We start from the raw sequence: 111486 nt of genomic DNA, 5'->3' as shown, positions 1-111486 counted from the left end.
CCTCCGGAGGCTCGCATGGTTGTCGACTCAGACGGAGGGCTTGATTCGCTCGGGCGCCGACGCATGTCCTGGGGCGAGCTCTTTCGCGTCGTCGCGTGGGGCGTGTGGTTCCTGTGCCTTTTGCTCTACATCGGCTACCTGGCCGTCGTGATCATCACGATCGACAGCGCGGCCGCGTGCCCGTTCGCGCCGGGCATTTCGGTGTACGGCGACTCCAGTTGGGGCTGGTTGCCGCCCGGCCGCGTCTGCACGTACGAGCCGAACCTTCTCGGCCCGGACCAGCCGAGTCCGGGATGGACCGAACGGCCCGGCCCGCTCGCGTGGTTCCTCCCCGGCGTGGTGGTGGCGGTCCCGGTGGCGCTACGAGTCTGGAAGTGGCGGGCACGTCGAGCCTGACGGGAGCGCGCCCGGGCGCCCCGTCCCGCGGCCCTCGATCAGTCGAGGGCGTGGCGGGACGGGGCGCCCGGGTGGGACGGGACGTGGTCAGGGGCGCGCGGCGACCGCGTCGACCTCGAAGCGCATGTCCGGCAGCGCGAGGGCGGCCACGCCGATGAGGGTTTGAGCGGGTGGCTTGTCGCCCCAGATGCGGGCGATCACCGTGAGCAGTGCGTCGAGCTTCGCGTGGTCGTGGTCGACGATGTAGGTGCCGAGTCGTACGACGTCCTGGAAGCCCAGGCCGGCCGCGGCCAGTGCGGTGCCGAGGTTCGCGAACGAGCGCTCGACCTGGTCCGCGAAGTCGGCGGAGGCCACGGAACCACTCGGGTCGGAGCCGTACTGGCCGGCGATGAACACGAGGTCGGGCGAGGGTGCGTCGACGACGTGGCTGTAGCCGAATCCGACCGGGTCGTGCAGCTCGGCCGGGTTGGTGATGGTGTGCGACATGGTGGTGATCTCCTTATTGCCGGGTTGTGTTGGCCGTGTGTCGGCCGTGTGTTGGCCGCGTGCCGGCCTTGTTCCGGCCGCAGTGGGCCGTTGACGGTGGGTCGAGGGGATGGGTGGTCAGCGGGCCGCGGTGCGTTGGACGCGCCATACGGTCAGCCCCGTGAGCAGCGTGAACGCGGCGCCCGTCCACAACGCGGCGGCGGTGGTGATGCCGTCCACCACGAAGGCGCCCAGGAGCGCGCCGATGGCTATGGACAGGTTGAAGACGGCGACGAACAGCGAGGTCGCGGCCTCCGTCGCGCGCGGGGCGGCGGAGAGCATCCAGGTCTGCAGGCTCACCGGTACGCCGCCGTAGGCGAGGCCCCATACGAGCAGCAGGGCGATGCCGGCCGCGGGTACGCCGCCCAGCAGGGCGATCAGGGTCAGCGCGGCGGTCAGGGTGGCGGTGATCCCGAGGAGCGTGCCGCGCGGATTCCGGGTTCCCACCGCGAAGTTGCCGACGACGCCGGCCACGCCGTATCCGAGCAGGAGTAGGCCGATCAGGCCGTCGTCGACACCGGATACGTCGTGCAGGATCGGGCGGACGAAGGTGTACGCGACGAAGTGGCCGGTGATCAGCAGGAACGTCAGGGCCATGCCTACGCGTACTCCGGCGTTGTCGCGGAAGAGGCGGGACAGGTCGGGGAAGGTCATCGTCTGCTCGGATGGCAGGGGTGGCAGGAGGAACACCAGCGCGCCGAGGGCGACCAGGCCGAGTACGCCGACGGCCGCGAACGCCGTGCGCCAGCCGCTGAGTTCGCCGAGCAGGGTGCCGGCGGGGACGCCGAGTACGGAAGCGGTCGAGACGCCGCCGAAGACGACGGCGGTGGCCCGGGGCACGTGGGCCGGCGGTACCAGGCGCAGGGCCAGGCCGCCCGCGATCGCCCAGAACCCGCCGACGCCCACGCCGACCAGCACGCGCGCGGTCAGGACCACGGCGTAGTTCGGGGCGACGGCACAGGCCAGGTTGGCGGCGCCGACCAGGGCGATCAGGGCGGCCAGAAGCGCGCGGCGATCCAGGCGGCCGGCCGTCACGGCGATCACGGGAGCGGCGAACGCGGCGACCACTCCGGGTGCGGTGACCATCAGGCCGGCGGTGCCCTCGGAAACGTGCAGGGACGCGCGGACGGGGGTCAGCAGTCCGACGGGCAGCAGTTCGGAGGTCATCAGGGAGAAGATCCCGAGCGTCACGGCCAGTACCGCGAGCCATGCGCGCGTCATGGACGGCTGTGGAGTCGATCGGACCGGTCTATTCAAGATGGAGAACATCCAGAATCTCCTTCTCCGTAAAGGTCTCGGTGAGTGGATGGATTCTGGATATTACATATCCAGGATTAAAGATTCAACTCCGAGCCGAGCCGATCCGATTCGACCCGGGCGGGCCGCCGACCGCGCCGCGAGGTACCTCGTCGCGTCAGGGCCGTCGCACGGTCTCGTTCAGGCGGGTCAGCGCCTTGCGTAGTTCGCGGCTGGTGCCGACCGGGAGGATCGCGGCCCGGCCCGGGATGCGGATGCCGCCGGTGAGGGCTACCCGGGTAGTGGTGGGGGACTCCTCGACGGCGGCCATGCCGAAGATCAGGAAGCGGCTCTGCAGCCAGCACCAGCCCGGGCGGAGGACGCCGTCGAAGCGGGCACGCAGGCCGTAGTGGCTGCGAGCGAGGGCTTCCACGCGTTCACCCTCGACGCGGGTGACCCTGACGTCGCGCATGTCGGGTTGGAAGCGGCCGAAGCCGTGCTCCAGGTCGCCCATCACGGCCCACACGTCCGCGAACGGTGCGGCGATCAGGCCCTCGACGACGTGCGCTCCGGGGATGCCGGCGGCCAGGACGCGCAGGCGTCGGACCGGGTCGAGCTCGGTCATGCCGTCCACATCCTTCGGAATCCGGCCCGGGCGCGGTGCAGCCGGGACTTGACGGTGCCTTCGGGGACGCCGAGCAGGTCGGCGGCGGTCTGTTCGTCGAGGCCCTCGACGTCGCGCAGGACCAGTACGGCGCGGTGTTCGGGGGACAGGCGGGCCAGCACGTCGTCGATGTCGGCGGCGAGCTGGGGGTCGCCGGGGGCGGGGAGTTCGGCCAGTTCGGTGGGGGCGTCGCGGCCGGCCCGGCGGGCGATGCGGATCGCCTCGCGGACGGCGATCGCGCGGACCCAGCCGTACAGCGCGTCCGGTTCGTCGAGGGTACGCAGCGCGCGGAAGACCACGACGAGGGTCTCCTGAACGGCGTCCTGGCGGGCCTCCAACGCGATCGGGCCGCAGATGCTCGCGACGTACGGGATCAGGTGGTCGAGCAGGTCGCTCATCGCGAGCGTGTCGCCCCGGCGGGCGGCGCGGGCGAGGGTGATGCCGCGCGTACGGCGGTCGGCTGTTCGCTCCTCGGTCGGGCGGTCCGTCACGCCTCTGATCATCTCCCGGTGGCCCGGGCCCGGATGATGCGCCCCGGCGTACGGGCGAGTCCTGCCCTCGCGAGCCGCGCCGCCGCGTACCCGAAGCCGAGGCAGATCGGCGTGTACACGAGCAGGTTGAGTCGGTAGAACGTGCTGCCGGTGTCGGCCCCGATGCCCAGGACCCAGACCACGCCCACCGCCCCGCGTACGGCGAATCCGGCGGCGACCGCGCCGGTGACGAGCGCGGTGAGCCGGCCACCGCGGCCGCGGCTGTGCGCGAAGACGCCGACGGCGGCGGTGGTGAGCAGGGCGCACAGGGGGAGTAGCACGCGGGGGGTGAACGGGACGTCGGCGTTGAGCAGTCCCTGGGAGAGGGTCGCGGTGCTGTCGGCCGGCCAGGTCGCGCCGGTGGCCCAGAACGCGTGCGCGAGGGCGTCGGCGGCGAGAAGGGCGGCGATGGCGGTGCCGGCGCGTTTGCGGGTGGTGGTGACGGCGGTTTCGGTGCGGGTGATGATGGCGCTCATGTGGCGGTCCCCTTCCGGGCCCTTCCCGGGCCTGACGAGCTGTCGACGGGAAGAGGCGGGGACGACGGGAAAGGTTCCGTGTGACCCCGGACACATCGCCAGGGACGGCGGGGGCGACGGGCAGGGGCGTCGGCTGTGGGTCGGGCAACTCGGAATCGGAGCTTGATCAGCGGTCGCCACCGGGAATCGCCTACCAGGGCAGCGGCACACGGCCCTCGAACCTGACGAGCGGATTGGCGACAAACCCGGCCAGGAGCGAACCGACCCATGCGATGGTCCACAGCGTGTCGGCACTCCCTGGTCGTCATGGGAGCAGGCGTGGGAGCCATCTACGGCGCCTATACCGGTCGGAGCAGCGGCGCGCCCGCGCCCCGCGACCGGGACGACGACCGGGACCAGCCCCCGGGGTAGGCGCGCAGGTGTCGGGCGGCTGGGCAACGAGCGGGGCCGGACGGCGTGTTCGGGCGTGAGGGGTTGGGTTCCGTGTGTTGCCGGGGGACTTGACGGCCGTAAAGTCCCCCGGCCGGACCGGCCGGACCGGCCGGACCGGCCGGACCGGCCGCTTGGGTGAGTTTCTTGTGTTGAAAGCCGGGTCGCTCACGATCACGGCGCACTTGTCTGGAAAACTCTGTCCTGCCCGAAGTACCGGAATCCACGGGAAGCAAACGGAGCAGATGGCCAGCGTCTATGTCGTATCGCTCGACCCCCAGGCATCGAGTGTCTGGTGGGCGAACCGCATCACCGATTTGCCCTTCGATTTTTCGCAGGAGCACGAGACCCCGGAGAACCTCGAGATATTGCGAGGGACCGGCGCGAAGGTCCACGTCATCGCGAACCAGAAGGGCGGCGTCGGCAAGACCACCACGACGCTGAACCTGGGGGCCGTGTGCGCGGCCGTCCTGGGGGAGGGCGACAACGGTCTTCGGCACGTCTTCATCGACACCCCGGGCAGCCTGCAGGACGAGGAACTCCTCCACAAGGCACTCGAGGTCGCGCACGACGTGATCGTGCCGCTTCCTCCGGAGGCGCTCGCGTTCGACCCGACCGCCCGCACCATCGAGAAGGTCATCCAACAGACGGGGCTCCCCTACCGCGTCGTCGTCAACAACTGGGATCCCCGCGACGGCACCGTCGACCTCGACCAGACGAGGCAGTACATCGCGGCCCAGGGCTGGCCCGGTGTCAACACGGTGATCCGCCGCTACAAGGTCCACACGAGGGCGGCCGCCGAAGGCCAGGTCGTCACCCAATACGCCAAGAACAGGGTGGCGATGGAAGCCCGCGAGGACTTCTTCCGCCTCGCCCTGGAACTTGGATACGGCGGGGGGAACGCCTGATGGCAGGACAACGCACCAGCCTGGCCTCCCTCGCCGGGCAGAAAGTCGAGGACGTCCCCGGCCGCGGCATCCCGATGCTGGTGAGTCTCGATCTGAGCCGGGTCGTCCCCACGCCGCTCAATCCGCGCTTCGACTTCGGCGGTCCCGAGAAGCTGCGCGAGCTCGGCGAGAGCATGCGGCGGAGGCAACTCCAGCCGATCGTCGTGGTCTCGCGGACCCCGTACCTCAAGCTCTTCCCCGAGCACACGGATCGGGTCGGGACGACCACCTACGTCATCGCGAACGGCGAGCGCCGCTACCGCGCGGCAAACCTGGTGGGCCTCGGTACGATCGAGGCCGTCATCCGGGAAGGCGTCGTCGGCTCCAGGAGGGACTTCCTGGACGCGGTGCTCTCGGAGAACCTCGACCGGATGAACTTCGATCCGGTCGAAGAGGCCCGTGCCGTCGAGCAGATGGTCGTCGAGTTCGGCAGCGCCCGGGCCGTCGCGGAGCACCGCGGCAAGCACGAGGCGTGGGTCTCCCAACGTCGTTCCCTTCTGCGGTTGTCCCCCGACATGCAGGCCCTGGTCAGCTCGCGGCAGATGCCGGTCGAGAAGGCCCGCAACCTGGCCAAGGCCATCAAGGATCGCGGGCTCGACGACCTGGGCCAGGCCGAGTGGTGGGAGCAGGAGCAGGCGGCCCGGGCCCTGGTACCCAGGGGCCGGAAGGAACTGCCCGCGCCCGCGCATCCCCCGGCAACCACCGCACGAGCGGAGGACTTGACGGCCGTAAAGTCCTCGGGTTCCCCGGCTGTCCGCCGCGGGGCGGACGATCTCCCGCAGACGTCCCCGAGTTCCCCCGGCCGACCGCCGACCGCGTCTCCCGCTGCGGCGGACAGCGTCACACCCTCGACGGCTGCTGTGCGCGGTACGGAGAACTTGACGGCCGTAAAGCCCTCCACTCCCGGGAACACTCTCCAACTTCCCTGGGACTCGCCGGAGGAGCTGGACCGGATACTCCGCGAGAACATGACCCCCGAGTGCAGAACGACCCTGGCGAAGCTCCTCAGCGTCGCCGATTGATCCGGCAACGGGCCCCGACGAACCTCGGTTCGTCGGGGCCCCTCCATGACCGGCTCGCCCCCCTCGAACCCTCGACGGTCATCTCACGCGTCACCGCTCGAAGACTTGACGGCCGTAAAGTCCCCGACCGGCCGCCAGACCGAACGGAGGCGCCTCGGTGGCGCGCCTGTAGGGGGCGGCGACGCCGACGGCCTCCCCGGAGGTCAGTTCTCCAGGCGGACAGGCATCAGTATCGAAAAGGTCTCCTCGGCGTCGGTCCGGCGGATCGCCAGCGGCGCCGTAGCGGCGCCGAACTCCAGAATCAGCTGGTCCCGGGCTCCGGCGGCGAGGGCATGCAGCAGGAACTCGCGGTTGACGGCGACGTGGTCCTGGTCGTCGTCACCGTCTTCGCAGACGGTCACCACGCCGTCGGCAGCCACCTTGAGCACGATGAGGTCACAGGACACGCCATCCTGCTCGCGCACCTGGCTTGTACGGACGGGGCCGGTTTCCACCGCCGCCCGGAAAGCCGGGACATCGACGAGGGCACGGCGCCCTGCGGGCAGCCGAACGAGGCGACGGTACTCCGGGAAGTCGTGATCGAGACACTGGCCTGCCGCCTGACGGTCCCCCGCCTCCAAGGCCACGCGGTCACCGTCCACAGTGAGCTGGACGGATGCGTCGTCACCCAGCAGCGCCCGCATCGCGTCGGCGAGCGGGGACGGCACGATGACCTGCACACGGGGCCCGCCATGCCCGGCGGTACCGGCTTGCGCGACAGCCATCCGGTACCGGTCGGTGGCCACGACACGGAGCACCTCACCCTCGATGTCGAACAGGACACCGCCGAGCATCGGCAGCTCCGGGTCGGTACTGGCGGCGAAGCGGACCGCGTCCAACGCGGCGGCCAACTCAGGCGCGGAGACAGCCAACCGGACAGTGGCGGCGCGGAGCAAAGTCATGGGATTCTCCCTGCATTCGAGTAGCGCTCGGACCATGGAGAACTCACTGCGGGCATCGGACAGCCCCAGTTCAAGACGGCGCAGATGAGCCTGAAGCAGCTTCCGCACCAGGTCGGTGTCCGCACTGGACCAGCCGGCCAGTACCAGCCGAACGTCCGCCAACGGCATACCCGCCCGGCGCAGCCGGGCCAGCAACCGGGACTCTTCGAACTGCTCGGGGCCGTACCAGCGGTAGCCGCTCACCGGATCCACCCAGGCCGGGACCAGCACACCGGCCCTGTCGTAGAACCGCAGGGCGCTCACGCTCAGTCCACTGTCCCGGGCCATCTCACCAATACTGCGCATCTCGCTCTCCACACCCGGAACTCTGAGCCCTCCACCAAGTCGAGGGTCAATCCCAGCCGACCGACTCGAACACGGAACAGCATGCGGGTACGGAGGAAAGACCAGCCAGGGGTGCCGGGGAGGACGAACGGACCGTGCCAAAACGCGCGCAGGCCTGAGCCTGGTCCCGCCTGCTTCACGACGGCCGCGGCCTCGCACAACCCCCTGAACCGCGCAGCCTCAAGGGCTACTCCGGACCGGCCTGGTGGCCACGTCCAGGGCGTACACGTTCTTGTCGTCGCTGCCGACGTAGACGACCCCGTCGACGACTGCGGGCGACGATTGCACCTTGTCGCCGGTGGGGTAGGACCATTTCTTCGCGCCGGTGGCCGCGTCCAGGGCGTACACGTTCTTGTCGTCGCTGCCGACGTAGACAACCCCGCCGACCACCGCGGGCGACGAGAGGAGGACCTTGTCGCCGGTGGGGTAGGACCATTTCTTCGCGCCGGTGGCCGCGTCCAGGGCGTACACGCTGTAGTCCTCGCTGCCGATGTAGACGACCCCGCCGACCACCGCCGGCGACGAAGAGACCTCTCTACCGGTGGTGTACGACCACTTCTGCCCGCCGGTGACCGCGTCCAGGGCGTACACGCTGGAGTCCTCGCTGCCGATGTACACCACCCCGCCGACCACCTCAGGCGACGTATTGAACCCCCTCCCGCCGCGGTAGGACCATTTCTCCACGCCGTTGACCGCGTCCAGGGCGTACACCCTGCTCTCATTGCTGCCGACATACACCACCCCGTCGACCACTGCGGGCGACGAGTAGACCCTGCCGGTGGTGTACGACCACTTCTTCGTGCCGGTGGCCGCGTCCAGGGCGTACACGTTCCTGTCGACGCCGCCGATGTACACCACCCCGTTGACTACCACCGGCGACGAAGTCACCTCGTCGCCGGTGGGGTAGGACCACTTCTTCGCGCCGGTGGCCGCGTCCAGGGCGTACACGTTCTTGTCGCCGCTGCCGATGTACACGACCCCGCCGACCACCGCAGGCGCCGAGTTCACCCCGCCGCCGGTGGGGTAGGACCATTTCTTCGCGCCGGTGGCCGCGTCCAGGGCGTACACGTTCTTGTCGAAGCTGCCGACGTACACCACCCCATCGACCACAGTGGGGCTCGAGGTGACGTCGTCGCCGGTGGCGAAACGCCAGGTAAGCGAGGGTCCGGAAGTAGCGCGATCGGTGGGGACGTCGCCAGATGCCCCCGGGCTGCCGCGGTCGTTGAGGGCGACGGCGGCGGTTATGCCTCCGGCGGTCACCGCGGCGCCTGCGGCCAGCCAGAGGAACCGACGGCGCCCGGGGGCCACGGCAGGGGTCGTGGCCCCGCCGGCGCCGGTCCTTTCCTCGTCGTCGCTCACGCCGGCCCGGTTCGGACCGACAGTGGGCGCGGCGTGGACCGGGTCACGGTCGGGAGTGGTCCCGACTGCCGCGCCGTCCCGGGTCCGGGGAGGGGCCGCCAGGTTGGGTTCGGTTGCCGCCGCCGCGCCCGCGTTCTCCCGTGGTCGCCCATCGCCCGGTCCCGCCGACGCCGGCGCAGGGGCGGTCACGGCGTGCAGGCGCTCGCGGACCTGTTCGGCGGTGGCGGGCCGCTCGTCGGGGTCCTTGGCGAGGAGTTCCAGGACGAGCCGGTCGAGTGCGGGTGGGATGCCGGGACGGTGTTCGCCGGGACGGGCGGGGGTCTTGAGCAGGTGGGCGTTCATCATGCCGACCGGGCCGGTGGCCTCGAACGGCACTTTTCCGGTGAGGAGTTCGTGGAGGACGCAGCCGAGGGAGTACAGGTCGGAGCGGGCGTCGCCGGGGTGTTCGTCGAACCGCTCCGGGGGCATGTAGGCGAGGGTGCCCATGACCTTGCTGGAGTGGTTCGTGGACTCCATGAACCGGGCGATCCCGAAGTCCAGGACCTTGACCCGTCCTTCCGCGGTGAGCATGAGGTTCGCCGGCTTCAGGTCCCGGTGCACGATCCCCGCCGTGTGCGCTCGGCCCAGCGCGGCCGCGGCCTGCGCCGTCCAGTCGACCGCGTCGGTGACCGGCGGCACACCGTCTTCGCGCAGCAACGCGGACAGGTCCCGGCCCTGAACGAACTCCATGACCATGAACAGCGAATCGTCCGCCGCGTCCTGCCCCACGTCGAACACCGTGACCACGCCCGGGTGGTCGAGCGCCCCCGCGGTCTGGGCCTCGCGCAGGAACAGCGCCGTCCCGGACGTGTCGCCTCTGCCGTGCGGGAGCAGCTTGACCGCCACCCGTCGTCCGATCCTGCGGTCCCGGCCCTCCCACACCTCCCCCATTCCGCCCCGGCCCACGAACCGCACCAGCTCGTAACGCCCGTCCAGAACCCGCACCACCACCCGGCCCCACTTCCCCGTCGTCCGGCCCCGCCCCGCGACGATGCCCGCCGCTGATTCGATCACCCGCACCCGACAACCACGCAGACCCCGATGCGGACAGCCCCACGAAACCCGGACTCTCCCAGGGCGCGATCGGCGCCGTGAACCCGAAGCCTGCGACGTGTGCACCCGAAGCCCTCGGCCGGAGCACGGCACATCAATCCGGGTACTCCAGCCGGGGCACCCGCGTATTCGCCGACACCGAACCACACGGCTCACTTCCGGACACCATTGTCGGAGCCTGACCATCGGTCGTGCCCGATAGCCCCGCTAGGCGTCGACGCGACCGTAGGAGGGCTGAATGGGGAGACGCAAGTGCGGAGCGGACCCGAGATCCGTCGCGGGCAATGCAGAGGGGGGAAGGCGGTGGGGCCCGGGCCGGCACCGCCTCCCCGCCACACCACCGGCCGTTCGTGTCGATCAGCGTTGACCGGCCTTCACGCGGGCGCGGAAATCGTCCATGGACACGATCTTGTCCGGGGTCGGCATGGTGATGCTCACCGGCGTACCGAACGAGTCGTAGGTCGTCGAGGAGATGTGGCCGGAGCGGTTCGACTCCAGGCGCAGCAGGTACGGCTTGTTCGTGGCCGCGACGAAGTACGTGTCGGTGGTGGAGCCGTTGGTGGCGGTGACGGCTGTGGTCGCGACTCCGGTGACGTCCTTGGCGAGTTTCTTGTCGACCTTGCCCGACTCGGGGATCGCGTAGAAGCTCGCGCAACCACCGGTGGTCGGCATCCGTACGTAGGACGACTTCAGGTCGGCGGGCACTTCCAGGCCGGACCCGCCGGCTTTGCGCAGCGACTCCAGGGCGAGGTCGGTGCTCATGAACGCGTCCCCGTCGCGGCAGAGTATCTCGCCGGCCGGTTCGTCGAGACCGATGGTGATCCGGGCCCGGAACCCGTGCCTGGGATCGGACCAGATCTCCTGCGTTCCACCGGCCACGGCGGTGGTGGTCCCCTTGCCGTGGAACGAGGTCGCGGCCATCGCCTGATTGGCACGCTCGACGATGCCCTCGCCCGAATCGTCGGACGATCCGCACCCGGTCGCGGCCAGGCCCACGACAAGTGCGCCGAGGATCGCCGGGCGTGTGCGTATGACGTTCATGCAACCTCCGGAGGACAGCCGATTCCTTCACCGGCCCGGCGCCGGGAAAGCCCTCGCCACGCATGGCGGATACGAAGAGCCTGCCCCCGCGCCATCACGTTCGTGATGATCTTGTCGGCAGCATAATTCGACGGCGACGGCGAAATCATTGCCGGAATCAGGAAGCGAACGGCGCGCTTGCCTGCACGATCCCGCGATGACGCCTTTCCGGCTCGGAAACCCAACGCCGCTTGACGTCCTGACCAATCGTCCGCCTCAACGGCGAGTCCACGCGATCACGGACGGATCCGGTACAGGACACACCGGCGCAATGGCCCGCCGGGCACGCTCGGGTCGTCGAAGTCGTCGGCGAGGTCTCGGGTCATGCCGATCCGGCGCATCACCGCCTGGGAGCGAACGTTGGCGACGGTCGTCGACGCAACGATTTCGGGCAGGCCGAGGGACTCGAAGCCAAAGGCCAAGCCGGCCAGAGCGGCCTCGGTGGCGTAGCCGTGTCCCCACGCCGCGCGGGTCAGCCGCCAACCGATGTCCACCCCGGTGAACGGCAGGCTCTCGTCCACCCTGTCCAAGCCGGCGCGGCCGAGGAACGCACCGGTATCCAGCGCCTCTACCGCCCACCACCCGTAACCGCGCTCGTCGAACTCGGCCTGCATGAGTGCCACCACGGCATTGCTCTGCTCCGGCGTCAGCACGTCCCCCAGGTGTTCACGGACTTCGGGATCGGCGTTCATCGCCGCCCACGGTTCGAGGTCGGATTCCCGCCATCGGCGCAGCAGCAGGCGATCGGTACGCAGTTCGGCCATGTGTCGAGCCAACGCGATCAAGGCCGCGGAGTCGATCGGTTTGTCGGGCGGACCATGGTCGTCCGGCGGAACTGCCCGGTGGATCCGGGTTTCCTCCTGCCCGCCGAGCCGGGCCGCACGGTCGAGGAGCGGCCCGCGAAGGCAACGGGGATTGCCGGTTGTCGGCTTCCCGTGGGCTCCCGCGAAGAAGGTGGGCGGGAGTGCAACCTTTGTGCCTGCTCGCGGGCTACTACAGGCGACAAGCATTCAACGCGCGGCGGAACGGGGAGCGGATGGACAGGGCCGAGAGGCACCGCGAGCAGACGCACGGCAAAGCGGAGAGACCGGGCAGCGACGGGGACGAGGCCGAGTTCAAGGAGTTCGTGCTCGGTGCGCGGACTCGGTTGTTGCGGACCGCCTACCTGCTCACGGGCGATCACCACCGCGCCGAGGACCTCGTGCAGACCGCGCTGATACGGGTCTACAAGCGGTGGCGCCGGATCGATCGGAGCGTGGGTGCCGAGGCGTACACGCGGCGGGTCGTGGTCAATCTTCACAATTCGTGGTGGCGGCGCAAGTCCTCGCGCGAGCAGAGTCGGGCCGAGCTGCCGGAGTGGGCGGGACGCAACGCGCATGCCCTGGTCGAGTTGCACACCGACATGTGGGCCGCGTTGGCGACGCTGTCGCCGCGTACGCGGGCGGTGCTGGTCCTTCGCTACTACGAGGACCTGCCCGAGGTGGAGGTCGCACGCATCCTCGGCAGCCCGGTCGGCACCGTGAAGAGCCAACACTCGCGTGGCCTGGCCCAGTTGCGCGCCGCGCTCGGTCCGGAACCGCCCGAGTCGGCGGAGTCGCCCGATTCCCCCGAACCGACCGCCGGCACCACCGCGTCCGGGTCCGCGTTCGTGCGGACCGCCGCACACACCTGACCGACGAGGAGCGAAAATGGATGACAACGGCACTGTGTCGGACCCGGTCGTCACGCGTCTGATGGCGACCCTCCAGGCGCACGCGGACACGGTCGAGCCCGCCCACTCGGTGTACGCGAGCCTGCGGCGGGACATCAGGCGCGCCCGTCGGCGGAGCCTGGCGGCGTGTGCGGCGGGGGTCGCGACGATCGCCGTCGCCGGCGGCATCGCCTTCACGTCCTACGGCGCGCCGCTCGGGGAGGGCTCGCCCGCGAGTGATCGGCGGGCTCCGTGGAGCAGTTGCAAGACGGATTCGCACGGGCGATCCATGCCGACCGGCGCCACGAAGGCATTGTTGGCGCGGGCAATCAAGGATTACGGACCGAGCAAGGGTCGCGACTCGGCCGAGAGGAAGTTGCTGGAAAGCATCGTGTGCCAGGTGGACTACTGGGCACACGGCAGCGACGGACTGGGCTTTCGGGTGATGTGGCGAGGCACGTTCCAGTCCGGCGCGACCGGGGTCGTGCTGCGGATCAACCGAGGGGCCGACACTGTCGACTTCGTCGAGACGAGCTATGGGCAGCGCAGCCACCCGGCGATCCCGGTCGAACGGGCGGGTGATGCTTCCTGGTTGATCCTGGAGGTCGGCCGGGCCGTGTGGGAGACCTGGGCACCGCCCGGTTCGACCGTCGAGTTGTACGACCGGACGACCAACCGCCTGATCGGCACCGGTGTGGCGAACGACAAGGGCTACACGGCGATTTTCCCGGACGCGCCGGTCGGGCCGGAGATCGAGACGAGGGCGGTCACCGTCGATCCGTCCGGGGCGCGCAGGGACGGGCCGTTCCCGTGGAAGTACGGCGATCCCGCGGAGTGCCGGGTCCTGTTCCGAACCGCCGAGTGCGGGCCGGAAGGGTTGGTGGCTTCGGTGAGGTCGGAGACGGTGCCGCCGGCCGGACGGTAGCCGTCCCGGCGCGGGTGCGGTCGGGCGTGCGGGAATCCGGGGTGGTTCGTGGGGTGCGGCGCGTTCCGAACATGCGGAACGTGCGGAACGCGATGGCCGATTGCCGCCGGCGGAGGCGCGGGCGGGGCGGCAGCATCGAAGGATGACCACCGAGAGTGTGACCACTGAGAGTGTGACCACCACACCGCAAGAGTCCGACGCTCCGCCCGCTCCGCCCGCTCCGCCCGTCGCGTCCGCCACGTCTGCCCCGTCCGCGCTGTCCGTTTTGGAGACCTTCTTCGCGGCCGAAGCCGTCTACGTCGAGGGCGGTGGCAGGGGCAAGGCGAGTTTCGCCGACCTCGCCGCCTGTCTCTCCCCGGATGTGGTCATGTACCAGGCACCGGGGCTCCCGTATGGCGGCGAGCGGCACGGCCCGAGCGGCATCGAGGACTTCGTGGCCGCGCTGAGCGAGGCGTGGCGGGAGTTCGAGTTCCTGGAGCAGCGGTTCGTGGTCGACGGCGACACGGTCGTGATCCTGAACCGAGCACGGCTGACGGCGCGTTCGACGGGGCACGTGCTGGAGACGTGGCTCATGCAGATGATGACGGTTCGGGACGGGCTGATCGTGGAGATCCGGCCGTTCTATTGGGACACCAAGGCGGTGGACGCGGCACTGGGCGTGGCGTGACCGATAGTCGCGCGGTGAAGTACGTACTCGCTACCGATTCCGGGTGTGTGTGGGCTCCGTAGTGTCCTGATCGGCAGCAGGCGGCGGCCCCCGGGGTGGCTCGGGGGATCGTGCGCGGTCGGTGGGGAAGAGACGTACGGAAGCGAGGGCGAGGACAGTGTCGGACGCGCAGTGTCGTCCTGGAGGCGGTCGGTGCGCCGACGATCGCCAAGTCGGTCGCGTCGATCGGCTTCAACGGTCAGATCTCGTTGGTCGGTGCCTTCCCTTCGGGCGGGGCCTCGTTCGACGCGAATCTGTTCAATGGGCGGTTCTTTTCCGTACAGCGGTTGGCGGTGGGCAGTCGGACGAGCTTCGAGCGCCTCAACGACGCGCTGACGGAGCACGCCATCCACCCGGTGATCGACCGTGTCTTCGGCTTCGAGGAGGCGGCGGAGGCGTACCGGTACCTGCGCGACGGCGGCCCGTTCGGCAAGGTCGTGGTGACGGTGCCGTAGGTAGCGGGAATGGCCGGTCCCCTGCCCGCCGGTGTGCGTGTCGCCGTGTGTCGGGCGGCGGCGAGGGCGTGATCGCCGATCGTCGATCGCCGCTACCCGTTGAGGGTGGGGTAGTCCAGGTACCCTTCCGCGTCGCCCCCGTATATGCCGTTCTCGCGGAGCGGGTTGAGCGGGGCGTCGGCGGCGATGCGCTGTGGCAGATCCGGGTTGGCCAGGTACAGCCGTCCGAAGGCGTAGACGTCGGCGAGGTCGGCGCGCAGTGCCTGCTCGGCCTGTTCCCGACCGCCGGGCTCGGGGCCGTCGTAGCCGGCCATCAGGGTGCCCCTCCAGCGGGGGCGCAGGTCCGCCAGGGCGGCGTACTTTCCGGACTGCAACACGTGCAGGTATGCCAGGCCCATGCCGTCCAGCGCGCCCAACAGTCGGTGGTAGCGCGGGGCGGGATCGGACTCGACGATGTCGTTGAGCGGATTGCCGGGGGAGACGCGCAACCCGGTCCGGTCGGCCCCGATCGCGGCGGCGACGGCTTCGACGACCTCGATCGCGAAGCGGACGCGGTCGGAGTAGCCGTCGGTGCGCAGGTTGGCGTTGTCGGACAGGAACTGGGCGATGAGGTAGCCGTAGGCGCCGTTGATCTCGACCCCGTCGAAGCCGGCGTCGACGGCGTTGCGGGCGGCCGCGGCGTGGGCCTCGACCGCCTCGACGACCTCGCTCGCGGACATCGCACGCGGGACGACGTGGTCCTTGGCACCGGAGGCGGTGAAGACCCGGCCGTGCGAGATCGCCGCGGCCGAGGGGGCGACCGGGCGGTCTCCGCCGAGGATGTCGGGGTGGCTGACGCGGCCCACGTGCCACAGCTGGGCGAAGATGCGGCCGCCGGCGGCGTGCACGGCGCGTGTCGTCCGGCGCCAGCCTTCGACGTGGGCCGGTTCGGTCAGGCCGGGGACGCCGGGGCCGCCCTTGCCGAGGCGGTGCGGCCAGATTCCCTCGCTGACGATCAGGCCGGCGGCGGCACGCTGGGTGTAGTACTCGGTCATGATCGGCGTGGGGACACCGGTGGCGTCGTCGGCGCGGGAGCGGGTCATCGGGGCCATCGCCGCCCGGTTGGGCAGGTGGAGGGCGGGGCCGCGGTAGGGCTCCAGCAGGGGGGAGTGCACGGTGCTCCATCGGTTCGTGGCGACAGGCGTGCGCCTGTCGTGAGCGCGGTCGGCAGGGACTGTCGGTGTTCGGTGCGAAGACGCGGTCGGACCCCCGGGGTCGGACCCGGCCGGTCCGGTCCGGACCGGCACCTCCGGCTCCTCGGCGGTCGCCGCCCGGCCGTCGCGTTGGGCGCGAGGGGTCGTGCGTTCCGGCGGTGCCTGGTCGGCCGGCGCCGCGTCGGCGGGGTGGGCGTCCTGGGCCTCCTGGGCGGCGGCGGTGCTCATCGGCAGTCTCTCCCCGGTTCGTGGTCGGCGCCCCGCCGAGATCCCGATCGGGGCGCTGGGGACGAGCGTGCCGCAGCGAAGCGGGGTCGCCCAGAGCCCCGCTGCGCTTACGACCGGTGGTCCTACTACTGCCAGGGTCAGTCTCGTCCGCGCTCGTGGACGTACGACCACAGATAATGGGCGCCATGGACGATCGCCCTGGTACCGAGGAGGCGGCGGATCCCGGCGGCGGGCGACCGCTCGATCCGCAGGCCGAGATCGGCGAGTTCCTGCGCAGCCGCCGGGCCCGGCTCAGGCCGGAGGACGTCGGGTTGCCGGCCTCCGGGCGGCACCGGCGCGTGCCGGGGCTGCGCCGCGAGGAACTGGCCCAGCTCTCCGCCGTGTCGGTCGCCTACCTCACCCGGCTCGAGCAGGGCAGGGGCCCCAACGTGTCGGCCGAGGTGCTCGACGCGCTCGCGGGTGCCCTGCGGCTGACGCACGCCGAGCACGCCCACCTCACCCATCTGGTCAAGTGCCGGCAGCGGAGGAGGTACTCCCCGCCGCCGCAACAGCAGCAGGTGCGGGCCCCGCTCCGGGAGTTGTTGGCCGCCATGGACGGCGTGCCCGCGTACATCGTGGGGCGGCGCTCGGACATCCTCGCCTGGAACCCGATGGCGGCGGCCGTCTTCGGCGACTGGGATCGATTGCCGGCCCGGGAGCGCAACTGGGCGCGACTGGTGTTCCTGCGGCCCGACCAGCGCCGACTGTTCGTGGACTGGGAGTCGAAGGCGGCCGACGTCGTGGGCGCGCTGCGTCTGGACGCGGGCTGCCATCCGGACGATCCGCAGTTGTCGGCGCTGGTGGGCGAACTCTCGGTGAAGAGCGAGGAGTTCCGCCGCCTGTGGGCCAGGCACGACGTCAAGGAGAAGAACCACGGCGTCCAGCGTCTGCATCATCCGCTGGTGGGCGACCTCACCCTGTCCTTCGAGTCGTTCCGGCTGCCCGACGACTACGAGCAGTCGCTGATCACCCACCATGTCCAGTCGGGCTCCGCGGCGGCGGAGAACCTGCGGCTGCCGGCCCGGTGGGGCGCGGACGCGACCACGGCGGAGGTCCTTCTCCAGCGGCCATGAGGCGGGGCCGGCCGCTCCCTGGTCAGGCCGCCTCGGCCGGTTGCGGGAAGCGGGTGCGGAAGGTGAAGGCGTATGGGGTGGGGCCGTGTTCGCGCAGGTGGTCGAGGCGGGCCTTGCCCTCGGTGACGGTGGGGACGGTGCCGATGGGCAGCCACCACAGCACCTGGGACATGTCGGCGAGGTGCTCGAACCAGTCCTGGCGGCGGCGCAGGTATTCCAGGTGGCCGCTGCGGTAGACGAACTGCCAGAGCAGTTCGGCGTCTTCCCACACCGACATGGTCACGATGGTGTCGGCGTCGTACGGCCGGACGTCGGTCGCCTCGGCGACGCCCTCGTCTTCGCCCTTCATCCGCCAGACAAAGCCCGGCGCATCGTCCGCGAGTTCGTTGATCGGGTCGAGACCGGCGACGAAGTCCGCCATGGTGGCGGTTTCCAGGGGGGCGAGCATCCGGGCGACGTTGAACTGGGCGATGTGGTGTGTCGAAGGCATGGGATCACCTCACCAGGTCGCGATGAATATGTCAACGAGAATTGTTTTTAGAGAACGCGCGGACCGTCGGTCTCCGCTCCCGGCTCCGGGATCCGCTCCGGTCCCGGGCTCCGTCCGGTGTCCGGGTCGTGCTCGGTGCGCTCGACGACCACGCAGCACCGCCCGGGGACCGAGTCGAGCCTGGCCCGATGACACGGCGCGTCGACGCCTTCGAGGAGGCCCTCCAGGAGCGCCAGGTTCATGCCGCACACGAGTGGCGGGAAGTCCTCGGCGAGCTGGTGGAAGGGACAGTTCCGCAACAGGATCCGGTCCGCGTCGGAGGGCTCGCCGGTCGGCTCGTAGCCGCGTGCCTCCAGCGCCGCGAGCACCCTCGCGCGCTCGTCCTCGCCCGCCAACGACGGCGCCAGGCCCATCCCGGCGGCGCGCCCGGTGTCGTGCGCGGCCGCGTGGACCGCGCGATCCGCCCCGGCCCGCTCGACCGCGTCCGCCAGGATGTGGCCTGCCGTGTCGTACGCGCGTGGTGGCAGCGTCACGCTCGTCTCGACCGCGCTGCGCCGGTACAACTTCGCCGGCCGCCCGGCGCCGGGTCCGCCCTTGCCCGCCGGCCGCGCGAACTCGGTGTCGAGCAATCGCGCCTCGACCAGCTTGTCCAGGTGGAACGCCGCGAGCGTGCGCTGGATCCCGGTCGCCTCGGCGGCCTCGGCCCGTCCGACCGCGGTCCCGGCCGCGGCCACGTATCGGTACAGCGCACGCCGCACCGGATCGGCGAGCACTCCGACCGCGTCGAGCGCGCCGTCGTCGGATGGGGAGGAGGACGAAAGATCGGACACAACCGGAGTGTAGGCGAGCGGATTCGCCCGACGGCCGGCCGGATACCGCCGTCGGACGCGCCGCGGGTCGCCGGGGGAGGGTCAGGTGCCGGGCAGGGTGCCGGCGACGACCTCGCCGCCCTTGAGCACCGCGAGCGGCGGGCGGTCGGCCAGGACGCCGATGTCGATGGTGGGGTCGCCGTCGAGGATGAGCAGGTCGGCGAGCCGGCCGGCTTCGACCGTGCCCAGGTCCGTGCCCCGCCGGGCCAGCTCGGCGCCGTTGCGGGTGGCCCAGCGGATCACGTCGAGCGGGGTCACGCCGGCGTGCTCGGTGTACAGGCGCAGTTCGGCCCCGTACATGCCGTGCGGGAAGCCGATCGCGCCGTAGTCGTCGCCGAGGACGAACCGGACGCCGGCGGCCTGGGCCTTCGGGATCATCGCGTACATGTGGTTCAGGTCGGCCCGGATCGCGTCGGCGGCGAAGCCCAGGCGCGCGCCGGAGCCGGAGCGCGAGCCTGCCCCCGAGCGGGAGCCCGAGCCCGAGCCCGAGCCCGAGCCCATGAAGCCGAGGAAGTGCTTCGGGAAGTGCAGCGAGGGGACCACGAACGCGCCGGTCTCCACCAGTGCGGCGATCACCTCGTCGTCCATCTCGTCGCAGTGGTCGACGATGTCGATGCCGAGTTCGAGGGCCATCATGATCGCGGGCTTGTTGACCAGGTGCGCGCGGATCAGCACGCCGCGTTGGTGGGCCGCCTCGATCGCGGCGGCCAGTTCCGCGCGGCTCATCTCGATCCGGTCCTTGGGCGCGGTGGTGCCGTGGCCGCCGGTCACGAAGAGCTTGATGACGTCGGCGCCGCGCTTGATCTCCTCGCGGACGCCGAGCCGGAAGCTCTCCGCCCCGTCGCACAGCCGCACCGCGCCGGACGCGCCCATGCCCCAGTGCCACGGGACGCCGTCGTTGGAGTGCCCCGTCGTGGACAGCTCGCGCGAGGACGCCCAAAACCGCGGCCCGCGGATCAGCCCGTCCTCGATCGCGCGCTTGACGCCGCCCTCGACGTCGTTCGAGCCGCCGGCGCCGACCACGCCGGTGTAGCCGAGTTCGAGCGCGGTGCGCAGGTTCCCGGCGGCGATCAGTGCCTGGTAGGAGGGCGGATACTCGTTGCCGTACGGGGTGTTCGGCTTCGAGCCGAGCTCGTGGTAGGTCGCGTGGAAGTGGCACGTGAACATGCCGGGCATGACGCTACGCCCGGCCAGGTCGACGAGCACGTCACCGTCCCGAGGCGCGGGGCGCTCGGCGCCGACGGCGGTGATCCGCTCGCCCTCGACCACCACTGTCCGGTCGGCGACGGCGGCGTTCGTTCCGTCGAGCAGGTTCGCACCGGTCAGCACCAGACGAGTCACGGCAGCCTCTCCTCCGTTCCGTACCTGACACCGCGTCAGGTGCGACGTGCAGACATGTATGACAGAGGTGCCGGGAGGAGACAAGGGCCACCGGGTGGAGCGGGCGGCGCCCACGCCGGTCACCGCCGGCGCGGGGCGGCGCGCGAGACCGCGTCCGGGTGGGCGCGTGCCCACCCGGACGCCGCCCGGGTCAGACGAGTTCGGCGGTCAGGGTGATGGTGGTGCCGGTGAGCGCCTGGCTGACGGGGCAGTTCTTCTTGGCGTCCTCGGCCGCCGCGGCGAAGCCGTCCTTGTCCAGGCCGGGCACCTCGCCGCGGACGGTGAGGTGGATGCCGGTGATGCCCTCGCCGGGCTGGAAGGTGACCTCGGCCCTGGTCTCCAGGCGGGTGGGCGGCGTGCCCGCCCCGGCCAGGCCGTGCGAGAGCGCCATCGAGTAGCAGCTGGAGTGGGCGCCCGCGATCAGCTCCTCGGGGCTGGTCTTGCCGTTGGCCTGCTCGGCGCGCGCGGGCCAGGAGACCGGGAAGTCCCCGATGCCCGACGAGTCGAACGTGACGATTCCGCTGCCCTTGAGCAGCTCGCCTTCCCAGACCGTGTGTGCGGTGCGCGTCGTAGCCACGATGGCATACCTCCTGTGCGGGAACAGTTCCTGGAACAGCGGGTCCATCGTCCCGCAACCGACCGGATCGAAAAGCCACTTGCCCGGCGAGTCGCGCACACGCGTGCGTCCGCGAGGACCGCTACAGCGGATGGATGTCCGCCCACAGCGCGACCGCGCCCGCCGTCAGCGGTGCCAGTTCGCCGCCGGCGCCGTTCTCCCACCACGCGCCCTGGCCGGGCCGCAACGCCTGTTCGCAGTGCCAGTCGCCGTGCATCACGTACACCACCCCGGCGTGCCCGGTGGGCAGCGCCACCGGCGCGGTGACGCGTTGTACGCGCGCCGCCCACTGCCCGCGCCGCGTCATGATGTTGAAGTCCCGGCTGCTGCCGCCCAGCAGCGTGGCTCGCAGCGCCACATCGCCGGAGAACGCGAACGGTTCGCCGGCCTCCAGCGTGTGGTCGAGCGACCCGGCATCGAACAGGCGTACGCCGTCGCCCGTCAGGAGCGTGATCGAACGGTCGATGCCCGGGAAGGCGGAGAACGGCCCGTCCTGGGCGATCGTGGCGATGCTGGCACGCCACGGGAAGTCGCCCGTGTCCGACGTCCCGCAGGCGATTTCCCGGGTTTCGCCACCGCCGTTGCGCCAGGGGCTGACCGGCAGCGTCTCGACATCGAAAAAGTTCACACGCACGCCTCTTGCTGGAAGGTCCTCGGCACTCGGGCCCGGTCCGTCCGGCCCGGGGAGACCAGGATAGGGGCGCGGTCGGGCCCGCGGACACGCGCGTGGGCCGAGGCGGAGTGCCCGGGCACGGGCATGTCGGCCGGGGCGCGCGCCGCAGAGCGAAGTCAAGAATGTTTGACACGATGTCAGTGTTGTTTTACCTTCGCCGATGTCAGGTTTGTTTTACATGGGAGCGAGTGTGGCGTTCGAAGAGAAGCGTGCGTGGATCATGGCGGTGGTCACGGTCGGCACGTACGCGGCCTACCTCGCGATCGTCCTCGGGCGAGCGGGCGACACGCCCCTCGCCGAGGTGTCCTATGTAGCGACGCTGCTGTGGACCATCGGCGCCGCGATCCTGGCGGCGATCGTGCTCGAGGTCGTGGTCGCGGTCGCCGGACCCGGGGACGCCAACAAGAAGGACCATCGCGACCGGGAGATCGGCCGGTTCGGCGAGCACGTCGGCCAATCGTTCGTCGTGATCGGCGGCGTGGCGGCACTGGGCATGTCGCTTGCCGAGGTGGACCACTTCTGGATCGCCAACGCGATCTACCTGGCGTTCGCGCTGTCTGCGATCCTCGGCTCCGTCGCCCGGATCTTCGCCTACCGACGGGGTTTTCAGCCGTGGTGAAGCCGACCAGGGTCACCAACGCGATCCGGGCCCTGCGCTTCGCGCACGGCGAGATGACCCAGGCCGACCTGGCCAACCGCGTCGGTGTGACCCGCCAGACCGTCATCGCCATCGAGCAGGGCCGCTACTCGCCTTCCTTGGAGATGGCGTTCCAGATCGCCCGGGTGTTCAGGGTGCCGCTCGACGAAGTGTTCCAGTACCCGGATCCGCACGCGGATCCGGACCGTGCAGGGGAGACACCGTGAAGGCAATCGTTCAAGACACGTACGGCTCGGCCGATGTCCTGGAGATCGAGGACATTGGCTTGTCATCATCGGCGGCGAGGGTGGCGGGCGGTGGCTCGGCGGCACCGATCGCACGCTCCGGGCGCTGCTGCTGTCCCCGTTCGTGGGTCAGCGGCTGCGGGGGATGATCCGGAAGGAACGCGCGGACGACCTCGAGTTCCTGCGGCAGGTCGTCGAGGAGGGCAAGGTCGTACCGGTCATCGACCGCACGTTTTCGCTCGACGAGGTCCCCGAAGCCATCCGGTACGTGCACGAGGGGCACGCACGCGGCAAGGTCGTCATCACCCTTCGAGACTCCGACGAGGGCTGACCGAGGACTGACCACCGAGGGCTGACGACCGAGGGCTGACGACCGAGGGCTGACCACGCCGATCACCAGGATGCCGTCGGGTCGGTCGCGCCCACCGTCACGCGGCCCGCGGCGGTGACTCGGGGCCGCGCCGGATTGCCTGTGGGCGGGGCGGGAGCGATCCTGGAATATCGGGACGCCACACGATTCGTCGTCGGCCGCGTGCCCGGGAGAGCCTTTGTCGCCCGCGCGGCCCCGACCCCGCGGCCTCGGACCTCGCGGCCCGCGCACCGCGGTTCGCGCCCCGGCGGCGGAAGGAGCCGGACATGGCGATCGACGCCGACCGGCTCGCCGTCGTGTCGCTCGACGCCGAGCGGGCCGGCGACGCGCGACTGACCGGCGGCAAGGCCGCCCAACTGGCCCGCGCCGCCGCGGCCGGACTGCCCGTCCTCCCGGGATTCGTGGTCGTCCCGGCCACACACGCACCCGACGCGCCCCACGGCGAGGAGGAACTGCGTCGGGCCTGGGCGGCGCTGGCAGGCGACGGCACGCGGCCGCTGATCGTCCGCTCCTCCTCGGCGCACGAGGACACCACGCACTCCTCGATGGCCGGGCAGTTCGCCACGGTCGCGGACGTACGGGGCTGGGACGACTTCACCGCGGCCGTGCGCGTCGTCCTCGACTCCGCCCACCGCGTCGATGCGGTGGCCGGCGGCGCCGACGACATGGCCGTCCTGATCCAGCCGATGGCGCGCCCGGTCGCGGGCGGGGTGATGTTCGGGGCGGATCCCGTCGAGGGCCGCGACGACCGCATTCTGATCAGCGCCGTGCCGGGCAGCCCCGCACGGCTCGTGGACGGCCGGACCGAGGGTGTCCGCTACCAGCTCACCCGGTACGGCCGGCGACTGCACACCCGGCCCGCCGAGCCGCGTCGCAGGCACGTTTTGGGTACGCGGCGGCTGTTGCGCCTGGTGGCGCTCGCCCGGCGGACCCGGCGCCTGTTCGGGGCCCCACAGGACATGGAGTTCGGCTTCGACGACGACGATCGGCTGTGGCTGTTCCAGTCCCGGCCGATCACCGCGATGGCCGCCCGGCCGGCGCGTGGGGCGCGTCTGCTCGGACCCGGGCCGGTGGCCGAGACCCTGCCGGAGGTGCTCCAACCGCTGGAGGAGGACCTGTGGGTGGCGCCGATGGCCCACGGCCTGGCGGTCGCCCTCGACCTCACGGGGGCGGCGCCGAGGCGCCGGCTGCGCGCGGTCCCGCTCGTGCGCACCGTCGACGGACGGGCCGTGGCCGACCTGCGGCTGCTGGGCGCCGTTCCTTCCCCGCACCGGGTCCTCGACGTCCTCAACCCCGCGCCCGGCGCCCGCGCGGCCGGCGCCGCGTGGCGGGTGGGGCGGCTGCGCTCGGCGTTGCCCCTGCTCGCACTGGACCTGATGGCGGACGTGGATCGCCGACTCGCCGAGTACCCGGCCCCGGGCGAGATGCTCGGCGGCCGGCTCGTGTCCGCCGCGTCCTGGGGCCGCCGGGCCCTGTCGGCCCTGCACGCGCAGGAGGCGCTGGCCGGGGCACTCCTGGGCGGCGGCTCGGGCATCACGGTCGCCGGCGAGGCCTTGGCCGTGCTGTCCGAGGGGCGCGCGGCGGGCGGCTCCGACGCGGATCTGATGGCGGGTCGGCCGGTCCTGCTGGCGCTGGTGCCGCCCTCACTCCACCGTTCGCACGGGCTTCCCGCACGCACGGGCTGGACGGGAGTGCCGCGTGGGGTGGGCACGCTGCCGGTTCGGGAGGGTCTGCGGCTGCGGATCCGCTGGGTGCAGGAGATGCAGGTGGGCATGGTGCGCGAATTCGCCGTCCGGCTCGCGGCGGCGCATCTCCTCGACGACCCGGCCGACGTCGCGTTGCTGCGCTGGAGCGAACTCGTCGCCGCGGCCGACGGCGTCGACCTGCCGGCCGACCTGTCCGTTCGGGTGCCCCGGCCGGAGCGCCCACCGCTGCCCGCCGAGTTCCGCCTGGTCGCGGGCCGGCCCGTCGCGGAGCCGAACCGACCGGGCGGCGGTGCCGGTGGGCAGGGTGCGGGCGGGGGTACGGGCACGGGCACGGTGTGGGACGGCGAGGGCCCGCGGCCCGCGCGCGCGGTGCTGGTCGTGCGGGTGCTCGACCCCGCGCTCGCGGCTCTGTTGCCGGGCCTGGCCGGACTGGTGTCCGAGACCGGGAGTCCGCTGTCGCACCTGGCCGTACTCGCGCGGGAACACCGTGTGCCCACCGCCGTCGGCGTGGGCGGTGCCGTGGACCGCTTCGTACCCGGGACCGCACTCACCGTGGACGGCGCCACCGGCCTGGTGACCGGCCTGGCCGAGGCGGCCGGGGACCGTGCGCGTGGCGGGACGGGTGGGAACGGCGCGGGCCCCGGGAAGGGGGCGGTCGCGTGAGATACGTGGGGTATCTGTTCGGCGGCCTCGCCGGCGCCGCGTCCGCGTGCTACGCGGTGGTCTACCTGTACCGGTGGGAGTGGAACCGCGCGATCTTCTGCCTGTTGCTGTTCGTGATCGTCGAGATCCTGGTCGTCGCGACCATGCTGCTCACCCGCATCGCGCGCCTGGAGCGGCTCCTGGGCGAGGCCGACACCCGCACCGAGGAGGCCAGGCGACGGTTGGGGCAGGCACCCGGGCCGGACGTGGAGGGGCGGTTCCGCTGGCTCGACACCGAGCACCTGGGTACGCGCGACACGCACCACGTGTTCGTCCCGGTCCTGCTGGCCGCGGGCGTCGTGCTCTCCGGCGTCGCCTGGGTGATCCAGCGGATCGCCCGGCTGATCGGGCGCCCGGTCTCGGCGGGGATGCTTGCCGGTCGGTTGACGGCGCTGAACGCACCGTCCGACACGGCCCTGGGCGCCGAAGTGCAACTGGAGGACCTGCCGGCGGTCGCACCCGCCCGCCGTGTGCGCGCGGTGGCGCTGGTGGCCGGCTCGGTGCTCGCGGTGATCCTGCTCGCTCTGGTCGTCGACCGCCTGGCGGACGCCACCGAGAGCCGGGCCCAGGGGGTGCCCGAGTCGGTCGCCAGCACGGTCGTCTTCCGGGTGATCTCGCGTGAGGAACGCGACATCGCGCGCGAGGTGGCCGCGCGTGAGCTGTGGGAGGGCTGCCGCAGCTCCACCGGGGCCCGCCCCGAGTACTCGGCGCTCGGCCGGCTCGACGCCGACGTATGGGTGGGCGTCGTGCGGCCGGCGCTCGCCGAGCCGGACATGATGCGCCTGCGCGGTTGCCTGCTGGACACGAGCGCCTTCCACGCTCGCGCGGAGATCCTGGGCGAGGGTCAGGTTCCGCCCGTGCGATGAAAGTGGGGCGATATGGGCCTAATGACCATTAAATTGCGATAGGCACTAAATATCTTGAGGTCGATCGGTTAACCTGGTCAGTACGTCCCGTCGGTTCACAAGCGCCCGGTACGTTGTCCACCGCCCGCCTGCTTCGACGGTGATTCCCCTTGTCCGGACCCTCGGTCCTCATTCCTTCCGCCCCCGATGCCCCGTCCGCTTCGTCTCCCTCGTCTCCTGCGACCGCGCCTTCCGCGCGTCGTCGGCGCGGGGTGCGGCGAGCGTTGAAGTACGTGCTCGTCTGCGTGCTCGCGTACGGCGTGATCTGGCTGGTTTCCGTCCTGGGCATGCTCGGGGCGCACGCGGTTGCCCAGCAGGGCGAGTCCGCCGGAAACGCGGTCGCGGGCATGAACCACGTCAAGCAGGTCGACGACAAGCTGTGGCGCGGTTCCGCGCCGGGCGTCGCCGGATACCACGAGCTCGCCGACCGGGGCGTGCGCACGGTCGTGGACCTGCGCGCGGAGAAGATGTCGCAGGCCGACCTGGACCGACCGGCGCAGGCGGGGCTGACCCTGGTGCGACTTCCGATCCGGGACGGGCAGACCCCCACCGAGGCTCAGGTCGACGAGTTCCTGCGGGTCGTGCGCGCCTCCGACGGACCGGTGTTCGTGCACTGCGGTGCCGGCGTCGGCCGCACCGGCGCCATGACCGCCGCCTACACGGTACGCACCGGCGCGGCCACGCCGAGCGAGGCCGCGCGGCAGGCACTGGCCGTCGGGCCGCCCTCGGTCGAGCAGGTCTACTACATCCTCGGCAACGACCGGAACGGCAGCGACCAGCCGCCGATCCTGATCCAGATCATCAGCCGCATCCTCGACGCACCGCGCCGCATCAAGGCGTCGCTGTAGTCGGACCCGTCGGGTTCGTACACCGGCCGCCGAGAGGCGGGCGCGGGCCGTCCGGGCGTCCGTGCTCACCCGGCTGCCGGGGGACGGGTGTCAGGCGGCGGGTGAGCGGGCGATGTCCACGGCCAGGGCGTTGAACGCTCGGATGCGTTCGGTTTCGTGCGACATACGCCAGATGAAGCCCCATTCGAGGGGGTTCGCGTCGGTGAACGGGATGTAGGCGACATCCGGTCGCAGGTAGAAGCGCGTCACCTGGGCGCCGGCCGTGAAGGCGCCGACCTCCGCGCCCACGAGGGCCAGGGCCTCGGGGAAGGTGGCGGCCCTGGGGCCGTGGGCGATGGGCCTGCCGCTCGGGGTGTGCGACGGAACGCGGTCTTCGGTGATGGAGGGCGGACCGTTCTCCGGCATGCGGATGAGGGTGATGTCGGCCAGGTCCTCCAGGCCGACCTCGCCCTTCGCGGCCAGCGGATGACGGATGGGGACGGCCAGGTATCGCGGTTCGGACCACAGGGTGGGGCCGGTGACCAGATCGGGTTCGACGACGGGGCGGCTGTTGAGGACCATCTCGGTGGAGTGGTCGCGCAGGCCCGAGAAGGAGCTGTTCATCTGGAGCTCGCAGATCTCGATCCGCGACGTCGGGTGTCGCTCGCCGAAGACGCGGCTGACCTTCAGGACGAACTGCCCGGCCGCCGCCCCGGCGTACCCGACGCGGAAGGCGCCGTCGAAGCCTCGGGCGGCCATCACGGCGCGCTCCAGGGCCAGTTGAATCTGCCGGTGACCCGGAAGCAGGTCGTCCCGGAACCGGAGACCGATCGTGGTCAACGCGACCCGGCGGCTGGTCCGGTCGAAGAGGAGGGCGCCGATCCGCCGCTCCAGCTTCTGGATGATCTGGCTCACCCTGCCGGTGGTGAGATGAAGCCGCGCCGCGGTGGCTCCGAAGTGCAGTTCCTCCGCGAGGACCAGGAATGCCTCGATCTCATAGCGTTCCACGGCACTCCCGGCATCGTTTAGTTCGGCTCAACGACGATAGACCGGCGCTCGTCGATCGATCGCGGCAGCCCCCGGTCCTGGCGCCCCCGATCCCGCAGCCCGATCGCGGGCGCCCAGCATGTCGCCGCGCGGAATTCGACACCGGGCGCCCGCTCGGCCCGGGTCCTTCGCCGACAGCGCGACGACGGCCCGGCTTCCCGCGAGCGCCCGGTCTCCCGCGTGCGCCCGGCGCGCGCGAGCGACGGCGACGAAAGCACGGACTTTGCCGAGTCCTCCTCGGGAACCGTCCGCTCGTGCCCGGCAGCGACACGTTTGGTCGAGCGCCCGTTCGAGGTGCCTTCGCCGGCCCCGCGCCTTGCTCCTACATCCGTGCGCTCTGCCGGGTCGGGGTACAGCCCACAAGCATGAGCGGACGCTCTCCCGAGCGGCCCCGTCCGCACGATGCAGGAGGCTCCGTAATGACCACGAAAGCCATCGGGGAAGACCCCGCTTCGCCGCGCACGCCGCGCTCGAAACCCGGGTCCGACGGCATCCCCCGTCAATCCGCCACCGACGCGTCGGGCAAGCCGAGGACGGGCGAACCCCCGGACCAGGAACTGGCGTTCAAACCGGCGGGACGCGACACCGATGTCGCGCTGACGAGGATCACCACCAGGGCGATGGCGGCCCGCCTGCCCCGGCTGATCATGCGCGCCATGCGCCTGGCGTGGAAGGCCGATCCCCGCGCGCTGGCCGCCTTGTTGGTGTGTCAGGTGCTCGCCGGGCTCCTCGAAGCGGGCGGCCTGCTCGCGATCACGGGGACGATCACCGCGCTCATTTCGTCCGGGGACGTCGCCGACCGCCTGCGCGACGCCCTGCCTTCGATCGTCCTCCTCGCCTCCGCGGTGGGGCTGCGCGCGGTCCTGGGGATCGCCGTCGTGGGCCTGTCCGCTCGGGTGACCCCGCGCCTGTCCCGTGAATCGGAATGGCTTCTCCTCCAGGCGGCCTCCCAGGCGGAGTTGGCCGCCTACAACCACCCCGGCTACCAGGACCGGTGGGACGCGGCCGACCGCGGCATGCAGTCGATGCGCGGGCTGATGCCGCAGTCGCAGGACGTGCTCGCCTCCTGCGCCTCGCTGATCGCCGCCGCGTCCGTGCTCACCGTCCTGCACCCACTGCTGCTTCCGCTGCTCCTGCTCGGCGCGCTGCCGCGCGGGGTGGCCGCGGTGCGCGGGGCCCGGGTCGAGTACCTGACCACGCTCCGGACCCAGGACGAGCGGCGCCTGCTCAGCATGCTGCGTTGGCACATCTCCGACCAACGCTGGGCCGACCAGGTCCGCGCCTCGACGATGGCGCCGTATCTGCTGGGTCGGTACTCGGTCGCCGCGGAACGCGTGCAGCGCGTCACCCAGGCCGGGGCCTGGAGCACGGCCAAGATCGGTCTCGTCGGCGCCGCCGTCGGCGGCCTGGCCGCGAGCCTGGTGTGGGGCGCGCTCGCGTACCTGCTGTCCAGCGGCCGGATGTCGGTCGCCGCCGCGGGCACCGCCGTGATCGCGCTGCGCACGGTCGGCACGGCGCTCGGCGGCCTGGTCGTCTCCGGCAGCCGGTTGTACAGCGTCGGCCTGTACCTCGACGACTGGGCGCGGTTCCTCGACGAGGCCGGTGGCCACGCGATGCGGCGCGGCACGCTCGTTCCGGAACCACCCGTGGTGGTACGCGCGGAGCAGGTGACGTACAACTACCCCGGCAAGGCCACCCCCGCCGTGGACGGCGTCGACCTGGAGGTCCGCAAGGGTCGGATCCTCGCCCTCGTCGGGGAGAACGGCTCCGGCAAGTCCACGCTGTCCCGGCTGCTGTGCGGCCTGTACCTGTCCCACGAGGGCCGGGTCACCTGGAACGGCGACGACGTGGGCGACCTGGATCCGCACGCCGCCTGGTCCCACCTGGGCTATGTTCCCCAGGAGATCGCCCGCTGGCCGCTGTCGGCACGCCTGAACATCAACCTCGGGCAACCGCGCGGCGATGACGCCGACGCCGTGCGGCGCGCCGCGGCCGCGTCGGGTGCCGACGACGTCGTCGCCGGGCTGCCGCGCGGCCTGGGCACGCTGCTCGCCCGGGAGTGGTGGGGTGGCACCGACCCGTCCGTGGGCCAGTGGCAGCGATTCGGCATCGCCCGTGCCCTGTACGGCGAACCGGGCCTGATCTGTCTGGACGAACCCACCTCCGCCCTGGATCCGCGGGCCGAGCACCGGATCTTCGCCGGCCTGCGCGACATCGCCCGGGACAGCGCCGTCGTCCTGGTCACCCACCGCCTCGCCAACGTCGCGGTCGCGGACGAGATCGTCGTGATGGCGGCCGGCCGGGTGGTCCAGCGCGGCACGTTCGGCGAACTCATCGCCGATCAGGGGGGATTGTTCGCCGAGTTGTGGCGACTCCAACAGGACCGCGGCGCCGAATCCGACACCCGGCTGTGAGCCGCGCTTCGTCGAGCCGGTGAAGTGCCGTCGTTCCGTGGGCCGGGGCGGGTCCGGCCGGCCCGGCCCATGGAATGGCGGTATTCGTGCCAACCAACGACAGGGGACGTCATGGTGGATGTCGGGACGAAGGTCAAGGCGGTCAAGAGCATCGGCAGCGGTCTCACCCAAGCGGTGCCGCTGGGGTCGGAGGGCATCGTGGTGGCCCACCTTTTCGACGGGCGGTTGGACGTGCGGTTCACGCTCCCCGGCCTGCTCGGGGGCACCAGATCGGTGAACGTGCACGTCGCCGTCGCCGACGTGGCGGCACTGTGAGCGGTCCGCGTCGACCGGCGCCGGAGAAGCGGGCCGTGGCGGCGGGCGGGAGAGCGCACCGTGTGAGCCTTCTCGGGTCGTAGCGGACCGCCGACCGCACGTCAGCGTTCGTCGGCATAGCGGTCGACAAGCTCGGTGCCGATCCGGGCCAGTTCGGCCTGGACGGATCGTGGTTCGACCACCTCGATCGTCGCGCCCCAGCCGGCGAGGTGCCGGGCGATGTCCAACGGGGTCGGTGCGGCGACGCGGACCCGGGCGCGCCCGCGGTCGAGCTCGCCGTCGGTGTGGCAGTGCCGCCCGAAGTGGTCGCGCAGCACCGGCACGAACCGGGCCTCGACGAGCACGGTCGCCCAGGTGCGCGAACGCCGCTTCTCCACCTCGCCGACGACCTGTTGCCACGCGGTGGCGAGGGTGAAGTCGTCCGGGCGCTCGGCGGCCCACCCGGAGGCCGCCGCACGCTTCGAGGCGCTCGACAAGACCGCCCGCTACCGGATCATCCTGCCGCTGTTGAAGGCCAGGACCCCGGCCGGGCGGGCCTCCCGCCTGGCGAAGGCGATCTCGGACCTGTCGACCCGGTGAAAGCCGATCGTCGCGCCACCCTTAGCCCGGTAGGTCGGGCAGTGGTCGGCATGCGGCGAGCACGGCACTCCTTCTCACGCGTTCGGGACGGTGTCGACGGGGTCGCCGAAGGCGGCTGCGAGTGCCTTGGCGATCAGGTCGGGCAGCTCGGTGCGTCCGTCGTCCGCGGCCCAGCGCACCAATGCCGTGTGCATGGCGGCCAGGCAGGCACTTGCCGCCACTTGGGCGTGGAACGCCGCTTCGGGGTCGGTGGCCTCGTCCCCGAGGGCGTCGACGATCGCCTGCTGAAGGGCGTAGTGGTTGTCCAGGTGCCTGGCCCGCAAGGCCGGCGTCGAGATCATGAGCCGGAGGCGGGCAAGCAGGAACCGCTCGTTCGCCGTCGGGCCGTCTCCGTGGCCGCCACCGGTCAACGTCGTGGCCGAGTCGACGAGCGCGCGGCCGATGCGGTGGACCAGGGGCTGCTCGGCGGACGAGGCGAGGATCCGATCGGCGACGAGCCTGCCGTTCTGGTCGAAGAGGACGAGGTCCTCCTTCGTGGGGAAGTGCCGATAGACGGTCATGGGCGACACGCCCGCGGCTTCGGCGACGTCGTTCACGGTCGTGGCGTCGTATCCGCGCTCGGTGAACAGCCGTACCGCGTGCGCCTGAATCACGCGCTGCGTCTCGGATCGCCGTTGCGCTCGCAACGTTGAGTGCTGGTCGGGCATGTGATAGACACTACCGCAGTGGTAGTCACTAACAGATTGGTAGCAACTAACAGATCGGGGGGTTCGGCATGAGTGATCCGACCGGCAGGACGGCCCTTGTGACCGGAGCATCGCGCGGCATCGGGCAGGCGATCGCGGCGCGGCTGGCGGCGCTGGGGGCAATGGTCATCGTGCACTTCGGCACGGACGAGGACGGTGCGAAGGCGACGGTCGACGCGATCGAACGAACCGGTGGAACCGCGCTCGCCGTCGGGGCGGAACTGGGCGTGGACGACGACGTCGAGACGCTCTTCGCGGGAGTCGAGGCCGGCCTGGCCGGGCGGCCGCTCGACATCCTCGTGAACAACGCGGCGGCCGCGCCCGCCGGCCCGCTCGGAGTCACGACGCGGACGCAGTTCGACCACCTCTTCGCGGTGAACGTGCGAGCGCCGTACTTCATCATCCAGCGAGCGTTGCCACTGCTCCGCGACGGTGGCCGCATCATCACGATCTCGTCCGTGGCGACCCGGATGGCCAACCCCGCCCAGACGTCCTTCGCCATGACGAAGGGCGCGGTCGAGACGATGAGCATGACCTTGGCCAACGAGCTCGGCGTCCGAGGAATCACGGTGAACGCGGTTGCTCCCGGCGCCACCCGGACGGCGACCAACGGATCGTCCTTCGAAGCGCCGGGCCTGGCCGAACTCATCGCCGGCGCGACGGCGCTGGATCGGCTGGGCGGGCCCGACGACGTCGCCGACGTGGTCGCGTTCCTCGCCTCCGACGCCGCGCGCTGGATCACCGGTCAGGTCATCGACGCAAGTGGCGGCCTGTTCCTCGGCCCGCGCGCCTGATCGCGGGTCGCCGACAAGAATTCGCTACTCGATGGTGGCTGAACCGATTCTCGGGGGACCGCCGGCAGTCCACCGAGATCACCACCGCGCCGGAGCCGTCGGCCATCCCGCCCGGATCACGCACCGATCGGTGCCTGTCCCGCGACCCGGCCGGCGCCCGGCCACTCCCTAGGCAAGGGTGTCGACGGCAGCCTGTACGAAGGCGCGGGCGAGCGGGGTTTGGCCGGCGGTGCGCCAGACCAGCCCCCATTCGAGGTCGGGGGAGTCGTGGATGGGAACGTACGCGATGTCGCCGCGCGAGAAGTACTTGGTCGCGTGCCGGGGGACCGGCGAGATGCCCAGTCCGGCGGCGATGGTCGCCAGCGTCTCGTGGGCCGTCGTACTGGCGGGACCGCGCGGGATCGGCTTGCCGCTGGGCGTCTGCGCCGGGTTGATCGCCTCGGCCCAGTAGGCCGGGACCGAGTCGTCGGTACGGAACACCGGCCCGACCGCCAGGTCTTCCAGCGATATCGACTCGCGCCGCGCGAACTCGTGCCGGGCCGACACCGCGAGCACCAGCGGCTCGGTGAGCACGACCGGACCCACCGTCAGGTCGGGCTCCTCCACCGGCAGCCATACGAGTTGCAGATCGACCTGACCGCTGCGCAGCAGCCCGAAGGGGTCGCCGAGATGCGCCTCGCGGATCCGCAACTCGCAGTCGGGGTGCCGGGTCCGGAAGGACTCGACGATCTCCGGGATCTCGGCCAGCGTCGCGTCCATCGTGCCCAGGCGCAGCACTCCGCTCAGGCCGCGGGCCGCCGCCGTGGCGCGCTCGATCCCGTCCTGGATGCGCTGGTAGCCGGCCGCCAGGTCCTCGCGCAGTTGGAGCCCTATCGGGGTCAGCGCCACCCGCCGGCTGGTTCGCTCGAACAGCGGTGCGCCGATCCGGCGTTCCTGGGCCTTGATGGCCTGGCTGACACGTGCCGAGGAGATCAGCAGCCGCTCGGCGGTGCGGCCGAAGTGCAGTTCCTCGGCCAACACCAGGAAAATCTCGATGTCCCGCAGTTCCATCCGCCCGCTGCCCTCCGCCGCCCGTTGCCCCGCCGGCACCCATAACCCACGTGTTACCGATTGTTGCAGCCTTCGCCGTTGTTCGGGCGGCGGCCCCTGACCGAGGGTGGACACATGCCGGGGGCGCCGGATCGGCCCGCGTTCCCGACACCTCAACGAGTACGGAAACGGGGGAAGCCATGCCCAAAACCGCCATCGTCACCGGTGGGACCGGAGTGCTGGGGCTCGCGCTGGTGCGCGGGTTGTGCCGCCGGCTCGGCGACGACGGCGTCGTCTACCTGACCGCCCGCGACCCGGATCGGGGCCGGCAGGCCGTCGACCTGCTGCGCCGTGAAGGGCTCGCGCCACGCCTGGAACCGTTCGAACTGGGCGACGCGGCGAGCGCCCGGGCACTCGCCGACACGGTCGCGGACCGGCACGGCGGCGTCGACATCCTGATCGCCGGTGCCGCCTCGCGGATCGAGCTCGGGGTACGCAACCAGGACCAGGTCCGCGCGTTCGTGGACGCCAACAACCACGGCACCCACCGGCTGATCGACGCGTTCGCGCCGCTGCTCGACGACGGCGCGCGGTTCGTCCTGGTGACCGGCGTCCTCGGCGGCCTGCGGCACATCCCGCACCGGCTGCGGCCGCGCTTCGACGTCGAGCACGCGACCCTGGACGATCTGGCCGCGGTCATGGACGACTACGTGCGGGCGGTGGAGGACGGTCGCGCGGCGGCCGAGGGTTGGCCGGCGTGGATCGACGTACCGTCCATGATCGGCAGGGTGGCCGCGGTCAAGATACTGGCTCGCGACCTCGGTGCGGAGGCGGTACGTCGCGACATCGTCGTCAACGCCGCGTGCGTCCCTCCCACCGACCGGGACGCGGACCCCACCCGAGCCGCGGCCGACGTACTGCGCCTGGCCACCCTCCCCCCGGGGTCGCGCACCCCGTACGCCCAACTGGTCCGAAACCGGACCGCCATCCCCTTCCACGCCTGACCCCGGCCGGACCGCCCCGACCCGGAACCGCTCGATCCCTCGGCGCGCCTCCCGATGGCCGACGGCAAACGGAAGACGGACGCGGCCCGACGGTGGGGAAGACCGTCGGGCCGCGTCCGGGTCGCCGCCGTGGGCGGTCGACCCTACGCGTCAGCCGCTTACGCTCTCTCGGCCGTTCTCGATGTGGCCGGCCAGCCTGCGGGTGAAGCCGTCGGTGCCCTGGAGGGTGATCGTCACGTCGTACCAGCCGTCGTCTCCGGCCGTGGACCAGTTCACCGATTGGTCGCGCCCGGGGCGCACGGTGACCGTGCGGTCGCGGCCGTAGCCGTTGGCGGTGAGCTTGAACGTCACCGTCTCGCGGCCGTGGTTGGTCAGTTCGAGGTCCAGGACGCGACCCGTCGCGCGGATCCGGGAGGACACCTCGGCGGTCGCCGCCGCGCCGGTGGTGCTGCCGGCGAACTCGCGGCGGAAGCCGTTCGGGCCCACCAGCGTCAGGTCGTAGCGGTCGCCCTTGAGCGCGATCGCGTCCGTGCGCCGGCCCTGCACGTCGTAGTGCTTCGGCTTGGCCAAATCGCCCGAGTAGGGGAACAGTTGCAGGTGCGCGCTGGAGCGGCCGGCGTTGGCGAGGTTCAGCGTGAGCGTGCGCGCGGCCGCGTCCAGGCGGGCCCACGCGTCCGGCTGGTACGGCAGCGCCCGGGCCGGGCGGCGACCGCGCTCGGGCTCGGGCAGCTTCTGGGTCGCCGGCGGCGCGGGCCTCCACCGCGACGTGAACGCCGGCGCCGGCGCGGGGCGCGGCGGTACCTGCGAGCGGCGGGCGCGGTCGAAGTCGAAGACGCCGGTCATGTCACCGGACACGGTGCGTCGCCAGTTGCTGATGTCGGGGGCGCGAACCCCCGTCCAGGTCTCCAGGAATCGGGTCACCGAGGTGTGGTCGAACGTCTCCGAGGAGACGTAGCCGCCGACGGTCCACGGCGACACGACCACCATCGGCACCCGCGCGCCGAAGCCGATCGGCTTGCCGTCGAAGTACTCGTCCGTGACCTCCTCCGGCGGGCGCGGCGTCGGCACGTGGTCGAAGAAGCCGTCGTTCTCGTCGAACGTGAGCAGCACGACGGTCGAGTCCCAGACCTCGCGGTTGGACGCGATCGCGTCCAGCACCTGGTAGGTGATGGTCGCGCTCGCGGCCGGCGACGACGCGCCCGGGTGCTCGGAGTCGGCCGCGGACGGCACCAGGTACGACACCTCGGGCAGCGTGCCCGCGTCGATGTCGGCGCGCAGCGAAGCGGCGAGCGACTGCGGCCGGCCGCGGCGCAGGCCGCGCTCGTACAACGACCGCTCGGCGGCCGGCAGCCCGGCGACGCCCTGCTCAAGCTTGGCCAGCATGACGTCCTGCTCGGCCGCGGGCAGTCCGGCCAGCTTGCCGTAGAAGGAGTCGAGGCTCTTGAAGTCGCCGGCGGCGGCCAGCGCCTTGCGCGCGATCCGCTTGAACGAGACGTAGAACTCCAGGTTGTTGTCCTGGTAGTTGTCCCACTCCTGGTACACCTTCCACGACCGGCCCGCGCGCTCCAACTCCTCGGCGTAGGTGCTCCAGGAGTAGCCCGCGTGGCTGTCCTCGGAGTACGCGGCGTTGCTGATCGCGCGCTGGGTCGTGCTGCCGGGTTCGAAGCCGGTGTAGCCGCTCACCAGGTAGTTGCGGTTGGGCGAGGTCGACGACGGCAGCGCGCAGTGGTACGCGTCGCAGATCGTGAACGTGTCGGCCAGTTCGTAGTGGAAGGGCAGGTCGACGCGGTCGTAGTGGGCCATCGTGGCCGGCGTCTTGGCGCCGATCCAGCCGTCGTTCCAGCCGTCGTTCAAGGCCTTGTGGCCGTCGGTCCAGCCATGGGGGAGGTCGCCGATGTACTGGAGGTCCTTGGACGCGTCCTGCGCGGCCTTGCGCACCGGGAACGGCAGCACGTGGCCGCCGGGGCCGCCGGGCTGCTCGAACACGCTGCGGCCGTCGCGCAGCCTGATGGCGTTGCGGTCGCCGAAGCCGCGAACCCCGCGCAGCGTGCCGTAGTAGTGGTCGAACGACCGGTTCTCCTGCACGAGCACGACCACGTGCTTGATCGCCTTGAGGCCGCCGCGCCGGGGCGGCGACGCGAGGGCCTGCTGTACGGAAGGCGGCAGCAGCGAACCGGCGACGGCGAGTCCCGCGCCGCCGGCGCCGAGTTGGAAGAGCCTGCGGCGCGATACGCCGGAGCCGGAGGGGGACTGAGGGGAGGCCGACACGAAGTGCCCTTTCGCGGAGCTGCGGACGACCGGGCGGAGGTCCGGTCGTCCGCAGTCCATCGGTCCCAGCCCGTCCGGCGGGCGGATCGCGGGTGACGGGCAGGCGAACATCCGCCGGCGCGGTGGGCGGGCCGCGTCGACCGCGTGCGTCAGACCGGCTCCGCCGCCACCGGCCCGTTTGCCTCGCTCGCCTCGTTTGCCTCGCTCGCCTCGGCCGCGGCGGCCTTCGCGGCGGCCAGGAGGGTCTGCACCGGCGTGTTCGTGCGCAGTGCCTCGACGAAGATCAGCGCGTCCGGCGCGATCCGCGCGCGCAGCACGTCGTCCTCGATCGTGGCCTCGGTCAGCCAGCCCACCTCGACCAGCGCCTCGGCCGTGCCGGCGACGTCGTCGGTCGCGGTGAGGTCGGTGAGGAAGGCGATCGGCGGGCGGGCGTCGCCGGTCTGGTCGGAGTGCGCGGTGACGCCGAGCGCGGCGAGCCGGACGTGTGCGGGCTGCTTGCGGAGCTTCTTGTGCGCGATCAGTTTCGCCACCCAGCCCGAGGACCGGGTCCGCGGCAGCTTACCGAGAGTGAAGCCCTCGGCGCCGGGGATGCCGCAGCCGACCGGCTCCTCCTCGGTCTCCAGCAGGTCCTCGGGGTCGACCGTGAGCCACCCGGACGCGGTCAACTCGCCGACCGCGACCGCCGCCTCCTTGCCGCACACGATCCGCAGGTCGGGGCCGGTCAGATTGGCCGTGCCGGAGCCGACCCCGCGCAGCAGGCAGACCAGCGCGAGCAGTCGGGCGACGGGAGCGGTGCCGGGCGCGGTCCGGCCGATGTGGCCGAGCGCGCCGCGCACCGGCTCGCCGAGCCCGCTCACCGGCCAGTGCCCGCCCGGCGCCGCGCCGGGGCGCGCGCTGTCCCAGGGGACGCCGCGCTGCTGGGCCAACTGCCGAAGCGTCGTGTCGTACGCCTTCCGCGCGCGATCGGCCTCCGCCCGCACGAGGCTGGTGCCCAGCGGATACGGCGCGTCGGCCCACTCGGCGAGCGCGGCGGCCTTGCGCTTGGTCAACTCGGCGACGACGGTCAGGTCCGACACGCCCGCTGCCTGGTGGGCGCGGAACCCGTCGACGATCGCGGTGAGTTCGGCCAACAGCGGCTGCGGCAGGCCGGGCGGCACGGTCAGCACGCCGAACCGCTTCAGGCCCGCCTGGCCGGTGTCGCGCGGCAGCTTCGGCTCGCGCTCCTTGCGCGGCCCGCGGGCCTCCTGCGGGGCCTGCGCCTTGCCGGCCTCCTCCGCGGCGCCTGCTCCGCCGTATCGGGGCGGCTGCACGCGGTTCGTGCGCATCGTCCGCTTCGAGCGCTGCCCGCGCCTCCCGCGGTGCCTGCGGCTCGCGCAGCTCCGGCATGGTCGGCGCGGTCGGTCGCGGCAGGACCGGCCGGCCCGCCGCGCCGCCGGCGACGGACACCTCGATCGGCCCGTCCAGCCCGACCGCGGCCAGGGCCGGCGACAGGGCCACCAGGCCGCTGTCGACCAGGTCCGTGGCGATGCTCATCGCGCTCCGTGACCCGATCGTGCGCCCGTTGGGCCCCGCGAGACCCGCCAACTCCCTGAGGGTGAGGGTCTGTCCCGCCGCCGCGGCGGCGGCGAACAACGCGAAGACCCGCAATTCCACCGGGCCCATGCGATTCACATCCATCGAGCCGACCCTGGCGGCCCGCGTCTTGAGAGGCATGCCCACCTGTCTACCGCACCCCCGCCCCACCCGAAGCCCCATTCGACCGCAACACCCGAAAGGACTAACGCCGATGCCGGCCGATCGACGATCCGATCGGCCGGCGGCACGGGATATCCCGGCCGTTTCCGCCGGCGTTAACGCCGCGGACATGCCTCGCGAGCCACCATGGGCGGATGCGGATTCTGGTGGTCGAGGACGAGCCGCTGCTCGCCGAAGCGGTGGCCAAGTGGCTGCGCGGGGACGCGCACGCGGTGGACGTGGTGCACGACGGCGCGGCGGCGCTGGAACGGGTCGGTGTCAACGACTACGACGTGGTGGTGCTCGACCGGGACCTGCCGCTGGTACACGGCGACGACGTGTGCCGTGAGCTCGTCGCGGGCGACTGTTCGGCCCGGGTGTTGATGCTGACCGCGGCGACGGAGATCGACGATCGGGTCGCGGGCTTCGCCCTGGGCGCGAACGACTACCTGCCCAAGCCGTTCGCGTTTGCCGAACTGGCCGCGCGGGTGGTGGCGTTGGGTCGGCGCGGGCCCAGCGCGCCGCCGATCCTGCAACGCGCAGGCATCCGGCTCGACCCGCACCGGCGCGAGGTCTATCGCGACGGCCGCTATGTCCCGTTGTCCCGCAAGGAGTTCGCGGTCCTCGCCGAACTCCTGCGCGCCGACGGCGCCGCGGTCTCCGCGGAACAGCTCTTGGAGAAGGCATGGGACGAACACGCCGATCCGTTCACGAACGCGGTACGGATCGCGATCCTCAAGCTGCGGCGCAAGCTCGGCGCCCCGCCCGTGGTGCGGACCGAACCGGGCGTGGGGTACCGGATCCCGTGACCCGGCCCAGGACCGGCAGGCTGACCATCCGGGCGCGGTTCACGCTGGTGTACGGCGGGCTCTTCGTGCTCGCCGCCGTCCTGTTGCTGGGCGTGACGTACGCCCTGGTCTCCCAACGGATGGAGGCCGGCGACAACCGGATGTCCACGTCGGGCCCGGAGAACGCCACCAGCGGTGCGCCCGCCGGGCCGGAGGCCGGCGGTGCCAAGGTGGAGCAGGTCACCCGGATCGTCGGGGACACCCAGCGGGACGTGTTGGGTTCGCTGCTGACCCAGGGCGGCATCGCGCTGGCCGTGGTCGGCTCCGCCGCCGTCGTCTGTAGTTGGCTGATCGCCGGGCGGCTGCTCCAGCCGCTGCACCGGATGACCGCGACCGCCCAGCGCATAGCCGACGCCCCCGCGGCCGGCCGGGGCCTGCACGAGCGGATCGCCCTGGACGGTCCCGGTGACGAGATCAAGCAACTCGCCGACACGTTCGACGTGATGCTGGCCCGTCTCGACCACTCCTTCGACGGCCAGCGGCGGTTCATCGCCAACGCCTCGCACGAACTGCGCACCCCACTCTCGCTGAACCGGGCCCTGCTCGAAGTCGCCGTCCGGGAGGGGGCCGCGTCGGCGGAGGTACGCCAACTGGGCGGCACCCTCCTGGAGATCAACGCACGACACGAACGGCTGATCGACGGTCTGCTCCTGCTCGCCCGGTCCGAACACGAGGTGGAACTGGACGAGCACGCGTTCGTGGATCTGGCGGACATCGTCGAGCACCTGGCCGCCCAGGTCCCGCCGGGCAGGGTCGTCGTGCACACGAAGACGGGCGAGGCGCCGACCACGGGCAATCCGGTCCTGCTGGAGCGACTCGTGCAGAATCTGGTGGAGAACGGGATCCGGTACAACCTGCCCGAGGACGGGTGGGTCCGGGTGGTGACCGACACCGGCCCGGACGGCTCGGCGCTCGTCGAGGTGACCAACTCCGGTCCGGTGGTGGCCCCCTACGACATTCCGAGTCTCTTCGAGCCGTTCCGCCGGCTCGGTGCGAGCCGGCTCTCCGCCGCCCCCGGCGCGGGCCTGGGCCTGTCGATCGTCCGGGCGGTGGCCCGGGCGCACGGCGGCGACGCCCGCGCCGAGCCCCGGGACGGGGGCGGGCTGTCGGTCCGGGTCACACTGCCGGGCTGCGCGGATCCGGACGGCGGGGACGAGGACGGGTACGGGGAAGGGCTGTCGTGACCTTCCTCGCCCGGTGCGGCGGAGCCTCAGGCACTCCGTTGCGGTTTCGTGGATCCGGTCCACGTGCCGGGGGCCACCACCACGGCCGTGACGTGCATGGTTCCGCTGTGTCGGAAGCGGAGGGTGAACGGGACGGTGTCGCCGGCGCGCAGGGGTTTGGGGGAGTCGAGCATGATGTTGCTTCCGCTGGCGGTCATGCCCAGCAGGCCCTTGGCGGGGATCGGCAGGGCCTCGGTCATCCACATCCGGCCGGCGTAGCCGGTGTAGGTGTGGAAGCTGAGGCCGACGTCGTCCGAGGCCGGCGTCGAGGCGGAGACGAGCTCGTCGTTGCTGTCGCCGCTGTTGCGGATGGTGAAGTAGGCCGACGTCGCCTGGGAGTTGCCCGGCATCGGCAGGTGGATCCGGCCGTCGCTGATGGACAGATTCGGGGCGGAGCCGGCTTGGCCGGCGGCCGTCCAGACCGTGAGCAGCGCCAGGGCCAGGGCGGCCGCCACGAGCGGGCCGGCGGCGGCCTTGAGGAGGTCGATGGGTCCGGTGGGCTTCATGTCGAGTCCTGGTTCGCGTCGTCGGGGCGTCGGGTCCGGAATCGGGTCAGCCGCAGGCTGTTGGTCACCACCGCCAGCGAGCTGACCGACATCGCGGCGGCGGCGAACATGGGGTTGAGCAGTCCGGTCACCGCGACGGGGACGAGCACGACGTTGTAGCCGAAGGCCCAGCCGAGGTTGGCGCGGATGGTGGTCGCCGTGCGCCGGGACAGTCGGATCGCGTCGGCCAGGGCGGCGAGGTCGTCGCGGACGAGCGTGACGTCGGCGACGCCGATCGCCGCGGCGGTGCCGCCGCCCATCCCGATGCCCAGGTCCGCCTCGCCGAGCGCGATGGTGTCGTTGATGCCGTCGCCGACGACCGCGACCGCCCGTCCGGGGGTGTCGAGGCGGAGGCCGCGGACGAGCGCGGCCTTGTCGTGTGGGCCCAGCTCGCTCAGCACCTCGGTGATGCCGACCTCGGCGGCGATCGCCTGCGCGGGTCCGGCGCGGTCGCCGGTGGCCAGGATCACGGTGACGCCGAGCCGCTCCAGCGCCCGGATCGCCCGGGCCGCTCCGGGGCGCGGCGAGTCGCCCAGGACCAGCACGCCCGCAGGTTCGTCGTCGACGGTGACGACGACGGCGGTGTGGCCGGCCGCGTCCGCCTCCCGCAACGCGGTGCGCAGGGCGTCCGGGAGGGGCGGCGAGTCCTCGGCGTCCGGTCGGAGCACCACCACGCGGGTCCCCTCGACGAGGCCGCGCACGCCGACGCCCGGATCCGAGACGAAGTCGGCCACCGCCGGCGGCGGTCCGGTGGGCTCGACCGCGGCGCGGACCACGGCGCGCGCGATCGGATGTCCGGACCCGGCCTCGACGGCCCCGACCAGGGACAGCAGTTCGGCCGGGTCGACCCCGGGGGCGGCCTCGTGGCGCAGCAGGGTCATCCGGCCGGTGGTCAGGGTGCCGGTCTTGTCCACGACGACGGTGCCGACCCGGCGCAGCCGCTCCAACGCGGCCGGTTCGCGGATCAGGATCCCCATGCGGGCGCCGCGTCCGGTGGCGGCCAGGATCGCGGTCGGCGTCGCGAGCCCGAGCGCGCAGGGGCAGGCGACCACCAGGACGGCCATGGTCGCGGTCGCGGCGGCCTGCGGGTCGGCGCCCGCGCCGAGCCAGAAGCCCAGCGCCGTCACGGCGATCGCCAGGACGGACGGGACGAACACGCCCGCGACGCGGTCGGCCAGGCGCTGCGCCCGGGTCTTGCCGGCCTGGGCCTCCTCGACCGCGGCGGTGATCCGGGCCAGGCGGGTGTCCGCGCCCACGGCGCTCGCGCGCGCGGTGAAGCGGCCGCCCTCGTTGACGCTGCCGCCGGGGACCGGGTCGCCGGGGGCGACCTCGGTGGGCCGGCTCTCCCCGGTGAGGTGGGACACGTCGAGCGCGGAGCGGCCCTCGACGACGACCCCGTCGGTGGGCACCCGGTCGCCGGGGCGCACCACGAATACCTGACCCACCATCAGGGCGGCGGTGGGGACGGTGACTTCGACGAGCTTGCCGGTGGGGCCCGGGTGCAGCACGGCGGCCTCGTCCGGTACCAGCGCGGCCAGCTCGCGGATCGCCGACCCGGTGGCCGTGCGCGCCCTGTCCTCCAGCCGCCGTCCGAGCAGGACGAAGAGCGGGACGGCGACCGCCGCCTCCAGGTACATGTGCGCGTGCGCGTCGCTCGCGGGTGGCAGCAGCGTGAAGTCCATCCGCATCCCGCGCTCACCCGCGCCGCCCACGAACAGCGCCCACAGCGACCACCCGAACGCGGCGATCACGCCGAGGCTGACCAGGGTGTCCATGGTCGCGGTGCCGTACCGGAGCCCGTGCAGGGCGCGGCGGTGGAACGGCCACGCGCCCCAGGTCGCCACCGGCGCGGCCAGCGTCAGGCACAGCCACTGCCAGTCGGCGAACTGCCACGCGGGCACCATCGACAGCACCAGGACCGGCACGGACAGCGCGGCCGTCACCGCCAGATCCTGCCCGCTCCGGCGCTCGTCCGCGGCGGGCGGGGGCGCCGCGATGGGCGCGTCGGCCGCCACGCTCGCCGAGTATCCGGCCTCGGTGACCGCGGCCAGCACGTCGGCGATCGACACCGATCCGGGGTGGATCACCCGGGCCCGGCCGGTCGCCAGGTTCACCGTGGCGGTGACGCCCTCCAGCCGGGACAGCCGCCGTTCCACGCGGTTCACGCAGGCGCCGCAGGTCATGCCCGACACGGTGACGTCGGTGGTGAGGAGCTCCTGGGCGGCGGTCACGCGGCACCACCCGCCGAGGTCGCGTCGGGCGAGATCCGGCCCGGAGTGATCGCGCTCGTGGCGTTGCCCGTGCCCATGCCCGCGCCCATGCTCTTGTGTCCGTGTCCGCCGCCGGTGTCGGCTCCCATCGGGACCGGCGCGCCCGGTGGTCCGGGCTCGCGCAGGTCCGGGGCCACCGGGCCGCTCAGGCGCCCGGCCGCGAACGCGGCTACGAACACGAGCGCGAGCAGGCCGAGGAAGCCGAGCACTCGGCCGGGGATTCGTGGGCTCGACGACGGCCATCGGTTCCATGGGCGGGCGCGGGCATGGGCGCCGGCAGGGAGGACGGGTTCGCCGTCGGACGGGATCGGCACGAAGTCGGCCGGTATCGGCATGAATCAGGCTCCAGGGAAGACGATCGGCCCGGTAGGGGGAGGCTGCGCGAGCGAGTGCATCCCAGTAGTCGGGCGGTGATCGCGGGCGGTTCCGGGCGGGGCGCGATTTCCGGGGGCGGGGCGGAGGGTCGGCTTCGGGACGCAACCGGCGTCGCGCGCGTGCTTGTTCGGGAGTGGGACAAAGTGCCCCCGATTCCACCGCGACCCCCAAGGAGTGGGAGCATGAGCGACACCATGCCTGCCCGGTCCGCGCTCCGCGCCGCACGCGCCGCCACCTTCGCGGTGACCTGTGTGCTGCTCGCGCTGCTCGGACACACCCTGATGTCCGACGCGCCGGTCCACTGGGCCGCGCCGGTCGGCGCCGGGGTGGGTATCGCCGGTCTCGCGTGGGCCGTTGCCGATCGCGAACGCGGACTGGCCGCCATCACGGGCGCGATGCTCGCCGCCCAGGCCGGCCTGCACACGCTGTTCACCCTCGCCCAGCAGCCGGTGGCGCCCACGGCGGGCGCGTCCCGCTTCGAGGCGCAGTGGTTGCAGATCCTGCTGTGCAACGACGACGCACCCGGCGACGCGGCGAACCACACGGTGGCCGAACTGCTCGTGCGGATGCGTCTGGACCCGGACCTGGCCCGCCGATCCCCGGAGTCCGCGGGCTTCGGGAGCGCGGCCGGCGGGGGACACCACACGACCGCCGCCGGTTCCGGAACCGGCCACGACGGTCCGCTGATGGCCCTGCTCGGGCACGGCGGCTTCGGCATGGTCGCGGCCCACGTGCTCGCCGCTTCGGGTTGCGCGCTGTGGCTGCGGCACGGCGAGAAGGCGCTCTTTCGCCTTCTGAGGCTGTTCGCGACCATGGCGGTCACCGTCGTGCTCGCGTTGGTGGGGGCGTGGACCGCCCCCGCGGCCCCGCGGCTGCCGTCGATGCCGCGCTCGCGGCGGCGCCGGGAACGGGCGATCGCGCGCTGGGTCTGCCGCCCGCTGCCCGGGCGGGGCCCGCCCTTCGTGCTCGCCGCCTGAGCAGTCCACCGCCGTCGTCGTGCATCCGCACGACCCAACCGGATCCGCCATGCCCCCGGGCAGTCGGCGGTTCGGCCGCGCGGCCGGTGGGCCATGGGCGGCCCCCCGCGCCCGAGTCGCGCGTCACCATCGCGCCGACCGGTGCGTCGCCGTGTCCACCCGCCCCGTCGCGACGTGCTGTGACATGCCAGGCCGTCACACCGCACGACGTGATCCGGCACGACCCGACACGACGGCGACCGTCTCGGCCGATCCGTCCCGCGCGCTCCGGCGCCTCGCGTACCGCCGTCGACGCCTGCGGTTTTGCCGGCTCCGGTGGTCGCGAGTCCCCATCCCGGCATCGGTACGCCCTCGGGGCGATCGATCGCCGCCGCCTGCCGTACGAGGACGTGGAACGTGACATCTTTTCGCTCTCGTGGCCGCCCCGAACACCGGGCCGGCCCTGCCGCATCGTCCGATCACCCGCACCGCCGCCTTCCGGAGGCGGCCGCCTCGGCCGGGGATCAGGCCCCGTCGGCGGAACCCGGCCCGGCCTCCCCGAGCGGTCGCCCGCGCAGCATCCGCAGCACGTCGTCCACGTGGCCCGGGTCGGGCTCGGGGGCACGCTCGACGAGTGCGCGCAGCGTGCGCGCGTCCGCGAGCCAGGCGGCGCAGGCGGCGCAGCCGCCCACATGCGCGTGGGCGGCCACGACCGGCGCACCGGTCGCCTCGCCGTCCAGCCACGCGGACAACGCGTCGCGGTATCGGGTGCACTCCATGGGCTCATGCTCTCCGTTCGTTGACGACATCCACGGCGTGGGGGGTGGCCGATGGACGACCTCGACCTGACCGCGCGGGCCTTGGCGGGCGCGGCGGGGGATCCGGCCGCGGTCGAGGACTTCGTTCGCGGGACCCATCGCGACGTGTGGCGTTTCGTCGCGTACCTGACCGACGTGCAAAGCGCGGACGACCTCACCCAGGAGACCTACCTCCGGGCCTGGACGGCGCTGCCCCGCTTCACCGGCGCGTCCTCGGTACGCACCTGGCTGCTCACGATCGCCCGCCGCACGGTGGTCGACCGCTACCGGGCGGCCTCCGCCCGACCGCGCACCGCCGCCGTCGAGGACTGGGTCGAAGCGGCCGAGCGCCACCAGGACATCACCCGCCCCGGCTTCGACGAGGGCATCGCCCTCGCCGACCTGTGCCGGACCCTGGACCCGGCCCGCCGGGAGGCGTTCGTCCTCACCCAGGTCCTCGACCTCGGCTACGCGGAGGCCGCCACCGTCGCCGACTGTCCGATCGGAACCGTCCGCTCCCGCGTGGCCCGGGCCCGCAACGACCTGATCACACTCCTGCGCGAAGCCGAGAACCCGACGCCCCGGGCGAGGGAGGTACGAACCCTCGACCAACGCCAGGCGATCTGACCAAGGAGCCGGGACCGGAGCCGGGGCCGGGGACACGCCACTTCCGGGGCGCGCCCTCGGACCCCGGCCCGGTTCGCGTCCCGGATCCCCGCCCGAGCGCCGGCCACTTCGACCGGCTGTCGTACCCATCCCCATCGCGCCCCTCGGAACCCCGCCCCGAGGCACGGCTTGTCCACCCTGTCCACCCTGTCGCCACATAGTCGCGCCAACCACCCACGGGGTTCCCGACATCACCGACCCGACATCACCGACTCGACCACCGACCCGACCGTCGAACGCTTTCCGGGACCGGCCTCGGGTGGTGTCGCGGTGCGCGGGTCGCGCGCTCCCCCAAAAGAGCGGTTTACATCCAATCGGATCCTTCCGGACGGATTTCTTGGAATCGTCGGCTTCGCGCATCCGTCGCGATGCACCAAGGGGGCGAAAGTGGCAAACGGCACGATTCTCTTCTTCCTGCCGGAGGATCCCGGCGGCGACAGCTCCGGCGCCGAGCAACTCCGCCGGATTCGCGCGGAAGTCGAGAAGCACGGATTCGAGGTGCGCTGGGCGCGCGACGCCGCCGACGCCCGGGCGGTGCTGCGTACCGAGGCGGGACTGGCCGCCGCGATGGTGGCCTGGGACCTGCCCGCGCCGGCACGGCCCGCGGCGGAGCCGGACGACCAGGACGCTGCCGCGATGCTGCGCCAACTGGGGCAGCGCTTCAAGGACCTTCCGGTCTTCCTCGTCATGGCCGACGAGGACCTCGAACGTCTGCCGCTGTGGGTCGCGGAAACGGTGGTCGGCTACGTCTGGCCGTTGGAGGACACTCCGTCGTTCATCGCGGGGCGACTCGTCCGCGCGGCGCGCACCTATCTCGAAGCCGTACTCCCACCGTTCTTCAAGGCGCTGCGGCACTTCGGCGACACCCACGAATACTCCTGGCACACCCCGGCACATTCCGGCGGCGTCGCCTTCCTGAAATCCCCCGTCGGACGAGCCTTCTTCGACTACTTCGGGGAGCGGCTGTTCCGCAGCGACCTGTCGATCTCGGTCGAGGAACTCGGGTCGCTGTACGAGCACACCGGGCCGATCGGCGACGCGGAGCGCAACGCCGCCCGCGTCTTCGGAGCCGACCGCACCTACTTCGTCCTGCACGGGGACTCCACCGCGAACCGGATGGTCGGGCACTACTGCGTCACCCACGACGAGATCGCGCTGGTGGACCGCAACTGCCACAAATCGGTATTGCACGGCCTGGTCGTCTCCGGCGCCCGCCCGGTCTACCTGGTCCCCACCCGCAACGGATACGGCCTGGCCGGCCCGCTGCCCCCGGCCGAGATCCGAGCCGCGGCCGTGGCGGCCCGCATCGCCGACAACCCGCTGTCGCGTGCCGCCGCCTCGCCCGGGGCCGAATACGCGGTGCTGACCAACTCCACCTATGACGGCCTGTGTTACGACGCCGTCGCGGTCGCCCGAGCCTTCGCGCCCAGTACCCCGCGGGTCCACTTCGACGAGGCGTGGTTCGCATACGCGCGCTTCCACCCGCTGTACGCCGGGCGCTACGGGATGTCGGTGGGACCGGACACCTTCCCCGGCCCCGACCGGCCCACGGTGTTCTCGACCCAGTCCACGCACAAGCTGCTCGCCGCGCTCTCGCAGAGCGCGATGGTGCATCTCAGGCCGGCCCCGCGGGCTCCGGTGGAGCACGAACGATTCAACGAGACGTTCATGATGCACGGCACCACCTCGCCGCTCTATCCCGTCATCGCCTCGCTGGACGTGGCGACGGGAATGATGGACGGCGGCCAGGGGCACTGGCTGGTCGACGAAGCCGTGACGGAGGCGATTCGCTTCCGTCAGTCGATGGTGCGTCTCGCCGAGCGCATCGCCGCCGAAGGCGACCGCCCACCATGGTTCTTCGGGGTCTGGCAACCCGACGCCGTGACCGACCCGGCCACCGGCGAACGATGGGGCTTCGCCCAAGCCCCGGCGGACCTGCTCCGGAGCGAGCCGTCGTGTTGGCAGCTGGAGCCCGAGGCCGACTGGCACGGATTCCGCGACCTGAGCGAGGGATACTGCCTGCTCGACCCGATCAAGGTGACGCTCACCTGCCCCGGGATCGACGCCGGCGGAACGATGGCCGACTGGGGCATTCCCGCGAGGGTGCTCACCTCCTATCTGTCCACCAGGAACATCGTGGTGGAAAAGACGGACTCGTACACGACGCTCGTCCTGTTCTCCATGGGGATCACCAAAGGAAAGTGGGGAACGCTGCTGGACGCCTTGACGGATTTCAAGGCGCTGCACGACCGGGACACGCCCCTTGCCCAGGTCCTGCCCGACGTCGTCGCGCGATTCCCCCGCCGCTACGCGGACCGGAGCCTGCGGGAGTTGTGCCGGGAGATGCACGACCACCTGCGTCGGGCGGGTCTGGTCGAGCTGTTGGACACCGCGTTCCAGGACCTGCCGGTGCCGGTCGTCCCACCCCAGCGCTGCTACCGACAATTGGTTCGGGGCGGCACCGAGCGGGTTCGCCTGGCCGAGGCGGCGGGGCGGGTGGCCGCGGCCATGGTCACCGTGACGCCGCCGGGAATTCCGGTCCTGATGCCCGGCGAGAGCATCGGCGCCAAGGACGGCCCGCTGCTGCGCTATCTCGGCGCGCTGGAGTCGTTCGATCGGGACTTCCCCGGCTTCCGCAGCGAGACCCACGGCGTCGGCATCGACCCGGACAGCGGCGACTACCTCATCGAATGCGTACGCCGGGATCGCGAGAACCTCCTGCGGTCGTCCTGACGGAGGCGACGGGAACGGAGGCGGCGCGATCGGAGCCGCGGCGCGATCGGGTCGGCTTCCTCAGTCGGCGGCCGTGATCCGGTCGAGGAGCCGGCGGCGCAGGAGTTGGCCCGTTGCCGGGGTGCGGGGGAGTTCGCGGACGTGTACGACGCGCCGCGGGTGTTTGTGGGGGGCGAGGCGGCCGGTGCAGAAGGCCCGCAGGGCGGCGAGGTCGGGCGGGTCGGCGGGGTCGGTCGGTACGACGACCGCGCAGATCAGTTCGCCCCAGGTCGGGTCCGGGAGTCCGACGACGGCCGCCTCGCGCACTCCGTCGGCCCGCGCGAGCACCTCCTCGACCTCGCCGGGCGCGACGCCCTCGCCGCCGGTGCGGATCAGCTCGCCCACGCGGCCGGTGATGCTCAGGTAGCCGTCGGCGTCGACCCGCGCCAGGTCGCCGGTGCGATATCGGCCCTCGCGCAGCACCGCGAGCGTCGCGGCCTCGTCGTCGAAGTAGCCGTCGAACAGCAGCGGGCCGCGCACGCACAGCTCGCCGTCGGCGTCGAGTTCGACGTCCTGGTACGGGCTCGGCAGGCCGCAACTGCCGGGCTTGCGGAGCACGTCGGCGCCGTCGAGCGAGGCCACGTTGCCGGCCTCGGTCGAGCCGTAGAAGACCCGCGGGACGGCGTTCGGCGCGGCCTTCGCGATCGCCGCGAGCAGTTCGGGCGGGGTGGTGGAGGTGCCGGTGTCGGCGAACCGCAGCGTGTCCAGCGTGCCCATGCGGGGTTCGGCCTCCGCCGCGAGCGCCTCCAGGACCCGCCGCCACACCGCCGGCACACAATTCAGCCGGGTCGCGCCGTGCCGCCGCACCGCGGCCACGATCGCGGCGCCGTCGGCCCGGGCGACCAGCACGAGCGTGTCGCGGGCCTGCCACTGCTGGAGTGCGATCGTCCACGCCCCCATGTGGAACAGCGGGTACGCGCACACCATCGCGCCGCGCGGCTCCAGCTGCGAACCGGGGTGCGTGCGCAGCACGTTGGTGCGGTGCGACAGCACGACGCCCTTGGGCCGACCGGTGCTGCCGGAGGTGAAGAACAGCACGTGCGGATCGGCCTCGTCGGGACCGGTCTCGTCCGGACCCGCCACGTCCGCGGTGGCATCCCGCTCGCCGCCGGCCGCCCGCGTGAGCTCCGCGAGCCCGAGCACCGGTACACCGAGCGCGGCGCCCACCGCCACGCCCGGCACCGTGTCGTCGGCGATCAGCAGCGCGGGGCGGGCCACGCCGACCGTGGCCCGGGCCTCCTCGGCGGAAAGCCCGGGGCCGAGCGGGACGTACACCGCGCCGATCCGGGCCAGCGCGACGAACACCGGCAGCACGTCGAGCGTGGTCCGGTTCCAGCACACGATCCGATCGCCGCGCCCGACGCCGGCCGCGCGCAGCGCCCGGGCGGTGCGTACCCCCGCCGCGTGCAGTTCGCCGAAGGTCAGCACGTCCGCGCCGAGCACCGCCGCCGCACGATCGGGCACCGCTCGCGCCGCGCCCGCGAACACGCTGCCGATGACGAGGCCGTGACCCATCTCCGCGCCCTCCGTTGCCCGTGAACCGCCCTGCCGCTGCCCTGTCCGCCCCGCCTCGCGCTGCCCCGCCTCGCCGTGCCGCCCGCCGCCCGCCGCCCGCCGCCGTGAACCTAGCGGTCCTTCAGCTCCACGATGATCTCGTGGTAGCGCTGTTCGCCCACGTTGACCGCCGTCTCGACGCCGCCGCGCCGCATCGGGACGACGACGCCCGGGACCACGTCGGCGGCGAAGTACTCGCGGTACTCGCCCTCGGTGTCCGGCTCGGGCTCGACCGCGACCCGGTCGCCGGCGATCTGGATCAGGTAGTAGTCCAACTCGTGCCGGTGCGCGTCGCTGCGGGCGCCCGGGGCGAGTTCGAGCTCCCAGATCCGGACCTTGTCGTCCTCGAACAGGACCCGGGTGCCGATGCCGCCGAGGGTGCGTTCGGGTGTGTTCTCGTTGCTCATGTCGTCCGTCCTCTGGTCGTGGGCAGTCGGCGGCGGATCAGCAGCCCGCAGCCGGGTCGATCCGATTGTGGAGTTCCTCGCCCGCGAGGTAGCGGGCCAGGTTGTCGCGGAAGAGCCGGAACACGTCGGTGAAGTGTTCGAGGGCAGCGCTGGAGCAGTGCGCGGACAGATAAAGGTTCGGCGCGTCCCACAGCGGATCCTCGGCCGGCAGTGGCTCCACCGAGACGACGTCGAGCGCCGCGCCGCCGAGCCGGCCGGTGCGCAGGGCCGCGATCAGGTCGGGCTCGACCACGAACGAACCGCGGCCGACGTTGCAGTAGAACGCGCCCTCGCGCATCGCGGCGAACGCGGCGGCGTTCATCGTGCCGACCGTGTCCGCCGTCTCCGGGGCCGCCGACACCACCGCGTCGCAGGTCACGAGCATCTCGTGCAGATCGTCGGGGTGGTACAGCCGGTCCACGTGCTCGGTGGGCAGGTCCACCCGGCGACGCGTGGCGTGCACGGTCATCCCGAACGCCTGTGCCCGCCGGGCGATCTGCGAACCGATCCCGCCGACGCCGATCAACCCGAGCGTCCGGCCCTGGACGAGCCCGCCGAACGCGGGCTTCCACAGCCGTTCGCGCTGCGCGGCGTCGAGGTCGCGATGCCGCTTGAAGAACGCGAGCAGCCGGGCGAACACGAACTCCGCGATCGGCGCGCCGTTGACACCCGCGGCGCTGGTCAGCCGGACCCGCTCGGTGGGCAGGCCGGCCGAGAGCAGCTGCCCGTTGCCGGCCGCACAGCTCTGCACCCACCGCAGGTTCGGGGCCAGCGCGCTCACGTCGAAGGGCAGGTCGGCCACGAGCGCGACCTCCACCCGGGCCAGTGCCGCGCGCTGTTCGTCGGTCAACTCCGGTGCCTGTCCCCGCAGTTCCGGATCGGTTTCGGCGCCGGGTCGACCGCGCGCGGTGCGCAGGGCGGCCGACTCGACGTAGCGGCAGTCGACGATCTCGATCCGCGGGTCGAGCGCGCGGACGGCGGCCAGGTCGGCCGCCAGGACGTGCGCCGGGCGGATGTCCCAGCCGGGTGGATAGAGGATGCCCACGACGATGGGGGCCTGATCCGGTGAGCCGGTCACGCGCGATTTCCTTCCGGGCCCGCGCCGCGGGCCACGTCCTTGAGTACGCCGAGTGTGTGCGTCGCCGCGTGCGTGCTCGCGAGATAGTCGGGCGCGGCGGCGGTGTCCACGAACCAGCCGGTCGGGCACATCGTCAGGATCTCGACGAACGAGAAGCCGTCGCCGCGCAGTTGGGTCCGGAACGCGTTCTTGATCATGCGGTTGGTACGGGTGATGTTGACGATGTCGTTGACCGCGCCGCGGGCTACGTACGCCGCGCCGTCGAGTTCGGCGATCAGGTTCGCGAGCCGGATCGGATACCCGTGTTCGGCCGCGTCGCGTCCGCCGAGCGTGTTCTTGGTGCGCTGACCGAGCACGGTCGCCGCCGTCATGTGCCCGCCGGTCTCGCCGAACACGCCGTTGTTGAGCATGAAGCAGGTGACGTTCTCGCCGCGTGCCGCCGTGTGCAGGACCTCCTGGAGGCCCTCGTTGACCATGTCGCCGTCGCCCTGCACGGTGAACACCAGCGTGTCCGGGCGACACCGCTTGGCGCCGGTGGCCAGTGAGGGCGCCCGACCGTGCAGGGCCTGCAGCACCTCGATGTCGAGGTTGTTGGAGTAGGCCGTGTAGCAGCCGATCCCGAACACCGCGATCGCCTTCGCGACCCGGTCCAGCTCCTGGACCTGCTCGACCATCGAGCGCATCGCGATTGGCTCGCCGCACCCCGGGCACAGGTGGTGCGCGCCGACGTCGATCAGGTCGGGGGTGAAGTCGTGCACGAGTCTGGCGCCGCACGTGGGGGCGGTGGCCGTGTTCAGGATGGGAAGTTCGCGCCGCCCCGCGGGGGCGATGCCGGTCATCGGGCTTCCTCCGCCCGGTCCGAGGCCGCGTCGAGCGCCGCTTCGATCCGCCGCCGCATCGCGCCCACCTCCAGGTCCGGCGCGATCCCGAAGCCCGACGAATCCAGGCTCAGCCGCCCGATGAAGCGCACCGGCGCCGCGCCGAGCACGGCCAGGCGTACGTCGTCCACCATCTGTCCTCCGCTGTTCTCGTACACGGCGACCACGCGCGCGCCGGCCGCGGCCGCGCGGACGATGTCGCTCGGGAACGGTACGAGTGTGATCGGGCGGACGTAGCCCACTCGCCGGCCGAGCGCCCGCAGGTCGCGGACGGCTTGCCGGACGTACAGTGCGGGCGTGCCGTACGCGATCACCACCACCTCGGCGTCGTCGAGGAATCCGGTCTCCGCGCGCGGCTCGGTCTCGGCCACCATGCGCTCCATCGCGCCGCCGTGCCGGGTGTAGAACTCGGCCAGGTCGTAGCCGGCGTCGGCGCGGTCGCCCGCGTGTCGCTGCTTGCTGTCGGACAGCGGCGAGATCAGTTTGGCGGCGCCGGTACCGCCCGAGGAGCCGTCGAGGGCCCAGTCCCGGGCGGGCAGCGGGCCGAAGTCGAGCGGCCGTACGTCGACCGACACGTGCGTGTGGGCGAGGTAGTAGTCGCCCATCACCACGACCGGGCTGCGCCAGTACTCGGCCAGGTGGAACGCCCACTGGGTCAGCTCGACCGCCTCGCGCACATCGCACGGCGCGAGCACGAGGTGCCGGTAGTCGCCGTGCCCGCCGCCACGGGTCGCCTGGTAGTAGTCGCCCTGCGCCCGCGCCATGTTCAGCACCACGAGCGGAAGTCGCGCGTACACGATCTCGGCCAGCGACTCCTGCATGAGCGAGAGCCCCTGCCCGGTCGACCCGGTGGCGGCCGGCGTGCCGGTCGCCGCGGCGCCCCACGCCATGCCGACGGCCTCCAACTCGCTCTCGGCGTTGACGCATACGCCGCCGGCCTCGGGGAGCCGGGCCGCCATGTGTTCGAGGACCTCGGTGAACGGCGTCATCGGGTAGCCGGCGAAGAATCGGCATCCGGCCGCGATCATCGCCTCGGCGATCGCGGCGGATCCGGGCAGTACGGGGGCGCGGGTTCCGGTCGCGCTCATGCGGTGGTCCCTCCGGTTCCGGTCTCGTCGCGTGGTTCGGCGTAGCGGTAGACCTGGAAGACGAAGTCCGGGCAGATCGCCGAACACGCCTTGCACGCGATGCAGCCCGGGAGCAGCTGCGGATAGCGGTAGCCGCGGTCGTTGACCTCGTCGACGGTCATGCGCAGCACGTCGACGGGGCACGCGTCGATGCACAGGTCGCAGCCCTTGCACGCGTCGACGTCGATGACGAGGGTGCCCTTGCTCAGGACCGGCTCGGTCGGGGAGGGCGTCCCGTGGGGTGGGCGGGGGGACGGGCGGGGGGTCGGGCGCGGGTTTGGGCGCGGGTTCGTGTGCGGGGTCATGTGCGCACCGGCCAGGCCGACAGTGCCGGGCCCGCGTGCGCGTGTCCGGTGCGGAGCGCGGTGCGGATGCCCTCGGCGTGTTGCCTGCGGTAGGGCGGCAGCACGTCGGGGGCCACCTCCAGGAGGGCGTCCAGGGTGACGATCGCGGTGGCCGCCGCGTACGCGCCGAGCGCGATCATCGTCACGGCGGCCGGGTTGCCGGCGCTCGCGGCCAACTCCGAGGCGGGGACGGGTACGAGACGGCCGACGGTGGGGCCGGCGGCCGGATCGCACAGGCTGGTGTTGATGACGAGTAGGCCGTCGTCGTACAGGCGCGAGTACACCCCGGCCGCGTGCGCCGGGTGCAGCACGAGCGCCGACCACGCCGCGCCGATCGTGGGCGGGCTCTCCACGGGCGCGTCGCCCAGGACGAGGGTGGTGTCCGAGTTGCCGCCGCGCATCATGCCGCCGTACGACCCGAAGTACATCGCGTGCCGCCCTTCGGCCACCGCGGCGGCGGCCAGCAGCGCGGTCGCCAGCTGGATGCCCTGACCGCCGATGCCGGTCAGCAGAACCTCACGCTGCATGTCGCACCCCTTCGCAGAACACCGACTACATGTGCCAGAACACTGTTCTGGATAGTAGGATGCGGCGTTCCGACAAACAAGAGTGTCAAGGATCGAAGTGGAGGGATCGCCGATGGACGGGATCGAACCGGCGGCCACCGCGGCCACCGCGGGCGCCGCGAACTCCGAGGGCCTGGTGGGCGACGCGGTCCGCCGACCGCTCGAAGCGCGGTGGGCGGTCTACGAGCAGGAGGTTCGGCGACTCGTCGACGCGACCTACCGGGTCGTCGAGCGGACCGGCAGCCTCGATCCCACCATGCGCGACATCCTGCGTGAGTCCGGCCTGTCGAACCAGGCGTTCTACCGGCACTTCCGTTCCAAGGACGAGCTGCTCGTCGCGCTGCTCGACGACGGCCGGCGACGGATGGCCGAGTACCTCGAACACCGGATGTCCGCCGCGACCGACGTCCCGGGCAAGGTCGCCGCGTGGATCGAGGGCGTGCTCGCACAGGCCGGCGATCCGGTCGCGGCGGCCCGGACCCGCCCCTTCGTCGCGCACCAGGACCGGCTGGCCGAACTGTTCCCCACCGAGCAGCGCAACTCGGTCGAGGCCATGGTCCGACCGCTCCGCGAGGCCCTGGCCACGACGGACGCCGACGCCCTCGCGGTGTACCGGCTCACCCTCGCGACGCTGCACGACCACCTGCGCGCGGGCACCGCCGTGGACGCCGAGGACACCGCCCACACCGTGCGGTTCGCGCTCGCGGGACTGGGGTTGGCGCGCGACTGACGCGGCGGGTGGCAACGGCGGGTGGCACGGCGCCGCGAGCGGGTGGACGACCGAGGACCAACTACCGACAAACGCCGACGGGCCGGGGCCCGCGCCCCTAACCTCTTCCCTGCTTGTGGCGGCGATGCTCGGTCGGCGGGGGAACGTTGTGGTGGATCCGGTCTTGGTGGCGGTACGGGTGCTCGCGCCCGCGGTGACCGGCGGGGGCCGGCAGTTGTACCGGCGGCTGCGGATCGCGCGGGGAGCGTGGGACGCCAAGGCCTGGGACAGGGCGGTACGCAATCTTGCCGCCGACTGCGAGGCGCTGCGGCGCAGCGAGTTCGGGTGGATCGACGATCGCCGCTGGATGCGGGCGACCGAGGCCGCCGCCGAGGCGCTGACCGCCACGGGCTGCCTGGACGCGCGGGTGACGTTGCGTCAGGCGATGGATCCGGGGCGGCTCGCCGCGCACGTGTTGGCGCTGGACGAGCGACGCCCCGATCGGGCCGACGTGCGTGATGTGCCGGGCGCGTACGAGCGGATCGTGGAACTGGCGTGTGCCGAACTGGTGGCCTGCGTGCGGCGCAGCCCGGAGTTCCCCTCGGCGGTCGCCGTCGAGCAGCTGGGCCGGCTGGAGCGGATCGAGCAGTTCGTGACCCCGCCCTCGGACGCGGATCTGCTCGACTTCGAGCAGCGCTACTGCGCCGGCGTCGCGCGGACCCTGGATCGGATGGAGTTGTTCGGGGTCACGCTCAAGGACCCCGACTTCCGGTATCCGATGAGCACCGCGTACGTGAGCCTCGCCGCCGACGAACCCGGTTCGACGGGAACGCTCGGAACCCGGATCGAGGACGTGCTCGCCGGGCGGCGGCGTGTGCTCGTCCGCGGCGAGGCCGGGTCGGGCAAGACCACGCTGCTGCATCGTTTGGCGGTTTGGGCCGCGCGGGACGGTTTCCCCACCCGGCTGTCGGACCGCGAGGGTGTCGTTCCGTTCTTTTTGCCGCTGCGGCACTTCTCGTTCGCGGCCGCGGATCCGGGCGCGCTGCCGGCGCCCGAGAACTTCCTGGACCACACGGGTTCCATGCTGCGGGCAGAGCTGCCGCCGGGATGGGTGCGCGACCTCCTGCGCACGGGCCGGGCCATGGTGCTCATCGACGGCGTGGACGAGATCCCGGACGCCCAGCGCACTCGGCTGACCGACTGGATCACGGAGTTGTGCGCGCAGTATCCAAGGGCCTGGATCGTGGCGACCTCACGGCCTACTGCGATCTCCAGCCAATGGCTCGCGACGGAGGGGTTCGTGTCCGTGCGGCTGCTACCGATGGAGATCGTTGACCAACGCGCTTTCGTCGAGCACTGGTACGGCGCGGTCCGCGCGGATCCCAGGGAGGGCCAACCCTCGCACGACGCGTACAAGGCGGACCTGTTGGGCAAGCTCCTGACCTACCGCCACCTGCGCCGCCTGGCAGCGAACCCATTGTTGTGCGCGCTGATCTGTACGCTGCATCGCGAACGCCGGATGGAGGTCCCCGCCGACCGGATCAAGCTGTACCAGGCTGCGCTGGAGATGTTACTGGCCCGCCGCGACCAGGATCGTGGCGTGTTCACGCCGGTGGCTGCCGCGCTCGGCGATCGGGCGCAAGAGGCGATCACGCAACAGTTCGCTTGCTGGATGGTGCGCAACGGCCATTCGGAGGTCCCGCGCCGGACGGCGGAGGAGCAGATCGGCCGCTACCTTGCCCGGACCTCCAGACCTGTTCTCGCGCCCGCAGAGGCCTTGGACTACCTCCTGGTCCGTTCCGGCGTGTTACGCGAACCGAGCCCGGGGTACGTGGATTTCGTGCACCGCACGTTCCAGGAATTCTTCGCCGCCCGACAGCTCCTGGAGGACGGCGACCTGGGTCTGTTGGTCGAGAACGCCGATGCGGACGACCGGTGGCGCGAGGTTTTCACGATGGCTGTCGGCCTGGCACGCGAGCGCGAGCGCGACCGACTGATCGACGAGTTGCTCTGTCGAGCATGGAGTAATCCCCGTAAACGGGACAATCTGTTGTTGCTCGCCGCCGACGCAGTGGACAACTCGCCGACCTTGGATCCTAAGTTACGGGCCTCGGTGATGTGGGGTTCGGCCTCGCTGTTGCCTCCGGCCACGGTCGAACAGGCCCGGCAGTTGGCTACGTTGGGCGAGGTGGTGCTCGATGCGCTGTCAGTGCCCAAGCTGCCGATCCACGCGCCCACCATCGAGCTGGCGGCGGCGGTCGGCGGTGACATGGCGCTCGAACATCTGGCCGGGTTCGCCGAGTTGACCAAGGACGCCTTCATATGGGACGCCGACGACCTGATACGGCTCCTGCTCGGGGCCGCCCGTAGCTTCCCCTTTCCCGCCTACGGCGAGCGGGTCCTGTCCCGGTGCCACGTACCGGAGGGGATGAGCGTCGGGATCTCGTCGATGTTCGATATCGAGCAGTACAGCTACCTGAATCCCGTGCCGTCCGAGGTGGTGTTGCATACCGCGGACTGGGCGACCGGACCGCCGGCGGACTTCGTGTCGTCGCTGCGGCGGCTGGTGGTCGAGCATGTCGTGCAGCGGGAACCGGCGTTCGACTTCGACCTCTCCCACGCTTGCCCGCGCCTGGAGGAACTGGAGATCCGCCTCGCGGTCCCGTCCGGCGCCTGGGCCGAGCGGCTGGCGCGGGTCGCCGGCGCGCGAGACGTCGCCGGGCTGCGCGGGATGCTCGCCGAGACCGGACTGACGCTGCCCTGGGGGCGGGGTCGAACCCTGCGGGTCAGCCTGACGCCGACCGAACACAACCGGCGCACTCGGCTGTACCTCTTCGACTGGCCGGTGGACGCGGACGAGTGACCGGGGGCCGGGCGGCCCGAACGCCCCGGCCCGAACGCCCGGCGCGGGGGTTCGGCTACGCGATCGAGGCCCCCTACCCGAAGGCGTTCAGGCCGGTGAGTTCGGCCGACAGGTCCCACAGGCGCGATGCCGCGTCGGGATCGCCGGCCCAGGGCTTGACGCCGCCGACGAGCATGTCGTCGCCGGTCGCGGGTTCGGCGATGTCGCAGTCCTGGCAGTACGCCCCGCCGTGCGCGTCCAACAGCGGCGAGGTCGCCGCCCACACGGCCGTCGCGGCGCCCTGCGCCGGGGTCTTGAATCCGGCGGCCGGCTCACCCTCCGGCGTGATCCAGCCCTGCGCGATCTGCTCGGCGCGGGGGATGTGCCGTTGCAACGGGGTGAGGATGCTGCCCGGGTGCACGGCGAAGGCGTGCAGCCCACTGCCCGCGCCGAGGGTGTCGAGGTGCGTGGCGAAGAGGGCGTTCGCGGTCTTGGACTGCGCGTAGGCGAGCCAACGGTCGTAGCCGGTGCGGAACTGGAGGTCGTCCCATCGGATGTCGGACAGGAAGTGCCCGGACGAGGCCACCGACACCACCCGCGACCGACCGGGCCTCAACGCCGGGCGCAGGCGGTTGACGAGCGCGAAGTGGCCGAGGTGGTTGGTCGCGAAGTGCGCCTCCCAGCCCGGGCCGACGCGGGTCTCCGGGCAGGCCATGATCCCCGCGCCGTTGATGATCAGGTCGAGGGCGCGGCCGGTGTCCAGGAAGCGCTCGGCGAAGGTTCGAACGCCGGCCAGGTCCGCCAGATCGAGTTCGTGCACCTCCGCCCCGGGCAGACCGCGCAGGGCCGCCTCGGCGGTGCCGGGCCTGCGGGCGGGGACGACGACGCGCGCTCCCGCCCGGGTGAGGGCGCGCGTGATCTCCAGCCCGAGCCCGGAGTAGCCGCCGGTGACCAGGGCGGTCGTGGCGGATACGTCCACCCCCGCGAGAACGTCGTCGGCGGTGCTTCGCGCACCGAATCCGGTACCGATCCTGTGTTGCTTCGTCGTCATGTCCTCGACGTTAGAAGCTAGAGTGCGGTCTAGGTCAAGGTAGTGTCGACGCCATGACAAAGGGCGCGGGTGGTCTGTCCATCGGGGACGTCGCCGAGGCGACCGGGCTCAGCGTGCACGCGCTGCGGTTCTTCGAGCGCGAGGGCGTCTTCCTGCGTCCGATCCCCCGCTCCGCCGGCGGACAGCGGGTGTACGAACCCACGGACGTGGACTGGCTTTTGTTGTGCAACCGACTCCGCGACTCGGGCATGCCGATCGCCACGCTGAAGACCTTCGCCGAGCTGGTCCGGTCGGGCCCGGGCAACGAACCGGAGCGCCTGGCACTCCTCCAGGAACACGAACGCCTCGTGCAGGCGCGGATCGCCGACCTGAACGCGAGCCTGGCGGTCATCCACGCCAAGGTCGTCGCCTACGCGAACCACGTCGCCGCCGGCACCGCCACGGGCGTCTGGTCACCGACACCGTCCCGCTGATCTCGACGCGTTCACAACCCGGGCCGAATGCCGGGCATGTGGGTATATAAGGGCCGGCATGCTGGGCGTCGACATCTCCCGTCGCCACGAGGAAGACCCCGGAGGCCAGCCGTGAACGCGGCCACAAGCCCATACGTCGCCACCGCCCTCGACCTGCCCGCGGGCAGCCCCGGAGGCAGCGTCGAACTCTTCCTCGACCTCTACACCGGCCCCCGCCCCCGCATCCCCGCCCAGGCGTTCATACTCGCCCCGGACGGTCCGGTGCCGCACACCCCGAAAGGGCTGGAGTTGTTGCGCGTCGGGGGCAAGTGCTCGTCAGGGACCCGTTTCGGCCACTACGTCACCGCCCTGCAACGTGCCCTCGCGGTCGCGATCGACACCTCCCGCATCGACGTCCTGCATCTGCAACACCTCACCTTCGGCGCGACCCCCGCCCTGATCCGCGCCCTGCCCCGGCACCCGCGCATCGCCCTGGTCCACGGCACCGACCTGCTGCTGGCCCAGGGACAGCGCACCCAGATGCGCGTCCTGCGCGAAACCGTCCGCGCCGCGCACGCCATCGTCGTGCCCAGCGGAGCGATGGCCGACCACGTGCGCGAACTCGCCCCCACCGTGGACCGCGGCAAGATCGTCCACATCCCCTGGGGCATCCCCGACCGGCTCATCGCGGATCCGCCACCCAGGCCGACCCGGGTTCCCACCGACCGGCTCCGCCTGCTCTACGCCGGCCGCCTCGGTGTCGAGAAGGGCGTCGAACCCCTCGTCCGCGCACTCGCCATCGCCGAGGGCGTGCAATTGAGCGTGGCCGCCCCACGGATCCCGTACGAGCGACTGGCCCGGACGCTCGACCGCGTCGACGTCCGCTACCTCGGCTGGCTCCCGCGCCCCCAACTGTGGCAGGCGTTCGCCGACCACGACGCACTCGTCGTCCCCTCGACGACGCTCGAGGCGATGGGGCTCGTCGCCCTGGAAGCCCAGGCGTGCGGCCTGCCCGTCCTGTACCAACCGGTCCCCGGCCTCACCGAAACCCTCGGGGACACCGCCCTGGCCACCGACTTCACCGACGCCGCCCGCCTCGCCCGCGAACTCACCCGCCTCCGCACCGACACCGATCTGCTGCCCACACTCGGAGCGGCCGGCCCACGCAACGCCGCCCGGTACCCCTTGAGCGCCACCGGTATCGCCCTCACCACCCTCGCCCACCGCCTCGGCTGACCCACCGTCGGCCAGGGCCATGAGCCGACACGACTTCCCGGACGCGTCGGCCGAAGTCACCAGGCGCACCGCCTTCGTCTCCGGGTGGAGCCACGAGCCGGACTCGCCGCGATGCGCCTGAAGCAGCCGGAGCCTGAAGCGGCCGGAGCCTGGAGCGGCTCCGGCTCGTCGTTCAGTGAGCGGCTTGATACTTCGCCACGAGGTCACCGGGAACCCGGCCTCGGGCATTGACCTCGAGCCCCTGGGCCTTGGCCCACTCCCGGACCTTCACCGGGTCCGGCCCCTGGCCGGCCGACGCGCGAACCGCCTTGCCGCGGCGGGAAGCGGTGCCGGTCTTGCGAGCGGCGCCGAAGTAGGGCGCGAGCTCGTCCAGGAGTTGCTGGTAGCTGTCCTCACTGAGGTCGATCTCGTAGGGGACGCCATCCAATGCAAAGGTGTGGGTCGTGATGTCTTCACCCTCGTTGCCGGTGATGTCATCCGTGAAGAGCGTGACGACGCGCTGAGCCATTGCTGAGAATCCTCTTCTTGGGAAGAGGAAATCCTAACGGGGTTTGCCGAACTCTTCGATCAGCACGGGATACTGCTCCCCACCGTGTCCGGCGGCGATCGAGCGGTCGGCCATCGCCTTGATCAACTTGGGCAGTTCGGCGTTGACACCCACCGCCTCGCTCTCCTCGATCAGGTGTGCCATCGCCCGCGCGTCGGTCTCCAGGGCCGACACCTCGGCCGGGAAGGAGCCGCTGTCGATCTGCTCGGCATACCCGGGCAGCCATTCGGCCACACCGGCAGCGATCTGCTGCGCGAACGGCGCATACGTCGCGGCGTCGACGCCGGCCGTCCTGAGCAGGGCGGTGCCCTGGAGCCAGGCGTTCAGGACGCTCCACATCATGGCCAGGCCGGCCATGTCGTACAGGGAGGCCAGCCCATGGTCCGCACCAAGGTGGGTGACGGTACCGAGCGCGTCGAGTGTCGACTTGTGCGCCTCGAAGTCCGACTGGGGCCCGCTGTGCAGAATCACCGCCTCGGCGGTCCCGATCCCCGACGGGATGGCCATGATGGCGCCGTCCAGGTAACGGGCGCCGCGCTGCTCGGCCCATAGGGCGGCTTCCCGGGCCTGGGCCGAGTCGCCGGAGGTGAGGTTGATCAACATCTTGCCGTCCAACTCGCCCTCGCTCGCGCCGAGCAGGTCGCGCATGGCCTGGTAGTCGGTGACGCAGATGATCGTCAGGGAACCCGCCTTGAGTGCGTCGCCGACCGTTGGCGCCGCCAGTGCACCCTCGGCCACCAACTGGTCGGCCTTGGAGGCCGTACGGTTCCACACGGTTGTGGGATGCCCGGCCTTGAGGAACGCGCCGGCGAGTGCCTGGCCCATCAGTCCGAGTCCGATGACTGTCACTGGTGTTTCGGTCTTGTTGTTCATGACAGCATCGTCAACGTTGATACCGGTGTGAAGGTCAAGTGAGGTTTCGATGCGGATCGGGGAACTGAGTCGCCGGGCGGGCGTCAACGCCCATCAGTTGCGCTATTACGAGGCCCAGGGCCTGCTGGAGGCAGACCGCGGCGCGAACGGTTACCGCGAGTACGACGAGAACGCCGTGCTGCGGGTGAAGCAGATCCGGCACCTGCTCGGTGCCGGTCTGTCCTCCGAGGACATCGCGTACCTGCTGCCCTGTGCGGTCGGCGAGGCCCCGGAGCTGCCCGGGTGTCCCGAGTTGCTGGCCGCGATGCGGTCACGGCTGCGGCGACTGAACGATCAGATGACCAGGATCGCTCAATCCCGCGACGCTCTTGCCGACTACATCGATGCGGCCGAGCGAACGGGCGGCGAGAGCTATCCACCCTTCGACGACGCCGACCTGGAGCCCGTCCCCGCCTGAGCAGCCGGGGCCCGGCCACGACCCGAGCAGACCCGACGGGACGGCGGCAACGCCGTCCCGGGCAGCGGCACGCGTGCTCGCCGGCGCAATGGGCCGCCCGTGGCCGAGCGCCCATGACCCGCAACGCAACCGCGACGTCGGCCCTGGCAGAGGCTTTATGAGCCGGCTGCTTCGTAGTCGGGGAGGGTGGCCGGGGTGGGCCGGGTTGTCGGGCGCATGGTGAGGATCAGTGCGGCCAGCCCGGCGAAGATGATCGTGGCGATGATGCCGGTGACGTGCAGGCAGGTGGTGAACGACTCCCGCGCGTTGTGCAGGAGTTCGGCGCCCTGGTCGGCGGGGAGGTCCCGGCTGGTGGCGACCGCGCCGGCGAGCGAGTCGGAGGTGCCGTGCATCCGGTCGCGGTAGACCACCGCGGCCACCACACCGATCAGCGCGAAGCCGAGCGAACCGCCGAAGTAGTTGCCGGTTTCCGAGATCGACGCCGCCGAGCCGGCGCGCTCCGGCGGTACGGACCCGACGACCAGCCCGGTGCCCAGCGCGAACAGCGGGCCGGTGCCCAGGGCCAGTACGGTGATGCCGATCATCACCAGCGGCAGGGCGTGCGTACTGCCGACGCCGACCAGCACAAGGCTGCCCAGCGCCGACACCACCAGCCCGCCGGCGATCGCGGTCGTCTGCTTCATCCGCCGGGCCAGTGCCGGCGCGGCCATGGTGCCGACCGCCACGCCCAGGCCCATGGGTGCGAACAGCATCGCCGACGTGGCCGGCGAGTAGCCCAGCACGCTCTGCAGGTATTGGGTGACCAGCAGGCCCGTACCGGCCATGGCGATGCCGGCGAAGACCAGCGCGACGAGTACGGCCGTGAGCGGGCGGTTGCGCAACAGCCGCAGGTCCAGCAGCGGCGTCTCCTGCCGCAACTGCCTGCGTACGAACAGCACTCCGACGGCCGCACCGACGACGAGGGCCACCGCGGGCACGATCGGCGCTTCCTCGACGGTCAGCTGCTTGACGCCGTAGACCATCAACAGCACCGAGACGAGCGACAGGCCGACGCCGGCCGGGTCCGGCCGGCCGGCCCGATCGCTGCGGAACTCCGGCAGCAGGACCGGCCCGGCGAGCAGCAGCAACGCCATCGCCGGCACCGCGACCAGGAACACCGACCCCCACCAGAAGTGCTGGAGCAGGAACCCGGCGAGCACGGGGCCGAGCGCGCCGCCGGTGAACTGGCAGGTCGCCCAGATCGCGACGGCCTGCCCGCGCTGCCGTTCGTCGTCGAACATGTTGATGATCAAGGCAAGCGTGGACGGCGCCAGGGTCGCGCCGGCCGCGCCCAGCAGCGCACGCGCGACGATCAGCGTCAGTGGGTCGACCGCGAACGCGGCCACCACCGACAGCACCGCGAACGCCGCTCCGCCGATCATCAGCAGCCGTCGGCGGCCGATGCGGTCGCCGAGCGCACCCATGGTGATGACCAGCCCGGCCACCATGAGTCCGTAGCTGTCACTGATCCACAACTGCTCGACGTTGCTTGCCCCCAGATCGGCGCTCAGCCGCGGCAGCGCGAGGAGCAATGCCGTCATGTCCATCGCGACCAGCAGGGTCGGCACCATCAGGACGGCCAGTCCCAGCCACGCCCGGTTGACTCGCATATCCGAACTCTCCGTTCTCTCGACGTTTCGCCGGTTGGTCGGAGCGGCCGAGAGCTCCTTGACATCGGCACGGGCGGAAGAGTTCTCCCGCCTGCCGCGGGCCGCGGTGGGTCGTCACCCGAAACGACGACCTCGCGGTCCGGGCCATGCGATGGCGAAAAAACGCATGCGAATCTTCGGGCGGAGGATGTCAAGACGACGGCGGCGGCTCCGACCAACCTCTCGAAGGGCCCGGTCGGGGCTCGCCAACCACGAGGAGTACGAGATGCAGTTCCTGATCAGCATGCATGTCAACCCGGCGGTGCTGGACGCGCTGACCGACGAGGAGAAGGCGGCGATCGGCGACGGTCATGGCAGGTTCATCGCGGCGCTGAAGGAGTCCGGCGAGCTTCTGACCACGCAGGCGCTGGTCGACCCGTCACAGGCCGTTGTGGTGTCCGTACGCAACGGCCGGCCGGTGGTGACCGACGGCCCCTTCCTGGAGTCCAAGGAGTACCTGGGCGGCTTCTACCTGATCGACTGCGAGAACAAGGAGCGGGCGATCGAACTGGCGGCGCAGATCCCGGACACCGCGATCGAGGGTCTGGGGATCGAGGTGCGGCAGGTGATGTTCGCTGACGGACAATTGGAGGCGTGACAGCACCGGGCATCGAGGATCTGCCGCACATCGAGGACCTGCTGCGTGAACTCACGCCGCAGGTCCTCGGTGCGCTGGTACGCCGGCACGGCCAATTCGAAGGATGTGAGGACGCCGTACAGGAGGCCGTCCTCGCCGCCACTGTGCAGTGGCCGGCCGAGGGGGTGCCGAACAGTCCGCGCGGCTGGTTGGTGACCGTCGCGTCCCGGCGGCTCATCGACCAGGTGCGCAGTGACCACGCGCGCCGCGAGCGGGAGTCGGCGACGGCCGGCGAGGTGGTGCCCGAGCACGTGCCGGACACCGACGACACGCTCGTCCTGCTGTTCCTGTGCTGCCATCCGACGCTGACCGCGGCCTCCCAGACCGCCCTGACGCTGCGGGCGGTCGGCGGCCTGACCACTGCCGAGATCGCCCGCGCGTTCCTGGTGCCGGAGGCCACGATGGCGGTCAGGATCAGCCGGGCCAAGCAGCGCATCAAGGCCGCCGGCAGCTCGTTCGACATGCCGAGTGGCGCGGAGCGCGAGGAGCGGCTACGCGTCGTCCTGCACGTGCTCTACCTGATCTTCAACGAGGGCTACACCGCCTCCTCGGGCGGCGAGCTGCACCGCGTCGATCTCGCGCGTGAGGCGATCCGGCTGGTCAGGATGGTGCACGCGCAGCTGCCCGAGGACGCCGAGGTGACCGGGCTGCTGGCGTTGATGCTGCTGACCCACGCCCGCCGGGACGCACGTACGACAGCGGCCGGCGATCTGGTGCCCCTGGACGAGCAGGACCGTGCGGAGTGGGACCGCGGGCTGGTCGACGAGGGCATCGAACTGGTCAAGGCATCGCTGGCGGGCCCGTCGCTGGGGCCGTACCAGCTCCAGGCCGCCATCGCCGCCACACACGCCGACGCGGCCGAGGTCGAGGAGACCAACTGGCCGCAGGTGCACGCCCTTTACCTGATCCTGGAACGGATCGCACCGAACCCGATGGTGACCCTCAACCGGGCGATCGCGCTCGCCGAGACCGAGGGCGCGCAGGCCGGGCTGGCCCTGCTGGCCACATTGGACAGTGACGAGCGGATGGTCGGGCACCACCGGCTGCTGTCCGTACGGGCGCATCTGCTGGAGAAGACCGGCGACACGGCGCAGGCGTACGAGCACTACCGTCGCGCCGCGAAGGCCACCGCGAGCATGGCCGAGCAACGCTACCTCGAGTCCCGGGCCGGCCGGCTGAGGGCATAGGTTCCGCCCCGGTCCCGCCTCTGCCGGCTGGGTCCTCACCGGGACCGACATCGACGAGATTGGTGACAGGGCCTCGCTCGGATCTTGTTGCCGCCTGGTCGTGGCTGTCCCGGTGCCTCGGTCGGATCATGTGGTTGGGCTTCCGGGTGTGCGGAGGGTTCGGCGGATGGCGCTGCGGAGCCAGTGGTGGGCTCCGTCGGCTGTGTGTCGGGGGTGCCAGGCCATGCCGATGGTCAGTGATGGCATTGCCAGGGGGATGTCGAGGAGGCGCAGACCGAGGGCGATGGCGTCGTCGGTGAGGGGTGAGGGGGCGGCGCCGGGGAGTGCGGCAGGTACGAGGCAGACGATGTCGCTGCGGGTGGCGAGGGTCATTGCGGCCAAGTGGCTGGGGAGGACGACGCTGACCCGCCGGTGGAGGTTCTGCTCGGCCAGGGCGGTGTCGAGGGGGCCGGTGAACCGGCCGCGGCGACTGACCGCGACGTGCTGCGCGGCGGCGAGCCGGGCCGGGGTCAGGGGTCTTTCGGTGAGGGGGTGGCCCGGCCGGACGGCCGCCATCATGCGGAGGCTGACCAGTTCTTCGATCCGGGTTTCGGGGTCCACGTGGTCGATGGATCCGATCTCCAGGTCGATTCGACCGTCGCGGAGGGTGGTTCCGGCCTCCAGTTCTTCGGCCCGGATCCGGAACGAGACCCCCGGCGCTTCCTGCTGGGCCAGTTGCAGCAGTCCGGGGACCAGTGCCGCGCCGACCAGGTCGGCGGCTTGGAGGGTGAAGGTGCTGCGCAGGCCGGCGGGGTCGACGCCCGCGGCGGGGCTGAGCAGTGCTTCGAGGCTGCGTACCACTGCGGCGGCTTCGTCGCGCAGGGCCTGGGCGCGTGGGGTGGGGACCATGGTCTGTCCGGCCCGGACCAGGAGGGGGTCCTGGAGGATGCGACGGAGGCGGGCCAGGGTGCGGCTCATGGCGGCGGGCGAGGTGTGCAGGCGGGCGGCGGCGCGGGTGACGCTGTGCTCGGCCAGCAGGGCGTCCAGCGCGATGGCGAGATTGGCGTCGATGACCGGCTCTGGGCTGTTCACCAGCATCATTCCATTTCAGTCAATGACTCCGTGCCGAAGTTCCCATTGTGGCAACACGGCTGTCCTCCGCAGGATGAGGGTCGTTCCGATCCGGCACGACCTGCGAGGTTTTCATGATCGTCATTACCGCTCCCACCGGGAACATCGGCCGTCACCTGCTTTCCAAGCTCCTGGAGTCCGCCCCCGCCGCGGGTGAGGAACTGCGCGTGATCGTGCGCGACCCCGCCCGGCTTCCGGACGCGGCGCGCCGACGTGTCGAGGTGATCACCGGCTCGCACGCAGACACCGAGGTCCTCGACCGGGCCTTCGAGGGTGCGGACGCCGTTTTCTGGCTCGCTCCCCCGGACGCCTCCCTGACCCCGCAGGACGCCTACAGCGGTTTCACCCGCCCCGCCGTCAAGGCGCTCGCCGCCCACGGCGTCGGCCATGTCGTCGGCGTCTCCGCGCTCGGCCGCGGCACCCCGCTCGCCGACCGGGCCGGCGTCGTCACCGCCTCCCTCGCCATGGACGACCTCATCGCCGACACCGGCGTCGCCTATCGGGCCCTGGCCTGCCCGTCCTTCTTCGAAAACCTCCTGGAGGAGGCCGACTCGATCCGGGAGAAGGGCGTCTTCATCGACTCCGTCGACGCCGGCCGCAAGGCCCCCTTCGTCGCTGTCGCCGACATCGCGGCCGCCGCCGCCGGCCTGCTGCTGGACCGCTCGTGGACCGGCACCGACAGCGTTCCGGTCCTCGGGGCGCAGGACCTGTCCCCCAACGACCTGGCCCGCATCATGACCGAACAGCTCGGCCGCCCCGTCCGCTACGAACGCCAGACGCTCGACGAGCTGTACACCACCCTCGTCCGCTACGGCCTCAACGAGGCATTCGTCCAGGGCATCGTCGACATGAAGCGGGCCAAGGACGAGGGCCTCGACGCCGGCGTCGCCCGCACCCCGGACACCACCTCCCCCACCGGCTTCGAGCAGTGGTGCGCCCAGACCCTCAAGCCCGCCGTCCTCTCCTGAAGTCCAGCCCCCGGCGCCGGAACACACAGAGCCCGGCGAACCAAGGCCACCTGCCACATTGGAGCCACCCTGATGCCCGCTGAGGAAACCGAACCGCCGGTCACGGCGTTCATGCTCGTCAAGACCACGCCCGAGTGGCTCGCCCTGACCGTCCAGGAACGCGTGGACGCCTTCACCACCCAGGTCCTGCCGGCCATCGCGGCCAAGACCACGGGCGTCCGTTCACGCTTCTACGACACGGAGTTCTACTCCGCGCGCGTCACCGACGTCTGGGTGTGGGAAGCGGAAGACCACCACGCCTACCAGCTCCTCATCGACGCACTGCGCGAAACCCCGTTCTGGGACCGCTACTTCGAGGTCGTCGACCTCCTCGTCGGCACCGAGAACGGCTACGCCCGCACCTACGGCCTCGAACCCGTCGCCACCATCACCGCCTGACACACCGCCCACCCCGCGCGACCGGTCCGATGCCCTCTTGCCACAACCGGCCAGAGGGCATCGGACCAGGAAGAACGAGAACCCGCATCTACGTCGTCAGCCGGGAGGGACGCCTGCGGCAGCACAGCAGGCAACGGACCAGACCTGGGGCCTGCAACTGCGCGAGTGGGGCACGCCCGTCGACGTCGACCGGGAGAAGTCCCGAGACTCGATGCTGCTGCGCCAGGGCGGCTCATCAGGAACTACTGTCGCGAGCATGGTCGAACACGATGCCCTCAGTGCCACCCGCGAGGCCTACGACGCTGCTGCCCCCGTGTATGCGCAGCTGTTCAGCGGCGAGCTGCGTGACAGGCCCCTGGACCGCGCGATCTTGAGTGCCTTCGCCGAGGTTGTCAGCGCGAGTGGCGACGGTCGGGTCGCGGACCTGGGATGTGGGCCCGGCCATATCACCGCCCATCTGGATGAGTTGGGGCTGGCGGTGTTTGGCGTTGATGCCTCTCCTGCGATGATCAAGTTGGCTCGACATGCCTATCCGGGCCTGCGGTTCGACGTGGGCTCGATGGCTGCGGTGAACATCGCTGACGGCGTGCTGGGCGGCGTGCTCTCGCGTTGGTCCATCATCCACACTCCACCGCATGAACTCCCCGTCATCCTGGCGGAGTTCCACCGCGTGCTGGCACCTGGCGGCCACCTTCTGATCGGCTTTTCGGCCGGCGATGATCCGTCTCACCCGACACAGGTCTTCGATCACACAGTCGCGCCGGCCTATCGGTGGTCGCCGGATCACCTCGCCGCGATGCTGCGCGAGTCCGGGCTCGCCGAGGTAGCCCGGATGGTGCGCCGGCCTCAACCCACCGACCGACGCCAATTCCAGGAGATCCACCTGCTCGCCCGCAAAGCTTCAGACGCGTGAGCACGGTCTCCAAGTCGTGGGCGGTGTGAGGCCACCACCGCTCGATGGCCCGAGGGGGGAAGTCCGCGCGCACGAAGGCGACGCGGTGGCCCATCTCGCCTGCGGCGACGACGTTGTTGGAGTTGAAGGACCGGGTCTGGCCGGTCTTGACGGAGCCGAACTCCTCAACTCGACGGGGTGAACGTGGCCGGGCGCGGCACTAGTACTACAGGGATCAATCTGATGAGTTGGGTGTGGTTAGGGGCTATATCTGGATCATCTGGAGTCGCATGCGTCGGCGGAAGTGCCTTCGGCGGGCGTCGCGTTGGTGCTGCCGGCGGAAGCGCGACCAGTGCAGCGCGTGCTGGATCTCGTGGACGGAGCGGCCGATGAGGTTGAACAGGCGGCGGATCTCGGCGAGGCTCAGCGCTCGCTTGGCCGGGCGAATGGCGCCGCGTGGGCCTCGGCGTCCCGTGAACGCTTCGCGCGCCGGCGACGGGCCGAGTCCGACGAGGGCACCCGCGCGCCGGAGAAATCAGGATCAATTAGGAATCATCCCCAATGCGCACCAAGGAGGCTGGGTGAAGAACGCGCTCAAGTAGTGTTCCAGCCATGATCGACTCTCGCGCCGCACAGCGCAGTCAACTCGTGCAAGACAAGCTCGAGTCAGCATGGGGAAGCGCTGTAGGCGACTTCGGTCACGCCCCGCTGGCAGAGGCGGCGAAACGCGCCTACCAGGCCTTGTACGAGCCGGACAAGGTTGTCGCCGGGATCGAGTCCCGATACCCGGCAAGCCACACACCCAAGCCACTGCGCGACAAGACGCGTGCCACTCTCGAGGCCCCGATGGCCTTCGATCGCAAGCCCGACATGGAGAGTTTCGTCCAGACCTACGTCCAAGCGGCGATCCATGAAGCCGACATCGCCGGAACGATGTTCCCGGGGGCCCGCGAACAAATACGCCTTGCGCAGGTCAAGGGAGCGGGCGTGGGCATCTACTCCGCGGGCGAGGTGTTCCACCAAGAGGTGAAGCTGGGCCAGCTCGGTGTGATCACCGACGAGACCGAAGGGGCCCGGGACTTCCCGCTCCCCGAGCCCAACCTCGAGTTCGGGCCGCCGCTACACGTCATGTCCGCCATCGCCGAGGACAAGACCTCACCGGAGAACATGGCCAGGATCCGCACCCAGACGCGCGGAAGGCCGTCCGCCGTGATCGACGATCGGGAAGGCAAGGCGGAGGCGTACGTCGAGAACATCCCCAACTCCAACGCCATCGTGGTGGGGCAGGGGCCGCGAGGAAGCAAGACCTTCGCGGCCAGGGGCGAGACGTCCAGGGAGCACGGCCACGGAACGATCCACTACGTCGCTTCGATCAAAGACGTGGACGCGAAGTTGGCCGAGATCTACGGCGAGCAGCGGGGCGACGTCTTCACCTACTTCGATGTCGACGACACTCTGGGAGACAACACCGAGCGCCTCAAACGGCAACTGGCGGCGGCCCATTCCGCGATGGAACGGAACGGATACCTGGATCCCATGGTCAACACCTCCCCCGCGGTCGCCGGCCTGGGGTCTTTGCGCCAGCTGAACCGTTCCGCCGAACTGGCGGGCCGCATGACCGGGGCCAGCCGTTCGGACGGGCAGACCAATCAGGTGGCGTCCACCGCAATCGCCCAAGCAGCAGGGCCGCACGGGCGCGCGGTCGCCACTGGCCCTACCAAGAACCTGGACGAAAAGGCACGCTCGCTCACAGTGTGACGCCGCCGGGGTCCGGCGATCGAACCCGACTCAACCAAGCAGCTCAACGAGCCAGGGTGTCCCCTAGCACTACAGGGATCAATCTGATGAGTTGGGTGCGGCAGAATGTCTGCCGTGAGTGCACGAGGTCGGGTCGACGACGATACGGCGGTTGGGGTTGAGGACCTCGCGGTCCTGGATGCGGAGTTCGAGGCGGTGTGCGCGCGGATCGATCCGTTGTTTCGGCGTCCGGAGCCGCGGGCGCACGCGCGGGGGTATCTGCGTGGGCTGCTGGCACCGTTGGAGAAGAAGAACGGTTGGACGATCGCGGAGTTCGTCGGGGCGCCCGAGCCCAAGCGGGTGCAGCGGTTCCTGAACCGCGCGGTGGGACGCGGGCCGGCTGCGCGATGTGCTGGTCGGGTACGCGATGGAGCACTTCGCCGACGAGCGGGCGGTGCTGATCGCGGATCCGACCGGGTTCGCGAAGAAGGGCCGCGAGTCCGCCGGGGTGCAAAGGCAGTACAGCGGGACGCTCGGGAAGATCGACAACTGCCAGATCGGCACGTTCCTCGCCTACGCGACGCCGGACGGCCGCCGGGTGCTGCTGGACCGGGAGTTGTACCTGCCCGAGCACTCCTGGATCGCGGACCGCGAGCGGTGCCGGGAGGCCGGCGTGCCCGACGGGGTGCCGTTCCGCACCCGGCCCGAGCAGGTGCGGGGGATGGTCGAGCGGGCGCTTGCGGCGAAGGTGCCGTTCGCGTGGTTCGCCGCGGACGAGGAGTTCGGGCAGAACCCGGGCCTGTGCGCGTTCCTGGAGGAGCGGGAGGTGTCCTACGTGATGGCGGTCCCGAAGAACACCGAGCTCACGGACGCGGCCGGGCACACCGGCCGGATCGACGCGCTGGTCGCGGCGCTGCCCGCGCGGGCGTTCACCCGCCGGGCCTGCGGCATCGGCGCGAAGGGCTTCCGCACCTACGACTGGGCCCTGGTCGAAACCCCTGACCTTGCACGGCCGTTCCTGGTCCGGCGCAGCCTGGACGGGGCCGAGACCGCGTACTACCGGTGCTTCAACCCCCGCCGTGACCCGCTCGGAGAGCTGGTCCGCGCGGTCGGGTCGCGGTGGCCGGTCGAGGAGTGCTTCGAAGCCGCGAAGCAGGAGGCCGGACTCGACCAGTACCAGGTCCGCACCTACGACGCCTGGCACCGGCACGTCACCTTGTCCATGCTCGCCCTGTGCCTGCTCGCCGTGATGCGCGGACGGCTTCAAAAGGGGACCCTCGACCTGTGGACAACCGCGGGACACCGACGGGAAGAACCAACACCAACCAGGTGAAACGACCGCCACCGCAGCCCGCCCGGCCAAGCGAGCGCTGAGCCTCGCCGAGATCCGCCGCCTGTTCAACCTCATCGGCCGCTCCGTCCACGAGATCCAGCACGCGCTGCACTGGTCGCGCTTCCGCCGGCAGCACCAACGCGACGCCCGCCGAAGGCACTTCCGCCGACGCATGCGACTCCAGATGATCCAGATATAGCCCCTAGCCACACCCAACTCATCAGATTGATCCCTGTAGTACTAGGCGATCCGGGCCTGGACAGGGGGCCGGCCGGGGCGCTCGACTCGGGTCGGGGCCGGCAGCGCGGGCCAGTAGTGCTCGGTGAACAGCCGGGCGACCAGGGCGCCGCGACTGGAGACGCCGATCTTGGCGAAGATCGTCTTGAGGTGGTCGCGGACCGTGTGCGGGGAGATGAACAGGGCCGCGGCGATCTCGGCGGTGGTCATCCCGCGTGCGGTGAGCTGGGTGATCTGGAGTTCGCGCGAGGTCAGGCCGTACGCCTCGGCCACCAGGACCGCCAGGTCGGCGGGTGTCGCGGGCTCGATCACGAGCGCCACCGGACCGGGCCGGCCGCCGGGGCCGGAGAGGCACGAGGCGTGGCAGGTCAGCCAGCGGCCTTCTGTGGTCCGGATGCGTACCCGGGCACTGCCGTGGTCGCGGCCGTCGGCGATGGCGCGTGCCTGGAGCGCCGTGCCGATCACCCAGATCGGCAGCTTCAGCCCCAGCGGCATGGGGAACGAGGGCCCCTCCGGCAGCAGCGCGAGCTGGTGTCGTGCCTCGTCGTTGGCCGAGATTGCGTCGCCGGACTCGTCGAAGAGGATCAGCCCCGGCGCGGGTGAATCGGTCCGGGGCGTGGACGCGGGCGGCCGGGCGAACCTGCGCAGCCGCTCGGCCAGCGGGCGGGACAGGTCGGCGAGCAGCGCCGTCTCCTCCGGGCGGAACGCGTCGGTGGTGCGGAACAGGCTTACCAGGCCCCAGGGCCGGTCGCCGATCCGCAGTACGGCACGCAGCTCGTCGTGCACGCCCTGGTCCAGCAGGAGGCGCCGGAACCTGGCGCTGCGGGCGGGCAGGTCCCCGGTGGCCGCCCGCAGCCCGGCCGCCGGTACGGGCGCGCGGGCCAGGTCGCGGAACGGCAGGACGTTCTCCTCCAGCAGCTCGCTCTGCCAATAGGCGGCGCAGCCCTCGCCGGAGCCCAGGTTCTCCACCAGCATCGGTGCGGTGATCAGGCCGGTCTCCGGGTCGGCGGCGGTCCACACCGCCGAGTGGAACGGTACGACGCGCCGCAGCCGGGCCGAGACCCGGCTGAACAACTCGAATGCGTCGTCGGCCTGTTCGGCGGCCGCGAGCACCGGTCGGCGTGGATCCGTCATGCGCGTCCCCTCCTGATCAGTCCGCCCGTCGGTCGGTCTCCCCGCGTCGTCCGGCCCCCGCGTCGTCCGATCCGGCCCCGCCTACCGCCCAGCCTGCCTGTTTCGCGTACCGCACAGAACCCCTCGTTTGAGGGGGGCATTCCCCGCCGGTCGCCCGTGCACGAGGGATGGGTCTTCCCGACGCGGCCGGAGAGGGTCGAAAGGCAGTCACAGGAACACGACCAGCCGAGAGGGAGACGATGGACATCGCGATCATCGGAGGAGGTGCGGCAGCGGTCGGCCTGCTGGACGCGCTGGCCGGCACCGAGGGCATCGCCGCGCCGGGCGGGATCGGTACGGTCACCGTGTTCGAGCCGTCGCCGCACCTGTGGCGGGGGCGGCCGTACGGCCCGGACCTGGACGCGGTCCTGGTCAACACGCCGCCCGCCCTCATGTCGATCCGGGGCGGCGACTTCGGCCACTACGCGGCCTGGCTCGGGGAACGCGGCACCGAGCACATCGATCCGCTTCTGGGCCAACCGCTGCTCCCTCGCGCGCGCTACGGCGAGTACCTGGTCCACGCCGCGGAGAAGGCCGTGGCGGCGCTCGGCGAGCAGGGGTGGCTCGTCCGCGTCGTGGCCGCCCGGGTGACCGACGTCGTCGTCCGCTCCGGCACGCGGCTCGTACTGCGCACGGACGACGGACAAGAGCACGAGGCCACCCGCATCGCACTGTGCGTGGGCGGGGGGACTCCGCCGGATCTGTACGGACTTGCCGGCAGCCCGGGCTACACGGCCGACCCCTATCCGCTGGCCGACACGGTCGACCGCATTGCGGCCGGGGACGATGTGGCGGTCATCGGCAGCGGCCTGACCGCGGTCGACGTCGTCGTGGCGCTTGCCGCGCACGGGTATCCGGGCCGGATCACCCTCCTGTCGCGCAGCGGAGTGCTGCCGTACGTCTGGCAGCGCCCGGACGGCTACCGTCCGAAGCACGTGACCGTGGAACGGGTGGCGGCGCTGCACAACGACCGGGGGCACCTTGCGCTCGACGACCTCGTCGGGCTGCTGCGCACGGAAATGGCGGACGCAGGGGAGGACTTCGACGACCTCGCGGCCGAACTCCGGGACGCCCGCACCGACAACCCGGCGCAGCGCCTCCGGCGGCAGATCGCCGCCGTCGACGATCCCGGGATCGGCCGCCGCGTGCTGCAGCAGAGTGCGCACAGCGTCGGCCCGTACGCGTGGCGCCTGTTGCGCGAGCCCGACCGCGCGTGGTTGCGGCGCCACTTCCGCACGGCCGCGAGTGTCGCCTCGCCGATGGTTCCGGTGAACGCGGCGATGATGATGCGGTTGCTGGACTCCGGCCAACTCGGCATAGCCTCCGGCATCGCCGCGATCGAGCCGGTGAACGGGCGGTTCCGGGTGCGCACTACCCGTGGCGAACGCACCGCACATGTCGTTGTCAACGCCGTGAACCCGCCCGCACAAGCGGTCCCGGCCGCGGCAGGGGACCTGGTCCGGTCCCTGGTGGGCGCGGGCCTGGCCACGCTCCACCCGGCCGGCGGGGTGGTCCCCGCCGACCCGCGTGTGCACGTGCTCGGCGACCTTGCCGGCGGCGGCTCGTTCATCACGTCGAGCATCGCGGGCGTCGCCGCGTCGGCTTCACGCACCGCGGCGGCGCTGCGGACACCCTGACGGTCAGGCGCCCGGCGCGGCCCATGCGCCCTTCGTGGTCAGCCAGTTGTCGTCGACGGCCCGGGTGGCGCCATCCGGGGTCGCGCCGCGCAGGCCGTCGAGGGTGCGGTGGCCGGCGTACGCGATGGTGTGCGGGTCGGCGAGCGACGCGAAGCCGAAGGTCCGCGCCGGGCTTCGCGCCGACGAAGTGCTGTGCCTGAACGTGGAAGACCTCTACCCGCAGGACAAGCGCGGCAGGATCACCGCCAAGGGCGGGGCCACCGAGTGGATCCACTGGCAGTCCGGCACCGCCCGACCGCTGCCCCGCCTCATCACCCGCCGCACCCGGGGCCCGCTGTTCCTCACCGACCGCAAAGCCCCCGCCGGGACTCCGACGCTCGACGTCTGCCCCGACACCGGCCGCGCCCGGCTCTCACCCGAACGGGGGAGGCGGCGTCCACCCGGCCCTCCAGCCCGACTGGCAGGAGCGCAGCCGTAACGCCTCGTCCCATCACCGCCGTCGACTGATCGGGGCCGGGCGATGCCGGTCCCGGTATGCTCGCGAAATCGGTCGGTCGGCGGGCTACCGTCGCACTTCGGGTGGGTTCGGGGGCGTGATGAAGGACGGGTACGAGATGCCGGCTCCCCGGAGGCAGGTGCCGCCGTGGACCCCGCTGGACGACTTCCTCCTGTATACCTGCGACGTCATTGCCGACGTGATCGAGGGCCGCGTCCACCAGCGTCCCCTGGTGCCGAGCGTGGTCCGCCTGGAGCCGGGCGATCGCGCGCTGGCCTGCGGGCAGGCCGAGCGGTTCACGATGCGTGCGGCCGGCGACGGCAGTTACCGGCACAGCAACATGTTCGCCGTCGGTGGCCCGACGTTCGTGGCCGGCACGCTCGCGGTCAACGCGATCGGCAACAGCGTCCGCCGCAACAACGCCGCGCGCGACGCGCAACCGCGCTGGATGCCGGACGGGTTCGGCGACATCACGGCGACCATGCGGCACGTGCGGTTCGTGCACCCGATCGCACCGCTGTCCCTGTACTGGAACGGCCTGGACGCGGTCGACCTGCCCGCGCCGGGGGTCTTCCAGGCCTCGTTCCAGGACATCCACGGCCACGGCTACACGAGCATCCGCATGCACTCCCCGTGGGCCTCCCTGATGTTTGCCCTCGCCGCGCTCGACTCGTTCCCGGCCCACCCCCGCCTGCTGAGCGCCACCTGGCTGCCGCCGTACTTCGAACACCACGCCGCCGCACACGGCCGCTACTGCCGCCCGGCGGCCAGGCTGGCCATCAGCCGGGCGAGTGGCTGAGCCGTACCTTCCGGCGTCGCGACGGGCCGAGCAACGGCAGGTCGCTGCCGGGCGCCCGGAGCGCCGCATCTCGGGGCCCTCGGCGGCGAGTTCGGCGAGCGCGACGAGAACGCCCGGCGGTTCCGGTTCGGCAGGGAGCGGGCGCCCGGCTTTCCCGGCTGCGGCCCGCGGTGGTCACATGCCCAGTGCCGATGCGCGCGCGGTGACCGTGTAGACGTGCGCGTCGACGTCGACCAGCTTGGGCAGGTAGCGCTCGTTGAAGGCGTCCTCGTAGGGCATGCCGCGGTGCGCCTCGAACTGCTCGGCGGTCTCCCACGCTTCGAAGAAGCGGAAGGTGTAGGGGCGCTCCAGATCCTCGGCCCACCAGTAATCGATGCAGCCGGGGTCTTTGCGGCTGAGCTCGGACACCGCGAGGAGCCCTTCGACGACCTCGTAGACGTCCTCGGGGCGGAACGTCAGGAAACCGGTGATGACCAGCATGTTCTTCCTCCTGGTGTGTTCGTGGTCCGTCGGGTCTGCGCGCACCGGTCAGGGCGCCGGGTCCGCGGGGTCGGGCTGGTTGTCGCCGAGTGCCGCGTCGAGGGTGCCCAGTGCGGAGATCACCTTGTCGGCGTCCGCGCGGGGCAGGGCGGCGAGCAGCGCCCGCAGGGTGGGTTCGGCGTCGCGGTTCCTGGCCTGGCCGGCCTGGGCGCGGGCGTGCGGGGCGATCTCGGCGAGGGTGCGGCGCCGGTCGGCGGGGTCGGGCGCGAGGTCGACCAGGCCCCGGCGGCGGAGTGCCGCCAGCACGGTGGACACCCGGCTCTGTGCGAAACCGGTGCGCCGGGCGAGCGCTCCCACCGGCTGCGCGCCGTCCGTGTAGAGGCATTCGAGCAGCAGCAGCTCGGTGGTGCCCAGGTCGGAGGTGTCCTTCATCGCCGCGGCGGCGGCGGCCGTGAGGCGGCGGCCGAGGTTGTGCAGGCCCGCGAGGTTCAGGTAGTCGGTCGGCTCCATGCCGGCGTCCTTCTTCTCTGTGGCGGCGAGGCGCCTGCCGAGGGCTTGTAGTACGGCGAGGTCCGTCAGGCGGCGGGGTGGGTCCCAGCCGCACCGCCTTCCCGGTCCAGTAGAACATCTCCAGTGATACATTACTAGAGATGTATCACTGGAGATGAAATATGTTCGAGCGTGAACCGACGCCGCGACACCCGCTGGAGAGATCCCGCCCGGCCCGAGAACCCAACCGTGCGGGCCCACCGCGACGCACTGCCCGCACCCCATCAAGTGAGGCCGGAACCCCATGACCCCCACACCGCCGCCGTTCCGCGACCACGGCACCGCCACCGGCACCGGCACCGCAGGAACCGATCCGCTGGCATTGCTCGCCACCGAAACCGACCTGGCAGACGTCGACTTCACCGGCCTGGACCTGCGCCCGGCGCTGCGCGCCGATCCGCGCCCGCGCACCTTCACGCGCTGCACCCTCACCGAAGCGAACCTGCGCGGCGCGCACCTGGCCGAGGCTGTCTTCATCGACTGCACCGCCACCGCGGCCGACTTCACCCGCGCCGTGCTCGACCAGGCCCGCTGGCAGGGCGGCAGCGCCGCCGGAGCCAACTTCACCGACGCCGACTGCGGCGACCTCACCTGCGACAACGCCGACCTGACCGACACCGGATGGCGCGGCGCCCTGCTCGCCGGCGCCGCCTTCACCGGCTGCCGCATGATCGGCGCCCGCCTCACCGGCCACCGCGGCCCGGACCTGAACCTCGCCCGCTGCAACCTGTCCGTCGCCAACCTCAACGGCATGAGCCTGCGCGGCGCCCACCTCGTCGGCATCCGCTTCACCGAAGCCGACCTCGGTGGCACCGACTTCCGCGACGCCGTCCTCGAAGACTGCCGACTCGCCGACGCGAACCTGCGGGCCGCCGACTTCACCGGGGCGGACCTGCGCGGCGCCGACCTCGGCGAACTCACCATCGCCGCCGCCGCACAATTCTCCGGCGCGGTGATCTCCGCGGCCCAGGCCGCCGCCGTCTGCGCAGCCCTCGGCCTCAACGTCGTCGACTGAACCCGGCAACGCTCACCGAGCCGCGAACCCGGAACCGCCCCCTGAAGCAGGAGCTCGCCATGCCCGAACGACCCCGACCGGATTCTCGGCCCGAACCCCGCGCCCGCGCCCGCGTCCGGTGACGGCGTCGCCGCCGAGGTGGTGTTGCGCGGCCGGGTCCTGGCCGCGCTCGGCGCGGCCCTCGCCTACCGCGAACGCGAAGGACACCTCAACATTCCCCGCGCACATCGAGACCGTGACCGCGGAGGGTCCGAACGAGGAGGTCCAGGTGCGGCTGGGCTGAGCGAGGAGCGGGCGCGACTCCTTACCGCGGTCATCCAGTGCGCCGACCTGCCGAGTCCCACCCACCGGGGTGACACTTGCCATAGCCACCGCGTCGTCCGCGACCCACAGGAGGAGGGGAGGAGGGCCATGAGCGAATCCGCCCCCGCGCAGCAGCCGCCGGACGCCCTCGCACGCGCGATACGACGCCTGGAACTGCAATACGAGGCCGCCTCGCGCATCGGCGCCTCACTGGACGCCACCCGCACGGCACAGGACGTCGCCGATCTCCTCGTACCGGAGGTCGGGGACTTCGCTTTCGTCAGCCTGGCCGAGGCAGTACTCACCGGCGACGAGCCACCGCGCGGTGGTATCCGCGCCCGGCAGCCAATTCAGCGCGCGGCGGCCACACGCTCGGCCGGCCCGTGGCCCGCCCGGATGATCATGCCCGGTAGTCCGGTGCCGCCGTTGCCGGACACACCGGAGGTGCGCGCCGTCCTGGGGGGCGGGCCGGTGCTCGTGCTCGACAGCGCCCAAATCCAGGCCGCTCTGCGTGACCCCGACCTGACCCGGCTTTTGGTCCCGCCGGGCGTCCTGAGCGTGATAGCGGCCCCGCTGTACGCCCGCGGCGCGCTCCTGGGCAGTGTCGTGGTCTGGCGCACCGCCTCGTGGCCGGGCGGGGCACCGTTCGACGGCGAGGACGTCCGCCTCCTCCAGGAGATCGCCTCGCGAGCGTCCCTCGGCGTGGACAACGCCCGCCGCTACACGCGCGAGCGCCGCACGGCCGTGGCGCTCCAGCAGAGCCTGCTGCCGCGCGAGCACACCGAGACGGCCGCGGCCGAGACCGCGGGAGCGTATCTGCCCTCGGGCGGCGACGCGGGCGTGGGCGGTGACTGGTTCGACGTCAGGGACCGAGCAACCCCTGGCCGCCCGAGCGGCGACGCCGACGCCCGCCTCCAGCCGCAGCGGGCGCTGAGCGGGACGGACGCCGGTTCAGTCGGGCGAGCGCAACATGGCCTACTGCGCAGCTGACGCGGCATCACCAGCGCATGCCGAGCCCCGTCAGCAACCGCTTCCGCTCCCCGGTCAACGTACCGCGCCATTGCTCACCCGAGACCGACACGGACGAGGCCGCACGATCGACGAACTCGCCGCGCTGCCGGACACGTTGGGACCGGACGGGATCACCCTGTGGCGACTGCCCGAAGACGCGCCCCCGGACGCGCCCCCGGGCCGGCCCCGGCGGTGAACGCGGGGCGGAGGCCGGTCACGTCGTCCCGGCGACCCGCGGGCTCGTCCAGGTCGTCCCCGGGTAGGGCACGTGCTCGGCGATGTCGACGCGGAACTGATAGGTGGTGGTCGTGCCGGGCACGATCACCAGCCACGATCCGTCGGTCCGGCGCAGCGCCCAGCGGCCCTGCGGGATCATCGGGTGCATCGGCCGATGGGTGTGCGCGAGATGCTCCGCCATCCGCAGCGCGTCGTTGTGGTCCGTCGCCCAGAAGAAGTTGCTGACCCTCCAGGACACGCTCTGGCCCAGTCCCCCGTTCTCCTCGATGACCACCATCCACGGCCCCATGCCCATCCCCGTCCCCGTTGTCATTCCGTACCTCCCCGTGTATCCGCGGCGCGTCTTCGCCGACCGCCCCGCCTTCGCCCGGCACGGTGCCGGCCGACTCCGGTCCACACAAGGGATGCCAAACGATGCATGCCGAACAATGCGTGTCGACACGGACGGGGAGGACGCCGCCCACCCCGAGGCGGTGATCGGCACGCGGCCGGCAGGCTGACCCGCATGCGCGAAGCCCCCGTCGGCCACCTCGCCGACCCCGAACTCACCGCCTACATCGAGTCCGAGCGCCATGCCTCCGGTCCCACCCCGCGGCAGGTCGGCGCGGTCGAGGCGCGCCGGCTCCAACGCCTCCGCGCCGCGACCCGGCCGGCGGGCCCGGCCCTGGCCGAGGTCACGGAGGTCACCGTCGACGGGCCGGTGCCCGTTTCGACCCGCCTGTACCGCCCCACCCTCGAACCGACCCCGCTCGTGGTCTTCCTGCACGGCGGCATGTGGACCATCGGCGATCTGGAGTCGCACGACGGACTGTGCCGCCGACTCGCCGTCGCCGCGCGCGCCGCGGTCCTGGCGGTCGACTACCGCCGAGCCCCCGAACACCCGTGGCCCGCGGCGATCGACGACGGCGTCGCGGTCTTTCGCTGGGCGGCCGAGCACGCGGTCGAACTGTCCGGCACGACCCACCCGCCGGCGATCGCGGGCGACAGCTCCGGTGGCAACCTCGCCGCGCTGATCTGTCTGCGGTTGCGCGACCAGGGCGGTCCGCTGCCCGCCGTCCAGATCCTGGCGTGCCCCAACACCGACCTGACCCTCTCCCGCCCGAGCACGCGCACCAAGGCCACCGGCTGGGGCCTGACCACCGACGCCGTCGCGTGGGGCATCGAAAACTGGGTCCCCGATCCCCGTCGGCGCGCCGACCCGGCGGTCAGCCCACTGTTCGCCGTCGCGTCGGCCGGGCTGCCGCCGGCCGTGATCGTCACCGCCGAGCACGATCCGCTGCGCGACGAGGGCGACGAGTACGCGGCGCGGCTGCGCGCGGCCGGTGTTCCGGTTCGGCACCGGTGCGAACCGGGGATGGTGCACGGATTCCTCACCCTGGCGGCGATCGCTCCGTCCGCCGCCGCGGCGGGTGAGCGCCTCTTCGCCGACGTGGCCGAGTTGCTTCCCCGGTGACCCCTCGCCGGCCGTTGTCGCAACAGCGCCGGCACCGCGGTCCGGGATCCACCGCGCCGCGTCGCGGCAGACCGCGACACGGCGGCACACGTCCCGTCGCGAGCGATTCCGGCCGGGCCGTCGCGCGTTCGCAGCGAGACGGAGCACACGTCCCCGCGGGCGGTCCGGCACGCGTTCCGCCATGGAAACTCCAACCCGGCTGTGGCACGATCCGAGGCCTCAGGGCCGCGGCCGCAGTGTCCGCGCCCCGACCCGCTCTCGTCCGATGGAGTGAACGCATGTCGATAGCCCACGTGTCCGGCCGGTTCGACGGCAAGACCGCAGTTGTCACCGGAGCGGGTTCGGGGGTCGGTCGCGCGACGACGCTGCGGCTCGCGGCGGAGGGCGCGAACGTGTTCGCGCTGGACATCGCGGCCGCGTCGCTGGCCGAGACCGCGGAACTCGCCGCCGGCCTGGCCGGCAAGGTCTCGACCCGGGTCACCGACGTCGCGGTCCGCGACGAGTGCTTCGCCGCGGTGGCCGAGTGTGTCGCCGAGTTCGGCGGCCTGGACGTCCTGGGCAACGTGGCCGGCATCGCCCGCGCCGAGCACGTCCTCGAGGTCACCGAGGCGGACTACCGGCGGATGATGGGCGTCAACACCGACGGCTACTTCTTCATGTGCCAGGCCGCGATCCCGCACCTGCTGGAGCGCTCCGGGAACATCGTCAACATCGCCTCCAACGCCGGTGTGATGGGCCTGGCCTACAGCGTGGTCTACACGATGAGCAAGGGCGCGGTCGTCCAGCTGACCCGCTCGCTGGCCTGGGAGTTCGCCAAGCAGCCGCTGCGCGTGAACGCGATCGCGCCGGGCATGGTCGACACCAACCTCGTCGCGAACTACCAGATGCCGTCGGACGTCGACTGGGACCTGGTCGGCCGCGCGATGACCCCGCGCCCGGGCGCCCAACCGGAGGACATCGCCGCGATGTTCTCGTACGTCGCCTCCGCGGAGGCCGGGAACGTACACGGGGCCATCCTGCACAACGACAGCGGCCTGACCGCGGGCTGACCGCGCGGATCGGTGCGGCGGGGTCGGTCGGCGGTACCGGCCGACCCCGAGAACCGCCGGCCTCGCCCGGCAGGCGGTGTGTCGTCGACTGCGGCTACTGTCGACGCAATGAGTCATGAGTTCTTGCCGCCTGCGCAGTGGTACGCGCAGTTGCCGGCGACGTATGCGGCCGCCTGCGCGCTGATCACCGATGGCGCGGGTCGGGTGTTGGTGGTCAAGCCGAACTATCGGGACTACTGGAACCTCCCCGGTGGGTTCGTCGACCGAAACGAGCCGCCACACGAGGCGTGCGCGCGGGAGCTGCGCGAGGAGATCGGGCTCGACCTCGAGGTCGGCGAGCTGCTGGTGATCGACTGGGTGCCCGAGATGGAGCCGCGGCCGCGTCCGCTGATCGGGTGGATGTTCGACGCGGGCACGTTCACCCCAGACGTGATCGCCACGATCCGGATCCAGGAAGACGAGCTCGACGACTACGCGTTCGTCACCGTGGAGCGCGCCGGGGAGCTGTTGCCGAGCACGGTGGCGCCGCGCGTGCCCGCCGCGCTGGAGGCCCGTCGGCTGGGCCGGACGATCTACCTGCCCAAGCACTGATCGCCGCGCCGCCCGGCGCCGGCGGCCGGCCGCGCGCTTCGGCGCGGTCGGTCCGCCCAGCGCATTCGCGTGCGCTCGATCGTCCGGAGCCGGACCCGGACCCGGGAACCCAAAACCCGGACCCAAACCCGGCCCCGGATCCTCGGGCTCGGGCCTCGCGCATACCTCAACTCCCCAGCCCTTGCGGCGATTTGGCCATTACGGCTGCATACCGCCCCGGACGCCCGGTACGTTTCCCGCGATGCACCGACGAATCACCGTCCGTGATTCGCGGCTGTCTCGATGCGGGTGGGGATCCGATCGCCGGGCGGGGAAGTCGGGATCGGGGTGCCCCGACGGAGACGGCCGGTTGTGGTCCATCTCCAGGGAGGGGATCCCGATGTCGCTCGATTCCGCAGTGCCCGGTCGCATGTGGCGCAGCACGCGCCGGGCGAGACGCGGCGCGCCGCCCGCGCGACCGGTCGCCGTCCTCGCGGCCGCGGCCCTGATCGTCGCCGGCCTCGTGGCGCAGGCGCCGCCCGCCGGGGCGGCCGGCAACGGCGCGTTCGCCTACGTCGCCAACTCCGGGTCCGACACCGTGTCCGTGATCGACACCGCGAGCAACACCACGACGGCCACCATCCCGGTGGGCCGCGGGCCGTTCGGGCTCGCCGCCAACCACGCCGGTACGCGTGTGTACGTGGCCAACCACGACTCGTCCGCCATCTCGGTCATCGACACGGCGACCGACACCGTGACCGCCACCGTCGCCACCGCCGGTGCGCCGTTCGCCATGGTGGTCGACCCCGCCGACACGCGGCTGTACGTGGCCCAGGACGACGCCGTGCTCGTGATCGACACGGCGACCAATGCCGCCGTGACCACGATCCCGGTCGGCACGGACCCGATCGCGGTCCTGGCCGGGCCGGACGGCGCGCACGTGTACGCGGTCAACAACGCCGGTCACAGCGTCTCGGTGATCGACACCGCGACCGCGACCGTCGGCTCGACCATCGCCCTCCCCGGATCACCGGACGGCGCCGCGCTCGACCCCGCCGGCACGCACCTGTACGCCGTCGACAACGAGAGCGGACTGTGGGTGCTCGACCTGGCCGCCGGCGGCACGCTCACCGCGACGGTCCCGATCGTCGACGGCAGCAACGTGGCCGTGAACGCGGCCGGCACCAAGGCGTACGTCACCGCGTTCCCGGCCACCGTCCAGGTGATCGACCTGGCCACGCGCACCGTCACCGACAGCGTGGCCGTGGGCGGCTATCCCGCCAACCTGTCCATCCACGCCGCGGGCGGTTTCGTGTACACGACCAACGCCGCGTCCGGCGACGTGTCGGTGATCGACGCCGCGACCGACACCGTGGTGGCGACCGTCCCCGTCGGCAGCGTCCCGTTCGGCATCGTCGTGGTCGGCCTAGCCCGACCGCGCACCGTCACGGCGGTGAGCCCGGCGACCGGCCCGGTCACCGGCGGCACGGCGGTGACCATCACCGGCACCCGCTTCACCGGCGCGACCTCGGTACGGTTCGGCGCGACCCCGGCTGGCTCCTTCGTGGTGCTCGACGACACCCGGATCAGCGCGATCGCACCGCCCGGTGCGGCCGGCGTCGTCGACGTCACCGTGACCGGCCCCGGCGGAACCAGCGCGACCTCGCCCGCCGATCGATACACCTACGTCGCGACGGCGGCCGACCTGTCCGTCGCCCTGGCGGCCACCGCCGTGCCCGCGCTGCTCGGCGCGCACATCGACTACGTCGTGACGATCACCAATCACGGTCCCGCGAGCGTGGGTTCGGCGACCGTGACGGCTCCGCTGCCGTTGCCGCTGAACGCCACGTCCAGGGACTGCGCCGTCGCGAACCGCATCGTGACCTGCACCGTCGGTCCACTGGCCAACGGCGCCGCGGTCACCCGACACTTCACCGTCCCGATCGGCCTGCTCGGCATCGACACCGCCTTCGCGGTCACCGCGGCCCGCACCGCGAGCGTCCCCGCCGACCCCAACCCGGGCAACAACAGCGGCACCCGGACCTGCACGGTGATCACCTCACTGTTGATCAACTGCTCCTGACCCGTCATCAGGCGGACGGCGGCGGACCGGAGTTCCGGTCCGCCGCCGGAGTGCGCCGGGAGTACGCCGATCGCGAACGCGACCGCACAAAGGTTTCCGCAAACCGGCGTCGCGGTGATGATGGGGCGCTCGTTTGCGACCGCCGGACGAAAGTGAAGGCATGACCACCTCCTCGGCCCCCGCCGATCCGCCGATCTCCATACCCCTCGAACTCCCGGGAGATCCCGCCGACGCGTCGGCGACCGCAGCGGAGCGGTCGCCGGGCGTCACCCCGATCGAGCTGTTCTTCGACCTCGTGTTCGTCTTCGTTCTCACCCAGGCCACCCATCAGGTGGAGAGCCACGCCGGCTGGGCGGGCCTGCTCCAGGGGATGCTGCCGCTGGCGGCGATGTGGTGGATGTTCGGCGCGTTCAGCTGGCTGACGAACGCGGTGCGCCCGGACGCGGTCGTGGTCCGGCTGCTTCTGGCGTTGACGATGACCGCGTTCTTCGTGATGGGCCTGGACCTGCCGTACGCCTTCGACCCGGACGGCTGGGCGTTCGGCATCGCGTTCCTGGTGGCCGTCGGCATGCACGTGGCGCTGTTCCTGACCGCGACCGAGGCGTCGGCGCGCTCGGGGATCGTGCGGCTCGCGCCGTTCAACGCGGTCGGCGGCGTGCTGATCCTGGTCGCCCCGCACCTGCCCGACGCCGGTACCTGGGCGTGCTGGGTCGCGGCCGTCCTGGTGCTCTACCTGTCGATGGTGGTCGGCCGGGTCCGCGGCTTCGTGGTCGAACCGCACCACTTCGTCGAGCGGCACGGGCTGATCATCCTGATCGTGCTCGGCGAGTCGGTCGTGGCCGTGGGCATCGGCGCGGGTGGCCGGCCGGTGGACTGGCAGCTCGCGGGCGGGGTGCTGCTCGGGATCGCGGTCGCCACCGGCATCTGGTGGGCGTACTTCGGCGAGGACGACGAGCGGACCGTGCGGGCCATGGCGGACGCGCCGGTGGAACGCCGACAGACGCTGGGCTACGTGGCGTTCGGCCTCGCGCACGCGGTGATGATCGCCGGAATCGTGCTGGTGGCGGCGGGCATCTCGGACGCGATCCACCACCTGGGTACCGACACCAACCGCTGGTGGCTGGGCGCCGGCGTGGCGATCTTCCTGCTCGGCCACGCGTGGCATCGGTACGTGTTGGGCACCGGTCCGGTCGCCGCGCGGGTGGGGGCCGCCGCCGTGGTCGTCCCGCTGGCCGCGCTGCTCGCGCCGCGGGGCTGGGCCGTCCTCACCGGCGCCATGGTGGTGCTCGTGGTGATGACCGTGCTGGACCGGGTGCTCGCGGCCCGCGAGTTCGCCGGCCCGGAGGCGGAGCCCGCGACGGCGTGAGGGCCCGCCGGAACCGGGCTGCTAGCGTCGCGATTCATGGACGACAGCGTGTACGTCGGCAACGCCGGCCCGGACGCGGCACTGGACCGGGGGTGGTTGCTGGGCCACTTCAAGGAGGTCGGTGACGCCCGGCACAGCGAGGCCGTGGAGATCAAGTGGGGCGTGCACCCGCCCGGTGACGAGCGCGCCGAGTGGGTCACGGGTGAGGCCCGGACCGCGCTGCTGATCCTGATCAGCGGCCGCTTCCGGGTCGAATTGCCGGGCCACAGCGTGCTGTTGGCCAAGCAGGGCGACTACGTGGTGTGGGGGCACGGCGTCGACCACTCGTGGTACGCGGAGGAGGAGTCGGTCGTGCTGACGGTCCGCTGGCCGTCCGTGCCCGGGTACAAGGTGGCCGACGCGGGCTGACCCGGATCGCCGGCGCGACGCCGGGCGCGAGCAACAGGAACGGGTGTGCCCGACGCGGGCACACCCGTTCCTGTTGTTCCGGTCGTGAATCAGACGCGGACGGGGTCCCGCTCCGCGTCGACGTCGCGCACGGGAGAGGCGTCGTCGCCCAGGTGCCTGCGCAGCCCCTCGCCCTCGACGTCGACGTTCGGCAGGATCCGGTTCAGCCACTTCGGCAGCCACCACGCGGCCTTGCCGAGCAGCGCGAGCACGGCCGGTACCAGGGTCATCCGGACCACGAACGCGTCGAGCAGGACGGCGGACGCGAGGCCGAACCCGATCATCTTGATCATCGAGTCGGCTGCCCCGATGAAGCCGGCGAAGACGCCGATCATGATCAGGGCCGCGGCCGTGACCACCCGCGCGCCGTGCCGGAACCCGCTGACCACGGCCTCGCGCGGACTCTCGCCGTGCACGTACGCCTCGCGCATGCCGGTCACGAGGAAGACCTCGTAGTCCATCGCCAGCCCGAACACGATGCCGACCAGGAAGATCGGCATCATGCTCATGATCGGACCGGTCTGGTCGACCCCGATGAGCTCGCCGAACCAGCCCCACTGGAAGACCGCGACCACCGCGCCGAGCGAGGCGGCGACCGAGAGCAGGAAGCCGAGGGCCGCCTTGAGCGGCACCAGCACCGACCTGAAGACCGCCAGCAGCAGCAGGAACGCCAGGCCGACCACGAGGGCCAGGTAGGGCAGCAGCGCGTCGTTGAGCCGTTGCGAGAAGTCGATGTTCAGCGCCGGGGAGCCGCCGACGAGGGTGTCCGCGCCGGTGCGGGCCCTGGTCTGGTCCGCGGTGTCGCGGATGGCGTGCACCAGGTCCTTGGTGGCCGTGCTGCTGGGCTTCGAGTTCGGCGTGACGGTGATGATGGCGGTGTCACCCGCCTTGTCGAAGGTGGCGGGGTCGATGGAGGCGATGCCCTCGACACGGGACAGGGCCTGGGTGACCTCGGCCGCGGCGGCGGGGCCGTTGTGCTGCCGGGTGGCGTCGACCACGACGAGCAGCGGGCCGTTGAAGCCGGGGCCGAAGCTCTCGGTCAGCAGGTCGTAGCCCCGGCGCTGGGTGGTGTCGGTCGACTTCTGGCCGTCGTCGGGCAGCCCGAGCTCCATGCCGGTGGCCGGCAGCGCGAGCGCGCCCAGGCCGATGACGCCGAGCACCAGGACCATCACCGGGCGGCGCAGCACGAAGCGCGCCCACCGCGTACCCATGTTCGCCTTCGGGGCCGACCGGTCCGCCGACCCGCCCGCGGCCTGCGCGGATTCCCGCAGCGCGGTGCGCTTGCGGTGCTTGCGGCCGAAGATTCGCTTGCCCGCGAAGCCCAGCATCGCCGGCACGAAGGTGAGCGCCACCAGGACGGCGATCGCGACGGTGGCCGCCGCCGCCAGGCCCATCTCGGTGAGCATCGGAATGTTGACGACCGCGAGGCCGGCCAGCGCGACCACCACGGTGAGGCCGGCGAAGACGACCGCGGAACCCGCCGTGCCGACCGCCCGCCCGGCGGCATCCTCGGGTTCGTGTCCCTTGGTCAGCTCGGTGCGATAGCGGGAGACGACGAACAGCGCGTAGTCGATGCCGACGGCCAGGCCGAGCATCATCGCGAGGGTGGAGGTGCTGGGGGAGAGGTCGAACACGCCCGCGAGGGCGGTGATGCCCGTGACGCCGACCGCGACCCCGATCAGGGCCGTGAGCAGCGGCAGGCCCGCGGCGATCAACGAGCCGAACGTGACGATCAGCACCACGGCGGCGATCATGATGCCGATGATCTCGCCGCTGCCCGGGCCGGCGTCGGCCTCCAGGGCGTCGCCGCCGACCTCCACGGTCAGCCCCGCGTCGCGGCCCTTCTGCGCCGCGTGCGACAGCGTGTCGCGGGTCGACTCGTGCAGTGCGTTGGCCGCTTCCCGGTAGGCCACCGCCGAGTACGCGGTGGTGTGGTCCTTGCTGACCGTCCCGGCGACGAACGGGTCGGCCGCGTCGGCGACCTGGTCGGTGCCCTTGAGCGCGCCGACGACCTGTTCGACCTTGGCCTTGTTCGCGGCCGAGTCGATCTGCTGGCCGGCGGGGGCGCGGAAGACGATCCGCGCGCTCGCGCCGCCGGCCGCGGCCTCGGGGGTGCGCTCGTTGAGCAGGTCGATGGCGTGCTGCGCCTCGATACCGGGCACCGAGAAGGGCTTGTCGGAGGGCGCCTCCGCCTGCGTGGCGCCGAAGCCGACGACGGCCAGCAGGGCTACCCAGAGCAGGACGACGAGGCGGCGGCGCCGGAAGGCGGCTCGGCCGAGTCGGTACAGGAATGTGGCCATAAAAGGGGTCTCCAGGCTGAGCGGACGTGCGGGATCGACCGAAGGCGACACGTGTCGAGTCGGGGATCGGCGATGCCTGAGCGTGAGCGGAAGGCCATGCGGGAGGCCGTGCGGAAGGCCGTGCGGAAGGCAGAGCGGGATGCGGCAGAGGCCCGGCGGAGCCAAGAGAGATTTCTACTGGCCGGACAGTAGAAATTATTCACCACGACCGGCCCGTGCGAGGTCCTTCGCAAGTCCTGGACACGCGTACTACGTGGGGCGTAGTTTCTACTGGCCGTACAGTAGATAAAGGCCCTCCGGTACCCCTTGGGAACGGTCGGACGACCACATCCGGGGAGGAAACGCACGTGACCGGCCGGCGAGGCGACACCCGGCGTCGAATCCGCGAGGCGGCGCTGACGCTGTTCGCGGACAAGACCTACGGCGCGACCACGCTCCAGGACATCGCCGACGAGATGGGCGTGACCAAGGCGGCGCTGTACTACCACTTCCACACCAAGGACGAGATCCTCGCCGACCTGGTCGAGCCGACGATCGCGGCCCTGGAGGCGATCGTGGACCGGGCCGAGGGGCAGCCCTCCTCGCCCGCCGCCACCCGCGAGCTGCTGATCGCGATGTGCGAGCTGTACGCCGGTGACCGGCGCCTGCTCGGGATCCTCATGTTCGACCGCACCTTCAAGGCCCAACAGGTCCTGAGCGGGCGCTCCACGGCGTGCCGTACGCGGGCCCAACGCGTCCTGACGCACGGCGCCGAGGGCGACACGGTCGCCGAGGTCCGCGCGATCGCGGCCCTGGCCGCGCTGACCGTCCCGCTGGTCGCCCTCGACGGTCACGACGACCTGCGCCCGCTCGTGGCTCCGGCCGTCGCGGCCGCGTGCGCGGTGCTCGGCATCCGTCCGCCGCGTGCCCCCTCGCTCGCGATGACGTCCGCGTAGGAGCGGCGGGCGGGCGGAGTCGGCACCGGGTCGGGCCGGCGCGCTCGGGGGGAATCGGGATCTGAAAGGCTGTGGCGGTGCGCATAGTACTGCTGGGACCGGTCCGAGCCCTGAACGACGACACGAACGCGATCGACATTGGCGGCGTTCGGCTGCGCATGCTGCTGGCCCGGCTCGCGCTCGACGCGGGACAGGCGGTCTCCGCGGCCGCGCTGATCGACGGCCTCTGGGGCGAGGAACCGCCGGCGGACGCCGTCAACGCGCTCCAGGCGCTGGTCTCCCGCCTGCGCAAGGCGCTGCGCGGCGCCGGGGCGCTGGACTCGGTCCCCGGCGGCTACCGACTCGCCGTGCGCGCCGAGGACGTGGACGCGTACCGGTTCGAGGAACTGGCCGCGCGGGGCCGCCGGGAGCTGGCCGCCGACCGGCCCGCCGAGGCCGCCGCGGTGCTCGGCTCGGCGCTCGCGCTGTGGCGGGGCGCGGCCCTGGCCGACGTGCTGGACGCGCCGTTCGCCCGCAACCCGGCCGGCCGGCTCGACGATCTGCGCGCGACCGCCGCCGAGGACCGGTTCGAGGCCGAGCTGCGGCTCGGCCGGCACGCCGAGGTATTGGCCGACCTGGAGGCGGCGGGCGCCGAACACCCGCTGCGCGAGCGGTCGGCCGCGCTGCGGATGCGCGCGCTGTACGCGGCGGGCCGCCAGTCCGAGGCGCTCGCGGTGTACGAGGCCATGCGCGCGCGACTGGCCGACGAGCTCGGCGTCGACCCCTCGGCCGAGCTCCGGGAGACCCATCTCGCGCTGCTGCGCGGCGAGTTGGAGCAGCCGGCCGCCCGCCCCGAGGCCGTGCCCGATCACCTTCCGGTCCGGTTGACCAGTTTCGTCGGCCGGGAGGAGGAACTGACGCTGCTCGCCGAGCTGATGGCCGGTTCCCGCCTGGTCACCCTGGTCGGCGCCGGTGGCGCGGGCAAGACCAGACTGGCGATCGAGGCGGCGACCCGGCACCGGGCGCACCGGCGCGGCCGGGTGTGGTTCGTACCGTTGGCCGGCGTGCGTACCCCGGACCTGGTGGCCGACGCGGTGCTCGGCGCGCTCGGCCCCCGCGAGCTGCGCACGCCGCTGGCCGCCGGCCGGCCGCTCGATCCGGTGGACCGGGTGGTCGAACTGCTCAACGCCGGCGAGAGCGTCCTGGTGCTGGACAACTGCGAGCATCTGGTGGACGCCGCCGCGGAGTTCGCGTACCGACTCCTGGACCGGCTGCCGCACCTGACCATCCTGGCCACCAGCAGGGAACCACTGGCGATCACCGGCGAGGCGCTGTGCCGGCTCGGCTCGCTGGCGGTGCCCGCCGAAGGCCCGGAACTCGCCGAGGCGAACCACTCCGCAGCGGTGCGGCTGTTCGTCGACCGGGCCGCCGCCGTCCGACCCGGCTTCGCGCTCGACGCGGCCACCGTGGACTCGGTGGTGGAGATCTGCCGGCGCCTGGACGGGATGCCGCTCGCGATGGAACTGGCCGCCGCCCGGCTGCGCGCGATGAGCGTCGACCAGATCGCGCAGCGGCTGGACGACCGGTTCCGGCTGCTCGGCTCGGGGAGCAGGGCCGCGCTGCCGCGCGGACGCACGCTGCTCGCGGTGGTCGAGTGGAGCTGGGACCTGCTGGAGGAGCCGGAACGGGTGCTGGCCCGGAGGCTGTCGGCGTTTTCCGGCGGGGCGAGCCTGGCCGCGCTGGAGGCGGTGTGCGCGGACGACCTGCTGCCGGTGGGCGACGTGCTCTACGTACTCGGCTCGCTGGTCGAGAAGTCCATGGTGGACGCGAGTGCCGACGGCGATCCGCGGTACCGGATGCTGGAGACGGTACGCGCGTACGCGGCCGACCAATTGGAGCTCGCCGGCGAACGGGCCGACGTCTCGGCCCGCCTCGTACGGCACTTCCTCGCGCTGGTCGAGGAGCACGATCCGCTGCTGCGCACCGGTGCCCAGCTGCGCTCCATGGCGCTGTTCGACGCCGAGCACGACAACGTGCTGTCCGCGCTGCGCTCGGTGCTCGACGCCGGGGAGGCGGATACCGCGGCCCGGTTCGTCGGCGCGTTGTTCTGGTACTGGGGGATCCGGGGATTCTCGGCGCAGTTCGAGGCGCACGTGGCCGAGGTGCTGCGCTTCGGTCCCGAGCTGTCCGAGCCCGCGCGGGTCGCTTTCCGCGCCGTGCAGCTGCTGGCCGGCGCCGGCGTGCCGGAGGGCGCCGATCCCGAGTCGATCCGCGCGATCCTGGCCGACTGCGCCCGGACCGGCGCGATGGCGCACTATCCCGCCCTGGTCCTGGTCGTGCCGGTGGCGGCGTTCTTCGGCGGCGACGACGCGCTGGGCGAGCGCGAGTTGCGGCGGGCGCTGGACGGGCCGGATCCGTGGGGCCGGGCCTGTGCGCACTGGGTGGCGGACTACGTGCGCACCGATCGCGGCGATTGGCGAACCGGCGCGGACGATCGGGCCCGGGCGTTGCGCGGTTTCGAGGAGGTGGGCGATCGCTGGGGCCTGGCGATGGCGCTGGGCACCACCGGGCAGGCGCACTCCCTCCGCGGCGAGTACGACGCGGCGATCGCCGCCTACGAGCGGGGAGTCGCGGTCGCCGTCGAGCTCGGCGCGGAGGACGACATCGCGCACTACCGGATCAGGCTCGCGACCGAGCGGATGCGGGCCGGCGACCTCGACGGGGCCCGTCGGGACATCCACGCCGCGCAGCGGCAGGCGAGCGACCTGGGCTATCGGCGGATGGCGGCCATGCTCCTGTTCGGCCTCGCCGACCTGCACCGCCGCTCGGGCGAGCTCGACGCGGCGAACGCGGCACTGGACCAAGTGACCGCGGCCGCACATCGGTTGGCGCTGCCGGCGGAGATGGTGGCGGACGTGATCGCGCGCGCCAGGATGCCGATCCTGCTCGCCGCGGGCGCCGCGGCGCCCGCCCGCGAGCTGCTGCCGCGGGTCGTCGCCGCCTCCTTCGGCCATCGCGACTTCGGGCCGGTCGCCGAACTGCTGGCCGGGTTGCTCCTGGCGGAGGGCGATCCGGTCGGCGCGGCCGGCGCGCTGGGGATGAGCGAGGTCGTGCGGGGCGTGTTCGACGAGGGCAACCCGGAACTGCGGGTGCTGATCGCCGAGTTGGTCGATCGACTCGGCGAGGCACCGTACCGGGAGGCGTACCGTCTGGGCGCCGGGATGTCGCGGGCGGACGCGCTGAAACGGCTGACCGAGGAATCCGGCCCGCCGGCGGCGTGACCCGCGTCGGCGTCGTGAGCGGGCTCGCCACTCACGACGCCGCGCGGTTTCCGACTCAGGCCGTCGCCTGCTTGCGGTAGGCCCGCATGGCCAGTGGGAAGAACACCGCGATCCGGCGCCGCCAAGTTGGAGACGGCCCTGGAGCGCGCCGGGGTCGAGCACGACGTGAAGCTCTACCCCGACGCGGGCCACTCCTTCCTCAACGACGCCGACAACTCCCCACCGGCCATGCGCCCACTGCTGCGGGCCATCCTGGGCATCGGCCCGGAACCGGTGGCCGCCGACGACGCCTGGTCCCGCATCGACGCCTTCTTCGCGCGGCACCTCGCCTGACGGGTGCCTTCGAACCCGCCGCCCGCTCCCTGCTCCCCGCTCCCTGCTCCCGCTCTTCGCTATTCGCCGGTGCTGCCGTCGATGCGTTCGCGGAGGAAGTCGGCGTGGCCGTTGTGGCGGGCGTACTCCTCGATCATGTGGGTGAGGACCCAGCGGAGCGAGTACACGTCGCCTGCGGCGCGTCCGGTGACGGCGAGGGATTCGGCGGCGGCCACCACGGCCCGCGCGCGGGCGCACTCGTCGTGCCAGACCTGGAACGCCTCGTCGACGTCGGCCTCGTCGACGTCGAAGTCGGCGTACTGGCCCGGCGGGTAGCCCTGGCTCCACCGGCTCCGGCTGTCCTCGCCGTTGATCGTGTTCCGGAACCATCCCCGCTCGACCTCGGCGAGGTGCCGCACGAGCCCGAGCAGCGACATGTCCGAGGGCGGTACCGATCGTTCCTTGAGTTGCCCGGTGGTCAGTCCCGCGCACTTCATCGCGAAGGTCTCCCGCTGGAACTCCAGGAAGCCGACCAGGGTCGCGCGCTCGTCGGCCTCGTGCGGGGGCTCGGTGCGCTTGTGCTCGTCCATGAGGACATCATGCCGGGGTACCGCTCCGACCGGGTGGGGCGGTCGCCGGATGCCTCCTCCGGTACCGAGAACCGGCAAACCCTTCCCGTTACGGCGCTAGGGTGCGGCGTCATGGACTTGACTCCGATTTCCGCGATGGGGTTCGTGGTTGCCGCCGTCGGCGTCATGCGATTGGCGGCGTTGGCCGACGCGAGTCTTCGGGTGGGGAAGGGTGGCGCCGAGGCGGGCACCGGCCCGGGGTCGGTGTTCGAGGAGTCCGGTGACTGGGCGGCGCGCGCCTACTGGGACCCGCTGCCGACCGCGCGCAGCCTCACCGACTCGATCGGCAACGGGCGCTGGGAGGACCGGAGTTGGCTCAACGTGCCGGGGCCGTTCTACACCGGCGCGACGGGTGCGACCGGTGTGGGCCCGAGCGGTCCGGAGTCCGCACCTCGGCACGTGCTGTCGGGCGACGGGACGACGGAGTTCGTGTACCGCCAGCCCCGCACGCCGCACGAGGTGTACACGCTCGTGGGCACCGCCGGCTACGAGCCCCTGGCCGGCTACGCGTGGGACGGTGACGAGCACTGGACACCCGCGGCGGTGCGCGAGTGGTGGGCGGGTCGGGCGCGGGTTCGTGCCTGGATCCGCGGCGAACTCGCGGCGCCGACCACGAGTGTGAACGCGCGGTCGAGCCTTCGCGAGTTCGCGGGCCACCTCGACGAGGGGTTGGAGGACTACTTGCGCGGCTATGTGTTCTGGCTGATCGCGGGCCGGGAACCCGGTCGCGGCGAGGCGTTGCCCGCGCTGTGAGCGCGGGTCGGTCCGACGCGTCGAGTCGAGCCGAAACCCCGAGAACGCAACACCACGCCGCGAGCCCGGGAGCCGCGGAGCGACGACATGACGTCAGGTCGGGTCATCGAAGGCTTGCAATGACGTCATGATGACGTCATAGTGGCGTCATGTTCATCGCTCGTCGTCGGCCTCCGCGGCCGGGACGGCGCCGAATCCGAAGCGAGGAGTCCGCCATGCCCATCTTCGAAACGCCCGCATCGATCGTCGCCACGATCTCCCTCGAGGCCGGCAACCTTCGGATCACCGCGAGCGACCGCACCGACACGGTCGTCGAGGTCCGCCCGAGCAAGGCGTCCGCCGCCGCGGACGTCCGGGCCGCCGAGGAGACCCTGGTCGAGTACGCCGAGGGTCGGTTGTCGGTGAAGGCGCCCAAGAGCAAGACCCGCTCGTGGTTGCGGCGGGGCGCCTCGATCGAGGTGACGATCGATCTCCCGACCGATTCCCGTGTCGAGGTCGACGCGGTCGCGGGGGACCTCCGCGCCGAGGGCCGCCTCGGGGAGTCCGCGTTCGAGACCGTCTCCGGCGACATCCGGGTCGACCTCAGTGGTGGGCTGCGGCTGAAGACCGTCTCCGGCGACGTCGCGGTGGCTCGCTCGGTCGGGCGCACCGACGTCACCACCGCGAACGGCGACGTCCGGATCGGCGAGGTCGAGGGCGCGGCGGTAGCCAGGACCGTCAGCGGCGACATCACCGTCGGCACGGTCACCGGCGACCTGCGACTGGACACGACGAACGGCGACATCAGCGTCGACCGTGCGCTGGCCGGTGTCTCCGCCCGGACGCAGTGCGGCGACGTCCGGATCGGCGAGGTGGTGCGCGGTTCGGTCGTGTTGGAAACCGCCTCCGGCGACCTGGAGGTGGGCATCCGGGAGGGCAGCGCCGCCTGGCTGGACGCGAGTTCGCAGCACGGGGACGTGCGCAGGCGCCTGGCCGAGTGCGCCTGCCCGGACCGGTCCGACGACACCGTCGAGTTGCGCGCCCGCACCCACCACGGCGACATCACGATCAGCCGCTCCGTCTCCGCCGACCGCCCCCACCACCTCGCCGAAGCCTGATCCCGACGCCACCGGTCGGGCCCGAACCGCGGCAGTTCCCCGGGCCGCGACGCACGCGGCGGCGCCCGGCGGCGCGGCGGCAATGGGGTGTTCGGTGCCCGCCCTTCCGGGCAACTTCCGCTGTGCGCGGTCGATTTCGAGGATGGACGGTTGACCGACCTTTACATACATGCTGGTGTGTATGTATGAGAAGAACAGTCGAAGAAGCAGCCGTCACCAAGTCGGACGTCGTCGACGCGGCGCTCGCCGTCTTCGCCGAGTACGGATACGCGGCGGCCACCATCGGAAGCATCGCCGGGCGGGCCGGGGTGACGCGCGGGGCGGTCTATCACCACTTCGCGGGCAAGGCCGATCTGTACACGCGTGCCCTCGAGATCCGCTGGGATCGGGTGTGCGGGCCGATATGGGCCGAACTCGACGGTGCCGGGCCGCCGTTGGCCCGGCTGCGCGCGTTCGGAGTCGCCTATCTGACCGCCGTCGAAAACGACGGCCGCTTCCGTGAACTCCTGCACGTCACGCTGTTCGGCGCCGAGGCGCTCCCGGAACTGCGCCAGGGTCTGGCCGCCAAGGAGCGCGCGATGTCCACCTGGGTCGACACGATCGCCGCCGTGCTCACCGAGGCCCGGGACGCCGGCGCCCTGCGGGTCGGTCGCGAACCGCGCGCCGCCGCCTTGGCGTTCGTCGGTCTGCTCACCGGCGTCACCTCGGCCTGGCTGACCGCGCCGGAGGTGTGCTCGCCCGCCGCCTCGGCCGGCTCGCTCGTCGACGCCCTCCTCGACGGCATCGCCGACGCGGCGGGGGAGCGGTGATGGCCGGCCCCGACACGGACGTCGTCGTCGTCGGCGCCGGGCTCGCCGGCCTGGTCGCCGCGCGCGACCTGATCGCGGCCGGATTGTCCGTCCGCGTCCTGGAGGCCCGCGACCGATCCGGCGGCCGCGTCCTCGGCGAGACCCTCGACACCGGACCGGACCTGACCGTGGCGCTCGGCGGCGAGTTCACCGGCCCCGGCCAGTCCGCCCTGCACGCGCTCGCCGCGGACCTCGGCATCGCCACCACGCCCACCTGGGACACCGGCGACCGCCTGGTCGAGCTCGACGGCCTCACCCGCCGATACCGCGGCCTCATTCCCCGGATCGGCGCGCTCGCCCTCGCCGACATCGGCCTCGTCCAACTGCGCCTGGAGCGGATGGCCCGCCGCGTCGACCCCGAGGCCCCGTGGCGCGACCCGCGCACCGCCCGGCACGATCGCCGCACTCTCGCGCACTGGCTCGACGGCGCCATGCGCACCCGCCGCGGCCGGGAACTGTTCGACGCCGCCGTCCACGCGATCTGGTGCGCCTCGCCCGCCGACATCTCGCTCGCGCACGTGCTCGTGTACATCCGCGCGGCCGGCGGGTTCGACCTGCTCGCGAACACCACCGGCGGCGCCCAGCAGGACCGCTTCGTCGGAGGCTCACCGGCCATCACCCGCCGCCTGACCGAACTGCTCGGCGACCGCGTCGAACTCTCCGCCCCCGCCGAACACATCGAGTGGACCCCGGAGTTCGTCCGCGTGACCGGCCCCGGCACGGCCGGCACCACCGCCCGCCGGGCGATCGTCGCGATGTCACCGCCACTAGGCAGCCGGATCCGGTACAGCCCGCCGATCCCCGAACGCGACGCGCTCGGCGCCGCCATGCGACCGGGCGCGGTGGTCAAGTGCCTACTCGTCTACGCCGAGCCGTTCTGGCGCCGGGACGGCCTCTCCGGGCAGTTCGTCAGCTCGCGCGGTCCGGTCTGCGCCGGCTACGACGCCTCCCCGGCCGACGGCGACGTCGGCATCCTGCTCGGCTTCATCGCCGGCCCGAACGCGCTCCGAGCGGCGACCCGGACCCCCGACGAACGCCGCCGGCTGGTCGTCGAGCAGGCGACGAGACTGTACGGCCCGCGCGCGGCCACGCCCACCCACTACGTGGACAAGGACTGGTCCGCCGAGTCGTACTCGCTCGGCTGCTACGCCGCCCTGTTCGCCCCCAGCGGCTGGTCCACCCACGGCCCGGCCCTGCGCCGCCCGGTCGGCCCCCTCCACTGGGCGGGCGCCGAGACCGCGACCTCCTGGTACGGCTACATGAACGGCGCGGTCTCCTCGGGCCACCGAGCCGCGGCGGAAGTCGTGGGCGCCCTGCGCGGATAGGCCCTGTCCCGCCCGACCGCATCCGGTTCGGCGCGGGCCGCGACGGCGCGGGGCTCAGACCACGCGCACGTCCACGCCCAGGTCGCGAAGGCGCGCGAGGGCCTCGGGTGGGGCGTCGGTGTCGGTGATCACGATGTCGAGCGTGGTCGCCGGGCAGACATGGCCCAGGCCGGTGCGGCCGAACTTGGCGCCGGTGCAGACGGCGACGACGCGTTGGGCGGCGGCGATCGCGGCCTGCTTGACCGGGACCTCGACCAGGTCGTGCGCGGTCACTCCGTGTTCGACGGACAGGCCGCAGACGCCCAGCACGGTGGTGTCCACGCGCAGCGATCGCAGCGACGTCTCGGTGAGGTGACCGGTGAGGGCGAGCATGCCCGGAGTCGTCTGGCCGCCGGGCACGAGCAGGCACACGTCGGGCGCACCGCCCAGGACGGTGGCCGAGTGCAGGTCGAGCGGGATCACGGTGAGCCGGCGGTGGGCGAGCGCGCGGGCGATGGCGAGGCCGGTGGTGCCGCTGTCGAGGATCAGGGATTCGCCGTCGGTGAGGAGGGCGTCGACCTCGGCGGCGATCCGCTGCTTGGCCTCGGCCCCCTCGCGCTCGCGCACGGCGAAGGGCATCGTCTCGCCGCGCAGCACCAGGCTCACCGCGCCACCCCGCACGCGGCGCAGCACCCCCTGCTCCGCGAGCTGATCGAGGTCGCGCCGGATCGTCATCTCCGAGCAGCCGGTGTCCCGCGCCAGCTCCGCCACGGTGACGCGTTCCGTGGTGCGCATCCGCTCGATGAGCACAAGTAGACGTTCCGAACCTTCCATGTGTTCAATCAAACGTGTTGTATGTTCGAAAGTCAATCGGGGTGCCACTGCATCGACCCGCATCGACCCGCATTGACCGCATTGACCGCATTGACCGCATCGACCGCATCGACCGAGGAGCGCACATGGAGTGGATCGTCTTCGACTTCGGCGGAGTCATCAGCACGTCGCCGCCCGATGCCGCGGGCGCGGCGCTGGCGCGGGGCGTCGGGGTGTCCCAGGAGGAGCTCTGGGCCGCCTACTGGATAAACCGGGAGGCGTACGACGCGGGCGCGATCGACGCGGCCGGGTTCTGGGCCGACCTGTGCGCCCGGCTCGACCGGCCCGCGCCGGACGGGCGCCGACTGGACGCGCTGATGGCGGACGACCTCGCGGCGTGGATGCACGTCGACCAGGGCACCGTCGACCTGCTGGCGGAACTGGCCGAACAGGACGTACCGCTGGCCCTGTTGTCCAACGCGCCGAGCGGCATGGCCCGGCTGATCGAGGAGCAGCCCTGGTCGGCGGTCTTCCGGCACCGGCTGTTCAGCGCCGATCTGGGCCTGACCAAGCCCGATCCGCGGATCTTCGGCCGGCTGTGCGAGCGGCTCGACGCGCGGCCGGGCGACCTCCTGTTCGTCGACGACCGGCCGGAGAACCTGGACGCGGCCAGGGCTCTGGGGATCGAGTCCGTGCTGTTCACCGACGCCCTCGGCCTGCGTGCCGAACTCGGACGGACGCGCGTCGGCGGGTCCCTCCGATGACCGCCGACCTCGTCGACGGATCGGTCGAACCGGTGGCCGAGACAACGGCGTTCCCGCTCCGGGCGGCGATCGCCGCGTGTGCGGCCTTCGTGCTGATCGGTGCCTTGCAGGCGCTGTACGGACCCGCCATCCCGGCGCTGCGGCGCGAGTTCGGGATCAGCCCGGCCACGGCGGGGCTCGCGCTGAGCGCGCATTTCGCCGGCGCGCTGCTGGGCGTCCTCGCGGGCGCGGCGCTGCGCCGGAGGCGGCCGGATCGGCAACTCCTGCTGGTGTCGTGCCTGTTCATGGCGGTGGGGGCGGTCGCCTTCGCGGTGGCGGCCGATTGGCCGTTCGCGCTGGCCGCCGTGTTCGTGCTCGGGGTCGGCTTCGGCGGCATCGACTACGGCCTCAACGTCATGTTCGCGGAGGGGTTCGGCCGGCGCGGTACGTCCATGCTGAACATCCTCAACGCGCACTTCGGCCTCGGCGCGATCGCGGGCCCGGCGCTGCTGGGCGCCCTGGGGGCGGACCGCTATCCGGCGGTCTTCGCCGGTTGCGCGGTCGCGTGCGTGCTGGTCGTCCCACCGCTGCTGGCGGTGCGGGACACGGCACCCGCGGCCGGCCCGGCGCCGGCGCCGCCGGATGGCACGGCACCGAGCACAGCGCCGTCGGGCACAGCGCCGCCGAACGCGATTCCGCCCAACGCGACGCCCCCGCGCACGACGGCGATCCTCATGGGTGCGTTCATCGTCCTGTACATCCTGCACGTCGGCATCGAGACCGGCGTCGGCGGCTGGGAGCCCACCCACCTGGAGGCCCTCGGCAACTCCACCTCGGCCGCGGCCGGCGCGACCGCCGGGTTCTGGCTCGCCATGACGATCGGCCGCTTCCTGGTGGCACCCATCAGCCTGCGCGTGCGCCCGCAGGTCGTGGTGCTCGCGAGTTGCGCGGCGATGACCGGCTTCCTGCTTCTGGCGGCCGTCCCACCGTTGGCCCCGTACGCCTACCTCGGCGTCGGCCTCGCCATCGCACCGATCTTCCCCACCGGCCTGGCCTGGCTCAACGAACGGGTCCCCGGCTCGGCGAGCGCCGCGGCCTGGGTGATCGCGGCCTCGATGATCGGCGGGATCGCCTTCCCGCCACTGCTCGGCGCGGCCTTCGAGACCTCCGCCGACACGATGGCCATCCCGTTGCTGCTCGCCGCACTCTCGGCGGTGTGCACGGCAGTGGGCGTCGCCTGCGGAGCAATCGGTCGGCGTGCCCGCCCCGTGCCGAACTCACTCACCACGACGGGGTCATGACGGCTAGTCAGCTTGCTTCGATCGGCTACGGTCCGCGTTCGCCGCGGCGCTCCGCCCGCCCTGCACGTCACGGGCGTCGAGCATCGCGCCGACGTGCCGCAGCCCACGCGAGAGATCGCCGAACGGGCGCCCGTCGATGGTGGCGGTTCCGAAGGCGGGCGGAAGCCGAACGCGAGCGGTCCGCCGGCGCCCGAGAGGATCGGGGCGTCGGCGGACCGCTGTAGCGGGCCCGCCGGGTCGCGGGCCGAGGGGAGGGGGCGCGGGTCACGCCTGCTTGGCCTCGATTTCCAGGATGATCGCGATCTTGTCGCCCACGGCCGCGCCGGCGGGGCCGCCGGTGATGCCGAAGTCGCCGCGGCTGATCTCGGTGGTGGCGGTGAAGCCCGCGATGGGGCTGCCGTCGAAGCCGGTGCCGAAGCCGTTGAGCTCCAGTTCGAGGGTGACGGGCTTGGTGACGCCGCGCAGCGTGAGGTTGCCGTCGACCTGGTACACCACCGGGGACTCGGCGCGGATGCCGGTCGAGGCGAAGGTCAGCTTCGGGTGGCCGGCGGCGTCGAGGAAGTCCTCGTTGCGGATGTGGTCGTCGCGCATCGTGTTGTTGCTGTTGACCGACGCGGTCTCGATCGTGGCGTTGACCGAGGACTCCAGCGGGTTCTCGGCGGTGACGATCGTGCCCTCGAAGCTGTCGAAGCGCCCGCGAACCTTGGCGATGCCCAGGTGACGCACGGAGAACGAGACGTCCGAGTGGACCTGGTCGATGGTCCAGGCGCCCGCGATGTAACCGGGGATGGTCTCGACGGAGGTGGTCATGGGAGCTCCTTGGGGATGCGTGGTGGTGGCGACGGAAGGTGTTGTTGAACTCTCAGCAACATAGCACCCATAAGTTGATGGTTCAACAAGACATATGCTGTGTCCATGAGTGACGAACATCGGCTGACTTCCGCGGAGAGCGAGATCTGGCGGTCCTACTTCACCGGGACCGTGGAGTTCGCGGCCCACCTCGACCGGCGGATGCGCCGCGAGGCGGGCATGCCGATGACGTACTTCGAGATCCTGACCCGGCTCGCCGAGGCCCCGGAGCGCCGAATGCGGATGACCGAGCTGGCCACGGCGTCCCAGTCGTCGAGCAGCCGGCTCTCGCACGCGGTGACCGCATTGGAGAAGTCGGGCTGGGTCACCCGCAGTCCGGCCGAGTGCGACCGGCGCGGCTGGATCGCGCACCTGACGGACGCCGGCTTCGCGGCCCTGGAGTCGGCGGCCCCGACTCACGCCGCGACGGTGCGGCAACACCTGTTCGACGTGCTGACACAGAGTCAGGTGGCCACCCTGGCCGAGATCGGCCGAGCGATCCAGAACGGATTGAGCGGCGTCTGCGCGAGCGCGCGGGCGGCGGCAGCGGCCGGTGAACTCCCCGAAGGGGAGGCCGACGACGGCGCGAGCTGCCCCTTGGCGGAGGGCGCATGCGACTCCACGGACGGGTGAGAGCGGCCGGAGCGGCGGACGGCGCCGGGTCGGCCGGGATTCACCGGCCGTCGGCGAGGTCGAGGGTGGCGGAGCGGGTGATCTTGATCCACTCGGGGGAGCGGACGCCCGGCCGATAGGGGGAGTCGAGGCGCTTGCAGACGAGGCCGCCGAGGCCGTTGGCAAGGGTCTGCTCGAGGGCGAGGGGTCCCTGGCCCTCGCTGTGGGTCGGGGTGGACCAGCGCGGGCTCACCAGGCCGAGGCGGGTCAGGGCGGCACGGCGCTCGCGGTACGGGCGCGAGGTGCACATGCGGCCGTCGATGTAGAGCAGGTCGAACAGGACCAGGTGGACGGGTACGTCCATCACCAGCGTCGCGGCCCGGCGGGGGTTGTGGACGTTCAGGCGGCGGCGCAGCCGGGCGAGGTCCGGCAGGCCGCGCGCGTCGAGGGCGACGACCTCGCCGTCCAGGATCGCGCTGCGACCGTGGAGTCCGTCGGCGAGCGGCGCGAGTTCGGGGAAGGTGGCGGTCACGTCCAGGCCCGAGCGGGACAGCAGCCGCAGCGGTCCGCCGGCGGGTACCTGGATGCCGATGCGCGCCCCGTCCCACTTCACCTCGAACCCGTACTCGGCGTCCGCCCGCGGCAGCACGCCCGGCGTGGCGAACATCGGCTTGATCACCGGCAGCAGCCCGGTGCCCGCCGACTGACTCGCGTGTGGCGCCATGTGTCGATCATCGGGGCCGCCGGCGTCGACCGCAGTTCGGTGGACCCGTCGGAGCGAAGGCCCGAGAGGCGGGTCGGCACCGCGCCGGACCCGCCTCGGCGCGCGTCCGTGAAGACACGCGCCGAGGTCCTTCCGCCGGACAGGGCCTATGCCGCCGGTTCGGTCGTGGGTGCCCTACGCCCGGGTCAGGATCTCCATGCCGTGGCCCGCCGGGTCCAGGAAGTAGACCCCGCGGCCGCCGTGGTTGTGGTTGATCTTGCCCACGCTCTCCATCATCGGGTCGGCGAAGTAGTCGATCCCGGCCTTCCTGATGCGCTCGAACGCCGCGTCGAACTCCGCCTCGGAGACCAGGAACGCGTAGTGCTGGGCGGTGATCGGCCCGCTTCCCGCGGACGCGAAGTCCAGGGTGACGCCGTTGCTTGTCGCGACGGGGACGAACGGCCCCCATTCCGGCCCGACTTCCAGGCCCAGGATGTCCGCGAGGAACTCCGCGGACTCCCGATTGTTCTTTGCGTGAACGATGGTGTGATTCAGCTCTACCGACACTGTGGAATGCCTCCAACGGGCATCTCACGGGCTACCTCCACGCCTCACCCGGCCGGTGACCGACGCGCGATGCCGTACTGCGATCGTAAGCCGTGCACGTGGCCGGGTCGAGGCCGTTGGGCGGTGCGGGTACAGCCTGACACTCTTGTACCTACTGGTATGTACAATGGTTCGCGTGACCACCTCCGAACGGCTCATCGAGAGCACCCGCGAGCTGCTGTGGGAGCGCGGATACGTGGGCGTGAGCCCGAAGGCGATCCAGCAGCGCGCCGGCGTCGGCCAGGGCAGCATGTACCACCACTTCACCGGCAAGCCGGACCTGGCGCTCGCGGCGATCTCCCGGACCGCCGACGAGATGTGGGCCAAGGCCGAGGAGTGGTTCGACGCCCCCGGCACCGCCCTCCAGCGGATCACCGGCTACCTGCGGCGCGAGCGTGACGTGCTCAAAGGGTGCCCGATCGGCGGTCTCACCCAGGACCCGGACGTGATGGCCGACCCGGTGCTGCGCCGCCCGGTCGAGGAGACCCTCGGCCGGCTGCGCGCCCGCCTCGCCGAGATCCTGACCGAGGGACGCGAGCACGGCGAACTCGGGCCCGGGCTCGACCCGGCGGCGACGTCGGCCACCATCGTCGCGGTGCTCCAGGGGGGCTACGTAGTGGCCCGCGCGGCGGGCTCGACCGAGCCGTTCGACCAGGCCGTCGACGGCCTGCTCAACCTCCTGGCCGCGCATGCCACCACCCCCGGTCGGGCCGAGTAGCGGGACCACCCGAACCCGAACCGCCCCAACCGCCACCGGCCGGGCGCGGCACGAATCCGAACGAACCCCCGCACGGCGATGTATGCCAAGCAATAGGTGCCGGCGCGGCCGTCGGGCTGGTCGGTCCGGGTGACCTCGACCTGCGCGGCGGCAGCGCCGATCGCGGCAACAGACATCCGATCATCATGCCAACCGGGCCCCGATCACGCGCGTACCCGGTGATCGGGGCCCGCCCGGCGCTACCCCGCCGGTCGGGTCCCGATGACCACCGTGGCGTACAACTCGTCGGACTCGACCACGCGCGGGATCAGGCCGCCTCTCGCGAACGCGTCGACGGTGTGCGGTATCTGTCGTTCGCTCGTCTCGATCAGCAGGTGCCCGCCCGGGGCCAGCCAGTCGTGCGCGGCGGCGGTCACCCGGCGCTGGACGTCGAGGCCGTCCGACCCGCCGTCCAGGGCCACGCGCGGTTCGTGGATGCGGGCCTCGGGGGGCAGCAACTGGATCTCGTCGGTCGGTACATAGGGCGCGTTGGCGACCAGGACGTCGATCCGGCCGCGCAGCGACGCGGGCAGCGGTTCGTACAGGTCGCCCTCGTACACCCGGCCCACGGCGGCGATGTTGCGGCGCGCGCACCGCACCGCGGCGGGGTCGATGTCGGCCGCGTACAGCTCGACGCGCTCCACGGTGGCCGCCACCGCGGCGCCCAGCGCGCCCGAGCCGCAGCACAGGTCGACGACGACGGCGCCGGGCCGGGCGAGCGCGACCGCCTGGCCGGCCAGGAACTCGGTCCGCCGGCGCGGCACGAAGACGCCGGGATCGACGAAGACCCGCAGGCCGCAGAACTCGGCCCAACCCAGGACGTGTTCGAGGGGCAGCCCGGCGATGCGCCGATCCACCATGACGGCGAGTTCGGCCGGCGTGGCGGCCGTGGAGATCAGCAACTCCGCCTCGTCCTCGGCGAAGACGCAGCCGGCGGCACGAAGCCTGGTGACGATGACGGACGTGGGGCAGGGTGACGCGGAAACCGACATGAGAGCCTTTCGGGAAGCCGAAGGGTGCTCTCGCGGGTTCACCTATGCCAAGTGGACCGCGCGGTCGTGGAAGGAGAGCACCCGACCTGATACAGCGGTAATGGGTCCCACCTCCTCGAATGCGATCTCGATAGGTCCATTTGCTGGACGCGGCGGTAACACTACCCGACGCCGACCGCGGCTCACCCCGCCTCCCTCCCGGAACCGAGCGGACCGGCGCCCTCCGGTCGCGCCCCGGGTCCGGCGAGGCCGTCCATGAGTACGCCGAAGAGCTGTTCGCGGCGCGCGCCGATGGTCGGGGCCTGGCCGGTGACCCAGCCGAGGGCGCTGATCAGGGCGAACAGGTCCGTGGCGGTGACGTCGGGGCGGATGTGCCCGGCCTCCTGGGCCCGGGTCAGCAGCCGCCCGCCGGCCTGACGCATGCTCAGGCACGAGGCGTGCAGCGCCGATTCCTCGTCGGTCAGGGTCGCCACCAGCGAGGCCGGGAGGCCGGTGTAGATCGTGGTGCCCGCGGTGAAATCGCGCAGCCACGCGGTGAGGGCCTCGTCGGGGGCCGGGCTCTGCGCCAACGCGCCGGCCCGGGCCGCCAACGTGTCGAAGCCGTGCCGCAGTACCGCTTCGAGCAGCGCGTCACGGGTCGGGAAGTGCCGGTAGAAGGTGCCCATGCCGACGCCGGCACGGCGGGCGATGTCGCGCAGTGACGCGTCCGTGCCCTGCTCGGCGAACACGGTCCTGGCGACGTCGAGCACGAGTTCGCGGTTGCGCCGCGCGTCGACGCGTTGCGCGCGCGGCTTCGAATCATCGGTCATGGCGAATCCCGATCCTTGACAAGCGGAGCACTGCTCCACATAAAATCCGGAGCAGTGCTCCGAATCATACTGCGGACATCCGCACCGTTCCAGGCGCGCCGATCGACCGCGCCGACCACAGGCGGCGGGACGCGACGGCGCCCGGGTCCACAGACGGCGGCCGTCCGCACCGGACCACGCGCGGCAACCGGCCGCGACACCCGATCGCGAGGGGGACACGATGTCGAAGGCGACCATGCGGGCCGTCCGGATCCACGAGTTCGGCGGACCGGAGGTGCTCGTGTACGAGGAGGTGCCACGCCCGGAACCCAAGCCGGACGAGGTCCTGATCCGGATCCACGCCGCCTGCCTGAACCCGCCCGACTGGTACGCGCGCATCGGCTTCGCCAACATCCCGGCGGACAAGCGCCCCGACCGCCGCCTGCCCTTCACCCCGGGCTCCGACGCCTCCGGCGTCGTCGTCGCCGTCGGCTCGGAGGTCACCGAATGGGCCGAGGGGGACGCCGTGTTCGGGATGATCCGCTTTCCGGATCCGGACCTGGACGGGGACACCGGCGGCCGCACGTACGCCGAGTACACCACCGCTCCCGCGGCGCACCTCGCCCGCAAGCCGGCCGGCATCGACCACATCCGGGCCGCCGCGGTGCCGATGGCGGGATTGACGGCCTATCAGTTCCTCTTCGACCACGTCCGCCTCGAACCGGGCCGGACGGTCCTGGTCAACGGCGCTGCGGGCGGGGTCGGTCACTTCCTCGTCCAACTGGCCAAATCCCGCGGTGCGCACGTGATCGGGGTCGCCTCGGGGCGGCACGAGTCGTTCCTGCGCGGGCTCGGCGTCGACCGGTTCATCGACTACACCACCACCGCGCCGGCGGACGCGGTACGCGACGTCGACCACCTCTTCGACACCGTCGGCGGGCCGGACGGCGGTCGATTCCTGCCCGTGGTCAAGCGCGGCGGCACGATCAGCCCGGTCTTCTTCGGCGACTACGACCGCGAACGCGCGGCCGAGTCGGGGATCACCTTCAAGTCCGGGCAGGTCCACTCCGACGGAGGGCAACTGGCCGAACTCGCCCACCTGATCGACGCGGGCGCCGTCCGCGTGGGCATCGACGGCGTCTTCGCCCTGGCCGACGCGCACAAGGCCCACGAGCGCGCCGCGGCCGGCCACATCCAGGGCAAGATCGTGCTTCGCGTCGTCGAGGAGGGCTGATCCTGCCCGAACGCGCCGCCGAGGCCCGGCCGTTGCCGCTGATCCCGGAGGATCCGCACTGGGCCGACCCGAGGTCGCCTCCCGCGCCGGGGCAGCCGTACTCGCGCACCGGCTCGGGCGGTTCGGTGGGGACCACTCAGGTCATCCCCACCGAACCGCCCGAACCGCCCCGAGCCGAAGGCCCGCCCCAGCTCAGGGCCAGCGGTGGCCGGCCGCGCCGCCGTCCCAGCCGCGCGGGCGGCCACGCACGTCGAGCAGATCCTCGACGTACTCGGGGACGTGCAACCCGGTGCCGGCTCCGCGTCCGGTCCCCGCGGCCCGGCGACCGCCGGCTTCGGTGGGATTGGAGCGGGTGTTCTCCCACGCCCACGACTCGGTGCCCGCCATCCGGTGGTGCATCGCGGTCACACAACGGCGCAGCACGAGTTCCGTTTCCGAGGGGGGCGTGGTGCTCCGGCCGCCGCCCAGGAGTTCGCGGCGCGCGGTCAGGAAGTCGGCCACCCGGTCCTGGATCCGCGCGGCCACCGCCGTCTCCGCGTGTTCGCGACCGACGTGCTCGTGGTGCGCGAGGACGTCGACCAGGTCGGTCGTGGCCCCGACCGTCGCTCGCGACGCGTAGTAGTCGCTGGTCCACGACACCACGTCGGCCGCGGCGTTGCGGATGTCGTCGTACCGGGCCCGATGGCGGATCTCCGCCGGGAGTTCGCCGCCCGCCATGTACTCGTCGAGCAGCAGGCACGGGAACTGCCCGCCGACCAGCCGTCGATGCCGGATGTACGCGTCGACGCCGCCGACGTAGTCGTCGCCCGTGCGGGGACCGGTCGCCGACCACAGCACGACGCGGTGCAGCGTCCGCAGCGACTCGTCCACGAATTGATCGCGCCAATCCGCGCTCATGCTCGGGTAGACCCGGCCCAGGATGTCCGCCAGGGCGCGCGCCATCGCACCGGCACCGGCCTCGACGCGCCCGGAACGGTACACCGGCTCGACCTGGGCGCTCGCGTGCTCCCACGCGAGCGTCGCGCGCTCGTCGACGACGTCGGCGTACCGCTCGCTCACCAGGTATTGCCACCCGATGAACTGCGCGTACAGACCCAGCAGTTCCGGGTCGGCGTCGGGATAGGTGTACGCGGCCAGATCGCTCAGTCGGGCCGCGATCAGTCGCTGCTCGGCGTCGGGACTCGGGCAGACCTCATGTCGTCGGACCCAGTCGAGCAGTCGGCACTCCGCGTCCGGGGCGTGCGGATTTCGGTCGAGGGCGAACGGTAGCTGTATTCGCGGGGGATGTGCCTCGACCATGGGGTCTCCATTCGTCGTCGAAGGTGGTGCGGCCAAGGGGTTTCCGCAAGACGCGGACCTACCTGGCCACCACCGGCTCCCGAACGCGACGATGCCGGCGTATGGACCGGCACACACCGATATCGCCCATTTCTGCTCACAGACGCTGTCGATCTGCTAGAGATCGCACCAGAAGAGCCGTATGAGCCATTGAGCCATGGAACCTGAGCCATGATCAATATGTATGCGAGCGGCACACATTGCCACCACCGCGACGGCGGTGCGCGTCACGCGGGCAGCAGCGTGCCGACCAGGTCGGCGAACTCCTCCGGGGTGAGCAGGGGGATGCCCAGGGTCTCCGCCTTGGCGCGCTTGGATCCGGCCTTGTCGCCGGCGACCACGAGCGAGGTCTTCTTCGAGACGCTCGACGACGCGGTGCCGCCGGCGCGCTCGATCAGTTCGTTCATCTCGTTGCGCGACAGCGCGGCCAGCGCGCCGGTCATCGCGCCGGTGACCACGACGGACTTGCCCGTCAACGGGCCGGGCTCGGTGCCGCTGCCGGCGCCGGCCTCGGCCGGTTCGTCGGCCGCGCCGGGGGTGACCCCGGGCTCGGTCATGTTCACGCCGGCGGCGACGAGCTTGTCGATCACGTCGGCCAGCTCGGCGAGTTCGGCCACGATCACCGTCGCCTTGCCGGGGCCGATCCCCTCGACCCGCGCCATCTGCTCGACGTCGGCCGCGCGGATCGCGTCCATGGTGCCGAAGTGCCGGGCGATCCGGCGCGACATCGACCGGCCGGTCAGGCGCACGCCGAGCGCGCACAGCACCCGGCTGAGCGGCTGCGTCGCGGCCTGCGCGATGCCGGCGATCAGCTTGTCGGCGACCTTGTCGCCCATCCGGTCCAGGGTCAGCAGTCGATCCCGGGTCAGGGTGAACAGGTCGGCGACGTCGGCGACCGCGCCGGTGTCGATGAGCTGGGTGACGATCCGGCCGCCGATGCCCTCGATGTCGAGTTGGTCGCGGCCGACCGCGTAGAGAATCCCGGCCTGGAGACCGCACGCGCGGCCCTGGGCGCAACGCCACCGCTGCTGTGTGGTGTCGAGCTCACCGCCGCACTGCGGGCAC

The 111486-nt window shown here is 71.9% G+C and carries 109 protein-coding genes and 2 pseudogenes (1 of these 111 cut by a window edge); 60 read left to right on the top strand and 51 right to left on the bottom strand.

Annotated features, from left to right (window positions below):
• Nucleotides 1-63: 63 nt before the first annotated feature.
• Nucleotides 64-396: a hypothetical protein gene (locus OG928_RS39715; protein ID WP_331766864.1), complete on the top strand. Its 333-nt coding sequence runs from the start codon at nucleotides 64-66 to the stop codon at nucleotides 394-396.
• Nucleotides 397-483: 87 nt separating this feature from the next.
• On the opposite strand, the gene OG928_RS39710 is transcribed toward OG928_RS39715, so the two are convergent.
• The 5 genes from OG928_RS39710 to OG928_RS39690 form a co-directional block, all read right to left on the bottom strand.
• On the bottom strand, nucleotides 484-882 hold the full coding sequence (locus OG928_RS39710; RefSeq protein ID WP_331766863.1) for a RidA family protein: 399 nt from the start codon (nucleotides 880-882) through the stop codon (nucleotides 484-486).
• A gap of 117 nt (nucleotides 883-999) precedes the next feature.
• Nucleotides 1000-2142, bottom strand: coding sequence for an MFS transporter (locus tag OG928_RS39705; protein ID WP_406291599.1), 1143 nt, complete (start codon nucleotides 2140-2142; stop codon nucleotides 1000-1002).
• Between the two features lie 193 nt (nucleotides 2143-2335).
• On the bottom strand, nucleotides 2336-2782 hold the full coding sequence (locus OG928_RS39700; RefSeq protein WP_331766861.1) for a hypothetical protein: 447 nt from the start codon (nucleotides 2780-2782) through the stop codon (nucleotides 2336-2338).
• Complete coding sequence (locus OG928_RS39695) at nucleotides 2779-3219, bottom strand: RNA polymerase sigma factor (protein ID WP_331768277.1); 441 nt, start codon at nucleotides 3217-3219, stop codon at nucleotides 2779-2781. Before OG928_RS39695 ends, OG928_RS39700 begins: the two co-directional genes overlap by 4 nt.
• A gap of 101 nt (nucleotides 3220-3320) precedes the next feature.
• Nucleotides 3321-3827, bottom strand: a complete 507-nt coding sequence (locus tag OG928_RS39690) for a DUF3995 domain-containing protein (RefSeq protein WP_331766860.1) — start codon at nucleotides 3825-3827, stop codon at nucleotides 3321-3323.
• Between the two features lie 267 nt (nucleotides 3828-4094).
• Between OG928_RS39690 and OG928_RS39685 the strand changes: the two genes are divergently transcribed.
• The 3 genes from OG928_RS39685 (at nucleotide 4095) to OG928_RS39675 (ending at nucleotide 6225) form a co-directional block, all read left to right on the top strand.
• On the top strand, nucleotides 4095-4238 hold the full coding sequence (locus OG928_RS39685; RefSeq protein ID WP_406291598.1) for a hypothetical protein: 144 nt from the start codon (nucleotides 4095-4097) through the stop codon (nucleotides 4236-4238).
• 152 nt (nucleotides 4239-4390) lie between these two features.
• Nucleotides 4391-5164 (top strand): ParA family protein, encoded by a 774-nt coding sequence (locus OG928_RS39680; RefSeq protein ID WP_406291597.1) that lies wholly within the window; start codon nucleotides 4391-4393, stop codon nucleotides 5162-5164.
• On the top strand, nucleotides 5164-6225 hold the full coding sequence (locus tag OG928_RS39675; protein WP_331766858.1) for a ParB/RepB/Spo0J family partition protein: 1062 nt from the start codon (nucleotides 5164-5166) through the stop codon (nucleotides 6223-6225). Before OG928_RS39680 ends, OG928_RS39675 begins: the two co-directional genes overlap by 1 nt.
• 203 nt (nucleotides 6226-6428) lie before the next feature.
• Here OG928_RS39675 and OG928_RS39670 read toward each other — a convergent pair whose 3' ends face one another.
• The 4 genes from OG928_RS39670 to OG928_RS39655 all read right to left on the bottom strand — a co-directional run bounded on the left by OG928_RS39670 (nucleotide 6429) and on the right by OG928_RS39655 (nucleotide 11845).
• A complete protein-coding gene (locus OG928_RS39670; protein WP_406291596.1) occupies nucleotides 6429-7523 on the bottom strand; it encodes a MerR family transcriptional regulator in 1095 nt (364 codons plus the stop codon).
• Nucleotides 7524-7730: 207 nt separating this feature from the next.
• The gene (locus tag OG928_RS39665; RefSeq protein ID WP_331766856.1) at nucleotides 7731-9962 is read right to left on the bottom strand and encodes a PQQ-binding-like beta-propeller repeat protein; all 2232 of its coding nucleotides are present in this window, start codon (nucleotides 9960-9962) and stop codon (nucleotides 7731-7733) included.
• Between the two features lie 396 nt (nucleotides 9963-10358).
• The gene (locus OG928_RS39660; protein ID WP_331766855.1) at nucleotides 10359-11042 is read right to left on the bottom strand and encodes a hypothetical protein; all 684 of its coding nucleotides are present in this window, start codon (nucleotides 11040-11042) and stop codon (nucleotides 10359-10361) included.
• A 275-nt stretch (nucleotides 11043-11317) separates the two neighbouring features.
• A complete protein-coding gene (locus OG928_RS39655; protein ID WP_331766854.1) occupies nucleotides 11318-11845 on the bottom strand; it encodes a GNAT family N-acetyltransferase in 528 nt (175 codons plus the stop codon).
• 272 nt (nucleotides 11846-12117) lie between these two features.
• On the opposite strand from OG928_RS39655, the gene OG928_RS39650 reads away from it, so the two are divergent.
• The 4 genes from OG928_RS39650 to OG928_RS39635 all read left to right on the top strand — a co-directional run bounded on the left by OG928_RS39650 (nucleotide 12118) and on the right by OG928_RS39635 (nucleotide 14857).
• Complete coding sequence (locus tag OG928_RS39650) at nucleotides 12118-12753, top strand: SigE family RNA polymerase sigma factor (protein WP_406291595.1); 636 nt, start codon at nucleotides 12118-12120, stop codon at nucleotides 12751-12753.
• Between the two features lie 16 nt (nucleotides 12754-12769).
• Nucleotides 12770-13696 (top strand): hypothetical protein, encoded by a 927-nt coding sequence (locus tag OG928_RS39645; protein ID WP_331766852.1) that lies wholly within the window; start codon nucleotides 12770-12772, stop codon nucleotides 13694-13696.
• A gap of 142 nt (nucleotides 13697-13838) precedes the next feature.
• Nucleotides 13839-14363: a nuclear transport factor 2 family protein gene (locus tag OG928_RS39640; protein WP_331766851.1), complete on the top strand. Its 525-nt coding sequence runs from the start codon at nucleotides 13839-13841 to the stop codon at nucleotides 14361-14363.
• A gap of 95 nt (nucleotides 14364-14458) precedes the next feature.
• A complete protein-coding gene (locus OG928_RS39635; RefSeq protein ID WP_331766850.1) occupies nucleotides 14459-14857 on the top strand; it encodes a zinc-binding dehydrogenase in 399 nt (132 codons plus the stop codon).
• A 92-nt stretch (nucleotides 14858-14949) separates the two neighbouring features.
• On the opposite strand, the gene OG928_RS39630 is transcribed toward OG928_RS39635, so the two are convergent.
• Nucleotides 14950-16011: an alkene reductase gene (locus OG928_RS39630; RefSeq protein WP_406291594.1), complete on the bottom strand. Its 1062-nt coding sequence runs from the start codon at nucleotides 16009-16011 to the stop codon at nucleotides 14950-14952.
• A gap of 452 nt (nucleotides 16012-16463) precedes the next feature.
• Here OG928_RS39630 and OG928_RS39625 point away from each other — a divergent pair, with 452 nt between their 5' ends.
• The gene (locus tag OG928_RS39625; RefSeq protein WP_331766848.1) at nucleotides 16464-17390 is read left to right on the top strand and encodes a helix-turn-helix transcriptional regulator; all 927 of its coding nucleotides are present in this window, start codon (nucleotides 16464-16466) and stop codon (nucleotides 17388-17390) included.
• A gap of 22 nt (nucleotides 17391-17412) precedes the next feature.
• Here OG928_RS39625 and OG928_RS39620 read toward each other — a convergent pair whose 3' ends face one another.
• From OG928_RS39620 to OG928_RS39600, 5 genes are all read right to left on the bottom strand, one after another.
• Nucleotides 17413-17880 (bottom strand): DUF3291 domain-containing protein, encoded by a 468-nt coding sequence (locus tag OG928_RS39620; protein WP_331766847.1) that lies wholly within the window; start codon nucleotides 17878-17880, stop codon nucleotides 17413-17415.
• 47 nt (nucleotides 17881-17927) lie between these two features.
• Nucleotides 17928-18710 (bottom strand): helix-turn-helix domain-containing protein, encoded by a 783-nt coding sequence (locus OG928_RS39615; RefSeq protein WP_331766846.1) that lies wholly within the window; start codon nucleotides 18708-18710, stop codon nucleotides 17928-17930.
• Between the two features lie 81 nt (nucleotides 18711-18791).
• Nucleotides 18792-20090 carry an amidohydrolase family protein gene (locus OG928_RS39610; protein WP_331766845.1) on the bottom strand — a complete coding sequence of 433 codons (1299 nt, stop codon included), beginning with the start codon at nucleotides 20088-20090 and terminating at the stop codon, nucleotides 18792-18794.
• 190 nt (nucleotides 20091-20280) lie between these two features.
• Nucleotides 20281-20706: an OsmC family protein gene (locus OG928_RS39605; protein WP_331768276.1), complete on the bottom strand. Its 426-nt coding sequence runs from the start codon at nucleotides 20704-20706 to the stop codon at nucleotides 20281-20283.
• Nucleotides 20707-20827: 121 nt separating this feature from the next.
• Nucleotides 20828-21379 (bottom strand): HutD family protein, encoded by a 552-nt coding sequence (locus OG928_RS39600; RefSeq protein ID WP_331766844.1) that lies wholly within the window; start codon nucleotides 21377-21379, stop codon nucleotides 20828-20830.
• 229 nt (nucleotides 21380-21608) lie between these two features.
• Here OG928_RS39600 and OG928_RS39595 point away from each other — a divergent pair, with 229 nt between their 5' ends.
• The 6 genes from OG928_RS39595 to OG928_RS39570 all read left to right on the top strand — a co-directional run bounded on the left by OG928_RS39595 (nucleotide 21609) and on the right by OG928_RS39570 (nucleotide 26831).
• Complete coding sequence (locus OG928_RS39595) at nucleotides 21609-22037, top strand: hypothetical protein (RefSeq protein ID WP_406291593.1); 429 nt, start codon at nucleotides 21609-21611, stop codon at nucleotides 22035-22037.
• Entirely contained in the window at nucleotides 22031-22282 is a 252-nt protein-coding gene (locus tag OG928_RS39590; protein WP_331766842.1) for a helix-turn-helix transcriptional regulator, read from the top strand. The genes OG928_RS39595 and OG928_RS39590 overlap by 7 nt, the downstream gene beginning before the upstream one ends.
• Nucleotides 22263-22631, top strand: a complete 369-nt coding sequence (locus tag OG928_RS39585; protein WP_331766841.1) for a zinc-binding dehydrogenase — start codon at nucleotides 22263-22265, stop codon at nucleotides 22629-22631. The genes OG928_RS39590 and OG928_RS39585 overlap by 20 nt, the downstream gene beginning before the upstream one ends.
• A 305-nt stretch (nucleotides 22632-22936) precedes the next feature.
• A complete protein-coding gene (locus OG928_RS39580; protein ID WP_331766840.1) occupies nucleotides 22937-25039 on the top strand; it encodes a PEP/pyruvate-binding domain-containing protein in 2103 nt (700 codons plus the stop codon).
• Nucleotides 25036-25944 carry a hypothetical protein gene (locus tag OG928_RS39575; protein WP_331766839.1) on the top strand — a complete coding sequence of 303 codons (909 nt, stop codon included), beginning with the start codon at nucleotides 25036-25038 and terminating at the stop codon, nucleotides 25942-25944. The genes OG928_RS39580 and OG928_RS39575 overlap by 4 nt, the downstream gene beginning before the upstream one ends.
• Nucleotides 25945-26216: 272 nt before the next feature.
• The gene (locus OG928_RS39570) at nucleotides 26217-26831 is read left to right on the top strand and encodes a fused DSP-PTPase phosphatase/NAD kinase-like protein (protein WP_331768275.1); all 615 of its coding nucleotides are present in this window, start codon (nucleotides 26217-26219) and stop codon (nucleotides 26829-26831) included.
• Between the two features lie 90 nt (nucleotides 26832-26921).
• Here the strand turns inward: OG928_RS39570 and OG928_RS39565 are convergent, their stop codons facing one another.
• Nucleotides 26922-27818 (bottom strand): LysR family transcriptional regulator, encoded by an 897-nt coding sequence (locus OG928_RS39565; protein WP_331766838.1) that lies wholly within the window; start codon nucleotides 27816-27818, stop codon nucleotides 26922-26924.
• A gap of 458 nt (nucleotides 27819-28276) precedes the next feature.
• Here OG928_RS39565 and OG928_RS39560 point away from each other — a divergent pair, with 458 nt between their 5' ends.
• Together OG928_RS39560 and OG928_RS39555 are read left to right on the top strand one after the other, a co-directional pair.
• Nucleotides 28277-30271, top strand: coding sequence for an ATP-binding cassette domain-containing protein (locus tag OG928_RS39560; protein ID WP_331766837.1), 1995 nt, complete (start codon nucleotides 28277-28279; stop codon nucleotides 30269-30271).
• Nucleotides 30272-30382: 111 nt separating this feature from the next.
• Nucleotides 30383-30586, top strand: a complete 204-nt coding sequence (locus OG928_RS39555; RefSeq protein WP_331766836.1) for a hypothetical protein — start codon at nucleotides 30383-30385, stop codon at nucleotides 30584-30586.
• A gap of 101 nt (nucleotides 30587-30687) precedes the next feature.
• Here the strand turns inward: OG928_RS39555 and OG928_RS39550 are convergent.
• Nucleotides 30688-31020 (bottom strand): annotated as a pseudogene (locus tag OG928_RS39550) (WYL domain-containing protein); the annotation flags it as partial.
• On the opposite strand from OG928_RS39550, the gene OG928_RS39545 reads away from it, so the two are divergent.
• Nucleotides 30941-31165, top strand: a complete 225-nt coding sequence (locus OG928_RS39545) for a YdeI/OmpD-associated family protein (protein ID WP_331766835.1) — start codon at nucleotides 30941-30943, stop codon at nucleotides 31163-31165. The pseudogene OG928_RS39550 and the gene OG928_RS39545 overlap by 80 nt on opposite strands.
• A gap of 74 nt (nucleotides 31166-31239) precedes the next feature.
• Here the strand turns inward: OG928_RS39545 and OG928_RS39540 are convergent, their stop codons facing one another.
• On the bottom strand, nucleotides 31240-31872 hold the full coding sequence (locus OG928_RS39540; protein WP_331766834.1) for a TetR family transcriptional regulator: 633 nt from the start codon (nucleotides 31870-31872) through the stop codon (nucleotides 31240-31242).
• 68 nt (nucleotides 31873-31940) lie between these two features.
• Here OG928_RS39540 and OG928_RS39535 point away from each other — a divergent pair, with 68 nt between their 5' ends.
• On the top strand, nucleotides 31941-32705 hold the full coding sequence (locus OG928_RS39535) for an SDR family oxidoreductase (protein ID WP_331766833.1): 765 nt from the start codon (nucleotides 31941-31943) through the stop codon (nucleotides 32703-32705).
• A 168-nt stretch (nucleotides 32706-32873) separates the two neighbouring features.
• Here OG928_RS39535 and OG928_RS39530 read toward each other — a convergent pair whose 3' ends face one another.
• Nucleotides 32874-33755: a LysR family transcriptional regulator gene (locus OG928_RS39530; RefSeq protein ID WP_331766832.1), complete on the bottom strand. Its 882-nt coding sequence runs from the start codon at nucleotides 33753-33755 to the stop codon at nucleotides 32874-32876.
• Nucleotides 33756-33934: 179 nt separating this feature from the next.
• On the opposite strand from OG928_RS39530, the gene OG928_RS39525 reads away from it, so the two are divergent.
• Entirely contained in the window at nucleotides 33935-34738 is an 804-nt protein-coding gene (locus tag OG928_RS39525; RefSeq protein WP_331766831.1) for an SDR family NAD(P)-dependent oxidoreductase, read from the top strand.
• A gap of 150 nt (nucleotides 34739-34888) precedes the next feature.
• Here the strand turns inward: OG928_RS39525 and OG928_RS39520 are convergent, their stop codons facing one another.
• Nucleotides 34889-37006 carry a phosphocholine-specific phospholipase C gene (locus OG928_RS39520; protein ID WP_331766830.1) on the bottom strand — a complete coding sequence of 706 codons (2118 nt, stop codon included), beginning with the start codon at nucleotides 37004-37006 and terminating at the stop codon, nucleotides 34889-34891.
• 149 nt (nucleotides 37007-37155) lie between these two features.
• Nucleotides 37156-38331 (bottom strand): hypothetical protein, encoded by a 1176-nt coding sequence (locus tag OG928_RS39515; protein WP_331766829.1) that lies wholly within the window; start codon nucleotides 38329-38331, stop codon nucleotides 37156-37158.
• A gap of 564 nt (nucleotides 38332-38895) precedes the next feature.
• Here OG928_RS39515 and OG928_RS39510 point away from each other — a divergent pair.
• The gene (locus OG928_RS39510) at nucleotides 38896-39549 is read left to right on the top strand and encodes a response regulator transcription factor (protein ID WP_331766828.1); all 654 of its coding nucleotides are present in this window, start codon (nucleotides 38896-38898) and stop codon (nucleotides 39547-39549) included.
• The gene (locus OG928_RS39505; RefSeq protein ID WP_331766827.1) at nucleotides 39546-40772 is read left to right on the top strand and encodes a HAMP domain-containing sensor histidine kinase; all 1227 of its coding nucleotides are present in this window, start codon (nucleotides 39546-39548) and stop codon (nucleotides 40770-40772) included. Before OG928_RS39510 ends, OG928_RS39505 begins: the two co-directional genes overlap by 4 nt.
• A 26-nt stretch (nucleotides 40773-40798) precedes the next feature.
• Here OG928_RS39505 and OG928_RS39500 read toward each other — a convergent pair whose 3' ends face one another.
• Genes OG928_RS39500 through OG928_RS39490 form a run of 3 tightly spaced genes read right to left on the bottom strand, consistent with a single transcriptional unit; the run spans nucleotide 40799 to nucleotide 43961 of the window.
• Entirely contained in the window at nucleotides 40799-41317 is a 519-nt protein-coding gene (locus tag OG928_RS39500) for a copper chaperone PCu(A)C (RefSeq protein WP_331766826.1), read from the bottom strand.
• Nucleotides 41314-43539 carry a heavy metal translocating P-type ATPase gene (locus OG928_RS39495; protein WP_406292102.1) on the bottom strand — a complete coding sequence of 742 codons (2226 nt, stop codon included), beginning with the start codon at nucleotides 43537-43539 and terminating at the stop codon, nucleotides 41314-41316. The genes OG928_RS39500 and OG928_RS39495 overlap by 4 nt, the downstream gene beginning before the upstream one ends.
• Before the next feature lie 44 nt (nucleotides 43540-43583).
• A complete protein-coding gene (locus OG928_RS39490; protein WP_331766824.1) occupies nucleotides 43584-43961 on the bottom strand; it encodes a hypothetical protein in 378 nt (125 codons plus the stop codon).
• Between the two features lie 222 nt (nucleotides 43962-44183).
• On the opposite strand from OG928_RS39490, the gene OG928_RS39485 reads away from it, so the two are divergent.
• On the top strand, nucleotides 44184-44978 hold the full coding sequence (locus tag OG928_RS39485) for a hypothetical protein (protein WP_331766823.1): 795 nt from the start codon (nucleotides 44184-44186) through the stop codon (nucleotides 44976-44978).
• Between the two features lie 503 nt (nucleotides 44979-45481).
• Here the strand turns inward: OG928_RS39485 and OG928_RS39480 are convergent.
• On the bottom strand, nucleotides 45482-45736 hold the full coding sequence (locus OG928_RS39480) for a zf-HC2 domain-containing protein (RefSeq protein WP_331766822.1): 255 nt from the start codon (nucleotides 45734-45736) through the stop codon (nucleotides 45482-45484).
• A gap of 51 nt (nucleotides 45737-45787) precedes the next feature.
• Here OG928_RS39480 and OG928_RS39475 point away from each other — a divergent pair, with 51 nt between their 5' ends.
• Together OG928_RS39475 and OG928_RS39470 are read left to right on the top strand one after the other, a co-directional pair.
• A complete protein-coding gene (locus tag OG928_RS39475) occupies nucleotides 45788-46381 on the top strand; it encodes a sigma-70 family RNA polymerase sigma factor (protein WP_331766821.1) in 594 nt (197 codons plus the stop codon).
• A 426-nt stretch (nucleotides 46382-46807) separates the two neighbouring features.
• Nucleotides 46808-49153, top strand: coding sequence for an Orn/Lys/Arg decarboxylase N-terminal domain-containing protein (locus tag OG928_RS39470; RefSeq protein ID WP_331766820.1), 2346 nt, complete (start codon nucleotides 46808-46810; stop codon nucleotides 49151-49153).
• Between the two features lie 60 nt (nucleotides 49154-49213).
• Here the strand turns inward: OG928_RS39470 and OG928_RS39465 are convergent, their stop codons facing one another.
• The 7 genes from OG928_RS39465 to OG928_RS39435 form a co-directional block, all read right to left on the bottom strand.
• A complete protein-coding gene (locus OG928_RS39465; protein WP_331766819.1) occupies nucleotides 49214-50707 on the bottom strand; it encodes a class I adenylate-forming enzyme family protein in 1494 nt (497 codons plus the stop codon).
• 110 nt (nucleotides 50708-50817) lie between these two features.
• Nucleotides 50818-51153: a hypothetical protein gene (locus OG928_RS39460; RefSeq protein ID WP_331766818.1), complete on the bottom strand. Its 336-nt coding sequence runs from the start codon at nucleotides 51151-51153 to the stop codon at nucleotides 50818-50820.
• Nucleotides 51154-51190: 37 nt separating this feature from the next.
• Nucleotides 51191-52270 carry a D-2-hydroxyacid dehydrogenase gene (locus OG928_RS39455; RefSeq protein ID WP_331766817.1) on the bottom strand — a complete coding sequence of 360 codons (1080 nt, stop codon included), beginning with the start codon at nucleotides 52268-52270 and terminating at the stop codon, nucleotides 51191-51193.
• Nucleotides 52267-53109 carry a thiamine pyrophosphate-dependent enzyme gene (locus OG928_RS39450; protein WP_331766816.1) on the bottom strand — a complete coding sequence of 281 codons (843 nt, stop codon included), beginning with the start codon at nucleotides 53107-53109 and terminating at the stop codon, nucleotides 52267-52269. The genes OG928_RS39455 and OG928_RS39450 overlap by 4 nt, the downstream gene beginning before the upstream one ends.
• Entirely contained in the window at nucleotides 53106-54236 is a 1131-nt protein-coding gene (locus OG928_RS39445; protein WP_331766815.1) for a thiamine pyrophosphate-binding protein, read from the bottom strand. Before OG928_RS39445 ends, OG928_RS39450 begins: the two co-directional genes overlap by 4 nt.
• Nucleotides 54233-54580 carry a 4Fe-4S binding protein gene (locus OG928_RS39440; RefSeq protein WP_331766814.1) on the bottom strand — a complete coding sequence of 116 codons (348 nt, stop codon included), beginning with the start codon at nucleotides 54578-54580 and terminating at the stop codon, nucleotides 54233-54235. Before OG928_RS39440 ends, OG928_RS39445 begins: the two co-directional genes overlap by 4 nt.
• Nucleotides 54577-55146, bottom strand: coding sequence for a 2-oxoacid:acceptor oxidoreductase family protein (locus OG928_RS39435; protein ID WP_331766813.1), 570 nt, complete (start codon nucleotides 55144-55146; stop codon nucleotides 54577-54579). Before OG928_RS39435 ends, OG928_RS39440 begins: the two co-directional genes overlap by 4 nt.
• Before the next feature lie 112 nt (nucleotides 55147-55258).
• On the opposite strand from OG928_RS39435, the gene OG928_RS39430 reads away from it, so the two are divergent.
• Both OG928_RS39430 and OG928_RS39425 read left to right on the top strand, forming a co-directional pair.
• Nucleotides 55259-55915, top strand: a complete 657-nt coding sequence (locus tag OG928_RS39430; protein ID WP_331766812.1) for a TetR/AcrR family transcriptional regulator — start codon at nucleotides 55259-55261, stop codon at nucleotides 55913-55915.
• 151 nt (nucleotides 55916-56066) lie between these two features.
• Complete coding sequence (locus tag OG928_RS39425; protein WP_331766811.1) at nucleotides 56067-58757, top strand: NACHT domain-containing protein; 2691 nt, start codon at nucleotides 56067-56069, stop codon at nucleotides 58755-58757.
• 73 nt (nucleotides 58758-58830) lie between these two features.
• Here the strand turns inward: OG928_RS39425 and OG928_RS39420 are convergent, their stop codons facing one another.
• A complete protein-coding gene (locus OG928_RS39420; protein ID WP_331766810.1) occupies nucleotides 58831-59787 on the bottom strand; it encodes an SDR family NAD(P)-dependent oxidoreductase in 957 nt (318 codons plus the stop codon).
• 53 nt (nucleotides 59788-59840) lie between these two features.
• On the opposite strand from OG928_RS39420, the gene OG928_RS39415 reads away from it, so the two are divergent.
• Entirely contained in the window at nucleotides 59841-60260 is a 420-nt protein-coding gene (locus OG928_RS39415; RefSeq protein ID WP_331766809.1) for a MerR family transcriptional regulator, read from the top strand.
• A gap of 111 nt (nucleotides 60261-60371) precedes the next feature.
• The gene (locus tag OG928_RS39410; RefSeq protein WP_331766808.1) at nucleotides 60372-61475 is read left to right on the top strand and encodes a glycosyltransferase family 4 protein; all 1104 of its coding nucleotides are present in this window, start codon (nucleotides 60372-60374) and stop codon (nucleotides 61473-61475) included.
• Between the two features lie 172 nt (nucleotides 61476-61647).
• Here the strand turns inward: OG928_RS39410 and OG928_RS39405 are convergent, their stop codons facing one another.
• Together OG928_RS39405 and OG928_RS39400 are read right to left on the bottom strand one after the other, a co-directional pair.
• Nucleotides 61648-61983: an Lsr2 family protein gene (locus OG928_RS39405; RefSeq protein ID WP_331766807.1), complete on the bottom strand. Its 336-nt coding sequence runs from the start codon at nucleotides 61981-61983 to the stop codon at nucleotides 61648-61650.
• A gap of 33 nt (nucleotides 61984-62016) precedes the next feature.
• Nucleotides 62017-62895 carry an NAD(P)-binding domain-containing protein gene (locus OG928_RS39400; RefSeq protein ID WP_331766806.1) on the bottom strand — a complete coding sequence of 293 codons (879 nt, stop codon included), beginning with the start codon at nucleotides 62893-62895 and terminating at the stop codon, nucleotides 62017-62019.
• Between the two features lie 49 nt (nucleotides 62896-62944).
• Between OG928_RS39400 and OG928_RS39395 the strand changes: the two genes are divergently transcribed.
• The gene (locus OG928_RS39395; protein WP_331766805.1) at nucleotides 62945-63352 is read left to right on the top strand and encodes a MerR family transcriptional regulator; all 408 of its coding nucleotides are present in this window, start codon (nucleotides 62945-62947) and stop codon (nucleotides 63350-63352) included.
• 155 nt (nucleotides 63353-63507) lie between these two features.
• On the opposite strand, the gene OG928_RS39390 is transcribed toward OG928_RS39395, so the two are convergent.
• Nucleotides 63508-65001 carry an MFS transporter gene (locus OG928_RS39390; protein WP_331766804.1) on the bottom strand — a complete coding sequence of 498 codons (1494 nt, stop codon included), beginning with the start codon at nucleotides 64999-65001 and terminating at the stop codon, nucleotides 63508-63510.
• 265 nt (nucleotides 65002-65266) lie between these two features.
• Here OG928_RS39390 and OG928_RS39385 point away from each other — a divergent pair, with 265 nt between their 5' ends.
• Nucleotides 65267-65638 carry a YciI family protein gene (locus OG928_RS39385; protein ID WP_331766803.1) on the top strand — a complete coding sequence of 124 codons (372 nt, stop codon included), beginning with the start codon at nucleotides 65267-65269 and terminating at the stop codon, nucleotides 65636-65638.
• On the top strand, nucleotides 65635-66864 hold the full coding sequence (locus OG928_RS39380; RefSeq protein WP_331766802.1) for a DUF6596 domain-containing protein: 1230 nt from the start codon (nucleotides 65635-65637) through the stop codon (nucleotides 66862-66864). Before OG928_RS39385 ends, OG928_RS39380 begins: the two co-directional genes overlap by 4 nt.
• Nucleotides 66865-66990: 126 nt before the next feature.
• On the opposite strand, the gene OG928_RS39375 is transcribed toward OG928_RS39380, so the two are convergent.
• Nucleotides 66991-67944, bottom strand: a complete 954-nt coding sequence (locus OG928_RS39375) for a LysR family transcriptional regulator (RefSeq protein WP_331766801.1) — start codon at nucleotides 67942-67944, stop codon at nucleotides 66991-66993.
• A 104-nt stretch (nucleotides 67945-68048) separates the two neighbouring features.
• Between OG928_RS39375 and OG928_RS39370 the strand changes: the two genes are divergently transcribed.
• From OG928_RS39370 to OG928_RS39350, 5 genes and pseudogenes are all read left to right on the top strand, one after another.
• A complete protein-coding gene (locus OG928_RS39370) occupies nucleotides 68049-68942 on the top strand; it encodes an NAD(P)H-binding protein (protein ID WP_331766800.1) in 894 nt (297 codons plus the stop codon).
• Between the two features lie 72 nt (nucleotides 68943-69014).
• A complete protein-coding gene (locus OG928_RS39365; RefSeq protein ID WP_331766799.1) occupies nucleotides 69015-69380 on the top strand; it encodes a darcynin family protein in 366 nt (121 codons plus the stop codon).
• Nucleotides 69381-69636: 256 nt separating this feature from the next.
• Nucleotides 69637-70293: a methyltransferase domain-containing protein gene (locus OG928_RS39360; RefSeq protein WP_331768274.1), complete on the top strand. Its 657-nt coding sequence runs from the start codon at nucleotides 69637-69639 to the stop codon at nucleotides 70291-70293.
• A gap of 591 nt (nucleotides 70294-70884) precedes the next feature.
• The gene (locus OG928_RS39355) at nucleotides 70885-72030 is read left to right on the top strand and encodes a hypothetical protein (RefSeq protein WP_331766798.1); all 1146 of its coding nucleotides are present in this window, start codon (nucleotides 70885-70887) and stop codon (nucleotides 72028-72030) included.
• 105 nt (nucleotides 72031-72135) lie between these two features.
• Nucleotides 72136-73342, top strand: a pseudogene (locus tag OG928_RS39350) (IS701 family transposase).
• A gap of 240 nt (nucleotides 73343-73582) precedes the next feature.
• Here the strand turns inward: OG928_RS39350 and OG928_RS39345 are convergent.
• Nucleotides 73583-74713, bottom strand: coding sequence for a helix-turn-helix transcriptional regulator (locus OG928_RS39345; RefSeq protein ID WP_331766797.1), 1131 nt, complete (start codon nucleotides 74711-74713; stop codon nucleotides 73583-73585).
• Nucleotides 74714-74952: 239 nt separating this feature from the next.
• On the opposite strand from OG928_RS39345, the gene OG928_RS39340 reads away from it, so the two are divergent.
• The 3 genes from OG928_RS39340 (at nucleotide 74953) to OG928_RS39330 (ending at nucleotide 77684) form a co-directional block, all read left to right on the top strand.
• Nucleotides 74953-76389, top strand: coding sequence for an FAD/NAD(P)-binding protein (locus OG928_RS39340; protein ID WP_331766796.1), 1437 nt, complete (start codon nucleotides 74953-74955; stop codon nucleotides 76387-76389).
• A 34-nt stretch (nucleotides 76390-76423) separates the two neighbouring features.
• A complete protein-coding gene (locus OG928_RS39335; RefSeq protein WP_406291592.1) occupies nucleotides 76424-76867 on the top strand; it encodes a hypothetical protein in 444 nt (147 codons plus the stop codon).
• A 136-nt stretch (nucleotides 76868-77003) separates the two neighbouring features.
• Entirely contained in the window at nucleotides 77004-77684 is a 681-nt protein-coding gene (locus OG928_RS39330; RefSeq protein ID WP_406291591.1) for a hypothetical protein, read from the top strand.
• 174 nt (nucleotides 77685-77858) lie between these two features.
• Here the strand turns inward: OG928_RS39330 and OG928_RS39325 are convergent, their stop codons facing one another.
• Together OG928_RS39325 and OG928_RS39320 are read right to left on the bottom strand one after the other, a co-directional pair.
• Nucleotides 77859-78164, bottom strand: a complete 306-nt coding sequence (locus tag OG928_RS39325) for an antibiotic biosynthesis monooxygenase (protein WP_331766793.1) — start codon at nucleotides 78162-78164, stop codon at nucleotides 77859-77861.
• A 48-nt stretch (nucleotides 78165-78212) separates the two neighbouring features.
• Nucleotides 78213-78674, bottom strand: coding sequence for a MarR family transcriptional regulator (locus tag OG928_RS39320; RefSeq protein WP_331766792.1), 462 nt, complete (start codon nucleotides 78672-78674; stop codon nucleotides 78213-78215).
• Nucleotides 78675-78957: 283 nt separating this feature from the next.
• Here OG928_RS39320 and OG928_RS39315 point away from each other — a divergent pair, with 283 nt between their 5' ends.
• Together OG928_RS39315 and OG928_RS39310 are read left to right on the top strand one after the other, a co-directional pair.
• Nucleotides 78958-79728 (top strand): pentapeptide repeat-containing protein, encoded by a 771-nt coding sequence (locus tag OG928_RS39315; protein WP_331766791.1) that lies wholly within the window; start codon nucleotides 78958-78960, stop codon nucleotides 79726-79728.
• Nucleotides 79729-80139: 411 nt separating this feature from the next.
• Nucleotides 80140-81021 (top strand): GAF domain-containing protein, encoded by an 882-nt coding sequence (locus OG928_RS39310; protein WP_331766790.1) that lies wholly within the window; start codon nucleotides 80140-80142, stop codon nucleotides 81019-81021.
• Nucleotides 81022-81256: 235 nt separating this feature from the next.
• Here OG928_RS39310 and OG928_RS39305 read toward each other — a convergent pair whose 3' ends face one another.
• Nucleotides 81257-81592, bottom strand: a complete 336-nt coding sequence (locus OG928_RS39305; RefSeq protein WP_331766789.1) for a hypothetical protein — start codon at nucleotides 81590-81592, stop codon at nucleotides 81257-81259.
• A gap of 192 nt (nucleotides 81593-81784) precedes the next feature.
• On the opposite strand from OG928_RS39305, the gene OG928_RS39300 reads away from it, so the two are divergent.
• From OG928_RS39300 to OG928_RS39275, 6 genes are all read left to right on the top strand, one after another.
• Nucleotides 81785-82732 (top strand): alpha/beta hydrolase, encoded by a 948-nt coding sequence (locus tag OG928_RS39300; protein ID WP_331766788.1) that lies wholly within the window; start codon nucleotides 81785-81787, stop codon nucleotides 82730-82732.
• A 278-nt stretch (nucleotides 82733-83010) separates the two neighbouring features.
• Nucleotides 83011-83781, top strand: coding sequence for an SDR family NAD(P)-dependent oxidoreductase (locus tag OG928_RS39295; RefSeq protein ID WP_406291590.1), 771 nt, complete (start codon nucleotides 83011-83013; stop codon nucleotides 83779-83781).
• Nucleotides 83782-83889: 108 nt separating this feature from the next.
• Nucleotides 83890-84372 carry an NUDIX hydrolase gene (locus tag OG928_RS39290; RefSeq protein WP_331766787.1) on the top strand — a complete coding sequence of 161 codons (483 nt, stop codon included), beginning with the start codon at nucleotides 83890-83892 and terminating at the stop codon, nucleotides 84370-84372.
• A gap of 379 nt (nucleotides 84373-84751) precedes the next feature.
• Nucleotides 84752-86434, top strand: a complete 1683-nt coding sequence (locus OG928_RS39285) for an IPT/TIG domain-containing protein (protein ID WP_331766786.1) — start codon at nucleotides 84752-84754, stop codon at nucleotides 86432-86434.
• Nucleotides 86435-86594: 160 nt separating this feature from the next.
• Entirely contained in the window at nucleotides 86595-87800 is a 1206-nt protein-coding gene (locus tag OG928_RS39280; protein ID WP_331766785.1) for a low temperature requirement protein A, read from the top strand.
• Between the two features lie 36 nt (nucleotides 87801-87836).
• Nucleotides 87837-88208 (top strand): signal peptidase I, encoded by a 372-nt coding sequence (locus tag OG928_RS39275; RefSeq protein WP_331766784.1) that lies wholly within the window; start codon nucleotides 87837-87839, stop codon nucleotides 88206-88208.
• A gap of 89 nt (nucleotides 88209-88297) precedes the next feature.
• Here the strand turns inward: OG928_RS39275 and OG928_RS39270 are convergent, their stop codons facing one another.
• Nucleotides 88298-90547, bottom strand: coding sequence for an MMPL family transporter (locus tag OG928_RS39270; RefSeq protein ID WP_331766783.1), 2250 nt, complete (start codon nucleotides 90545-90547; stop codon nucleotides 88298-88300).
• A gap of 347 nt (nucleotides 90548-90894) precedes the next feature.
• On the opposite strand from OG928_RS39270, the gene OG928_RS39265 reads away from it, so the two are divergent.
• The 3 genes from OG928_RS39265 to OG928_RS39255 all read left to right on the top strand — a co-directional run bounded on the left by OG928_RS39265 (nucleotide 90895) and on the right by OG928_RS39255 (nucleotide 95075).
• Nucleotides 90895-91482 (top strand): helix-turn-helix domain-containing protein, encoded by a 588-nt coding sequence (locus tag OG928_RS39265; RefSeq protein ID WP_331766782.1) that lies wholly within the window; start codon nucleotides 90895-90897, stop codon nucleotides 91480-91482.
• Between the two features lie 77 nt (nucleotides 91483-91559).
• On the top strand, nucleotides 91560-94742 hold the full coding sequence (locus OG928_RS39260) for a BTAD domain-containing putative transcriptional regulator (protein ID WP_331766781.1): 3183 nt from the start codon (nucleotides 91560-91562) through the stop codon (nucleotides 94740-94742).
• A gap of 93 nt (nucleotides 94743-94835) precedes the next feature.
• The gene (locus OG928_RS39255; RefSeq protein WP_331766780.1) at nucleotides 94836-95075 is read left to right on the top strand and encodes a dienelactone hydrolase family protein; all 240 of its coding nucleotides are present in this window, start codon (nucleotides 94836-94838) and stop codon (nucleotides 95073-95075) included.
• 59 nt (nucleotides 95076-95134) lie between these two features.
• Here OG928_RS39255 and OG928_RS39250 read toward each other — a convergent pair whose 3' ends face one another.
• Complete coding sequence (locus OG928_RS39250; RefSeq protein WP_331766779.1) at nucleotides 95135-95644, bottom strand: DinB family protein; 510 nt, start codon at nucleotides 95642-95644, stop codon at nucleotides 95135-95137.
• A gap of 111 nt (nucleotides 95645-95755) precedes the next feature.
• Here OG928_RS39250 and OG928_RS39245 point away from each other — a divergent pair, with 111 nt between their 5' ends.
• The 4 genes from OG928_RS39245 (at nucleotide 95756) to OG928_RS39230 (ending at nucleotide 99706) form a co-directional block, all read left to right on the top strand.
• Nucleotides 95756-96436, top strand: coding sequence for a ferredoxin (locus tag OG928_RS39245; protein WP_331766778.1), 681 nt, complete (start codon nucleotides 95756-95758; stop codon nucleotides 96434-96436).
• A 215-nt stretch (nucleotides 96437-96651) separates the two neighbouring features.
• A complete protein-coding gene (locus tag OG928_RS39240) occupies nucleotides 96652-97533 on the top strand; it encodes a DUF4097 family beta strand repeat-containing protein (protein WP_331766777.1) in 882 nt (293 codons plus the stop codon).
• A 185-nt stretch (nucleotides 97534-97718) separates the two neighbouring features.
• Nucleotides 97719-98342 carry a TetR family transcriptional regulator gene (locus tag OG928_RS39235; RefSeq protein ID WP_331766776.1) on the top strand — a complete coding sequence of 208 codons (624 nt, stop codon included), beginning with the start codon at nucleotides 97719-97721 and terminating at the stop codon, nucleotides 98340-98342.
• On the top strand, nucleotides 98342-99706 hold the full coding sequence (locus OG928_RS39230) for an FAD-dependent oxidoreductase (protein WP_331766775.1): 1365 nt from the start codon (nucleotides 98342-98344) through the stop codon (nucleotides 99704-99706). Before OG928_RS39235 ends, OG928_RS39230 begins: the two co-directional genes overlap by 1 nt.
• Before the next feature lie 54 nt (nucleotides 99707-99760).
• Here the strand turns inward: OG928_RS39230 and OG928_RS39225 are convergent, their stop codons facing one another.
• Nucleotides 99761-100519 (bottom strand): DeoR/GlpR family DNA-binding transcription regulator, encoded by a 759-nt coding sequence (locus tag OG928_RS39225; protein WP_331766774.1) that lies wholly within the window; start codon nucleotides 100517-100519, stop codon nucleotides 99761-99763.
• Between the two features lie 125 nt (nucleotides 100520-100644).
• On the opposite strand from OG928_RS39225, the gene OG928_RS39220 reads away from it, so the two are divergent.
• Together OG928_RS39220 and OG928_RS39215 are read left to right on the top strand one after the other, a co-directional pair.
• Entirely contained in the window at nucleotides 100645-101262 is a 618-nt protein-coding gene (locus OG928_RS39220; protein WP_331766773.1) for an HAD family phosphatase, read from the top strand.
• Nucleotides 101259-102542: an MFS transporter gene (locus OG928_RS39215; protein ID WP_331766772.1), complete on the top strand. Its 1284-nt coding sequence runs from the start codon at nucleotides 101259-101261 to the stop codon at nucleotides 102540-102542. Before OG928_RS39220 ends, OG928_RS39215 begins: the two co-directional genes overlap by 4 nt.
• Nucleotides 102543-102806: 264 nt before the next feature.
• Here OG928_RS39215 and OG928_RS39210 read toward each other — a convergent pair whose 3' ends face one another.
• A complete protein-coding gene (locus tag OG928_RS39210; RefSeq protein ID WP_331766771.1) occupies nucleotides 102807-103352 on the bottom strand; it encodes a YceI family protein in 546 nt (181 codons plus the stop codon).
• Between the two features lie 105 nt (nucleotides 103353-103457).
• Here OG928_RS39210 and OG928_RS39205 point away from each other — a divergent pair, with 105 nt between their 5' ends.
• The gene (locus tag OG928_RS39205) at nucleotides 103458-104024 is read left to right on the top strand and encodes a MarR family transcriptional regulator (RefSeq protein ID WP_331766770.1); all 567 of its coding nucleotides are present in this window, start codon (nucleotides 103458-103460) and stop codon (nucleotides 104022-104024) included.
• A 40-nt stretch (nucleotides 104025-104064) separates the two neighbouring features.
• Here OG928_RS39205 and OG928_RS39200 read toward each other — a convergent pair whose 3' ends face one another.
• Both OG928_RS39200 and OG928_RS39195 read right to left on the bottom strand, forming a co-directional pair.
• The gene (locus OG928_RS39200; protein ID WP_331766769.1) at nucleotides 104065-104727 is read right to left on the bottom strand and encodes a hypothetical protein; all 663 of its coding nucleotides are present in this window, start codon (nucleotides 104725-104727) and stop codon (nucleotides 104065-104067) included.
• 174 nt (nucleotides 104728-104901) lie between these two features.
• Nucleotides 104902-105273 (bottom strand): VOC family protein, encoded by a 372-nt coding sequence (locus OG928_RS39195; protein WP_331766768.1) that lies wholly within the window; start codon nucleotides 105271-105273, stop codon nucleotides 104902-104904.
• Between the two features lie 175 nt (nucleotides 105274-105448).
• Here OG928_RS39195 and OG928_RS39190 point away from each other — a divergent pair, with 175 nt between their 5' ends.
• Nucleotides 105449-106030 carry a TetR/AcrR family transcriptional regulator gene (locus OG928_RS39190; RefSeq protein ID WP_331766767.1) on the top strand — a complete coding sequence of 194 codons (582 nt, stop codon included), beginning with the start codon at nucleotides 105449-105451 and terminating at the stop codon, nucleotides 106028-106030.
• A gap of 239 nt (nucleotides 106031-106269) precedes the next feature.
• Here OG928_RS39190 and OG928_RS39185 read toward each other — a convergent pair whose 3' ends face one another.
• Both OG928_RS39185 and OG928_RS39180 read right to left on the bottom strand, forming a co-directional pair.
• Nucleotides 106270-107061 carry a putative protein N(5)-glutamine methyltransferase gene (locus tag OG928_RS39185; protein WP_331766766.1) on the bottom strand — a complete coding sequence of 264 codons (792 nt, stop codon included), beginning with the start codon at nucleotides 107059-107061 and terminating at the stop codon, nucleotides 106270-106272.
• A gap of 182 nt (nucleotides 107062-107243) precedes the next feature.
• Nucleotides 107244-107870: a TetR family transcriptional regulator gene (locus OG928_RS39180; RefSeq protein ID WP_331766765.1), complete on the bottom strand. Its 627-nt coding sequence runs from the start codon at nucleotides 107868-107870 to the stop codon at nucleotides 107244-107246.
• A gap of 220 nt (nucleotides 107871-108090) precedes the next feature.
• On the opposite strand from OG928_RS39180, the gene OG928_RS39175 reads away from it, so the two are divergent.
• On the top strand, nucleotides 108091-109083 hold the full coding sequence (locus OG928_RS39175; protein WP_331766764.1) for an NADP-dependent oxidoreductase: 993 nt from the start codon (nucleotides 108091-108093) through the stop codon (nucleotides 109081-109083).
• Nucleotides 109084-109275: 192 nt separating this feature from the next.
• Here the strand turns inward: OG928_RS39175 and OG928_RS39170 are convergent, their stop codons facing one another.
• Together OG928_RS39170 and ligA are read right to left on the bottom strand one after the other, a co-directional pair.
• Nucleotides 109276-110382, bottom strand: a complete 1107-nt coding sequence (locus tag OG928_RS39170; protein ID WP_331766763.1) for a hypothetical protein — start codon at nucleotides 110380-110382, stop codon at nucleotides 109276-109278.
• A 266-nt stretch (nucleotides 110383-110648) separates the two neighbouring features.
• On the bottom strand, nucleotides 110649-111486 hold the 3' end of the coding sequence (gene ligA, locus OG928_RS39165) for an NAD-dependent DNA ligase LigA (RefSeq protein WP_331766762.1). The gene runs 1259 nt beyond the window's last position; only the last 838 of its 2097 coding nucleotides appear in the window; the start codon falls outside the window, past its right edge — the gene reads right to left on this strand; the stop codon is at nucleotides 110649-110651.

This window comes from Embleya sp. NBC_00896, assembly GCF_045207785.1.
GTDB lineage: Bacteria > Actinomycetota > Actinomycetes > Streptomycetales > Streptomycetaceae > Embleya.
Note: the sequence above shows the minus strand (reverse complement) of the source record. Positions and strands in the feature narration are given on the sequence as shown.

Bases quoted from the DNA above. Each gene is read 5' to 3' on its own strand.
- OG928_RS39210 (WP_331766771.1), bottom strand. From the start codon at position 103,352: ATGACCACCTCCGTCGAGACCATCCCCGGTTACATCGCGGGCGCCTGG.
- OG928_RS39170 (WP_331766763.1), bottom strand. From the start codon at position 110,382: ATGGTCGAGGCACATCCCCCGCGAATACAGCTACCGTTCGCCCTCGAC.
- OG928_RS39510 (WP_331766828.1), top strand. From the start codon at position 38,896: ATGCGGATTCTGGTGGTCGAGGACGAGCCGCTGCTCGCCGAAGCGGTG.
- OG928_RS39320 (WP_331766792.1), bottom strand. From the start codon at position 78,674: ATGGAGCCGACCGACTACCTGAACCTCGCGGGCCTGCACAACCTCGGC.
- OG928_RS39340 (WP_331766796.1), top strand. From the start codon at position 74,953: ATGGACATCGCGATCATCGGAGGAGGTGCGGCAGCGGTCGGCCTGCTG.
- OG928_RS39310 (WP_331766790.1), top strand. From the start codon at position 80,140: ATGAGCGAATCCGCCCCCGCGCAGCAGCCGCCGGACGCCCTCGCACGC.
- OG928_RS39175 (WP_331766764.1), top strand. From the start codon at position 108,091: ATGTCGAAGGCGACCATGCGGGCCGTCCGGATCCACGAGTTCGGCGGA.
- OG928_RS39530 (WP_331766832.1), bottom strand. From the start codon at position 33,755: ATGGAACTGCGGGACATCGAGATTTTCCTGGTGTTGGCCGAGGAACTG.
- OG928_RS39695 (WP_331768277.1), bottom strand. From the start codon at position 3,219: ATGAGCGACCTGCTCGACCACCTGATCCCGTACGTCGCGAGCATCTGC.
- OG928_RS39660 (WP_331766855.1), bottom strand. From the start codon at position 11,042: ATGAACGTCATACGCACACGCCCGGCGATCCTCGGCGCACTTGTCGTG.
- OG928_RS39465 (WP_331766819.1), bottom strand. From the start codon at position 50,707: ATGGGTCACGGCCTCGTCATCGGCAGCGTGTTCGCGGGCGCGGCGCGA.
- OG928_RS39515 (WP_331766829.1), bottom strand. From the start codon at position 38,331: ATGCGCACGAACCGCGTGCAGCCGCCCCGATACGGCGGAGCAGGCGCC.
- OG928_RS39285 (WP_331766786.1), top strand. From the start codon at position 84,752: ATGTCGCTCGATTCCGCAGTGCCCGGTCGCATGTGGCGCAGCACGCGC.
- OG928_RS39325 (WP_331766793.1), bottom strand. From the start codon at position 78,164: ATGCTGGTCATCACCGGTTTCCTGACGTTCCGCCCCGAGGACGTCTAC.
- OG928_RS39355 (WP_331766798.1), top strand. From the start codon at position 70,885: ATGATCGACTCTCGCGCCGCACAGCGCAGTCAACTCGTGCAAGACAAG.
- OG928_RS39330 (WP_406291591.1), top strand. From the start codon at position 77,004: ATGCCGGCTCCCCGGAGGCAGGTGCCGCCGTGGACCCCGCTGGACGAC.
- OG928_RS39685 (WP_406291598.1), top strand. From the start codon at position 4,095: ATGCGATGGTCCACAGCGTGTCGGCACTCCCTGGTCGTCATGGGAGCA.
- OG928_RS39525 (WP_331766831.1), top strand. From the start codon at position 33,935: ATGCCCAAAACCGCCATCGTCACCGGTGGGACCGGAGTGCTGGGGCTC.
- OG928_RS39705 (WP_406291599.1), bottom strand. From the start codon at position 2,142: ATGACGCGCGCATGGCTCGCGGTACTGGCCGTGACGCTCGGGATCTTC.
- OG928_RS39625 (WP_331766848.1), top strand. From the start codon at position 16,464: ATGGACGATCGCCCTGGTACCGAGGAGGCGGCGGATCCCGGCGGCGGG.
- OG928_RS39690 (WP_331766860.1), bottom strand. From the start codon at position 3,827: ATGAGCGCCATCATCACCCGCACCGAAACCGCCGTCACCACCACCCGC.
- OG928_RS39700 (WP_331766861.1), bottom strand. From the start codon at position 2,782: ATGACCGAGCTCGACCCGGTCCGACGCCTGCGCGTCCTGGCCGCCGGC.
- OG928_RS39305 (WP_331766789.1), bottom strand. From the start codon at position 81,592: ATGACAACGGGGACGGGGATGGGCATGGGGCCGTGGATGGTGGTCATC.
- OG928_RS39300 (WP_331766788.1), top strand. From the start codon at position 81,785: ATGCGCGAAGCCCCCGTCGGCCACCTCGCCGACCCCGAACTCACCGCC.
- OG928_RS39365 (WP_331766799.1), top strand. From the start codon at position 69,015: ATGCCCGCTGAGGAAACCGAACCGCCGGTCACGGCGTTCATGCTCGTC.
- OG928_RS39445 (WP_331766815.1), bottom strand. From the start codon at position 54,236: ATGAGCGCGACCGGAACCCGCGCCCCCGTACTGCCCGGATCCGCCGCG.
- OG928_RS39280 (WP_331766785.1), top strand. From the start codon at position 86,595: ATGACCACCTCCTCGGCCCCCGCCGATCCGCCGATCTCCATACCCCTC.
- OG928_RS39200 (WP_331766769.1), bottom strand. From the start codon at position 104,727: ATGGCGCCACACGCGAGTCAGTCGGCGGGCACCGGGCTGCTGCCGGTG.
- OG928_RS39435 (WP_331766813.1), bottom strand. From the start codon at position 55,146: ATGCAGCGTGAGGTTCTGCTGACCGGCATCGGCGGTCAGGGCATCCAG.
- OG928_RS39275 (WP_331766784.1), top strand. From the start codon at position 87,837: ATGGACGACAGCGTGTACGTCGGCAACGCCGGCCCGGACGCGGCACTG.
- OG928_RS39390 (WP_331766804.1), bottom strand. From the start codon at position 65,001: ATGCGAGTCAACCGGGCGTGGCTGGGACTGGCCGTCCTGATGGTGCCG.
- OG928_RS39710 (WP_331766863.1), bottom strand. From the start codon at position 882: ATGTCGCACACCATCACCAACCCGGCCGAGCTGCACGACCCGGTCGGA.
- OG928_RS39535 (WP_331766833.1), top strand. From the start codon at position 31,941: ATGAGTGATCCGACCGGCAGGACGGCCCTTGTGACCGGAGCATCGCGC.
- OG928_RS39715 (WP_331766864.1), top strand. From the start codon at position 64: ATGTCCTGGGGCGAGCTCTTTCGCGTCGTCGCGTGGGGCGTGTGGTTC.
- OG928_RS39250 (WP_331766779.1), bottom strand. From the start codon at position 95,644: ATGGACGAGCACAAGCGCACCGAGCCCCCGCACGAGGCCGACGAGCGC.
- OG928_RS39555 (WP_331766836.1), top strand. From the start codon at position 30,383: ATGGTGGATGTCGGGACGAAGGTCAAGGCGGTCAAGAGCATCGGCAGC.
- OG928_RS39240 (WP_331766777.1), top strand. From the start codon at position 96,652: ATGCCCATCTTCGAAACGCCCGCATCGATCGTCGCCACGATCTCCCTC.
- OG928_RS39235 (WP_331766776.1), top strand. From the start codon at position 97,719: ATGAGAAGAACAGTCGAAGAAGCAGCCGTCACCAAGTCGGACGTCGTC.
- OG928_RS39385 (WP_331766803.1), top strand. From the start codon at position 65,267: ATGCAGTTCCTGATCAGCATGCATGTCAACCCGGCGGTGCTGGACGCG.
- OG928_RS39295 (WP_406291590.1), top strand. From the start codon at position 83,011: ATGTCGATAGCCCACGTGTCCGGCCGGTTCGACGGCAAGACCGCAGTT.
- OG928_RS39650 (WP_406291595.1), top strand. From the start codon at position 12,118: ATGGACAGGGCCGAGAGGCACCGCGAGCAGACGCACGGCAAAGCGGAG.
- OG928_RS39560 (WP_331766837.1), top strand. From the start codon at position 28,277: ATGACCACGAAAGCCATCGGGGAAGACCCCGCTTCGCCGCGCACGCCG.
- OG928_RS39345 (WP_331766797.1), bottom strand. From the start codon at position 74,713: ATGACGGATCCACGCCGACCGGTGCTCGCGGCCGCCGAACAGGCCGAC.
- OG928_RS39270 (WP_331766783.1), bottom strand. From the start codon at position 90,547: ATGGCCACATTCCTGTACCGACTCGGCCGAGCCGCCTTCCGGCGCCGC.
- OG928_RS39185 (WP_331766766.1), bottom strand. From the start codon at position 107,061: ATGTCGGTTTCCGCGTCACCCTGCCCCACGTCCGTCATCGTCACCAGG.
- OG928_RS39440 (WP_331766814.1), bottom strand. From the start codon at position 54,580: ATGACCCCGCACACGAACCCGCGCCCAAACCCGCGCCCGACCCCCCGC.
- OG928_RS39655 (WP_331766854.1), bottom strand. From the start codon at position 11,845: ATGGCCGAACTGCGTACCGATCGCCTGCTGCTGCGCCGATGGCGGGAA.
- OG928_RS39215 (WP_331766772.1), top strand. From the start codon at position 101,259: ATGACCGCCGACCTCGTCGACGGATCGGTCGAACCGGTGGCCGAGACA.
- OG928_RS39645 (WP_331766852.1), top strand. From the start codon at position 12,770: ATGGATGACAACGGCACTGTGTCGGACCCGGTCGTCACGCGTCTGATG.
- OG928_RS39500 (WP_331766826.1), bottom strand. From the start codon at position 41,317: ATGAAGCCCACCGGACCCATCGACCTCCTCAAGGCCGCCGCCGGCCCG.
- OG928_RS39675 (WP_331766858.1), top strand. From the start codon at position 5,164: ATGGCAGGACAACGCACCAGCCTGGCCTCCCTCGCCGGGCAGAAAGTC.
- OG928_RS39495 (WP_406292102.1), bottom strand. From the start codon at position 43,539: ATGACCTGCGGCGCCTGCGTGAACCGCGTGGAACGGCGGCTGTCCCGG.
- OG928_RS39450 (WP_331766816.1), bottom strand. From the start codon at position 53,109: ATGACCGGCATCGCCCCCGCGGGGCGGCGCGAACTTCCCATCCTGAAC.
- OG928_RS39395 (WP_331766805.1), top strand. From the start codon at position 62,945: ATGCGGATCGGGGAACTGAGTCGCCGGGCGGGCGTCAACGCCCATCAG.
- OG928_RS39415 (WP_331766809.1), top strand. From the start codon at position 59,841: ATGACAAAGGGCGCGGGTGGTCTGTCCATCGGGGACGTCGCCGAGGCG.
- OG928_RS39490 (WP_331766824.1), bottom strand. From the start codon at position 43,961: ATGCCGATACCGGCCGACTTCGTGCCGATCCCGTCCGACGGCGAACCC.
- OG928_RS39225 (WP_331766774.1), bottom strand. From the start codon at position 100,519: ATGGAAGGTTCGGAACGTCTACTTGTGCTCATCGAGCGGATGCGCACC.
- OG928_RS39290 (WP_331766787.1), top strand. From the start codon at position 83,890: ATGAGTCATGAGTTCTTGCCGCCTGCGCAGTGGTACGCGCAGTTGCCG.
- OG928_RS39430 (WP_331766812.1), top strand. From the start codon at position 55,259: ATGGACGGGATCGAACCGGCGGCCACCGCGGCCACCGCGGGCGCCGCG.
- OG928_RS39475 (WP_331766821.1), top strand. From the start codon at position 45,788: ATGGACGACCTCGACCTGACCGCGCGGGCCTTGGCGGGCGCGGCGGGG.
- OG928_RS39375 (WP_331766801.1), bottom strand. From the start codon at position 67,944: ATGATGCTGGTGAACAGCCCAGAGCCGGTCATCGACGCCAATCTCGCC.
- OG928_RS39205 (WP_331766770.1), top strand. From the start codon at position 103,458: ATGAGTGACGAACATCGGCTGACTTCCGCGGAGAGCGAGATCTGGCGG.
- OG928_RS39370 (WP_331766800.1), top strand. From the start codon at position 68,049: ATGATCGTCATTACCGCTCCCACCGGGAACATCGGCCGTCACCTGCTT.
- OG928_RS39460 (WP_331766818.1), bottom strand. From the start codon at position 51,153: ATGAGCAACGAGAACACACCCGAACGCACCCTCGGCGGCATCGGCACC.
- OG928_RS39400 (WP_331766806.1), bottom strand. From the start codon at position 62,895: ATGAACAACAAGACCGAAACACCAGTGACAGTCATCGGACTCGGACTG.
- OG928_RS39540 (WP_331766834.1), bottom strand. From the start codon at position 31,872: ATGCCCGACCAGCACTCAACGTTGCGAGCGCAACGGCGATCCGAGACG.
- OG928_RS39420 (WP_331766810.1), bottom strand. From the start codon at position 59,787: ATGACGACGAAGCAACACAGGATCGGTACCGGATTCGGTGCGCGAAGC.
- OG928_RS39580 (WP_331766840.1), top strand. From the start codon at position 22,937: ATGGCGATCGACGCCGACCGGCTCGCCGTCGTGTCGCTCGACGCCGAG.
- OG928_RS39480 (WP_331766822.1), bottom strand. From the start codon at position 45,736: ATGGAGTGCACCCGATACCGCGACGCGTTGTCCGCGTGGCTGGACGGC.
- OG928_RS39640 (WP_331766851.1), top strand. From the start codon at position 13,839: ATGACCACCGAGAGTGTGACCACTGAGAGTGTGACCACCACACCGCAA.
- OG928_RS39315 (WP_331766791.1), top strand. From the start codon at position 78,958: ATGACCCCCACACCGCCGCCGTTCCGCGACCACGGCACCGCCACCGGC.
- OG928_RS39405 (WP_331766807.1), bottom strand. From the start codon at position 61,983: ATGGCTCAGCGCGTCGTCACGCTCTTCACGGATGACATCACCGGCAAC.
- OG928_RS39230 (WP_331766775.1), top strand. From the start codon at position 98,342: ATGGCCGGCCCCGACACGGACGTCGTCGTCGTCGGCGCCGGGCTCGCC.
- OG928_RS39180 (WP_331766765.1), bottom strand. From the start codon at position 107,870: ATGACCGATGATTCGAAGCCGCGCGCGCAACGCGTCGACGCGCGGCGC.
- OG928_RS39220 (WP_331766773.1), top strand. From the start codon at position 100,645: ATGGAGTGGATCGTCTTCGACTTCGGCGGAGTCATCAGCACGTCGCCG.
- OG928_RS39620 (WP_331766847.1), bottom strand. From the start codon at position 17,880: ATGCCTTCGACACACCACATCGCCCAGTTCAACGTCGCCCGGATGCTC.
- OG928_RS39360 (WP_331768274.1), top strand. From the start codon at position 69,637: ATGGTCGAACACGATGCCCTCAGTGCCACCCGCGAGGCCTACGACGCT.
- OG928_RS39485 (WP_331766823.1), top strand. From the start codon at position 44,184: ATGAGCGACACCATGCCTGCCCGGTCCGCGCTCCGCGCCGCACGCGCC.
- OG928_RS39245 (WP_331766778.1), top strand. From the start codon at position 95,756: ATGGACTTGACTCCGATTTCCGCGATGGGGTTCGTGGTTGCCGCCGTC.